Annotated in this window: 100 protein-coding genes and 7 pseudogenes (1 of these 107 cut by a window edge); 63 read left to right on the top strand and 44 right to left on the bottom strand. The window is 61.0% G+C overall.

Annotated features, from left to right (window positions below):
• From ACFVYC_RS10045 to ACFVYC_RS10010, 8 genes are all read right to left on the bottom strand, one after another.
• Positions 1–972: the 5' portion of an ABC transporter substrate-binding protein gene (locus tag ACFVYC_RS10045; protein ID WP_387549452.1), read on the bottom strand. Its footprint begins 291 nt before the window's first position; the window shows 972 of its 1,263 coding nt (coding positions 1–972); its start codon is at positions 970–972; its stop codon lies beyond the left edge, outside the window.
• A gap of 50 nt (positions 973–1,022) precedes the next feature.
• Positions 1,023–2,087: a branched-chain amino acid ABC transporter permease gene (locus tag ACFVYC_RS10040; RefSeq protein WP_387549451.1), complete on the bottom strand. Its 1,065-nt coding sequence runs from the start codon at positions 2,085–2,087 to the stop codon at positions 1,023–1,025.
• Positions 2,088–2,092: 5 nt separating this feature from the next.
• On the bottom strand, positions 2,093–2,977 hold the full coding sequence (locus ACFVYC_RS10035; protein ID WP_387549450.1) for a branched-chain amino acid ABC transporter permease: 885 nt from the start codon (positions 2,975–2,977) through the stop codon (positions 2,093–2,095).
• Entirely contained in the window at positions 2,974–3,816 is an 843-nt protein-coding gene (locus ACFVYC_RS10030) for an ABC transporter ATP-binding protein (protein ID WP_387549449.1), read from the bottom strand. The genes ACFVYC_RS10035 and ACFVYC_RS10030 overlap by 4 nt, the downstream gene beginning before the upstream one ends.
• Entirely contained in the window at positions 3,813–4,595 is a 783-nt protein-coding gene (locus ACFVYC_RS10025; RefSeq protein WP_387549448.1) for an ABC transporter ATP-binding protein, read from the bottom strand. The genes ACFVYC_RS10030 and ACFVYC_RS10025 overlap by 4 nt, the downstream gene beginning before the upstream one ends.
• A 271-nt stretch (positions 4,596–4,866) precedes the next feature.
• Positions 4,867–5,673, bottom strand: coding sequence for a TIGR03084 family metal-binding protein (locus tag ACFVYC_RS10020; RefSeq protein ID WP_387549447.1), 807 nt, complete (start codon positions 5,671–5,673; stop codon positions 4,867–4,869).
• Positions 5,666–7,207: a class I adenylate-forming enzyme family protein gene (locus tag ACFVYC_RS10015; RefSeq protein ID WP_387549446.1), complete on the bottom strand. Its 1,542-nt coding sequence runs from the start codon at positions 7,205–7,207 to the stop codon at positions 5,666–5,668. The genes ACFVYC_RS10020 and ACFVYC_RS10015 overlap by 8 nt, the downstream gene beginning before the upstream one ends.
• 410 nt (positions 7,208–7,617) lie before the next feature.
• On the bottom strand, positions 7,618–8,205 hold the full coding sequence (locus tag ACFVYC_RS10010; protein ID WP_387549445.1) for an adenylate kinase: 588 nt from the start codon (positions 8,203–8,205) through the stop codon (positions 7,618–7,620).
• A 528-nt stretch (positions 8,206–8,733) separates the two neighbouring features.
• Here ACFVYC_RS10010 and ACFVYC_RS10005 point away from each other — a divergent pair.
• The 4 genes from ACFVYC_RS10005 (at position 8,734) to ACFVYC_RS09990 (ending at position 14,690) form a co-directional block, all read left to right on the top strand.
• Positions 8,734–9,237: a MarR family winged helix-turn-helix transcriptional regulator gene (locus tag ACFVYC_RS10005; RefSeq protein WP_387549444.1), complete on the top strand. Its 504-nt coding sequence runs from the start codon at positions 8,734–8,736 to the stop codon at positions 9,235–9,237.
• A 192-nt stretch (positions 9,238–9,429) separates the two neighbouring features.
• A complete protein-coding gene (locus tag ACFVYC_RS10000) occupies positions 9,430–10,932 on the top strand; it encodes an MFS transporter (protein ID WP_387549443.1) in 1,503 nt (500 codons plus the stop codon).
• Between the two features lie 307 nt (positions 10,933–11,239).
• A complete protein-coding gene (locus tag ACFVYC_RS09995) occupies positions 11,240–12,493 on the top strand; it encodes a cobalamin-independent methionine synthase II family protein (RefSeq protein ID WP_387549442.1) in 1,254 nt (417 codons plus the stop codon).
• A gap of 109 nt (positions 12,494–12,602) precedes the next feature.
• Positions 12,603–14,690 (top strand): chorismate-binding protein, encoded by a 2,088-nt coding sequence (locus ACFVYC_RS09990; RefSeq protein ID WP_387549441.1) that lies wholly within the window; start codon positions 12,603–12,605, stop codon positions 14,688–14,690.
• A gap of 25 nt (positions 14,691–14,715) precedes the next feature.
• Here the strand turns inward: ACFVYC_RS09990 and folE are convergent, their stop codons facing one another.
• Both folE and ACFVYC_RS09980 read right to left on the bottom strand, forming a co-directional pair.
• Complete coding sequence (gene folE / locus ACFVYC_RS09985) at positions 14,716–15,276, bottom strand: GTP cyclohydrolase I FolE (protein ID WP_387549459.1); 561 nt, start codon at positions 15,274–15,276, stop codon at positions 14,716–14,718.
• A 68-nt stretch (positions 15,277–15,344) separates the two neighbouring features.
• Entirely contained in the window at positions 15,345–15,503 is a 159-nt protein-coding gene (locus ACFVYC_RS09980) for a hypothetical protein (protein ID WP_387549440.1), read from the bottom strand.
• Between the two features lie 421 nt (positions 15,504–15,924).
• Here ACFVYC_RS09980 and ACFVYC_RS09975 point away from each other — a divergent pair, with 421 nt between their 5' ends.
• The 13 genes from ACFVYC_RS09975 to ACFVYC_RS09915 all read left to right on the top strand — a co-directional run bounded on the left by ACFVYC_RS09975 (position 15,925) and on the right by ACFVYC_RS09915 (position 28,215).
• Positions 15,925–17,310, top strand: a complete 1,386-nt coding sequence (locus ACFVYC_RS09975) for an aminomethyl transferase family protein (protein WP_387549439.1) — start codon at positions 15,925–15,927, stop codon at positions 17,308–17,310.
• Between the two features lie 12 nt (positions 17,311–17,322).
• Positions 17,323–18,216 (top strand): methylenetetrahydrofolate reductase, encoded by an 894-nt coding sequence (locus ACFVYC_RS09970; RefSeq protein WP_387549438.1) that lies wholly within the window; start codon positions 17,323–17,325, stop codon positions 18,214–18,216.
• The gene (gene purU, locus ACFVYC_RS09965) at positions 18,213–19,133 is read left to right on the top strand and encodes a formyltetrahydrofolate deformylase (protein ID WP_387549437.1); all 921 of its coding nucleotides are present in this window, start codon (positions 18,213–18,215) and stop codon (positions 19,131–19,133) included. The genes ACFVYC_RS09970 and purU overlap by 4 nt, the downstream gene beginning before the upstream one ends.
• A 60-nt stretch (positions 19,134–19,193) precedes the next feature.
• Entirely contained in the window at positions 19,194–20,081 is an 888-nt protein-coding gene (locus tag ACFVYC_RS09960; RefSeq protein ID WP_387549435.1) for a bifunctional 5,10-methylenetetrahydrofolate dehydrogenase/5,10-methenyltetrahydrofolate cyclohydrolase, read from the top strand.
• 149 nt (positions 20,082–20,230) lie between these two features.
• The gene (locus tag ACFVYC_RS09955) at positions 20,231–20,590 is read left to right on the top strand and encodes a protocatechuate 3,4-dioxygenase (RefSeq protein ID WP_387549433.1); all 360 of its coding nucleotides are present in this window, start codon (positions 20,231–20,233) and stop codon (positions 20,588–20,590) included.
• Positions 20,583–21,443, top strand: coding sequence for a class III extradiol dioxygenase subunit beta (locus tag ACFVYC_RS09950; RefSeq protein WP_387549431.1), 861 nt, complete (start codon positions 20,583–20,585; stop codon positions 21,441–21,443). Before ACFVYC_RS09955 ends, ACFVYC_RS09950 begins: the two co-directional genes overlap by 8 nt.
• 82 nt (positions 21,444–21,525) lie before the next feature.
• Entirely contained in the window at positions 21,526–22,329 is an 804-nt protein-coding gene (locus ACFVYC_RS09945) for an SDR family NAD(P)-dependent oxidoreductase (RefSeq protein ID WP_387549429.1), read from the top strand.
• A gap of 131 nt (positions 22,330–22,460) precedes the next feature.
• The gene (locus ACFVYC_RS09940; protein ID WP_387549427.1) at positions 22,461–23,954 is read left to right on the top strand and encodes a histidine kinase; all 1,494 of its coding nucleotides are present in this window, start codon (positions 22,461–22,463) and stop codon (positions 23,952–23,954) included.
• Positions 23,954–24,622 carry a response regulator gene (locus ACFVYC_RS09935; RefSeq protein ID WP_387549425.1) on the top strand — a complete coding sequence of 223 codons (669 nt, stop codon included), beginning with the start codon at positions 23,954–23,956 and terminating at the stop codon, positions 24,620–24,622. Before ACFVYC_RS09940 ends, ACFVYC_RS09935 begins: the two co-directional genes overlap by 1 nt.
• Before the next feature lie 256 nt (positions 24,623–24,878).
• Positions 24,879–26,276 (top strand): MFS transporter, encoded by a 1,398-nt coding sequence (locus ACFVYC_RS09930; RefSeq protein WP_387549423.1) that lies wholly within the window; start codon positions 24,879–24,881, stop codon positions 26,274–26,276.
• On the top strand, positions 26,276–27,028 hold the full coding sequence (locus ACFVYC_RS09925) for an alpha/beta fold hydrolase (RefSeq protein WP_387549422.1): 753 nt from the start codon (positions 26,276–26,278) through the stop codon (positions 27,026–27,028). The genes ACFVYC_RS09930 and ACFVYC_RS09925 overlap by 1 nt, the downstream gene beginning before the upstream one ends.
• Before the next feature lie 11 nt (positions 27,029–27,039).
• On the top strand, positions 27,040–27,357 hold the full coding sequence (locus ACFVYC_RS09920) for a muconolactone Delta-isomerase (RefSeq protein WP_387549420.1): 318 nt from the start codon (positions 27,040–27,042) through the stop codon (positions 27,355–27,357).
• Positions 27,358–27,537: 180 nt separating this feature from the next.
• Positions 27,538–28,215 (top strand): GntR family transcriptional regulator, encoded by a 678-nt coding sequence (locus tag ACFVYC_RS09915; RefSeq protein ID WP_387549419.1) that lies wholly within the window; start codon positions 27,538–27,540, stop codon positions 28,213–28,215.
• Between the two features lie 57 nt (positions 28,216–28,272).
• Here ACFVYC_RS09915 and ACFVYC_RS09910 read toward each other — a convergent pair whose 3' ends face one another.
• Both ACFVYC_RS09910 and ACFVYC_RS09905 read right to left on the bottom strand, forming a co-directional pair.
• A complete protein-coding gene (locus ACFVYC_RS09910; RefSeq protein WP_387549417.1) occupies positions 28,273–28,761 on the bottom strand; it encodes a methyltransferase in 489 nt (162 codons plus the stop codon).
• Between the two features lie 117 nt (positions 28,762–28,878).
• Positions 28,879–29,595, bottom strand: a complete 717-nt coding sequence (locus tag ACFVYC_RS09905) for a PIG-L deacetylase family protein (RefSeq protein WP_387549415.1) — start codon at positions 29,593–29,595, stop codon at positions 28,879–28,881.
• A 330-nt stretch (positions 29,596–29,925) separates the two neighbouring features.
• Between ACFVYC_RS09905 and ACFVYC_RS09900 the strand changes: the two genes are divergently transcribed.
• Both ACFVYC_RS09900 and ACFVYC_RS09895 read left to right on the top strand, forming a co-directional pair.
• Positions 29,926–31,329, top strand: a complete 1,404-nt coding sequence (locus ACFVYC_RS09900) for an aminomethyl transferase family protein (protein ID WP_387549413.1) — start codon at positions 29,926–29,928, stop codon at positions 31,327–31,329.
• A 99-nt stretch (positions 31,330–31,428) separates the two neighbouring features.
• A complete protein-coding gene (locus tag ACFVYC_RS09895) occupies positions 31,429–33,723 on the top strand; it encodes an FdhF/YdeP family oxidoreductase (protein ID WP_387549458.1) in 2,295 nt (764 codons plus the stop codon).
• A gap of 277 nt (positions 33,724–34,000) precedes the next feature.
• Here the strand turns inward: ACFVYC_RS09895 and ACFVYC_RS09890 are convergent, their stop codons facing one another.
• From ACFVYC_RS09890 to ACFVYC_RS09870, 5 genes are all read right to left on the bottom strand, one after another.
• The gene (locus ACFVYC_RS09890; RefSeq protein ID WP_387549411.1) at positions 34,001–35,224 is read right to left on the bottom strand and encodes an acyl-CoA dehydrogenase family protein; all 1,224 of its coding nucleotides are present in this window, start codon (positions 35,222–35,224) and stop codon (positions 34,001–34,003) included.
• On the bottom strand, positions 35,221–36,105 hold the full coding sequence (locus tag ACFVYC_RS09885; RefSeq protein ID WP_387549409.1) for an amidohydrolase family protein: 885 nt from the start codon (positions 36,103–36,105) through the stop codon (positions 35,221–35,223). Before ACFVYC_RS09885 ends, ACFVYC_RS09890 begins: the two co-directional genes overlap by 4 nt.
• A gap of 105 nt (positions 36,106–36,210) precedes the next feature.
• Entirely contained in the window at positions 36,211–37,836 is a 1,626-nt protein-coding gene (locus tag ACFVYC_RS09880; RefSeq protein WP_387549407.1) for an AMP-binding protein, read from the bottom strand.
• A gap of 15 nt (positions 37,837–37,851) precedes the next feature.
• Positions 37,852–38,766 carry an SDR family NAD(P)-dependent oxidoreductase gene (locus ACFVYC_RS09875; RefSeq protein WP_387549405.1) on the bottom strand — a complete coding sequence of 305 codons (915 nt, stop codon included), beginning with the start codon at positions 38,764–38,766 and terminating at the stop codon, positions 37,852–37,854.
• Positions 38,763–39,260 carry a MaoC family dehydratase gene (locus ACFVYC_RS09870; RefSeq protein ID WP_387549403.1) on the bottom strand — a complete coding sequence of 166 codons (498 nt, stop codon included), beginning with the start codon at positions 39,258–39,260 and terminating at the stop codon, positions 38,763–38,765. Before ACFVYC_RS09870 ends, ACFVYC_RS09875 begins: the two co-directional genes overlap by 4 nt.
• Before the next feature lie 184 nt (positions 39,261–39,444).
• Here ACFVYC_RS09870 and ACFVYC_RS09865 point away from each other — a divergent pair, with 184 nt between their 5' ends.
• Together ACFVYC_RS09865 and ACFVYC_RS09860 are read left to right on the top strand one after the other, a co-directional pair.
• Positions 39,445–39,885 (top strand): MarR family winged helix-turn-helix transcriptional regulator, encoded by a 441-nt coding sequence (locus tag ACFVYC_RS09865; RefSeq protein ID WP_387549401.1) that lies wholly within the window; start codon positions 39,445–39,447, stop codon positions 39,883–39,885.
• A 240-nt stretch (positions 39,886–40,125) separates the two neighbouring features.
• Complete coding sequence (locus ACFVYC_RS09860) at positions 40,126–41,448, top strand: MFS transporter (protein ID WP_387549399.1); 1,323 nt, start codon at positions 40,126–40,128, stop codon at positions 41,446–41,448.
• A 1,679-nt stretch (positions 41,449–43,127) separates the two neighbouring features.
• Here ACFVYC_RS09860 and ACFVYC_RS09855 read toward each other — a convergent pair.
• Both ACFVYC_RS09855 and ACFVYC_RS09850 read right to left on the bottom strand, forming a co-directional pair.
• Positions 43,128–43,445, bottom strand: a complete 318-nt coding sequence (locus ACFVYC_RS09855; protein WP_387549398.1) for a hypothetical protein — start codon at positions 43,443–43,445, stop codon at positions 43,128–43,130.
• Positions 43,432–44,151: a GAF domain-containing protein gene (locus tag ACFVYC_RS09850; protein ID WP_387549396.1), complete on the bottom strand. Its 720-nt coding sequence runs from the start codon at positions 44,149–44,151 to the stop codon at positions 43,432–43,434. The genes ACFVYC_RS09855 and ACFVYC_RS09850 overlap by 14 nt, the downstream gene beginning before the upstream one ends.
• Positions 44,152–44,922: 771 nt before the next feature.
• On the opposite strand from ACFVYC_RS09850, the gene ACFVYC_RS09845 reads away from it, so the two are divergent.
• On the top strand, positions 44,923–45,180 hold the full coding sequence (locus ACFVYC_RS09845; RefSeq protein WP_387549394.1) for a hypothetical protein: 258 nt from the start codon (positions 44,923–44,925) through the stop codon (positions 45,178–45,180).
• A gap of 48 nt (positions 45,181–45,228) precedes the next feature.
• Here ACFVYC_RS09845 and ACFVYC_RS09840 read toward each other — a convergent pair whose 3' ends face one another.
• Positions 45,229–45,675 (bottom strand): hypothetical protein, encoded by a 447-nt coding sequence (locus ACFVYC_RS09840; RefSeq protein WP_387549393.1) that lies wholly within the window; start codon positions 45,673–45,675, stop codon positions 45,229–45,231.
• A 1,358-nt stretch (positions 45,676–47,033) separates the two neighbouring features.
• Between ACFVYC_RS09840 and ACFVYC_RS09835 the strand changes: the two are divergent.
• The 4 genes and pseudogenes from ACFVYC_RS09835 to ACFVYC_RS09820 form a co-directional block, all read left to right on the top strand.
• Positions 47,034–47,432 (top strand): annotated as a pseudogene (locus ACFVYC_RS09835) (ATP-binding cassette domain-containing protein); the annotation flags it as partial.
• A gap of 779 nt (positions 47,433–48,211) precedes the next feature.
• Positions 48,212–49,264: an iron-containing redox enzyme family protein gene (locus ACFVYC_RS09830; protein WP_387549391.1), complete on the top strand. Its 1,053-nt coding sequence runs from the start codon at positions 48,212–48,214 to the stop codon at positions 49,262–49,264.
• Positions 49,261–50,274 carry a glycosyltransferase gene (locus tag ACFVYC_RS09825; RefSeq protein ID WP_387549390.1) on the top strand — a complete coding sequence of 338 codons (1,014 nt, stop codon included), beginning with the start codon at positions 49,261–49,263 and terminating at the stop codon, positions 50,272–50,274. The genes ACFVYC_RS09830 and ACFVYC_RS09825 overlap by 4 nt, the downstream gene beginning before the upstream one ends.
• Positions 50,275–50,282: 8 nt before the next feature.
• A pseudogene (locus tag ACFVYC_RS09820) lies at positions 50,283–50,563 on the top strand (CDGSH iron-sulfur domain-containing protein).
• A gap of 364 nt (positions 50,564–50,927) precedes the next feature.
• On the opposite strand, the gene ACFVYC_RS09815 reads toward ACFVYC_RS09820, so the two are convergent.
• A complete protein-coding gene (locus ACFVYC_RS09815; protein ID WP_387549457.1) occupies positions 50,928–51,230 on the bottom strand; it encodes a DUF4193 domain-containing protein in 303 nt (100 codons plus the stop codon).
• Between the two features lie 766 nt (positions 51,231–51,996).
• Here ACFVYC_RS09815 and ACFVYC_RS09810 point away from each other — a divergent pair.
• Positions 51,997–52,329 carry a hypothetical protein gene (locus ACFVYC_RS09810; RefSeq protein ID WP_387549388.1) on the top strand — a complete coding sequence of 111 codons (333 nt, stop codon included), beginning with the start codon at positions 51,997–51,999 and terminating at the stop codon, positions 52,327–52,329.
• Between the two features lie 326 nt (positions 52,330–52,655).
• On the opposite strand, the gene ACFVYC_RS09805 is transcribed toward ACFVYC_RS09810, so the two are convergent.
• From ACFVYC_RS09805 to ACFVYC_RS09795, 3 genes are all read right to left on the bottom strand, one after another.
• Positions 52,656–52,919, bottom strand: a complete 264-nt coding sequence (locus tag ACFVYC_RS09805; protein ID WP_387549386.1) for a hypothetical protein — start codon at positions 52,917–52,919, stop codon at positions 52,656–52,658.
• Between the two features lie 134 nt (positions 52,920–53,053).
• On the bottom strand, positions 53,054–53,875 hold the full coding sequence (locus ACFVYC_RS09800) for a sugar phosphate isomerase/epimerase family protein (RefSeq protein ID WP_387549385.1): 822 nt from the start codon (positions 53,873–53,875) through the stop codon (positions 53,054–53,056).
• Between the two features lie 30 nt (positions 53,876–53,905).
• A complete protein-coding gene (locus ACFVYC_RS09795) occupies positions 53,906–55,003 on the bottom strand; it encodes a substrate-binding domain-containing protein (RefSeq protein ID WP_387549383.1) in 1,098 nt (365 codons plus the stop codon).
• 353 nt (positions 55,004–55,356) lie between these two features.
• Between ACFVYC_RS09795 and ACFVYC_RS09790 the strand changes: the two genes are divergently transcribed.
• The 12 genes and pseudogenes from ACFVYC_RS09790 (at position 55,357) to ACFVYC_RS09735 (ending at position 69,389) form a co-directional block, all read left to right on the top strand.
• A complete protein-coding gene (locus tag ACFVYC_RS09790; protein WP_387549381.1) occupies positions 55,357–59,172 on the top strand; it encodes a hypothetical protein in 3,816 nt (1,271 codons plus the stop codon).
• A gap of 217 nt (positions 59,173–59,389) precedes the next feature.
• Positions 59,390–60,703 carry an ABC transporter substrate-binding protein gene (locus ACFVYC_RS09785; RefSeq protein ID WP_387549379.1) on the top strand — a complete coding sequence of 438 codons (1,314 nt, stop codon included), beginning with the start codon at positions 59,390–59,392 and terminating at the stop codon, positions 60,701–60,703.
• Between the two features lie 86 nt (positions 60,704–60,789).
• Positions 60,790–61,263, top strand: coding sequence for a carbohydrate ABC transporter permease (locus tag ACFVYC_RS09780; RefSeq protein WP_387549377.1), 474 nt, complete (start codon positions 60,790–60,792; stop codon positions 61,261–61,263).
• On the top strand, positions 61,238–61,717 hold the full coding sequence (locus ACFVYC_RS09775; protein ID WP_387549376.1) for a carbohydrate ABC transporter permease: 480 nt from the start codon (positions 61,238–61,240) through the stop codon (positions 61,715–61,717). The genes ACFVYC_RS09780 and ACFVYC_RS09775 overlap by 26 nt, the downstream gene beginning before the upstream one ends.
• Positions 61,714–62,631 (top strand): carbohydrate ABC transporter permease, encoded by a 918-nt coding sequence (locus ACFVYC_RS09770; protein ID WP_387549374.1) that lies wholly within the window; start codon positions 61,714–61,716, stop codon positions 62,629–62,631. Before ACFVYC_RS09775 ends, ACFVYC_RS09770 begins: the two co-directional genes overlap by 4 nt.
• 47 nt (positions 62,632–62,678) lie before the next feature.
• Positions 62,679–63,641, top strand: coding sequence for a hydroxyacid dehydrogenase (locus tag ACFVYC_RS09765; RefSeq protein ID WP_387549372.1), 963 nt, complete (start codon positions 62,679–62,681; stop codon positions 63,639–63,641).
• A gap of 60 nt (positions 63,642–63,701) precedes the next feature.
• Positions 63,702–65,498: a glycoside hydrolase family 35 protein gene (locus ACFVYC_RS09760; protein WP_387549370.1), complete on the top strand. Its 1,797-nt coding sequence runs from the start codon at positions 63,702–63,704 to the stop codon at positions 65,496–65,498.
• Between the two features lie 12 nt (positions 65,499–65,510).
• The gene (locus ACFVYC_RS09755) at positions 65,511–66,569 is read left to right on the top strand and encodes an ROK family protein (protein ID WP_387549369.1); all 1,059 of its coding nucleotides are present in this window, start codon (positions 65,511–65,513) and stop codon (positions 66,567–66,569) included.
• Positions 66,566–67,335: pseudogene (gene nagB / locus ACFVYC_RS09750) on the top strand (glucosamine-6-phosphate deaminase). The gene ACFVYC_RS09755 and the pseudogene nagB overlap by 4 nt, the downstream one beginning before the upstream one ends.
• A gap of 31 nt (positions 67,336–67,366) precedes the next feature.
• Positions 67,367–68,536, top strand: coding sequence for an N-acetylglucosamine-6-phosphate deacetylase (nagA, locus tag ACFVYC_RS09745; RefSeq protein ID WP_387549456.1), 1,170 nt, complete (start codon positions 67,367–67,369; stop codon positions 68,534–68,536).
• Positions 68,533–68,841 (top strand): hypothetical protein, encoded by a 309-nt coding sequence (locus ACFVYC_RS09740; protein WP_387549367.1) that lies wholly within the window; start codon positions 68,533–68,535, stop codon positions 68,839–68,841. The genes nagA and ACFVYC_RS09740 overlap by 4 nt, the downstream gene beginning before the upstream one ends.
• On the top strand, positions 68,727–69,389 hold the full coding sequence (locus ACFVYC_RS09735; RefSeq protein WP_387549455.1) for a hypothetical protein: 663 nt from the start codon (positions 68,727–68,729) through the stop codon (positions 69,387–69,389). Before ACFVYC_RS09740 ends, ACFVYC_RS09735 begins: the two co-directional genes overlap by 115 nt.
• A 273-nt stretch (positions 69,390–69,662) precedes the next feature.
• Here the strand turns inward: ACFVYC_RS09735 and ACFVYC_RS09730 are convergent, their stop codons facing one another.
• A complete protein-coding gene (locus ACFVYC_RS09730; RefSeq protein ID WP_387549365.1) occupies positions 69,663–69,944 on the bottom strand; it encodes a hypothetical protein in 282 nt (93 codons plus the stop codon).
• Between the two features lie 633 nt (positions 69,945–70,577).
• Here ACFVYC_RS09730 and ACFVYC_RS09725 point away from each other — a divergent pair.
• Complete coding sequence (locus ACFVYC_RS09725; RefSeq protein ID WP_387549364.1) at positions 70,578–71,003, top strand: YciI family protein; 426 nt, start codon at positions 70,578–70,580, stop codon at positions 71,001–71,003.
• A 3-nt stretch (positions 71,004–71,006) separates the two neighbouring features.
• Positions 71,007–72,254, top strand: a complete 1,248-nt coding sequence (locus ACFVYC_RS09720; RefSeq protein WP_387549362.1) for an RNA polymerase sigma factor — start codon at positions 71,007–71,009, stop codon at positions 72,252–72,254.
• Positions 72,255–72,609: 355 nt separating this feature from the next.
• On the opposite strand, the gene ACFVYC_RS09715 is transcribed toward ACFVYC_RS09720, so the two are convergent.
• The 4 genes from ACFVYC_RS09715 to ACFVYC_RS09700 all read right to left on the bottom strand — a co-directional run bounded on the left by ACFVYC_RS09715 (position 72,610) and on the right by ACFVYC_RS09700 (position 76,639).
• Positions 72,610–73,269: a GntR family transcriptional regulator gene (locus ACFVYC_RS09715; protein ID WP_387549360.1), complete on the bottom strand. Its 660-nt coding sequence runs from the start codon at positions 73,267–73,269 to the stop codon at positions 72,610–72,612.
• A 108-nt stretch (positions 73,270–73,377) separates the two neighbouring features.
• Entirely contained in the window at positions 73,378–74,397 is a 1,020-nt protein-coding gene (locus ACFVYC_RS09710) for a transketolase family protein (RefSeq protein ID WP_387549358.1), read from the bottom strand.
• The gene (locus ACFVYC_RS09705; RefSeq protein ID WP_387549357.1) at positions 74,394–75,302 is read right to left on the bottom strand and encodes a transketolase; all 909 of its coding nucleotides are present in this window, start codon (positions 75,300–75,302) and stop codon (positions 74,394–74,396) included. The genes ACFVYC_RS09710 and ACFVYC_RS09705 overlap by 4 nt, the downstream gene beginning before the upstream one ends.
• Positions 75,302–76,639, bottom strand: a complete 1,338-nt coding sequence (locus ACFVYC_RS09700; RefSeq protein ID WP_387549355.1) for an MFS transporter — start codon at positions 76,637–76,639, stop codon at positions 75,302–75,304. Before ACFVYC_RS09700 ends, ACFVYC_RS09705 begins: the two co-directional genes overlap by 1 nt.
• Positions 76,640–76,815: 176 nt before the next feature.
• Here ACFVYC_RS09700 and ACFVYC_RS09695 point away from each other — a divergent pair, with 176 nt between their 5' ends.
• From ACFVYC_RS09695 to ACFVYC_RS09675, 5 genes are all read left to right on the top strand, one after another.
• Positions 76,816–77,640: a sugar phosphate isomerase/epimerase family protein gene (locus ACFVYC_RS09695; protein WP_387549354.1), complete on the top strand. Its 825-nt coding sequence runs from the start codon at positions 76,816–76,818 to the stop codon at positions 77,638–77,640.
• 52 nt (positions 77,641–77,692) lie between these two features.
• Complete coding sequence (locus tag ACFVYC_RS09690) at positions 77,693–78,469, top strand: SDR family NAD(P)-dependent oxidoreductase (protein WP_387549353.1); 777 nt, start codon at positions 77,693–77,695, stop codon at positions 78,467–78,469.
• A gap of 52 nt (positions 78,470–78,521) precedes the next feature.
• Entirely contained in the window at positions 78,522–80,291 is a 1,770-nt protein-coding gene (locus tag ACFVYC_RS09685; RefSeq protein ID WP_387549351.1) for a dihydroxyacetone kinase family protein, read from the top strand.
• The gene (locus ACFVYC_RS09680) at positions 80,288–80,779 is read left to right on the top strand and encodes an RpiB/LacA/LacB family sugar-phosphate isomerase (RefSeq protein WP_387549350.1); all 492 of its coding nucleotides are present in this window, start codon (positions 80,288–80,290) and stop codon (positions 80,777–80,779) included. The genes ACFVYC_RS09685 and ACFVYC_RS09680 overlap by 4 nt, the downstream gene beginning before the upstream one ends.
• A gap of 500 nt (positions 80,780–81,279) precedes the next feature.
• Complete coding sequence (locus ACFVYC_RS09675; RefSeq protein ID WP_387549348.1) at positions 81,280–82,386, top strand: ATP-binding protein; 1,107 nt, start codon at positions 81,280–81,282, stop codon at positions 82,384–82,386.
• A 270-nt stretch (positions 82,387–82,656) separates the two neighbouring features.
• On the opposite strand, the gene ACFVYC_RS09670 is transcribed toward ACFVYC_RS09675, so the two are convergent.
• Positions 82,657–84,174 (bottom strand): DUF1524 domain-containing protein, encoded by a 1,518-nt coding sequence (locus ACFVYC_RS09670; protein ID WP_387549346.1) that lies wholly within the window; start codon positions 84,172–84,174, stop codon positions 82,657–82,659.
• Between the two features lie 828 nt (positions 84,175–85,002).
• Between ACFVYC_RS09670 and ACFVYC_RS09665 the strand changes: the two genes are divergently transcribed.
• The 13 genes and pseudogenes from ACFVYC_RS09665 to ACFVYC_RS09605 all read left to right on the top strand — a co-directional run.
• The gene (locus ACFVYC_RS09665; RefSeq protein ID WP_387549344.1) at positions 85,003–86,805 is read left to right on the top strand and encodes an ABC transporter ATP-binding protein; all 1,803 of its coding nucleotides are present in this window, start codon (positions 85,003–85,005) and stop codon (positions 86,803–86,805) included.
• A gap of 198 nt (positions 86,806–87,003) precedes the next feature.
• Complete coding sequence (locus ACFVYC_RS09660) at positions 87,004–87,138, top strand: hypothetical protein (RefSeq protein WP_387549343.1); 135 nt, start codon at positions 87,004–87,006, stop codon at positions 87,136–87,138.
• A 62-nt stretch (positions 87,139–87,200) separates the two neighbouring features.
• Positions 87,201–88,931: an asparagine synthase-related protein gene (locus ACFVYC_RS09655; protein ID WP_387549341.1), complete on the top strand. Its 1,731-nt coding sequence runs from the start codon at positions 87,201–87,203 to the stop codon at positions 88,929–88,931.
• Positions 88,932–88,933: 2 nt separating this feature from the next.
• Entirely contained in the window at positions 88,934–89,359 is a 426-nt protein-coding gene (locus ACFVYC_RS09650; protein ID WP_387549339.1) for a lasso peptide biosynthesis B2 protein, read from the top strand.
• Positions 89,360–89,390: 31 nt separating this feature from the next.
• A complete protein-coding gene (locus ACFVYC_RS09645) occupies positions 89,391–89,702 on the top strand; it encodes a PqqD family protein (RefSeq protein WP_387549337.1) in 312 nt (103 codons plus the stop codon).
• Positions 89,689–90,711 (top strand): LLM class flavin-dependent oxidoreductase, encoded by a 1,023-nt coding sequence (locus ACFVYC_RS09640; protein ID WP_387549335.1) that lies wholly within the window; start codon positions 89,689–89,691, stop codon positions 90,709–90,711. Before ACFVYC_RS09645 ends, ACFVYC_RS09640 begins: the two co-directional genes overlap by 14 nt.
• A 718-nt stretch (positions 90,712–91,429) precedes the next feature.
• Positions 91,430–92,176 carry an FHA domain-containing protein gene (locus ACFVYC_RS09635; protein WP_387549333.1) on the top strand — a complete coding sequence of 249 codons (747 nt, stop codon included), beginning with the start codon at positions 91,430–91,432 and terminating at the stop codon, positions 92,174–92,176.
• A gap of 84 nt (positions 92,177–92,260) precedes the next feature.
• Positions 92,261–92,938: a hypothetical protein gene (locus ACFVYC_RS09630; protein WP_387549331.1), complete on the top strand. Its 678-nt coding sequence runs from the start codon at positions 92,261–92,263 to the stop codon at positions 92,936–92,938.
• A gap of 313 nt (positions 92,939–93,251) precedes the next feature.
• Positions 93,252–94,895 (top strand): protein kinase, encoded by a 1,644-nt coding sequence (locus ACFVYC_RS09625; RefSeq protein WP_387549329.1) that lies wholly within the window; start codon positions 93,252–93,254, stop codon positions 94,893–94,895.
• A 354-nt stretch (positions 94,896–95,249) separates the two neighbouring features.
• Positions 95,250–95,633 carry a hypothetical protein gene (locus ACFVYC_RS09620; protein WP_387549327.1) on the top strand — a complete coding sequence of 128 codons (384 nt, stop codon included), beginning with the start codon at positions 95,250–95,252 and terminating at the stop codon, positions 95,631–95,633.
• Between the two features lie 143 nt (positions 95,634–95,776).
• A pseudogene (locus tag ACFVYC_RS09615) lies at positions 95,777–96,561 on the top strand (IS481 family transposase); the annotation flags it as partial.
• Positions 96,562–96,798: 237 nt separating this feature from the next.
• Positions 96,799–97,875 (top strand): IS110 family transposase, encoded by a 1,077-nt coding sequence (locus ACFVYC_RS09610; RefSeq protein ID WP_387549325.1) that lies wholly within the window; start codon positions 96,799–96,801, stop codon positions 97,873–97,875.
• A 12-nt stretch (positions 97,876–97,887) separates the two neighbouring features.
• Positions 97,888–98,073, top strand: a pseudogene (locus ACFVYC_RS09605) (integrase core domain-containing protein); the annotation flags it as partial.
• Between the two features lie 231 nt (positions 98,074–98,304).
• Here ACFVYC_RS09605 and ACFVYC_RS09600 read toward each other — a convergent pair.
• The 4 genes from ACFVYC_RS09600 to ACFVYC_RS09585 all read right to left on the bottom strand — a co-directional run bounded on the left by ACFVYC_RS09600 (position 98,305) and on the right by ACFVYC_RS09585 (position 102,734).
• Positions 98,305–99,360: a YhcG family protein gene (locus ACFVYC_RS09600; RefSeq protein WP_387549324.1), complete on the bottom strand. Its 1,056-nt coding sequence runs from the start codon at positions 99,358–99,360 to the stop codon at positions 98,305–98,307.
• A 73-nt stretch (positions 99,361–99,433) separates the two neighbouring features.
• On the bottom strand, positions 99,434–100,669 hold the full coding sequence (locus ACFVYC_RS09595) for a hypothetical protein (RefSeq protein ID WP_387549322.1): 1,236 nt from the start codon (positions 100,667–100,669) through the stop codon (positions 99,434–99,436).
• A gap of 30 nt (positions 100,670–100,699) precedes the next feature.
• On the bottom strand, positions 100,700–102,337 hold the full coding sequence (locus tag ACFVYC_RS09590) for a relaxase/mobilization nuclease domain-containing protein (protein ID WP_387549320.1): 1,638 nt from the start codon (positions 102,335–102,337) through the stop codon (positions 100,700–100,702).
• A gap of 4 nt (positions 102,338–102,341) precedes the next feature.
• Positions 102,342–102,734 carry a MobC family plasmid mobilization relaxosome protein gene (locus tag ACFVYC_RS09585; protein ID WP_387549318.1) on the bottom strand — a complete coding sequence of 131 codons (393 nt, stop codon included), beginning with the start codon at positions 102,732–102,734 and terminating at the stop codon, positions 102,342–102,344.
• Between the two features lie 252 nt (positions 102,735–102,986).
• Between ACFVYC_RS09585 and ACFVYC_RS09580 the strand changes: the two genes are divergently transcribed.
• Positions 102,987–103,295, top strand: a complete 309-nt coding sequence (locus tag ACFVYC_RS09580; RefSeq protein ID WP_387549316.1) for a hypothetical protein — start codon at positions 102,987–102,989, stop codon at positions 103,293–103,295.
• Between the two features lie 352 nt (positions 103,296–103,647).
• On the opposite strand, the gene ACFVYC_RS09575 is transcribed toward ACFVYC_RS09580, so the two are convergent.
• The 4 genes from ACFVYC_RS09575 to ACFVYC_RS09560 all read right to left on the bottom strand — a co-directional run bounded on the left by ACFVYC_RS09575 (position 103,648) and on the right by ACFVYC_RS09560 (position 105,300).
• Positions 103,648–103,941 (bottom strand): helix-turn-helix domain-containing protein, encoded by a 294-nt coding sequence (locus tag ACFVYC_RS09575; protein WP_387549315.1) that lies wholly within the window; start codon positions 103,939–103,941, stop codon positions 103,648–103,650.
• A 126-nt stretch (positions 103,942–104,067) separates the two neighbouring features.
• Complete coding sequence (locus ACFVYC_RS09570; RefSeq protein WP_387549313.1) at positions 104,068–104,619, bottom strand: single-stranded DNA-binding protein; 552 nt, start codon at positions 104,617–104,619, stop codon at positions 104,068–104,070.
• 94 nt (positions 104,620–104,713) lie between these two features.
• Entirely contained in the window at positions 104,714–105,019 is a 306-nt protein-coding gene (locus ACFVYC_RS09565; RefSeq protein ID WP_387549311.1) for a hypothetical protein, read from the bottom strand.
• Positions 105,016–105,300, bottom strand: coding sequence for a glutaredoxin family protein (locus ACFVYC_RS09560; RefSeq protein WP_387549309.1), 285 nt, complete (start codon positions 105,298–105,300; stop codon positions 105,016–105,018). The genes ACFVYC_RS09565 and ACFVYC_RS09560 overlap by 4 nt, the downstream gene beginning before the upstream one ends.
• Before the next feature lie 749 nt (positions 105,301–106,049).
• Between ACFVYC_RS09560 and ACFVYC_RS09555 the strand changes: the two genes are divergently transcribed.
• Positions 106,050–106,277, top strand: coding sequence for a DUF2188 domain-containing protein (locus tag ACFVYC_RS09555; RefSeq protein WP_387549307.1), 228 nt, complete (start codon positions 106,050–106,052; stop codon positions 106,275–106,277).
• 37 nt (positions 106,278–106,314) lie between these two features.
• On the opposite strand, the gene ACFVYC_RS09550 is transcribed toward ACFVYC_RS09555, so the two are convergent.
• Positions 106,315–107,076: a glycoside hydrolase family 16 protein gene (locus tag ACFVYC_RS09550; protein ID WP_387549305.1), complete on the bottom strand. Its 762-nt coding sequence runs from the start codon at positions 107,074–107,076 to the stop codon at positions 106,315–106,317.
• A 494-nt stretch (positions 107,077–107,570) separates the two neighbouring features.
• Positions 107,571–107,825 (bottom strand): annotated as a pseudogene (locus ACFVYC_RS09545) (chromosome partitioning protein ParB); the annotation flags it as partial.
• A 456-nt stretch (positions 107,826–108,281) separates the two neighbouring features.
• Here ACFVYC_RS09545 and ACFVYC_RS09540 point away from each other — a divergent pair.
• Entirely contained in the window at positions 108,282–108,527 is a 246-nt protein-coding gene (locus ACFVYC_RS09540; RefSeq protein ID WP_387549303.1) for a hypothetical protein, read from the top strand.
• A gap of 61 nt (positions 108,528–108,588) precedes the next feature.
• Here ACFVYC_RS09540 and ACFVYC_RS09535 read toward each other — a convergent pair whose 3' ends face one another.
• From ACFVYC_RS09535 to ACFVYC_RS09525, 3 genes and pseudogenes are all read right to left on the bottom strand, one after another.
• Complete coding sequence (locus ACFVYC_RS09535; RefSeq protein WP_387549301.1) at positions 108,589–110,997, bottom strand: tyrosine-type recombinase/integrase; 2,409 nt, start codon at positions 110,995–110,997, stop codon at positions 108,589–108,591.
• 95 nt (positions 110,998–111,092) lie between these two features.
• Entirely contained in the window at positions 111,093–112,181 is a 1,089-nt protein-coding gene (locus ACFVYC_RS09530) for a tyrosine-type recombinase/integrase (protein WP_387549299.1), read from the bottom strand.
• Positions 112,182–112,237: 56 nt separating this feature from the next.
• Positions 112,238–113,176 (bottom strand): annotated as a pseudogene (locus ACFVYC_RS09525) (ParB/RepB/Spo0J family partition protein); the annotation flags it as partial.
• A gap of 406 nt (positions 113,177–113,582) precedes the next feature.
• Between ACFVYC_RS09525 and ACFVYC_RS09520 the strand changes: the two are divergent.
• Positions 113,583–113,972 (top strand): VOC family protein, encoded by a 390-nt coding sequence (locus tag ACFVYC_RS09520; protein WP_387549297.1) that lies wholly within the window; start codon positions 113,583–113,585, stop codon positions 113,970–113,972.
• Between the two features lie 216 nt (positions 113,973–114,188).
• On the opposite strand, the gene ACFVYC_RS09515 is transcribed toward ACFVYC_RS09520, so the two are convergent.
• Positions 114,189–115,343 (bottom strand): IS110 family transposase (locus ACFVYC_RS09515; protein ID WP_387549295.1); only part of this gene is annotated, 1,155 nt, incomplete at its 5' end.

Genomic DNA, 115,343 nt, shown 5'->3' with positions numbered 1-115,343 from the left:
TTTGCCCTTGAGCTGCGAGGTGAGGTTCTTGATGCCTTCGACAGAAGTGTCGTCGAGGTTGGCTCCCGGGCCGGTCAACAGGAAGTTCTTGCTGAGATAGTCCGCGATTGGTGACGTACGGAAGGAGTCTGCTATCGCATAGAATTCCGCGATCCAGGTCGCTTTAAAATCCAGCTGGGTGGCAGCGGCGACCAGATTCGGGGTGAGGTTCGCGGCACCACCAAACACAACGACCTCACAGCCATCGTTCTTCAGGGACTGGACCTGTGCCGTAAAGGAAGCATCAAGTGGTGCGAAATGAGCTGTCGCCCCCGGCTTGAAGCCGAACTTTTCGCCTGCGTAGTTAAGGGCCTCCACCCTAGCCTTCCCTGACTGCTCGTCTTGAACCATCGCGCAGAATCGGGTGTCTTTGCTGGCTTCACCTTTTTCGATCAAGTGAGAGATGGCATTGAAGACGTTCGTTTGATAGGAGGTGAAGTTGGCAGCGAGCCCAGGCTCCTTGACGAACTTCGCGCTCTGGCCGCTTGGAATAGCGAGAGATTCTGACTGATTAAGAATCGGCAGAAGGGCGTCCGTTGAAGCGTCCCCCAGAATACCGGACAGCATGACAGACTTGTCCTTTATTCCCTGGTAAGCCTGGACCGCGAGCTGGGGGTTGTACTGGTTGTCTGCCGGGACCAATTTGACGGTGTAACCCTCGATACCGCCGGCAGCATTGACTGCCGACCAGTAGGCTTCCTGACCGACGATCTGCTCTGAGGCCGTAGCGCTGATTGGACCGGACAACGCGGTGATCACACCAAGCGAAATTGTCTTGGCTGCGGGGTCAAATCCCGGCACTGCCTTCAAAGTACCCGGCGTGGCCGTTCCAGACGGTGATGATGATTGGACAGCGCAGGCCGGCAGTGCGGTCATGATGGCACCGATTGTGAGACCCGCGGCCAAGAGCCGACGTAAGTCAGTTTTCTTCATTGAACTGCCCTTCGTTTTTGTTATGCAAAAGTAGAATCGACAAAATTGAGTTAGTTCTTTCGACGGCGAAAAAATCCTATGAGTCCGTCTCTGCGGTTCAAAAGGAAGACCACGATCAGGACCCCATAGATAATCAGGCTAAGGTCCGCGCTAGACAGCCCTGTGGTGTCTCCCGCGCCGGCCATGAACGGGAGATAGCTTGCCAAGTACTCGGTTATGACAGGGATAAAACCCACGAATAGCGCTCCCAGAACTGGACCCCAGATACTCGCCAACCCGCCGATTACGATGATGGCGAGATACTGGATTGAGAGTTCCAAGCTAAAGTTTTCAGGGCGGATGTACTGCAGGTTGACCGCCAGAAGGCCTCCGGCCATGCCTGCGATTAGCGCTGAGGTCACGAAGGCGTTGGTGAGGGTGCGGAACATGTTGACGCCCAGGACTTCTGCCGCGAGGTCGTGATCTCGTACCGCCTGCATGGCACGGCCGGAGCGACTGCGTACAACGTTGGCCACGAGCAGCAACACGACACCGAGCAGCGAGTAGAACAATAAGAAGAGGCCTTGTTCCCGCGTGAACGCGAGCGGGCCGAGTTCAAGCTTGGCGAAGTCGATCGGTCCTATCGCCACTGAGGCTGTGACGACAGTACCGTTGAACCCGCCTGTGATATGTGGAATGTTTCGGGCAACATAGAGGCCAATGAAGACTAGGGCCAGCGTGACGATGGCGAAGTATGGTCCTTTGAGCCGGAGAGCAAAGGGGGCGATCATTGCACCGACCAGGCCAGCAAGAATCGCAGATATAGGCAGCCAGAGCAGGAACGGCAGGCCCAACGTCCCACCGAAATATTGGGCGGAGAAGGCTCCGACGCCCACGAAGAATGCATGGCCGAGGGAAATCTGGCCTGCATACCCAGTGAGGAGATTCAGGCCCGTCGCGGCGATGGCAGCGATGGCGGCCGTGTTAAATATGGTCAGCAAGTAGGCGTCAGCTGTGTTCGTCGGAATGACGATGATTGTGACCACAAACAATGCGAGCCAAATCTTCTTAGCTGGAGTCCCAAACAGCTTCGGAGGGCCCTGCTGAGAGCCGACATGATTATCGGGTTTAGTCATGGTTGTCATGCTCGCCTCACTCGCTTGGATCCAAATAGCCCGGTCGGCCGCACCAGCATGATAATGACGAGCACGAGGTAGGGCACTACGTCGGCGAATCCGGACCCAAGCCGGTCACCGATCATAGTCACTGAGAACTGTTGAACAATTCCGATTATGAGCCCGCCGATGACTGCGCCAAGCGGCGAGTCCAGACCTCCCAAGATAATGACGGGGAGGGCCAGTAGCGCGTAATGCTCGAGTCCTGGGCGGACGCCGCCGCCGACCGTGGTGGCCAGCATCGTTCCGGCGAAGGCGCCAAGTGCTCCCGCCAATGCCCAGGAAAGTCCGAACACGAAACGCGTGCTAACGCCTTGAGCGAGGGCCGCTTCACTGTCCATGGCAGTCGCTCGCAGGAGGAGTCCGAACTTTGAATAACGAAAGAAGAGGAAGAATGCCAAGACCAGGATTCCGGTCGCAATAATGAGATAGAGGTCCCTCTGGGTGATCGCAACTGGGCCTAGACGGAGGACATCAAGCCCCCAAGGGTCGTGCAGGTTTAGCTGGAACGGACCCCAGATGGCGGTAATGATCGGCGGAGCGATGATCGCGAGCCCGAAGGTAACGAGCAACGAGGTGAATAGGTCTGTTGAGATGCGGTGAACAACGAAGGCCTCGATCAGGATGGACAGCGCGGCGCAGACGATCATGGAAAGTATCAGTGCCAGGAAGAACGGCACACCTGCCGTAGTAAAGGAATAAGTTACATAGGCGCCAAGTAGAACGAAAACGCCCTGCGCGAGGTTCAGCACACCTGAGGCGCGGATGATTACGACGAAGCCGAGCGCTATGACTGCGTACAAGCACCCCAGGGCGGTGCCGGATGTGAGGGTCTGCAAAATGTCGTTCATCGTGTGGTGGCCTCACTGTCAGGGACGAGACTGGCCATCGAGGTATCCTCGGGTTTGTTTTCCACGGGATCACCGAGGTAGGCGCTGACGACGCGCGGGTCGGCAATGGCGATCGAAGGATCCTCACAGCAGATCACTTCACCGAAATCGAGCACCAGTGCTCGGTCGGCGAGGCGGGTGACGAGCGCCATGTCATGCTCGATCATTAGTACGGACAAGCTCAATTCCTTCTTCGCTGTGACGATCCATGATGAAAGTTCATCGGTCTCTTCGTCGTTCATTCCCGCAGCGGGCTCGTCCAACAGGATGAGCTTGGGGCGCATAGCCAGCGCACGGCCGAACTCGATGCGTTTCTTGATCCCGTAAGGCAGATCGCCGACCGGTTTGTTCAGATACCTGCCGAGATCCAGAAGCTCGATGAGAGGTTCACAGACCGCGCGGGCTTCCCTCTCTTCATTTCGTGCTCGTCCGAACCAGACGGAGCCCGACGCGACTCCGGATTTTAGGAGGTGGTGGCGCCCCAGGACGATGTTGTCGAGCACGTCCATGTGCTCAAAAAGAGCCAGATTCTGAAATGTACGGGCGATACCCAGTCCGGCAAGGGCCGATGGTCTGCGGTTCAGGAGCTTCTGTCCAGCGAAGGAGACTTCACCGGACGTCGCTTTGTAGAGTCGGCTGAGAATGTTCAGCAGGGAGGTTTTTCCCGCACCATTCGGACCGATGACAGCAAAGAACTCATTTTCCCTCATAGCGAAAGACACGTTTTTTAGAATTTGCAGACCGCCGATGGTCAGATGGAGGTTTTTCACATCCAGGATGAGATCCGCGTTGCCAGTCACAATGTGGCCTCCTGTTCGTGGTCGACGCCAAGTAGGCGGTTGCTGAGTTTCGGGTCTGCTTGGAGTTCCATCGCAGTACCTTCCTGGGCAATTCGTCCACCGCTCAGGATGTAGCCCCGGTCGGAAACGGACAGAGCCATGTTCGCGTTCTGTTCAATGAGAAGGACGCTGGCTCCTGTCGAACGGATAGCCTGCACCGTTTCGCCGATGATGCGGACGAACTTCGGCGAGAGGCCGAGCGTTGGCTCGTCGAGGATAAGTAGTTTGGGTGATTGCATTAAGGCTCGACCGACCGCGAGCATTTGCTGCTCGCCGCCGGAGAGATATCCGGCAACCTGACCGCGGCGCTCGGCGAGCCGCGGAAAAAGTTCAAAAACCCACTCCTGTTGGCGGCTGAGCTCAGGGGATTTCCGACGCGTTGCCGCACCTGTGTCGAGGTTCTCCTGAACGGTGAGTTCGGCGAAAATGCGCCGGCCCTCCATGGACTGACTCACACCTGCCTTGATGATTTGGCGTGGGGACTGACCCGTGATCTCTGCGCCGAAGGCCGAAATTCGGCCTTCGACGATCGCACCGCCGCTCTGAGAGATCAGTCCTGTCACCGAGCGAGCCAATGTCGTCTTTCCCGCACCGTTCAGTCCCATTAACGTGACGACTTCGGCTTGGTGGACAACCAGGGAGACGGTGTTAAGAGCCAAGTTTGTTCGTCCGTAGCGCACCGTGAGGTCCGTGATCTCCAAAGCTGGTGCCTCTGTGGGGACGAGCGAGTTGTTTTTCATATTGCTGGTCCTCCTCGACCGTGCAATAGAGCGCATCGCGCTCTATGTAGACACTATTGTTACCAATCCATTGGACAATAACAAGAGATTTTGGGGATTGGTTTGTAACTCTGCATGTGTTGCCGCCGGGAGACCTACCGGCCGGTATCGTCCAACGGGAACAAGAGCCTACTTTCAGGCTGAAAGCCGTCGGCGTCTTGATGGAGGTTGCACAAGGTGCCTAATGCGTCTGCCCCGGCGCTTGATCAGCTGGCAGTGTTGGCCGGTGCGGTTACAGGGGGTCAATCTGGCTCGTGGATTTTGGTTGGCGCCCCGGCCCTGGTGCCCCGGCGAATGCCTGGGCGATATCGAGCCACTCGTCGGCTTCGGCGCCCTTCGCGAACAATTCACAGTCATCGCGATGTCGTCTGCGCGTTACTAAAAGCGAGAAGTCCCATGCACTACCGGTTACACGCTGCGGCGACGATTCTGGCCCCCACTGCCACGTCGTACCGTCGGGCGCAATTAAAGATACGTGAACCGGATCGGAAGGCGGGTTTAGCCCATGGACCGTGTAGGAGTACTTACGCGCGACAACCCCTAGATGCGCTACATGACGTATACGAGAGGTGCGCGCTCGGCTGATACCGAGTGAGTCAGCTATGTCTTGTCCGTGAGCCCAAACCTCCATCACACGGGACGAGGCTGCCGTCATCGCTGACATGGAAGGTCCGAACCATGGGATACGGGATCGACCTTCGAGATCCGCTAAGGCTTTATCAAGCTGGGTTCTGGATCGCGTCCATCCCGTCAGGACTTCTCGGCTGTACTCGTCGGTCCCGATTTTGAACACATCGACGGCCGGTTCGGTGCTGTAGTCGGCAGCCTGCATCCTGAACGTGGCGGGATCGCGGATTGCCTCCAGCATGTGCGTTTCCGTCTCCATCAGATGAGAAATTTGATGACTAATCGTCCATCCCGGAGACGGGGTAAGGGTGCCCCAGGCCGATCCGGGGAGTGGTTCCAAAAGGCGCTGCAAATCAAGAGCTTCAGCCACAAGATCGGCACAGACAGCATCAAAATCGGATTCGCTAGCCACGATTCGTTCCGTCAGCTTCCGCTACGAGTTGGCGTTTGAGGATCTTTCCGCTCCCGCTTTGGGGCATGGACGCGACGAATTCAAAGGTCTGCGGAACCTTATACCTAGCGAGGCGATTCTGGCACCAGGACCGGAGTTCGTCAGCTGTACATTCGACCTGGGCGGCTCGAACTATGAAAGCCTTACCGACCTCACCCCATCGCTCGTCAGGCGTTCCCACAACGGCCGCCAGTGCCACGGCCGGGTGCTGGTAAAGCACGTTTTCGATCTCAGCGGGATAGACATTTTCCGCGCCCGAAATGAACATGTCCTTCCATCGGTCTACAAGGTGGAAACATCCATGTTCGTCGCGGAAGGCTGCATCGCCGGACCGGTACCAGCCCTCTTCGTTAATCTGCTCGGCCGTAGCTTCCGGCTTTTCCCAGTAACCCAAGGTGAGCATGGGCCCCCTGATCCACAGTTCGCCGACTACACCGTCTGGCGCCGGGGAACCATCTTGGTGAACGATGCGGCATTGGGTATGGATTGACGGGATGCCGGTCGCCCCCTCTGCCTCGCACCGCCCGGCCGGCGGCCGGGCAATGACAGTTGACCCGGCTTCCGTAGCACCATATGCAGTAATGATGGTCCAGCCCTTTTCCTCCCACTTGGCCACCAGAGCGGAAGGGATGGGGGAACCTCCAACGGTGGTAATGACGGGCCGAAAATTAGCCGTGTCAAAGATCGTTGTGGAGGACATCATCTGCAGGACCGCACTTGGCGCCGCGAAATGTGTGATCCCAGCTTCTGGCTGGAGGAGTAGGTCGAGCGTAGCGTCAGCGTTAAAGGAACGCATCAAGAAGACCGTGCCTCCTCGCTGAAGTGTTGGGTTCGCGTAGGCGTTCATTCCGGCCACGTGGAACGGCGGAAGGATGCTCAGGGAGTTCGTATTCTCATTGATGCTTCCGGCGTATGCAGAATTTTCGATGTCCGCGGTGACCGACCCTAACGAATGAACAACGCCCTTCGGCACACCTGTCGTGCCAGAAGTGTAGATAATAACCCAAGGTGTTGCGGGATCAGCGGCTGCCGGTGAATGCTCAGGCGCCTCTCTGATGAAGTCCTCGTAGTCATTTTCAGGGTCGCCCCAATGGCGCGAACGGATATCTGGCATTCCCTCGAGGATGTGCTCAGCAAGCGGGCGCAGGTCCGAGCTAAAGAAGAGGAAGGAGGGCCTGAAGTCCTCGCAGATTGCCATGATTTCAACGGGGTTTAGTCGCCAATTAAGCGGCACGACCACAGCGCCGAGCATGGCGCACGCGTAGATCACCTCGAAGGAGTGCGGGCTGTTGTGGGACACGACCGCTATCCTGTCCCCTTTGGTAATTCCTTGGTTAGCAAGCGCTGACGCCGTTTGCAGTACTCTTCGCCGCAACGCGGCATACGAAATGACGGTGCCCGCTTCGACATCAATCAGTGCTGGCTTGTCGGGGTTGCGGGCGGCTTGATAAGCAATCCACGGGACTGGCGTGGGCCTGGGTTCGAAAATCGACATTGAATTTCACATTCTTTTTTCTGTAGATGTTGCAGCTCGAGCGTCAGCAGCACTTCGACATGTCTATAACTCGGTAGCCTTTTTGTCAACGATTTTGTAATTTCTGGTTGCCATGGGCACAGTGTCAGCTTCCAACCGAGGATAAAAGCCCGCGTGGTGCCGCCATTGGTCCCTGCATAACGAATGACGGCAGCTATCACCCTGCCCAGCTGCCGATGGATTTGGATAAATGCGCTCTTCGACCAAAACAAGACAGACCGCGCCCTGGATCGAATTCAGAATGTGGTTCCTGTAGAGAAGAACTAGTCGTGCGTTCGGCGGGTACGCCCTCCAGCTTGCCGAGGCTCCAACCAGACTTCACAGTCCTCATCCTCAGAAATAAGGACTCTGTCGTGTATCCCCTGAGGAAGCTAGAGCGGCTGTAGATACCTTGGGTTAGACAAAGCATCGATTATCCGGGTGGTCACCTCGTCTATACCGCCGATACCGTCCACCTGGATGAGGACCTCGCGCTCCGTGTACTTTGCCACGACGGCCTCGGTCTGCTCGTGGTACAGGTTAAGGCGGTGGCGGATGACGGCCACATTGTCATCGCTCCGACCCGTAACTTCTGCGCGGCCCAGCAGGCGGGACACCAGTTCCTCATCGTCGGCAATCAGTTGCAGGACGACGTCGAGCTTCTCTTCGTCCCCGGCGAGGATCTCATCGAGGTAGTCCACTTGCGCGACGGTGCGGGGATAGCCGTCCAGAAGGAAGCCGCTTTGGACGTCAGACTCGCTGAGCCGGTCGCGCACCATCTTGTTCGTGACGCTGTCCGGAACGAAGTCGCCGGCGTCCATGTAGTTCTTGGCTTCAACGCCCAGCGGCGTCTCGCCCTTGACGTTTGCACGAAAGATATCGCCAGTGGAGATCGCAACAACGCCGAGGCGCTCCGAGATCCGCTCCGCCTGCGTTCCTTTTCCAGAACCGGGAGGTCCGATAATCAACAATCTAGGCATTATGAAGCCTTTCGGGGTTGTCCATCTGCACGATGGCATTTATTCCGGATCTGGATGGGGGTCCGTGGAGCCAGTGACTTGTATGCCGTAGTGGGTCGTCGCCGGAAACATCGGCCAGTTCAAAAGGAACGGCGGCCCCAAAAAGCACGCCTCTTCCCCATCAAGGATTCGATCATGTTTATGGTCCGGCAGGTAGCTGAGTCAGCGTGCTCTACTCAGCTTCGCTGGCCTGTGGGCCCGCTGCCGGCCTCAAGAGTGGTTAACTCTCCTTGATCATCAAGGTATCGCCTCTACACCGTGTCGTCAACAGAATTGTCAACTATCATACCCTTGTATTTCGCGCACTCAGCATTGATTCCCGGGCATGAGACTGTCAATGCCCGGCATGCTCCTGCCTGGGGACCAGCAGGCGGGTCCGTGACCAGAAGGTCCATGCAACCAGGCCCCAAGCCATGTCCCGCGCTAGACTGCCCGACCTACCGCCGCGGGGATGCGTGAAGGATGAAGCGTGTGGCCTAGTCTGGTTGAATGTCGGGCTCGCGTTGGACCATTGGACCGGAGGAATTCCGAAAGCTGTTTGAGCGGCCCGATCCGGCGCAGGTTGCCAATATTCCAGTTAGACTCCGCCTGCTGACGCAGATATACGGACGCGTCGCCGACGAGGCCCTCGCAGGGTTCGGCCTCACGCTTTCTCGGTACACCGTTCTTGACGCCTTAAGTTCGCACCCTGGGATATCGGGGGCGGGCTTGGCCGACCTGACCTCCCAAACCCCGCAGTCCCTCAACGGCATGGTTGCCAGCCTCCTGGACGGCGGTCTGGTCCATAGGAAACAGGCCGTCGGCCGCGCGAAGCTGCACTACCTGACGCCCCAAGGAACCGCCGTCGTCAACGAAGCCCAAGTCGCACTGACGGACCTACATCGGCGTACATTCTCGGCCTTCGACAGTCAGCGGATCGAACGTCTGGTCAAGGACCTGGAAGATCTCTCGGCGTCGTTTCTCTTGGAGCGGCGGCCTGGACGCCAAAAGTGACGGAGTCCTTGCCAAGCGGGGACTGGCGCTTCCCCAGCCTCACGGCACTGAAGTCTCATCCAGGTGAATCCAGAGCTGCGTTAGCAGTTTTCACCTCCCGGGCCTCCGTCGGCCACCGAGGAGGCGTGCGACCGTGCCGTTCAGCGATTGTCCACCCCTCCCGACGTTCTCCGGGCACCTACCCTAATGCTGGTGTATATCAGGATCCTGATACAGTGGGTAAACCGCAGCCTCGATGCTGCTCTTAGTCCCCAACTAGATAGGCAGGATGTTTCCGTGGCGAAGCTTTATGCGGCTCCGGCTCCCTCCCTGATCGCCGTACCAATGCAGAAGGGCGTCGTTGCCACGTTGGCGTTTGCGGGCTTTTTGGCATCTCTTATGCAGGCACTCATCGTTCCCCTTATGCCAGGACTTCCGCGGCTCTTGAACGCAACACCTAGCGAAACGACCTGGGTTGTGACTTCCACCCTGCTGTCAGGTGCGGTCGGTAGCGTCATCCTTGGGCGCCTCGGCGACACTTACGGCAAAAAACGCATGCTGGTTCTTAGCCTTACGTGCTTGATTGTCGGATCAATAATCGGAGCTCTTGCCACGTCCGCTGGACTGCTTATTTTGGCGCGAAGCCTCCAAGGTGTCGCAATGGCGGTAGTGCCTGTGGGGATCAGCGCCCTCCGAGATGTCGTCGCGGGCAACCAGCTCATCAAAAGTATTGCTGCCCTCGGCGCGATGGTCGTTGTTGGTGGATCGCTGGGCTTGTCCCTGGCAGCCTGCGCGGCGCAGTTCTTCGAATGGCAGTGGCTGTTCTGGGGCAGTGCGTTTCTGGGCTCGATGGCTCTTATTGCCGTCTCCTACAAGGTGCCGTCGATCCCTTCGGCTGATCATGGCCATTTGGACGTACTGGGCGTTCTTGGTTTGGCAGCCGGAGTCGTCGGGCTGCTTGTGGGCATCAGCAACGGGAACGCATGGGGCTGGGCCTCACCAGTGACTCTGTTCCTTCTAGTCGGTTCTTGTTGTGTTCTATTCTTTTGGGGTCTGCACGAAGTCCGCCAGGCCGAACCACTCATCGACCTGCACGTTGCCTCGCGCAGGCCAGTGTTCTTTACCAATCTCGCTACGGTCATGGTTGGCATAGGCATGTACGGAATGATCCTGGCCCTGCCACAACTAATTCAACTTCCCGCCTCCACGGGCGTGGGTCTGGGGCAATCCATACTTACTGCGGGTCTTTGCATGGCGCCCGGAGGCATCGCATGCTTGCTTCTTACTGCTGTCGCCGCTCGAATGACGAATCGGCATGGGCCGAGATTTTCGATGGTCCTTGGAGCCTTGCTAATGGCGGGCGGTTACGGGGTCTTGATTGCCGCTCATGATCACCTGTGGCAGCTTATTGTGTCGAATGTCGTTACAAGCGCCGGGGTCAGTCTTTGCTTTGTTGCCGCTCCTGCTCTGCTTCTGCGCCACGTGGAGGGAAGCGTTATGGGCCAGGCTAATGGCTTGAATAATCTCGCACGATCACTCGGCACCACCATCTCCAGCGCTGTTACAGCCGCGATTCTCGCGGGAATGAGTGTCACGCAAGGATTGGCTGCCTTTCCCAGCGAAGATGCGTTTCATGCAGTGTTCTTGGTATCGGGGAGTGCCGCAGTATTGATTTGTGTCTTTATGGGACTCGCCGGCCGAGTACGGCATGAGTAGCGGAGTTGCAGCTCAAGTCCGGCCTTACCGAGCTCCCGGGCCTCAAACCCACTCGATCACTTGGGTTCCACCGCACGGACTGGGCGATTTACGGTCGGCGCAATTTTGGGTGCATTCCGCCTCATTCCCGTGATTCTGCTAAAGCAACGAGCCGCCCGCCAAGCGCCACAGACATCACCGAGACAAATGTCGCGATGGACCTAGGCGGAATGTCCCTTTCAGGCCCAACTCCTCAAGAGTTAAATGGTTCGGTCGGATAATCTGGATCCGGCTTCGCATCACGGAAGCAAGCGAGAGGTATCAGGCTATGGGACCCGACAAGAAGACGTCCACGGGGCGAACTGGCGCAATTCACAACACCGAGTTCGTGCAGACATCGCACGCTGGTTCCCTTCCCCGCTCCCCCGAACTCCTTGCCGCCAATGCTGCCCAAGCGGCCAATCCTGAGGACTCCACGGCCTTTGAGGCACTCCTCGCGGGTTCCGTGAAGGACATCGTGGCTAGGCAGCTCCAGGCAGGCATCACTCTTCCGAATGACGGCGAGTACGGCCATACGATGTCCAACTCAGTTGACTATGGGGCTTGGTGGAACTACTCGTTTTCGCGGCTTGGTGGCTTGACGCAGGGTGGCGTAGATCGCTGGCAGAGCGACGACAAAGTTCGATCCGAACCAGGGAAGATCCGTCTGACCAGCATGAAAGACCGACGAGACCGGCAACGGTTTGACGAAGCCTACAATGACCCAACATCTTTCATCCTTACGGGCAGAAAGCCCGTGTCCCAGCCCACGATCTCGGGTCCTCTCACGTATGTCGGCCATGGAGCCTTGCAACGCGACATCGAGCACCTAAAGCATGGACTTGCCGACAACGGAGCTGCAACCGGATTTCTGTCCGCGCTCTCTCCGGGTTCTGCCTCCCGTCTGGCGAACGACTACTACGCGACGGATGAGGAACTTGTGTATGCCTGCGCCGACGTTATGCGCGAAGAATATGTGGCGATCGTCGAGGCGGGTCTCACTGTGCAGATTGATGATCCCTCAATCGCCGAGAACTGGGACATGATCAATCCAGAGCCGTCCATAGAGGATTACCTTGCCTTCACCCAGCTGCGTGTCGATGCGCTCAACTATGCGCTCCGCGGACTTCCTCAGGAACAGATCCGGTTCCACCTCTGCTGGGGTTCCTGGCACGGGCCCCACACCACAGATGTGCCGTTCAAGGATATTGCTCAGATGATGCTGTCAATCGACGCCGGCTCCTACTCCTTCGAAGCCGCCAACGTGCGTCATGAACACGAGTGGAAGGTTTGGCGCGAGCTCACTCTTCCCGAGGAGAAGGTCGTGGTGCCAGGCGTGGTATCCCATGCGACCAACGTTGTAGAGCACCCGGAGCTCGTTGCTGACCGCATTGAACGGTTTGCCCGTATCTTGGGGAGAGAGCGTGTGATCGCGTCTACGGACTGTGGGCTTGGCGGGCGTATACATCCGCAAATCGCATGGGCCAAGCTTGAGGCCCTCGCTGAGGGTGCACGGCTGGCAACCCAGCGGCTCTGGGGCTAATGAGGCAACTGCACTCGGCCGTGATGAGTGTGAGCGCGTCGAGAACTTCACGAAGTGGCCCAGCGATGACCAACTGTTCAACCGCGGACCGGCGAAGGAATCAGCGACGTTGACGGTTTTTATCGCCGTGGATGGTCGGGCGGGTGCAGGCACGGCTTCTGTCGCTGTTGAAATGGCAAGGATTCTGCGTAGGCGAAGGTCTGTTTCGATTGTCCATCTGGAGGACTTGTATCCCGGCTGGGACGGCCTCGCCGAAGGAATCAAACGATGTGCTGCGTACGTTCTCGGGCCGCTCCTGATGGGACGGGATGCGGCCTGGCGGGCTTGGAACTGGGAGGCTGGCCAGGAAGGCGAGGAGCGACTGACATCGCCAACTGATGTCGTGATTCTGCAGGGAACGGGGTCAGGATCGGCTGAGCTGCGCCCGCACTGCCACGCGGTTGTATGGGTCAAAGCTCCCCGGGAGCACCATCGTCGGCATACCGCGAAACGCACTTGTGATGCCCACGCCCTCCACTGGAAACGCTGGACGGCCCAAGAAGATGCATGGCTCGCGGTTGATGATGTCGCCTCGGCCGCTGATGTCACGATCACCGCATCCCCGGATCCCAGGGACTCAGTTGAGTCCGCGTCGCTTGCTGTCAGCGCGCTTGCGGAATTGCCTATTCTCCGTAAAGCCTTCGCTTCTGAACGAGATGAGGAAAGTTCAGGGAGCGTGATTTTTCGAAAGCTGACAGCCATACCTGATCCTGAGGGTCTCTTCGCAGGGTTGTTTGGCGGATCACGCTATGCGGCCTGGCTCGACGCATCGAATGCCGGGACGCCAGGGTCAGGGCCACGCAGCCGCTACAGCATTATGGCCGATGACGGCGGCGGCCTCGGCCGCCGCATGTCTCACGTCAACGGGAAGAACGAGGTCGTGTTCGGCCCCGCCACGGCTACCCCAGTCACAGCCCGCTTCAATCAGGCATTCTTCACCTGGCTCAGCGACGAATGGGGCCAGCCCGGTAAGGGAAGGTCAGTATGGGCCATGAAGCCCGAAAGCTTCAGGTGTGATTTTGAGCTTGGTTGGATGGGATATCTCGGCTACGGACTCCAACGCGAATGCGGATATAAGCCGGCAATCACTGAACCTGATGACGATGCGATCCCCGACGCCCAGTTGGTGTTCGCCGCCCGCGCGGTAATACTCGATCATGAAGCGGGCTACGTCTGGCTCTTGGCCCTGGACTGCCCAGATGCCCGGACCTGGCTCGATGACGCGGAGAGCAGGGTGATGGCCGGTCGCCACTTGTCCCACGTCGTCCCCTTAGCAGCGCCAGGCCCGGTCTTCAGGGCGCGAGATTCAGCTGTCGCATACCGTGCGAAGGTCCAGGCAGCCAAGGCTGAAATCGCAAAGGGCAATACCTATGAAGTTTGCCTCACCACTACTCTTGAGGCGACGGTTGCCGCTACTTCGGACTCACCCGCATTCAACCCATGGATGGTATACCGGCGGCTGCGTCGCCGCAGCCCCGCGTCATTTGCTGCATTCGCCCGCTTCGGTGCGCTAGCCATCGCGAGTTCCTCGCCGGAACGCTTCCTTCACATCACCGAGGATGGGTCTCTCCGCGCCGAGCCGATCAAAGGTACACGCCGGCGCTCCCCCGGGGCGCACGCGGATGAGGACGCCCGGACCCGCGCCGAACTCGCCGCCAATCCCAAGGACCGTGCAGAGAACCTCATGATTGTGGACCTGTTGCGGAACGACTTAAGTCACTTCGCCATCCCTGGCTCAGTCTCCGTCTCCCGGCTCTTCGCCGTCGAGAGCTACTCCACCGTCCACCAACTCGTCAGTACGGTCGAAGCCACGCTCCGCCCTGGCGCTTCCCGCGCCCATGTCGTTGCAGCGGCCTTTCCGCCCGGGTCCATGACCGGCGCTCCGAAGATCAGCACCATGGGTATTCTCGAACGTCTGGAAGCAGGACCGCGCGGTGTGTACTCGGGCGCACTCGGTTACTTTTCCCGAAGCGGTGCCGCCGACCTCTCAGTTGTAATTCGCACGCTCGTCATGAACCAGGTTGATGGCGGCACGCAGCTTAGCCTCGGAGTCGGTGGTGCGATTGTCGCCGATTCGACACCCGAGGCGGAACATGACGAGATCCGGACGAAGGCGTTTGCGGTGCTCAGCACCCTAGGGGCGGAGTTTCCTGAGTAGGCGGCTGATAGCGTGCGGTCTACTCTTACCGTCCGAGTATTAGGCTCATCGCCTCGGAACGAGTGGCCGGATCATGCAACTGCCCTCGCACGGCACTTGTCACCGTTTTCGATCCCGGTTTGCGAATGCCGCGCATAGACATGCACAGATGCTCGCATTCGATAACGACGATCACTCCCCGCGGCTTGAGGTGCTCCACAAGCGCCTCGGCGATCTGAGTGGTAAGGCGTTCCTGAACTTGGGGCCGGCGAGCATACAGATCCACCAAGCGGGCGAGTTTACTAAGCCCGGTGACTTTTCCGTCGTGCGACGGGATGTACCCGACATGGGCGAGGCCGTGGAATGGAACCAGATGGTGTTCGCACGTTGAATAGAAGGGGATGTCCTTGACGAGCACAAGCTCCTCGTGATCCAGGTCAAATGTCACACCGAGAACGTCCTCGGCGTTTTGATGCAGACCCGAGAACATCTCTGCGTAGGCCCGCGCCACACGCTTGGGAGTGTCCAACAGTCCTCCGCGGTCAGGATCTTCCCCGACAGCAATCAAAATCTCACGGACAGCCGCCTCAATCCTGCCCAGGTCCATCGCAGGACTGACCTCGGTCAGGACGGCAACATCATCGTCATCGATCACCGCAATATTCCCCATCTTGCTCAAGCCCGCACTTCATAGCCGGAATGCTTGTCAAAAAGCTGCCTGGTCCGGGTGCCCTCAGCGGCAACCCACAGGACGCTGTCGTCCGCGGTGGCCTCCTCGACCATTCCTGTGCAGACATGCTCGCCGGACAGCCAGACTTCAACGCAGTCGCCCACCAGCTGAGACCAAATCGCGTACGGCCTAAGGGCGCGAGTACGGGTCGGCGCCTTCAATAAAGACATAAGAACCACTCCAAAATTTGTTCGTTCGTTTCACCGCGTCGCCAGCGTCGGAATCGACTTCCAACTGAGTGGCCTGAATGGGCTTCAGGAGCAGCGACCTAGATCACAATCAAAGGTCACTGGTCGGAAGAAGTCAACAATAAAGTCAACACTCTTGATAACGCCGTGAATTACTCTTTCCATCCCGAAGCAGCGGGCTACGTCATATGTCCCACACCAAACCGGCCAAGGGACTCATGCCCTTTCAACGCAGGGGAAATAGCTTTGAAAGTGAGCTCGAACACCCTCCAGGCCAAGCAACGTCGCCTAGGGCCCAGAAGCGAATTCTCCGTTGTTTCTCAAGAAAGTGATCCCAATGAGCGTTCAGACTATTCACGAAACGAACACCACAAGCCTTGAATCTGCCATCCAGAGCGCTGGCGGAAACGCCGTAGAACTGCTGCGCAACTCGACCTTCCGGCCTCACACCTTCCCGGTGGCCCCCGAATTCACTAACTGGCGCTCAGAGCAGGCGGCCTGGCGCGACTCCTGCGCGCTGTTGGACCAGTCGCATCACATGACCGACCTGTTCATCACTGGCCCTGACGCCCTCAAGCTCCTGTCCGATTTCGGTGTGAACAGCTTTGCCAACTTCACCCCTGGAAAGGCAAAGCAGTACGTGGCCGTCAACGGGGATGGCTACTTTATCGGCGATGCCATCCTTTTCCACCTGGACGAGAACAGCTTTGACCTCGTGGGACACCACACGGTCATCAACTGGATCCAGTACCAGCTGGAAATTGGCAACTACGATGCCCGCGTAGAGCGCGATGAGAACTCCTTTGTCCGCGGCGCCGACCGCTCCCCCAAGCTTTACCGCTACGAACTTCAGGGCCCGAAAGCCGCCGCACTAGTGGAGAAGCTGACGGGCCATCCTCTGCCCGAGGTCAAGTTCTTCAACATGACCGAGTTCACGATCGCCGGGCACCGTGTCCGTGCGCTGCGGCACGGCATGGCCGGCCAGCCCGGTTTCGAGCTTTTTGGTCCTTGGGACGAAGGACAGGACGTGCTCGACGCCATTCTCACCACTGGTGAAGAGTTTGACCTCGTTCGCGCAGGCGCCAAGGCGTACTCCACTGCCAACCTGGAGTCCGGATGGGTTCCGTCACCGACTCCGGCCATCTTCGGAGCAGCGGAGAAGGAATACCGCGAATGGCTCAGCGTTGACGCGCTTGGTTCCCTTGGAGGAAGCCTGGACTCCTCTGACATTACCGACTACTACGTCACCCCCTACGACCTCGGATACGGGACGGTCGTGAAGTTCGACCACGACTTCCACGGCCGGGCAGCACTGGAGCAGATCGCCGAAAAGCCCCGCAGGAAAAAAGTCACTCTTGTGTGGAACAGCGATGACGTTACCACGGCCATCGGTTCCCTTTACGAACCCGGGACGCCGGCAAAGTACATCGAGATGCCTAAAGCGCGGTACGCCCTCTTCCAGATGGACAAGGTTCTGCACAACGGCCGCGAAGCCGGCATCTCCATGGACCTCGGATACCTGTCAAACCACCATGTCATGGCTTCACTGGCAACCGTCGATCTCGACATCAGTGCGCCCGGCACCGAGGTAACGGTCCTTTGGGGAGAAAACCCCAACTCCCGCAAGCCGGCCGTCGAACTGCACCGTCAGGTGGAGATCCGCGCAACGGTCGCGCCGGTTCCGTTTGTCCAGGAAGTCCGCGACTCCTACCGCAAGTCATAGGAGCTGAACAGCATGAGCAAAATTGATGCAACAAAGCCCACGACCAGCCACCAGGTTAAGGGCAACGGCGTATTGTCCGGCTTCGTTCAAAACATCGGCTACGAGGTCATGCCCTTCAAGGGAACCGCCGAAAAGGTTCTCGCGGACGTTCCCACCTCCGTGCCCCTCACTGTCACGGCGACAGGAGGCAAAGGCATTGATGTGACGCTTAACCTGGTGAAGCGCCTCGCCAAAGAAGGGTACTCCGTTGCCCCGCACCTTCCGGCACGCCTTTTCCGTGACGATGCGGAATTGGCAGATGTCGTGGGGCAGCTCAAAGACGTGGACATCCGCCGCGTTTTCATCGTTGGCGGCGATGCCCCCACACCCGCAGGCAAATTCCAGGACGCTTACTCGCTTCTGCAGTCCCTGGACGAAATGGGGCACCATTTCGAGGAAGTCGGCATCGGCGGGTACCCCGAAGGCCACGCTCTCATCAGCGACAACGCCCTTCACACGGCAATGAACCTAAAGGCCCCACACGCCACCCGCATCCTTACACAGATCTGCTTCAACGCGGAAACTACGACCACGTGGGCCGAAGGGCTCAAGCGGCAGGGAATTAACCTGCCGATCTTTATCGGTATGCCCGGACCGGTCAGCCGACAAAAACTGATGCGGATTTCAGCAGGACTCGGCCTTGGCCAGTCGGCCAGTTTCCTGAAGAAACAGCAGAACATGTTCTGGCGCTTCTTCATGCCGGGAGGATACCGGCCCGACCGTCTGATCAAGGGCTTGACCTCTACAGTTCCCCAGTTTGACACCAACATCCAGGGCTTCCACATCTTCACATTCAACGATCTGGCCGAAACCGAAATTTGGCGCCGTCAGCTCGTTCAAACCGCAATCGAACAGGAGGGGCGATGAGCACGATCACCGCTGATAAGCAGACACCGCTGCCTTCGCCAGCGCAGTTCTCCATCAGGGACAGCCAGTTGGACAACATTGGGCGGCTCATCGTCCAGGGCACCGACCGCAAAGGCATCGTCTCAAGGATTTCGACCCTGCTCTCCCAAATCGGGGCAAATATCATTTCGCTGGACCAGTTCTCCACTGATGCCAACGGAGGCCAGTTCTTCCAGCGCATTGTCTTCAGCCTTGAGGATCTCCCGGCTCGGCTCGACGAACTACAAACTTCCCTGGATAAGGAAGTAGCCGGACTGGGTCTGACGTGGCGTCTCGAGGAGGCCAAGCGGAAGAAGCGCGTCGCGATCTTTGTGTCCAAATCGGACCATTGCCTTCTTGATCTGCTGTGGCGCCACCGCCGCGGCGACCTTCCAGTGGACATTGTGATGGTTGTTTCGAACCATGCCGATCTTGCCCAGGATGTCCGGCCTTTCGGCATACCGTACTTCCACGTACCGGTGAGCGGAGACAAGAAGGAAGCTGAAAAGCGGCATCTGGAACTCCTGCAGGACAACGTAGACCTGGTCATCCTGGCCCGATACATGCAGATCATCTCAGGCGCATTCCTCGATGAAGTCGGTGTGCCAGTCATCAACATCCATCACTCCTTCCTCCCGGCCTTCATCGGGGCCGGCCCCTACCAGAAGGCCAAAGACCGGGGTGTAAAAGTGATCGGCGCGACCGCCCACTACGTCACCAAAGATCTGGATGAAGGCCCGATCATCGACCAGGACGTCGTTGCGGTCACGCACCGGGATTCAGCCGCTGATCTGATGCGCCGCGGCGCCGACGTTGAACGTCGGGTTTTGAGCAGGGCGGTACTCGCGCACTGCGAGGACCGGGTCCTGCGGCATGGCAACACGACGGTCGTCTTCTAGAGGACACGAGCGGGCAGCAAACACGTACGCCGCCCTACAGCAAAGGAGGAAGACAAATTCATGAACGCAGAAATCATGGACGGCACCGCCGTAGCGGCTGCAACACTCGACCGGATACGGGAAGACGTTGAAGCCTTCACAACAGAGTTTGGCCGCCGGCCGGTCCTTGCGACGGTTCTGGTAGGCGACGACCCGGCATCCCACACATACGTAAGAATGAAAGCCAACAGGTGCAAGTCCGTAGGGATGGAATCCCGAAGGATCGAAATTGCGGCAACGGCGACAACGGAAGAAGTCGTGGCAACAATTTCCGAGCTCTCGATGGACCCGGACGTCGATGGAATCTTGCTGCAGCACCCGGTCCCGGAGCACATTGACGAGCGGGCGGCTTTCGAGGCGATTCACCCGGCCAAGGATGTGGACGGAGTTACGAGAACATCTTTCGCCGCAATGGCGTTTGGCGAACCCACATTCCATTCGGCCACTCCAGGCGGCATCATGGCGCTCTTAGATGCCTACGACATCGAACTGACAGGCAAGCACGCGGTTGTCATCGGGCGCAGCCCCATTCTGGGTAAACCTGTGGGCATGCTGCTCCTGCAACGTGACGCGACGGTTACTTACTGCCATTCACGGACTAAAAACCTGGCGGAGATTGTCAATACTGCGGACATCGTCGTGGCAGCAGTCGGACGCGCTGAACTTATCCGGGGGGATTGGATCAAACCAGGTGCCGTGGTCATCGATGCCGGCTACAACGTCGGCAACGTCGGCGATGTCGAATATGAAGCAGCCAGCGGCGTAGCCAGCTTCATCACCCCCGTTCCAGGCGGGGTGGGGCCGATGACAATTGCCACGCTGATCCAGCAGACGGCAACTGCAGCCCGTGCACGACAAGACGCCGCCACAGGTGGACGCGAGCTAGTGCCCGAAGCCGAACTTCGATGAAACAGCTGTCGGCTGGCAAGGTGCCAGCCGACAGCAGGGCCAAGCCTGGACGTTTATGGCTTTTATCGCCGAGTCCGGCTTGCCCCGCATCAGGTGAATGGAGCTTCTCCTTCCACCACCTCGCGAAAATACTTGAGAACGGAGTGCTAATGTCAGCGCCAACAACACCGAAAGTGCCGGGGACCTACATCTTTGATGTAGCCGACAGTACCCGCGGATATGCATTGAATCGTCTATTCGGATCATTTAAGGATCCGAGAAACCGCGAAATGTTCAGTGCCGACGAGGCCGCCTACTGCGAGGCCTACAAACTAAATCCCGAGCAGAAAGAAGCGATCCTCCAGCGCGACTGGAACCGCATGCTTGACTTGGGCGGATCGATCTTTTACGTGTTCAAGCTCGCAGTCATGGACAAGAAATCCATGCAGGACTTGGGCGGAATTTTTACCGGCATGTCCACGGAAGAGTTCGTGGCTGCCCTGAGTGCAGGAGGACGTCATTTTGGCTGAAGTAATCTGGGGTCTTGCGACCTCCCACGTCCCGTCCATCGGCGCAGCAATGGACAACAAGAAGACGGAGGACGCCTACTGGAAGCCTCTCTTCGACGGCTACGCGCCGGCCCGGGCGTGGATGACCGACCACACTCCTGATGTGGCAATCATCGTTTACAACGACCACGCGAATGCCATCGACTTGGCAATGACGCCCACGTTCGCCATCGGAACGGCAGACAAGTACACCGTGGCCGACGAAGGATGGGGACCGCGCCAAGTTCCCGTCGTCAAGGGTGCTCCGGAGCTTTCGCGGCACCTGCTGGGGAGCCTGATCGATGACGGTTTCGACATGACCGTCTGCCAGGAGCTGGAAGTGGACCACGGTCTGACGGTTCCTCTCTCCGTCTACTGCCCGGATCCCGGCGAAGAGTGGCCCTGCGCTGTCGTCCCGCTGCTGGTCAATGTCATCCAGTATCCCCAGCCCACGGCTGCGCGCTGCCTGGCGCTTGGCGAAGCCCTCGGGAGGGCGATCCGGTCCTTCCCTGAAGACATCAAGGTTGCGGTCTTCGGAACAGGGGGAATGTCTCATCAGCTGGCCGGTGCTCGTGCAGGGCTCATCAACGAGACTTTCGACCGCATGTTCCTCAAGGCCATCGAAACTGACCCCGAGTCCTTGGCCGCCCTGTCCCGCGAGGACTACGTCCGCGAGGCAGGTTCTGAGGGCATCGAAATGATCATGTGGCTCATCATGCGAGGGGCGCTCGGATCGGACATCAGCAGGGTCCATGAGACCTATCACGTTCCCGCATCGAACACGGCGGCGGCCTTAGCTTTGTTCGAAAATTTGTCCACCAAAACATCCGCATGACCCAATAATTCGGGGCTGGCAGTGAGGTTGCCCTGCCAGCCCAGACTTCATTTCCAGGGGAAAGAAAGAAAGGAACTTCGGCGTGGTTCACCTCGAACAGGAGGGCGTTCCGGAAGACGAAAACGCGGAGAACTGGATACCTCCGCACCCGAAGAGGCTCGCCGGCACAGTGGCAATAGTCACGGGTGCCGCAGGCGGTCTGGGCCAGGCCATCGCAGTCCGATTGGCCGATGAGGGCAGCACGGTGGCAGTCCTGGATATTAAGGAACCCATCTGGGAAGCGGGAAGTCCACCGCGCACAACAGCATGGCGCTGCGATGTTTCGCAGCCCGATGACGTCCGACGCGTCGTTGAGGACGTTGCTGAGTCACAGGGCGGCATAGACATTCTGGTCAATGCCGCTGGCCTCCTCAGCGGACGGTCCAGTCTTCTTGAAGCCACGCCCGAGGAGCTGCATCGCTTTTTTGGAGTGAACGCTGTGGGGGCGCTGTCCATGGTCCAAGCTTGTTATCCCTACCTGAAAAAGAGCCGGCACCGGGGCCGGGTCATCAACGTAGCCTCAAGGACCTTTTTCACCGGAGCACCCGGGCAGCTTGCCTACGTAGCCAGCAAGGGTGCACTGCTGGGGATGACCAGGGTAATGGCGCGGGAGCTGGGACCTGACCGAATATGTGTGAATGCGGCGATCCCATCCCAAGTCGCAACACCAGGTACGCGGGAGCATTCCAACAATGAGATGTTTGCCGGCACCATGTCCCAGCAGGCCATCCAGGAATTTGTCACGCCTGCAGACTTCGCCGGGCTCGTCGCTTACTTGGCATCTCCCGACGCCACAATGGTGACTGGACAGAGTTTTGTGTGTGACGGCGGCGGATTGCTGCACTAGATACACAACACCTTCAGGGAGAGCCCTAAATGAATACTAGGATCTGTTGAAGCAGCCACCGCTGTTAGCAAGTTACCGAGGGCATGTTGAAGGGAGCTGCACAGAATATGCACCCTCTCCCTGGATTAAGCATGGGTAATCCGGATGCGGCTGCCTGGAATCTGGCTCCCATCGGTCTCGCGGTAGTTACTGATGGCAAAGTAACGAGGATCAACGTGGCAGGGGCGTCTATGCTCGATTTGCCACTGACTCAGATCCTTGGCATGGAGAGCCCGTTCGAGACCGCCGAGGCGGCCTCCCTAGAGACGGGCACTGAACGACTGGTTACCTTCGTGGCGGGCTCGGATAGCTTTCGCGACATCGCCTATCGCGCGCGTCCGTGCCAACGGGGCTTCACAGTGGCCTTCCGTGACGTCACCTTGGATAACCAAAAGGAGCGGTGGGCTGCTGCTGTGGCCAACACCGCTGCAAGAGTGGCCTCAGAGCATTCCCTCGTGGCAACGCTTCATGCCATGGCGACCGAAGTCTTGAGGGCAAACGGCCTCGCCGGAGTCCAAATCCTTGCCAGGGCCGACCCTTCCGGACCATTGCAGGTCATGGGATCCGCCGGGTTCGACACGCCCCGAAACTTTTTCTCCCTGCTGATGGAGTGCCAGAAACGCGGCGCCGACTTACGCATGCTCAAGGCCCTGGAAGGCCGAGAACCCGTGGTCGAACACCACCGCTATCAGGCGGTGATGTCCGATCCGGCGTGGCGTCCACTCCATGACAGCCTCCGCCACCCAGTTTGGGATGCTTTCGCATCCGTTCCAATATTTGTCCGGGACAAGCCCGTAGGCATTCTCAACGTCTTTTTCGCTCCGGGCCAGGGAATTGATCAAGGAACCATACGGTTCCTTTCAACAATGGCAGAACAGGCTGCACTCGCCATCGATTATGCCGAGCTGCTCGAACGCGAACGGTACGTTGTGCGGCGCTCGGAAAGGCAGCGTCTGGCCCGCGACCTACACGACTCTGTCGTCCAAAAAGTATTCTCACTCAACATGCAGACCCAGGTGCTCAAGGTCCTCGCAGACCGTGGAAAGGAACTGAGTCCGAAATCCGTCAAAGCAGTTACGGATGAAATGGAAGACATTACGCAGTCCGTCCTGGCAGACCTACGTGGGCTGATCAGCGAACTGCAGCCCTCTCCGTTGGCCAAAAAGGGACTCGGTCCTGCACTCGAAAACCTGATCGACAGCACCCAAAGACGCACTGGAATCGAATTCCAGACTGTCCTCAGGGACTTGCCTGACAACTTGGATGAAGGCCTCGCTGAGGACGTCTACTACATAACTGCCGAGGCCATACACAATGCCGTCAAGCACTCCCGCGCAAGCCTGATCAAAACCCATGTCGGTCTCACCCGAACTTCCGACGAATTGGAGGTTGTGGTCCATGACAACGGCACAGGGCTGTCCGAGACAAACATGCAGCACTCCACCGGCCACGGCCTGGCCTCGATGCGGGAAAGAGCCACCATATGGGGTGGAACCCTTGCATTTGAGCGGGACGCCACGGTGCCTGGAACCATTGTGCACGCCCGTGTTCCAATGCCGAGCAGTAATTTTGATGAGGTGAAGTAGTGGCACAACAAAATCCGGCCCTTGAAGTCCTCATTGTGGACGACCACGCGGTGGTTCGCCGTGGAATCAAAGCCTACTTTGAAGTCCTGGACGACATTGAGGCAGTAGACGAGGCAACGGACGGGCAGGAGGCCCTGGAAAAGCTCTCAGCAATGGCCGCCTACGGTGAGCTACCAGACGTCGTCCTCATGGACCTCATGATGCCGCGTTTGGACGGGGTCTCCGCCACAGCCGAAATCACGAGACTCTACCCCTCGGTAAAGGTAGTCATTCTCACCAGCTTTGGAGAAACAGAGCGCCTGCACGCTGCGCTCGACAATGGGGCTTCCGGCTATCTACTGAAGGATGCCGGCCCCACCGAAGTGGCAGGCGCAATCCGCGCAGCATCACGCGACGAAGTTTTTATTGACAGCGCAGTTGCCAAGCAGCTGGCACGCTCCATTTCCTCCCCCCCAACGGGCATCGCTTTGCTCACCCGCCGTGAGCGGGACGTCCTGAAACTAGTCGCCGAAGGTCGCTCGAATCAGGAGATCGCGCGGGAATTAAGTATCAGCGAACGCACCGCACGAACGCACGTCAGCAACCTACTGGGGAAACTCAACCTTAGGTCGCGCACCCAGGCTGCCCTTGTAGCTGTGCGGGCGGGCCTGCTGCCGCCTGCCGGGTAGTCATCCCTGCGGGCGTTGCGCCTTTGCCCCAAGCAACCGTCAGTACCCGACACCTGGGCATTCTTGGATGAGAATACGCGTGCGTTCGCATAAGTGCGCTCAAAAGTGTTGACAATCATGTTCGCAGACCGATAGGTTTGGGTGCACTCCAGGAGTACCCCATGAGCACCATCTTGCTGCAACGAGGCACTCAGGTCGCGGGCCCCCGCGTGCTTCTGGAGAAGGCATATATCCTCCGACCTCAAGGAAGTCCTCTATGGGCATTCAGGAACCCCTGCTTGCAGAAGTCGTAAAGAACGATGCGCCAACGGCCAAAGAACGCCGAAAGGTGTTGGCGGCCAGCTTTATTGGCACTGCCATCGAGTGGTATGACTTCTTTCTTTATGGCGCGGCTGCAGCTTTGATCTTCGGCCCCCAATTTTTCCCGACCACCGATCCTCTGACCGGCACACTCGCCGCATTCGCAACATTTGCGATCGGTTTCGTCGCCCGGCCCATTGGCGGTGTGATTATGGGGCACTTCGGGGACAAGGTGGGCAGGAAGTCCATGCTTCTGATATCCATGTTCCTGATGGGCGGTGCAACGGTAGCAATCGGAGCGCTTCCAAACTACGCAACGATCGGCGTCTGGGCGCCTATTCTTCTCGTGACGCTCCGCTTCCTTCAGGGCCTTGGTGTAGGCGGCGAATGGGGTGGCGCTGTGCTGATGGCAGTCGAATACGCGCCCCGGAAAAAGCGGGCACTGTACGGCTCGTTTCCTCAGATGGGTCTGCCCGCGGGGATCATTCTGTCTAACCTGGTATTCATTGCCGTAACGACTGTCTTTGCCAGGGATGTGTTCCAGAGTTGGGGTTGGCGTGTCCCATTCCTGATGAGCGGTGCCCTGATCATCGTTGCCCTGTACCTCCGTCTGCGAATTCAGGAATCCCCGGCATTCAAGCAGGTGAAGCACTCCGGCGAAGCGGAACGCAATCCGCTCAAGACGGTCCTGACGCGGCACGGGATGACCGTCATGCTGGCCGGTGCCGTATCCATTGCCTCGCCAGCCATCGGCTATATCTATTCGGTGTACATGCTCTCCTACGGCACCGGCGTTCTTGGCCTTCCTCAGTCCACCATGTTGTGGCTCATCGTGCTCGGGGCTGTTGTGCACCTGGTTACGGTCTACCTTGGTGCCTCGCTGTCCGACCGCTTTGGACAGAAGCGCCTCTTTACTCTTGGCGCGGCTCTTGTGACTTTGTGGGCGTTCCCTTTCTTTGCCTTGGTCAACACGGCGAACCCTGCCCTCATCCTCCTTGCGTTTGCCGTGATGCTCCTGGCTCAATCCTTTATGGCCGGACCGCAGGCAGCCATGATCGCCGAACTCTTCCCCTCGACGGTCCGGTACAGCGGAGCCTCCATCGCCTACCAAATCGGTTCCATCCTCGGCGGGGGATTCGCACCCCTGATCGCGACAAGTCTTTACGCCACGTATAAGTCAAGCAACCCCATCGCCCTGTACCTGCTGATCCTTGGCGCCCTGAGCCTGGGATCGATCCTCTTGCTCAAGGTCGGCCGCTACAACGCCTCTTACGAGGCCCTGCAGCCGACGGACAGCATTGCGGCCAAAGGAACAGGCAGAAGTAAAACAAAAGAAGAAAACAGGAGGTCATGATGACCGATTCAATTGGAACCAGGCGCCGCACCCAGAAGGAGATCTACGTTCTCGTCCATGGCGCCTGGCACGGTGCATGGTGTTGGAGGCCAGTAGAGACCCTGCTTCAGGAGCTTGGAGCGCAGGTCTTCACCCCAACGCTGACTGGTCTTGGCGACCGAACCCACTTGCTCAATGAAGAGACGGGCCTCTCGACGCACATTGCAGATGTCAAGGCGGCAATTGAGTCTGAAGACCTGCACGACGTAGTGCTGGTCGGTCACAGCTATGCAGGCATGGTGGTAACGGGGGTCGCCGCCCAAATCCCCGAGCGAATCAAACGTCTCGTTATCGTGGATGGATTCCTTCCCGAGGCCGGCGAAGTGGCCATTAACCTCCTGCCAGAGCGGGCGGCATCCCACTATCTCGAATCAGCCCGCAAAAACTTTGGGCTCGTCATCGATCCCCGTCCAGTCGCCAACCTTGGTGTGACGGATCAGCAAATCATCGATGAACTCACGCCCCGCCTTACTCCCCAGCCCGCAAAGACGTACATGGAGCCAATAAAGCAGGGGCTGGAGGCACTCCCCTTTCCTGGCGAATACCTACTGTGCTCGGGCTGGTCCACGCCGTTTTCCCCGTTTGCCCTCCGTGCCACTGCGGCGGGGTGGAAAGTGACCGAGCTTAATGCAGATCACGAAATCCTGGTCACGAATGCCGAATTGCTCGTCCGGCACCTCGCGATACCCGACGCCGCCACTTCGGCTGCTTAATAGGAGGCGTCATGGAATTCTTGGTTAGACAGGAAAACAACATGCCTGCAATGGCACCCGATGAAGCCTCGCGCATCAAGGCCGCCGAGAGGGAGTATGCCCAGCAACTCAGGGACCGCGGCGTGCTGCGGCGTCTATGGAGGGTCCCAGGAACTCGCACTGCAATTGGCTGGTATGAGGCTGAGGACACGACTGCCCTTCACGAGGCGCTGGCTGCCCTGCCGACCTTCCAGTGGCAGAACATAAGCGTCGAAGCACTGGCCACGCACCCCCAGGAGCAGCTGCTGGTGTCTGCCCGTAAGCCGGAGCAGGGGGCATTGTCTACCTGATTCAGTGGCCAACAGCCAGCTGGTGCTAACAAGGTGCGACCACGCAGTTCTTACCCCAGGCTCTTGGGGGGACTGTGTGGTCGTGCCTTTTATGGGCTAGCGCCAAGATCGGGAGCCGCGCGGGTGGCGCGGCGACCTCGCTCGATTCCGCTACAATAATGTCAACAATAGGGTCGCGCAATGAAACAACAGGAGACCGATATGTCACGGAGCAGCTCCACAGATATTCAACCTGTGGTTGCGGGGCTGAGGGAGGCAATCTCCAGGGGCGAACTAGTCGCAAACCAGCGGCTCATCGAACAGGACATTTGCGATGAGTACGAGGCCAGCCGCGGCACAGTACGAGCCGCGCTGGCGGAATTAGCCACTGAAGGCCTGGTCGAAAGAATCCAGAACCGGGGAGCGCGCGTTCGCTCGGTTTCCATTGCTGAAGCCATCGAGATCCTGGAGGTCCGTTCGGTGCTGGAAGCCCTGTGCGCGGGCAAAGCTGCCCACCTCGCAGCAGAAGAGGACCGGCTGGCGCTGAAGGGCCTCGGGCAGGAGATGATTAAGACGATTGACGCGGGCGACCTTTATCGCTACTCCGAGTTGAATAATCAACTTCACCAAATGGTGCTCGACATCAGCAAGCAGAAGACCGCTGCATCAGTAATCCATCGTCTCAAGACACAGATGGTCCGCCACCAGTTCCGTCTCACGATGCGGTCGGGGGGCCCGACGACGTCCCTGGCCGAACATCTGGCCATCATCGACGCTATTTGCTCAGGTGAATCTGAAACTGCCCACCAGACCATGAGGGAGCACCTTGACAGCGTGACCGACACCTTACGCGGCCTCGCTGCGGCACCTGCCTCCTAGCCGAAGACTTAGTGCGGCCACAAGCCGACGGCACCTGCGGGTGCCGCCGGCTTCTGTTTATGAAGGCTGCCAGTACTCGGGCAGGACCCGATCCTCAATTTCAGCACGCTGGCGTGCTTCTGCGTCGCGTTTGGCTTCGGCTGCCTCAGCTACGGCGACCGCCTCTTCCCACGGAACGACGACGACCCCGTCGTCGTCACCGATCACCACATCGCCGGGCCGGATCACAACTGAACCGATAGCAACAGGTTCCCCCACACGGAAAGGACCATTGCGGTAAGGTCCGGCAGGCGTGGTCGATCTAGCGAATACCGGGAAGCCCAACTCCTGAAGATCGCGCACGTCCCGGACTGCTGCGTCCAGAACGAACCCTGCACATCCTTGCGCAGCCGCCCGCCCGGCGATGAGCTCCCCGATCAGTGCCCGATGTGTAGCCCCTTGGCCATTAACCACCAGAACATCGCCGACCGACAACTGCGGTAGGGCTTCATGAATGCCAAGATTGTCGCCGCCAGCCACGTACACCGTAAAAGCGCGACCTGCCATACGCGCCCCCGGGCCATACTGAGTGAATGGTGCCGTCCACAACATTGAGCCGATCCATGGCATCGCCAATGTTCGGCGTCGGGAGCTCGCCAAGGCGGCGAACGATATCCGCCCCGTTCACAGCGACCCTACAACGTTGGGGACCAGGCGCATGAAGGCCTCAGCCTGACGAATCCGCTTGTCACCAGTGACTTTCCTGGCATGGTTGCCTCGGTGCCCGGCACGCTCGGCGTAGTAGCTCTGCAAATACTGCTGAGCTTTCATTTCAGCCATTGCCTTGCGCTTCAGTTCGAAAACGTCCGTTATATCGACGAAGACACTTGGGACGAATCCGCAGAGTTCGGGCTGGTGTGGCTCGAAAACCAGGAATTCCGAGGGCGGAGCTGTCGCAAACCCGCTATCGACCCCTGCACCCGAGGTCAAGAGCCGCGCAGTTTGGACCATGGTGTGCGCAACGGGATGGTCCGGGTTGAACGGATCCTTCTCAGGATGAGTCAAAACCACCGTGGGTTTGTATTCCCGCATGAGGTCTGCGAGACGTTTGACATCTTCATGCACCGAAAGCAGGGGATAATCCCCCAAGTCGAACGCCTCGAAACTCGCCCCCAGTTGCCCGGCCGCCAGGGATGCTTCCTCATGACGGATTTTTTTGACGTTTTCCTCAGTCTGGTTGGGCTCCTTCCAGAGCTCACCCGACTCACCCCGCTCACCGTAGGAAAGGGCCACGACCTTCGCGTCTCCGCCATCTTTGACGAAGCGCGCAATCGCCCCGGCGCTGCGCCAGACGAAATCGGCACTGTGTGCCCCAACGACCAAGAGCTTTTTCTGAACCATAGGTTTTCCTCACGACGGTAAACAATCCCCGCAAGCAGGCCGCGGAATCCGCTGGCCGGACGGGCCGTAGATCTCATGGTAGCGCCCTACTGCCAAAATAAGCCACAAAGTTGTTGACAATAGGGACAACAACCCGATAGTTTGAGGCATCAAGACTTCAGGCCTCCTGAAAGTCGACGAGCCGAGGACACCTGCACTGCAGCAGCGGCGGAGAGAGAGCCGGCTGGCACTCTGCCTCAGCAGGGCGAGCGTCTGACCGACCCGCGAGCGTCGAAGCCCACGTAGCGCTGGGGAACCTCCCAGGCACCGAACACCCAAAGGAGAGAGTTCATGACAGCACAGAACCTTCAGCAGATCCTGGACAGCACGAATCCCGTGGACCTGATGCGCAACTCGCAGGTCGGCGCCTACGTCTACCCCGTAGTGGCATCCGAATTTTCCAACTGGCAAAGCGAAGTTCGCGCTTGGCGCGACACCGCCGTCTTGTTTGACCAGTCGCACCACATGGACAACCTGACCATCAAGGGTCCCGACGCCGAGAAGCTGATTTCGTACACGGCCATCAACTCGATGGCCAACTTCGAAGTGAACCGGGCAAAGCAGTACGTGCCTGTCACTCCCGCCGGCTTCGTTATCGGAGACGGCATCCTGTTCCGTGAAGCGGAAGATGAATTTGTTTACGTGGGCCGCGCCCCCGCAGCCAACTGGCTGCTTTTCCAGGCTGAAACGGGCGGCTACGACGTGGAAGTAGACATCGACCGCCGCTCCCCTTCCCGGCCCATGGGCAAGGCTGTCTCACGGAAGTACTGGCGCTTCCAGATCCAGGGACCCAATGCCTGGAAGGTCATCGAAAAAGTCAACGGTGGCCCGGTGGAGCAGCTAAAGTTCTTCACCATGTCCACCATGAATGTCGGCACCGAGACGGTCCGGACGCTACGGCACGGCATGGCCGGAGCGCCGGGACTGGAAATCTGGGGACCCTACGAGTCCTACGAACGCATCCGGGAGACCATCCTTAAGGCCGGCGAAGAGTTCGGGCTCAAGGCTGCCGGTGCCCGCGCCTACTCGTGCAACACCCTCGAGTCCGGCTGGATCCCCTCGCCGCTGCCCGCCATTTACAGCGGCGAAGAGCTGCGTCCTTACCGGGAATGGCTTGGCGCAGACAGCTACGAAGCCAACTGTGCAATCGCCGGCAGTTTCGTCTCGGAAAATGTTGAGGACTACTACAGCACTCCGTGGGCGCTTGGATATGGCTCATTCATCAAGTACGACCACGACTTCATCGGCCGTGAGGCCCTGGAAAAGATGGATCCCGCCAACCAGCGCCGCAAGGCAACTTTGGCCTGGGATGACGAGGACATGGCACGGCTTCACGCCTCCATGTACGACCGGGAACAGCCGAGCTACAAGTTCTTTGACTTCCCCAACGCCAACTACGGATCTGCCAACTTCGATTCGATCATCGACGAATCCGGTAAGGTCGTCGGCTTGTCCATGTTTACCGGATACAGCGCGAACGAGAAGAGGGCGCTGTCCCTGGCAGTTGTGGACCCCGATATTGAGGTCGGCCAGAAGCTCCGCGTCGTTTGGGGCGAGCCGGATGGCGGAAGCGGCAAGGCATCTGTCGAACCGCACCGGCAGACAGAGGTTGGAGTCGAAGTGGCCCCAACCCCGTACGCCTCGGAGGTGCGCGTAAGCTACCAGGCCGGCTGGCGCAACCTCGCTAACGCATAACCGTCTAACCGCTGTATCGGAATGGCATTAGTAGGGGCCCCACCTTCGGTGGGGCCCCTACTTCCAATACAGCGAAGAAAGCACCAAGAGGAGAAACCCTTGTTCGCACAAAAACCGCAGCCACAGGACATCGACGAAAGTGCCCTCGAGGTGCATCCCCCAAAAAGATCCGCGGCCGGTGTCAAGGCTGTCACCGTAGCCCTCGAACGGGGACTCACTCAGTCCGGCTTGGCACGCACCGCCCGGTCGATGCTCCGCGTCAACCAGCACAACGGCTTCGACTGTCCGGGCTGCGCGTGGCCGGAATCCATCACCGGCAGGCGCAAACCCGCGGAATTCTGCGAAAACGGCGCAAAAGCCATCGCTGAGGAGAGCACGCTCCGGACCGTCACACCAAAATTCTGGGCCGAGAACCCGGTCTCGGAACTGGAGGGAAAAAGCGAGTTCTGGCTCGGCAGCCGTGGCCGGATTTCGGAACCGGTCGTCCTTCATCCTGGGGACACACACTATTCACCGATCAGCTGGCCAGACGCGTTCGCGCTTATCAGTGAACACATCAACACCACCACCCCGGACCGGTGCGTGTTCTACACTTCTGGGCGGACGGCTAACGAAACTGCATTCATGTATCAGCTTTTCGCACGCAGCCTCGGAACCAACAATCTTCCCGACTGTTCCAACATGTGCCACGAGTCTTCAGGCTTTGCCCTCAACCCAACGATCGGCGTCGGCAAGGGCACGGTCTCACTCGAAGACCTTCACCACGCACAGCTCATTCTCGTCATCGGCCAGAACCCGGGAACCAACCATCCGCGCATGCTCTCAGCACTCGTGGAATGCAAGAAGAACGGCGGCAAGGTTGTCGCCGTCAACCCCCTGCCCGAGGCCGGGCTAATCAACTTTAAGGATCCGCACACCGTCGAAGGGGTCCTCGGCAACGGCGTCTCAATCGCCGACGAATTCCTCCAGATCAAGGTCGGTGGCGATCTCGCGCTCCTCCAGGCGCTGGGTCACCTGCTCCTCGAAGCCGAGAAGCTCGAACCGGGAAGTGTTGCAGACCACGCTTTTGTGGACTCCCAGACTGAAGGCTTCGATGCCTACAGGCAAGCCCGCGGGGCCATTGACTGGCCAGCCACAATCGAGGCGACCGGCCTTAGCCGCTCCGAGATCGAGACGGTCGCGGAATTACTGGTTGCGTCGAAGGCAACCATAGTGTGCTGGGCACTCGGGCTGACCCAGCAACCACATTCCGTCAACACACTAAAAGAGATAATTAACCTGCTGCTCCTGCAGGGGAACTTCGGCAAACCCGGCGCCGGGGCATGCCCGGTGCGGGGGCACTCGAACGTCCAAGGCGACCGGACAATGGGCATTTGGGAGAAGCCGACTGAAAAATTCATCGCTGCACTTGAGGAGGAATTCGGCTTTCCGATGCCGCGGGAGCACGGCTTTGAGTCAGTTGAGACGCAGCACGCACTTGAGGCCGGGGACGTGGACGTATTCGTCTCCATGGGTGGAAACTTTCTATCCGCAGCATCCGACACGGCCGCCACTGAGGCCGGGCTCAAGCGCACCGGGCTAACAGTGCACATCTCGACCAAACCCAATCGGTCCCACGTGGCACACGGCCACACATCCCTCATCCTCCCCACGCTGGGCAGGACCGACGTGGACGACAAGCACCCGGGCGGCCGACAGTTCGTCTCGATCGAAGACTCCATGTCTGTCGTGCATTCCTCACAGGGCCGGCTCCGTCCTGTCTCGGAACACCTCCTGGCAGAGCCGGTAATCGTTGCCCGGATGGCCCAGGCGGTCTTTGGCGACAGCCACCCCGTGGACTGGAAGGCAATGGCAAACGACTATGACGTCATCCGGGACCACATCTCCCGTGTCATCCCCGGATTCGACGATTTCAATCTACGCGTGAGGAAGAAGAACGGTTTCGTCCTGCCCATCCCCCCACGCGACACTAGGACCTTCGCGACTGAGATCGGCAAAGCCCGGTTCACGGTCAGCCCATTCGAGTACCTCAAGGCGCCGGTCGGCCACCTGATCCTTCAGACCCTGCGCAGCCACGATCAGTACAACACCACTATTTACGGCCTCGACGACCGATACCGCGGCATCTCTAACGCCCGTCGAGTAGTCCTGGTGAACCCTGAGGACCTCGAAGCCCTCGGGTTCTCCGACCGCGAACTCGTGGATGTCGTCTCTACGTTCGACGGCTCTGAACGCCGAGCCGAAGGCTTCCGCGTTGTTGCCTATCCAACCGCGAAGGGGTGCGCCGCGGCATATTATCCTGAAGCCAACGTCTTGGTACACAAGGATCTCGTTGCTCGCGAATCCAATACGCCCGGCTACAAGGCCGTCACAATACGCTTAGAAAAGAGCTGAATCGCTCCCGTTTCTATCGGAATCCAACACATGAACTCATAAGTTCGGTCCAGTGAACTCCGCGGACATTGTCATGCCAATCCGGCTGCGGGTAGGAACTGCCCTCCGGCGATACTCGGGTTCACAAGATCCGGTCTCGGACGGCGATCGACCGGGCCAGGATAGGCCCATCAGTTTCACTGGTCGGCTCCGGGACAAAGGAACCGCCAAGCCGACCACGCGTGTCGAGCAGGGTAAGTACCCGTTCGTGTTGCCTGACCCAGTCAGAGCCCTCACGCTAATTTACAAAAGCACTGTAGCCCGTTATGGCTCGACCCACTATCAACGTATTTATCTCCCTTGATCCTTCATAGGAATAGAGCGATTCAGCATCGGTAAAGAATCGGGCAACGCCGGCATCGAGTGTGATGCCATTTCCCCCCACAACCTCACGCGCCAGCGCAACCGTCTCTCTCATTCGGTCGCAAATCCACGTCTTGGCCATGGCTGAATCTTCGTCCCGTTCGATGCCGGACTCGCGGAGTTGAGCCAGGCGCACTGCCATGCCTAACGAGGCCGTCACGTTCCCCAGCATACGGACAAGTTTTTCCTGGGTGAGCTGAAAACTTGCGAGCGGCCGTCCAAACTGTTGCCGCTCCAAGACGTATTCGAGGGCGGCTTCATAAGCGCCCGCCTGCAGCCCTGCAGCATTCCACGCAACATCGGGACGAAGCGACCGCAATATCGCGTTGACATCAGAAAACGAGTTGATGTTCTGGAGCCGGTACGACTCATCCACCTCGACGTCCGTGATGAGGATGTCCGAGTTATTCACCATGCGCAAGGAGATTTTCCGTTCGATCTTCTCCAGCTGCATTCCCGGGGCATCAGACCTTGCCATGAAGGCCTTGACCTCTCCGTCGGCAACGTCGCGAGCCATGATGATTATGTACTCGGAAAAGGCAGCATTGCCGATCCATCGCTTTGTTCCGTTGAGGACCCACTTGTTGCCGACACGCCGAGCTGTCGTGCTGAGTCCACGGGCAACGTCCGACCCGTGCTCGGGTTCGGTTAGCGCAAAGGCCCCCGTCATCTCAAAAGACGTTATTAGGGGGTCCCATTCGGCCGCTTGTTCCCGGCTACCGCCTTCGCGGACCAACGTTCGAAACATTCCGACCTGCCCGTTGTAGAGGATGCCTACGGATGAGTCTGTCCTTGCTAGTTCGAAATTCCGGAAGCCGACGAAGAGGTGCCGGGGTTCGGCCCCATCACCACAGAGTTCCGGCGGGGACGCGAGGTTGAGCTCAGCCATGGGCCGCCTGAGCTGAATGGGTGTTTCGGCCCTCTCCCAGTAGTCGTTCAGCAGCGGACGGGCTTCTTGATCGAGAAACGTCCGAAGGCGGCCCAGCAATGCCAGCTCCTTCTCAGTCAGCAGACTTTCGTAGCTGTACAGGTCCGACCGGGAGTAGAGAGCAGTTGCCCTTACTGGATCAATGGATTGTGAAGCCTTCAGTCTCGTCACTTTGCAAAGCCCAACAATTTCACTGCGTTGTCTTTGAGGATCTTGGGACGGACATGTTCTTTGATTTCCAGCTTGTCGAAATCGGCCAACCAACGGTCCGGGGTTATTGCGGGGAAGTCGGAACCAAAAAGGACTTTGTCCTGAAGGATGGAATTGGCGTTCCTAATCAAGTTGGGAGAGAAGTACTTCGGTGACCATCCTGAGAGGTCGATCCACACGTTGGCCTTATGCGTTGCTATGGAGATGGCCTCGTCCTGCCACGGGACCGACGGGTGGGCCATGATTATCTTCAACTCAGGGAAATCGGCGGCCAAGTCATCGAGCAGCATGGGGTTAGACAAACGCAATTTGATACCGAACCCGCCAGGCAGCCCAGCACCGATCCCGGTTTGGCCTGTATGGAAGATGACTGGCAACCCCAGCCCCTGCAGGACTTCAAACAGCGGATAAAACGCAGTGTCACTGGGGTCGAAATTCTGCACGCTGGGATGAAACTTGAAGCCTCGGACGCCGAAATCCCCTGCGAGCTTCCGGGCTTGCTCGACCGCCGCCGGACCCTTCAGCGGGTCCACGCTGCCGAACGGTATTAGTACGTCGTTGTTTCGTGCCGCACCCAAGGCAATCTCTTCGCTGCTGTTGGGCCGCGTCTTCATGGCTGTAGATGAGTCGACCGTGAACACCACCGCTGCCATTGATCGCTCACGGTAGTATTCGGCGATTTCATCCAGGCCGGGGCTTGAGTCCCGTCCCCCGAAGTAGGCGTCCGCAGCGTCTAGTAAGACCTGGGGAAGCGCGGAGTGGCCATGATCATCGGCCTCGATGTGGACATGGGTGTCGACCGCTTTCAGGGCGGCGAAATTGATTTTTGATTCGTATGTCATGTGGTGGCGTTCTTTCGTTAGCGGCCCACAGCCAGGACCTGCGGATGAGATCTGTAGCGTGATAGTGAAGGGTCAGGTACGACTTGGGTACTGTCCGACTTCTGACTATCGGGCCTGGTCGGGGGAGCCCGTTTTCTCGTTGGCCGAAGCAACAACCTTCAGTGCGGACATGTCCAGCTTTCCGCTTGGGCTTCGCTCCAGGGAGTCCTTTATGAGTATCCGCTTGGGCTTTTTGAAGCCGGCGAGCTGGGCACCGACATAACTGGCCAACTCTTGTTCGGTGACTTGGGAACCTGCGTTCACGGCCACGATGGCAGTCAACGCTTCTCCCCACTTCTTATCCGGCATGCCGAAGGCAACGGCGTCAATGACGGCCTCGTGACTCATCAGAGTTTCCTCTACTTCAGCGGGGAAAATTTTCTCCCCACCGCTGTTCACCACAGAGCTTCCGCGCCCCAGCAGCTCTATGTAATGGTCCACTTTGACTTCAACGAAATCGCCAGGCATGACGTGACGAACACCGTTCAGTACCGGGTAGGTTTGCCGGGTCTTTTCCTCATCCTTGAAGTACCCCTTGGGCAAAGTTCCCTTGTAGGCTAAGACACCGATTTGGCCCGGACGGTCCTGAACTTCTTCCATGGAGTCGCTGAGCACCACGGCGCCCTCGGCCAGGCGTAGCCGTGCCGGCAGATCCTCACCACTTGTACTGATCCCGATCGCATACGGACCACCCTCCGTGGAGGCCAGAATGTCGGCAATCGTAATGTCTCCTAGGGCGTGAAGCTGCCTTTTACTCTCATCACTGAATCGCATGCCAGAGCTTATTACCGTGCGCAGACTGGGCAAATGGGTCTCACCTGTTGCATGCAACGCTTCTATCAGCGGCTGCGCGACGGCATCTCCGGCCAGAATCAGGCGCGTAACCGCTTCGGAGACGATCACATTGGCCGCATCGGAAGGATCGAAGCTCGGTGAGGGAAGTATGACCAGCGTTCCGCCCAAGACGAAGGTATTCATCGCGTTGAAGAGGGCCGTCGCGTGCATGAAGGGGGCTAACGGAAGCGTTACCGTGTCGGGCAATGCCGGATCCGTCGCCACAGACACGACTTCTTCCAAGGTTGAGGGCCTCTTCAGACCCAATGCCCCATAGATGGAGAACATTTGAATATCCAGTAGATCGCCCACAGACCAGACCACAGCCTTTGGTCGTCCTGTGGTTCCGCCCGTATATATCAGCAGCTCATCATCGTTGCTGAGGTTCCTGGCGGAAAGCTCGGCGAATGACTCGAATTCACGGAAGTCGACTACGCCTTCCCGTGGTTTGGGTTCTGGAAGGTCATTTACCTGGAGAAGGGTTGCCGGCAGGCGTGAGTCGGACCGCATGTTCATTACGGTGTCGGCCATGGACGACGTGAAGATCAGTGCGGACGCTTCGCAGTTTTCCAAGAGGGGCAGAACTTCGCGTTCGCGGTACCTAAAATTGATTGTCACTGGTACTGCGCCAATCTTGAAAGCTGCATAAAGCGCGATCAAATACTCAGCCCTGTTGTGCATGTAGATGGCGATTTTGCTGCCGCGGTGCAGGCCATGCTCGACAAACAGTGATGCGAGCTTCGCGGCATCGCGATCAAATTCGCCGTAGCTAATTCTCACCTCACCGGCGACTATGGCGGTTTTCTCAGGAAGTTTCTCAGCGACGCATCGCCAGATCTCGGCGTAGTTGCCACGCATCTTGGCGTCCTTTCTTTACTTACTGATGGGCTGGATTGTGGCACCGGATGGCTGTTCCAGAGGCTGGAATTGTTCAGCCCATGCTGCAGAGATTGAGCTTGGGGTCCAGCCCCCGTCACGGTATTGGGCGGCGCGTTCTGCCGGATGCGAATACAACGTGATTTTGTCGCCACCGATTCCGATTGCCTGGCCGGTGACATTTGCAGCATCATCGGAGGCAAGCCACACCACGAGCGGCGCAACGTCCTCCGGTCCTCCCAAGGCGTGGTCTCGGCGGATGTCTCTGGGAAGTGGCTCGCCTGCTTCGAAAGACTTGTAAAGTTCTGCGTATGCCGGAATGGTGGCAGTCATAGCGGTCATCGCTGTGGGGATCACAACGTTGGCAGTGATATTAGCTCTCGCTAGTTCCAGCGACCAGGTACGGGCCATGGCGACAATCCCTGCCTTTGCGGCCGCATAATTGGTCTGGCCGAAGCTGCCGAACTGACCCGCCGGCGAGCCTATTAGAATTATTCGACCGCCCTCGCCTTGCTCTCGCATGGCACTTGCGGCTGCCCGTCCACAGGTGAACGCACCGCGGAGGTGGGTGTTTATGACGGCATCGAAGTCCGCATCGGACATTTTCCACAGAACTTTATCCCTAAGCACCCCTGCGTTCGCGACCATGATGTCCACGCGGCCGAATGCTTCTTGGGCAGCTCTTATCAATGCCTCGGCGGACTCCGTCGATCCAACCGGCGCTACGACGGCAATGGAGCGCCCGCCCGTCGCAATGATTCTCCTTACCACCTCGTCAGCGGCGTCGGAGTCCACATCGTTGACGACCACGGCCGCATTAGCGGCTGCGAGGGCCAAGGCGTAAGCCCGACCGAGGCCGCGCCCGCTGCCCGTCACGATGGCCACCTTGCCAGTAAGATCAGTCGCGCTCATTTGTAATACCTCAAGACCAGTTGTGCCACGCAGGCAGGTTTAGGGGATGTAGAAACTTCAAAAACGACATCGACTTGTATCTGGTAGCCACCCTCTATAGGGGAAACGGCGCCAATGGATCCGTTAACGCGGACACTGGATCCCACCGGCACGGGGGCCGGAAAGCGTAACCTGTCTAGCCCGTAGTTGACGCCAGTCCCCATGTCCACAACTTCGAAAATCTCGGCCATGAGAGGCACAACAAGGCCCAGGGTGAGGTAGCCGTGGGCGATCGTCGTTCCGAACGGGCCCTTAGCCGCTACATCGGGATCCGTGTGAATCGGATTATTGTCACCTGACAGGTCTGCGTATCGCTGGACTTCCTGCTGTGTTATCTCCCGCCAGCTGGAAGGGCCAAAAGTCCTTCCAACGAGCGTCGGTAGTTCATCGACAGTGGTTTGCAGCTTCTCGACGACTGATGGCGTCATGAATATCTCCTTCTCGCTTCTGAGCACGTCGTGGGCCGCCTTAATGACTGAACTTCCCTTTTCGATCGCTCTTCGATCTTCAGGCTACCTGTTTAAAAAGTCAAGAATATTTATCAGGTTGCCTGAAGACTTTTAGGCGCATGGTCAGGTATATTGGTCGTGGCAACCAAGGTAGACGGCCGAAGCGGGTTGATCTCAGAACGGAGTGGCAGTGGAATCGGCGAGTGGCAGCTTTCTCTATCTCATAAAGCAAATTGAACTTGGGCTCAGACCTCACCTCGAGGAAGCCGTCTCACTTGAAGGCATGACTTCAGGCCAGTACACGGCACTGACAGTGCTCGAAAGACGCCCAGGGTTGACCTCCTCCGAACTTGCGAGACGCTCGTTTGTCAGGGCACAGACCATGGCCGAAACGATTCAGAACCTGACAGAGTCTGGCCTGATAAAAAGGGAGCATGACCCGGAAAACCGGCGCCAGTATCTTCTGTTTCTGACGCCGGAAGGCAAACGCGTCATTGACGCCCTCCGAGAACCAGTGGCTGCCGTGGAGACTCGACTCCTGAAATATTTGGATTCCAATCAAAAGAAAGCGTTTGCCCGCTACCTAAGGGCCTGCAGGGACGCGCTCGGCGAAGTATCCCTCCGGGAATAGCCGCAGTAGCACGAAACAATGCCAGACAGCAAAGAAACGCATTGACGGGTGGACGTGCAGCCCGCGCGGTGAACGGCGCCGCTCGCTAGCTGAGTCAGCCTCTACTACTCGTCAGACAGCAACGGCTACTGAGTGCCGTTCTACCTCCCCAGCCCCGGCGACATTGAAGTCGGTCATCGGGCCTTAACTACCCCGAAAGAGGTCAACGTGGACCTACGCCAACGAATCGATAAAGCTCCCATGACTCGGTTCCAGTACGCCGTGATTGGGATTTGCTTCCTGCTCAACGCTGTCGACGGCTTTGACGTCATGGCGACGGCCTTTACGGCCAACGGTCTGGCAAAGGAATGGACTCTAACTCCGGCGGCATTGGGCTTCCTGCTCAGCGCCGGGCTCTTCGGCATGACGATCGGATCGCTGGTCCTTGCACCGTTGGCTGATTCACTGGGCAGCCGCCGAGTCATTCTCCTGAGCATTACCCTGGCGACAGCCGGCATGCTGTTATCGGCCATTGCGCAGTCCGCGGGCCAGCTGGGAGTACTCCGCCTTGTCACAGGTGTGGGTGTGGGCGGCATCCTGGCATGCACAAACGTGCTAGCAAGCGAGTACTCCTCACTCCGTCGCCGTGGACTGGCTGTGAGTATTTATGCGCTCGGTTACCCGATTGGCGCGACACTCGGAGGATTCGCCGCTATCGGACTTCAATCCGGGTTTGGCTGGCGTGCGGTCTTCCTTTGCGGCGGCATTTTGTCGCTTTTGGCGATGGCTGGTACCGCCCTCCTTTTGCCGGAATCAGCTGAATTCCTGAACGAGCGTCAACCTCGGAATGCTTTGCAAAAGATCAACTCCATTGCCAGGAAGATGGGACATCCGCCGGTTGAAGCGCTTACTCCGAGAAGGGCAGTCCAGCTCCGGAGAGGCCTGAAGAGCAGTAGAGTAGCCCGGCTCCTTTCCGCCGAGTACCGCAAACGGACGATATTGCTGTGGATTACATACTTCTGCGTTCTGGGGGGGTACTACTTCGTGGCAAGTTGGACGCCAAGACTGCTCGTCACGGCCGGCATGAGCGAAAGTCAGGGCATGACCGGGGGTGTTCTGCTCACGGGCGGCGGAGTGGTGGGAACGATCGCCTTGGGACTGCTAACCGCGAGGTTCTCTGTCCGGAAGGTTCTTATCGTGTATCTCGGAGCGTCGGCCGTTTTCGTCACTGTATTCAGCCAATCGATGGGAATGCTCACCCTCGCTCTTTCGGTGGCAGCAGCCATCGGATTCGCTACGGTCGCTTGCATGGCTGGGCTCTACGCCATGACGCCACCACTCTTCGAACCGAGCATTCGAGTAACCGCAATTGGATTCGCCAGTGGAATGGGCCGCCTGGGTGGCATCGTTGCTCCGATTCTGACCGGCTTCCTGCTCCAAGCCTCTTGGACCCCCGGCCAGCTCTACCTCGCCGTGGGTGGTCTCTTCGCTGTAGGGGCAGTGTCCATGATCTTCTTGAAAGTTCAACCGCCAAGCAGGGACGAGTCCGTTCTCACCATAGCCAAGGAACGAGTCACCACATGAGCAATCAACGGTCGTGGTTTCCACCATGGCATTGCACGGTGACCCATTTTGTGCGGGTCAAAACACCGACCACGGGTCCAGACAGTGACATGAGTCCGGCTCGGGAGCACGCATGCCAGATGACCATGGCCAACGTGAAAAGCCTGAGCTAGCGAAACGCTTCTGCATTTCTCGGCGCGTCCATACAAAGGGATATGGACAGGACTGTTTCACGCGGGGTCCGGAAACCGGCCTGCCGGTGCATGTTTCGGTTCTACCGGTGTGGGGTCCTGGTGTCCTGCTTTGTCGCAGTTGGAGAAGGCGCCTTGGGGGTCTAGGAAGACGCGCATTTGGTGGTTGGTGTGATCGCGCTACTGACGCTGATTCCTGTGGCACCGTCGAGTCGCGAATGTTCCCAGGCCCGCTGCAGAGCCTCTACGCGGCAGACTGCCTCGGGTGGGACTACGATTCCACGCACCATTTGGCACTCCTGTTATCGATGTCCCGTACACAGGTGGGCAGCAGCTTACGTGCAGGAACCCTTCGTCCGGGCCGAACATCAGCTGGCGTTGCTGCCGGCTCAGCGCAGGGCTCCGTGCTGGCGGCCTGTGTCGTTGCCGGTTCGGCGAACAGCGTGATTTCTCTCGCCTGTTGTCTGTCTCCTACGTGGTGAACGGCTTGCTGTACAGGAAAAATTGACCGGCGCTGACAGCTTTTCTGCTTTCCGACAAGATCGGATGGTCACCGGAGCAGTATGGAGGGCGGACGGCGGAAGTCATGGCAGGCCGCAACTACAACACCACTGACCGCAGCAGTACCCCGGGGCCTGCCAGGATCCGGGTCCTGCGGCAGTCAGACGCACAGTCACTTTTCACATCAAACCGCATGAATCAGGTTTCGGCACATGGCGCAGCACAGTAGCCTCGAGAGCGTCACCCTGAGGTACACCCCAACCTGACGTAGGAGCGCCTGGCCAGGGAGGATTAGCCTATCCGTGGAGTTCAGCTCCTGTTCTCAGACCCCTGCCGTCCTGCAAGAGTGGACATCGCGAGTCCCAGCCCAACCGATGTCCAGCAAGCCTCGATTCTTCGGACTATTTCGATGATTCTCGGGCTACTGCGCCGCCGGTTCCTGCCCCTCCGACTGTCAGGGTGGGATCTGAGAACATCATGAGCCTCTGTCAGTAAAACTGAATTCTCCCCTATTCTGACGCCAATGCAGATCGTCGCATCAAATTTCACGTGCCAGATGAGGACGGCGACCGGCGCCCCCCGAGTTGCCCGCCACACCCCGTCCAACGCTGCTCTACGGCGAAGGCGACCTCCGGGAGCCTTGAAGGGTGCGGCGTGTAACATGCCCTCCTACGGTTTCTGCTCCTCGGACGTAGGCCCGATAGCTACTTGACCGGATATCCGTTCCTCTTCCATACGGCTCAGGGCCATCGCTTCGCCGCTGCTGCCGGCGATCGTAACTGCCCGCTTGTGCCGTTGCAGGGTGATGGCACAGCCAATAGGCGCTCCAGCGTCCCGGCTCAGGGATGCGGCCGCGTGCGGTCAGTCCATCCAGAAAGCCTTTGAGGTCTTCGCTGCCAGCAAGGAGCTGGTGAAGTTGCTGAAAGTCCTCGTTCTGCGCATCTCTGTCCACAAGATCCATGCTAGGAGCAGGGGACCGCGAACAACAGAATTTGCGGAATGACCGAGTTATTGGTCCGTGGCCCTCCCGCTTTCGTCTGGCCTGGGGCGGAGTGCCCGGCTGTAGCTGGCGCGCCGGCCGTTGACGCCGAGGGTGTTGAGGGTTTCGTTCAGGGCGTGCGCCAGCAGGTCCCGTTCCCGGGCCGGGAAGCTCAGCACACCGTAGACGTAGGCATCGACTTCAATCAGGCCGGATTCTCCTCCGATGCCGAAGTATCTGATCCAGATCTGTTCAAGGGTCAGTGGTGCAGCCTCGAATGCCAGCCGGAAACCCTGGCGTTGTTCATCCTCATCCCCTGCGGCCGCCCAAAGTTCAGCCCTGGTCATGAGCGAGTCCTGGCGTGGACTCGAGGATTTCTTCTGCAACTGCCTGCAGCGTCCGGTTCTCGTTCAGGGCCCTGTCCATCAGGTGGAGTATCGCCTCATGGTTTCCCATGCCCCGGCTGGCCATGACGATCCCCTTGGCGGTGCTGATGATGTCCCGGTGGGTCAGTGTTGTCTTGAGTTGATCGCTGAGCATCCGGCCACGCTCCCTGGCCTGGGCATTGGACAGGAAGATCGAGGCCTGGGCCGCCAATACCTCCAGCAGCCGGATCAGTTGGGGCGTGGCGGCATTGGGCTGCGGCCAGTAAATCTTGATGGCCCCGAAAGCCAGGTCCCCTGTAAGAAGGGGGACGCTCAGGCAGGAGCGTAAGCCCAGCTCGTCTGCTGCCATGCCCCATTCAGGCCAGCGGAGGTCCGTGCGCACATCCGAGATATCCACCGGGTGCCCCGAGGCCCATGCGCTCAGGCACGGCCCCTGCCCAAGATCGTATTGCAGCGCGTCGGCCTCCACCACGATCCTGCCTGTGGACGCTGTGCTGCTGCGGCTGCCGTTGGTATCCATCAGGGAGACGCCCGCTCCGACGGCGTCATGCACCGCCAGGACCGCGGCTTCAGTGATGAGGGCCAGGGCGTGGGCGACCGTATCCTCGCTCAGGATAACGTCGGACAACCGTGCAAACACTGCCGCCAGCTCATCGGCCAGCGGCAATTCAGTATCTATAACCGCGTCGATTCCAGCGTCCAGGTCCTAGGTGAACCATGCGCTTATCTCCTCATTGGAGCACACATCACCCGCACAAGCCACCGTCCAAGAGGTGCCTTCCCGGCGGCATCGGACACCCACTTCGGGGGGTGGATGAGGCAACACCCGGGGCCCAGTCGCTGACCACCGGCCCCGTATCCGCACCCGCAGGTTAACTGGATTCTGCCACCGCTAAATCACAGGCGGTGTGGGTATTTCTTACCCGTCTTCCCCTGGCGGAAGCGCTACGTTGATGATTCGCCGCCAGCCAGCGCGTGAGCGCTGGCAGCGGCGAACTACCGGACTTTGGGCTGGCTTCCGCCCTGCTGCAGAAGATTCCTCAGAGGCCAAGCGCCGCATTTGCTTCACGACCACCCTCATGGTCGCTTCTGCTCGCCGCCCCAGTCAAAAAAGTTCGGCGGTGCTACTGCGGCTTTGGACGGAGTAATGAACCATAGCGATAGTGGACGCCGTGCACGCTTCTCCACAGTCGGACTGGGGCTGAGCGGCCCCGCTCCCTCCGCGATGTCCACGATCAACGAGAGCGGTTCACCGGATGGCAGCGGCAGCCCGCACAGAACGGTCTGGACAGAACGGGGAGGAACTCCCTAAATTCAGAGAAGGAGCCCTGCCCGGTGCAGACAAGGACCCCCTCCTTGGTGACCTCTGCACGGGTGCACATGGGACACCGCTGTAGAAACGCGGCGGTCAAGAGCGCCCGCCGAGAAAGAGCCAAAAATGGCCGACTCGCATTTTGAAGATTTTCTTAACGAAGCCACTACACCGGAATATGACACCGACTGCCCACTGGACCCTGACTGCCTCTACGGCCTGTATGTCAGCTGGTGCCTGATCCATGACATTGAGCCAAGACCCGATGCCACGTTCCGTGCCGGCATGTACCGATGCGGCTTCGATGTCCACGACAGCCGCCTTCGCATGCGAGGACCGGCCGCGGCTGACTACATCCTCGCCAGCTACCCCGCCGCCACCTGACCAACCGGGAACGCCGCAAGCATTCCGGCGGTTCCGGGCTGCCCAAACTCAAGCTTCAAGATAGGCTTTCGCTTCCGCCAAGGCTCCCGACCAGCCCGCGGCGTTATCGTCGAGCGCGTCCCGGCGTTGCACCTCAGCCATTCCGGTGAAGTCGAAAAAGCTTTCGCGGACGCGAAGGGAGCACATGCCGTCCCCGTCGGCCCCCACCCAAAACTCCACGAGCGTCGGCCGCATCATGTCCTCGCCCTCTGGCGTTTGCTGCACCCAACGGAAGGCCGCATAGCGGGGCTGGCAGAGAACGACCGTGTGAATGGCCAAGGCACCGTACCTCTCATCCAGGACGACCCGCTCGCCTGGACGATTGCCCTCGATAACCACCGGGGGCACCGCGGTGCGGGTAATGAACCATTCCGGACGGCTCACCAGAGGCCAAATAGAATCGGCACCCACCGCGATCACGATCGAGCACTCTACGTAATCAGCCGTCTCACTCACACCCGGTCCCTCCAAACTGCGCGCCGAACTGGAGCTGCACGATCACGGAACTGCTCATGCACCTAATCATGCTTCGCCGAGCCCCGTTCCGCCGGACCCGCAACTCTGATGTCACCGCAGTGCCCGTTAGCCGGTCCGTAGCCGAGCCTCAGGAGTGGCGGAGATGCCTATTCGGGCACTTCCAAACAGAACCCGCACTCGCAATGCAGGACGCGGGTGGAAAGGTAAACATCCAGAGTGTCGTCGTCAGCTTCACTTCGGGTCGGGCGTGCTGAGAACCGGTGCAGTTCCGATCCGGCCCGTGTCATTGGTCGTCCGCAGTGCAGATATCGGGAGCCGAAGATCAGCACGTCCCCCGTCTGGTCCGACCGCCCCAACACTATTGACAGATCAGCGACGCTGGCAGGATGTTCGCTGAAGAGGCTACACCGGCCGCAGACGTAGGAGACCAAGACAACGTCGGCGGCGCGTTCGGGCAAATCAGCGACCGATCTCATCACGAGGTGCTGATCGGTGCCGCAATGGTCGCACATCAACGGCAGGATCCGCGGCAGTCCTCCGCCGCCGGGCCGGAAGCTGGGAGATTCCAGGGACATCAGCGTGCGTGGGTGTGGCTGGAGAGGATGTCATCCTCGGGGCGCACTCTTCGATGCACAACCCGCCACTGGGGACAAGGGGACGGAGGCGCATGCCCGGCCGGGAAAGTCAGCCTGGTCCGCGGCCGGGCCCAAGCCGAAGGTTGGCCGGGGGCCCGGAAGACGGCGTCGCGGAGGAGTGGCGGGAAGATGGAGGTGGCCATGGCAGGCTCTTTCCTCGACGTGCGGTCTGGGCCGCCATGTTGCTACAGCAGCGTAACCTCCCGACGCTGCACATCGCCCAGAGGGTCCTGAAGGAAGCGTTTCACCTACCCAGGGACTTCTACCGAGAAACCTATCTTCTGCTGACGGGCCTTGTACAGAGACGGGAGACCGTCCGCCTCCCTGCCGACCGTTATGCTCCATGTCGGCGCCGTTGCTCCTCAATCCCGTTACCCACTTCAGGACGGGACCATGGCACATGGCGGCCGGTACCACCAAAATAGTCACCAGTGGCGGCCGCCGAGCATCGAAGAAACACCAGTCACCGGGACTGATTTTCTGGAGCGGCTGCCCTCCGAGGTTATGAATATCCGCGCAACTCCGAGGCTGCGGCACGTGTCCCAGCCAGCTTTTTGCGGTCACCGCGGCTCAGTTCGAGGCCGTCCAGCGAGCATCGCCCTGGGGCGAGCGTGCAATCGTCATCCTTTCGACGGGCGCCGTGACGGAGGCCCGTCGATAGACTCGAAGGATCATCTGCCCGTGCGCGTTTGGGGAACAGCCATGAGCGAAGCTCTCGTCCATATCGACCAGTTTCGGATGGATTTCGGTGACAAAACCGTCATCCGGGACCTGTCCTTCGACGTCCACCGGGGTGAAACGTTCGGCTTCCTGGGCAGCAACGGCTCCGGGAAGACCACCAACATCCGGGCGCTGCTGGGCATCTACCAGCCCACCGCCGGGACACTCCACATTGACGGGAAGCCGTTCCGGCCCGAAGACGGCGGACGGCTGGGGTATTTACCCGAGGAGCGCGGCCTGTACAAGAAGGAAAAGGTCATCGAGGTGATGACCTACTGCGGCCGGCTCAAGGGCCTGGACCGGCACGCCGCCAAGACCTGGTCCTTGGAGTACCTGGAGCGCGTCGCTTTGGCGGACAAGGCCGGCGTGCAGCTGGACAAGCATGCCTTCCACCCCCGTCAGGGCTGGTTCCATCACACCGGATGCCCGAGCGGAAGCAACGCCTGCTGCGGGACAAGTCGCCGCAGTCCGCTGCAGTCCTGCCGCGTTAGATCATCAAACAAGGGGCGCGTTTCGGATACAGGGCTGACCTGGAAGAACGACTAAGCATCCCCTGCGCTGTCGCCTAACAGGACGTATATCTGTTCTCGTTTTCCCTTGGACCTCCCTTGGCGAAGGAATCGTGCGCCTGCCCAGTGGTTTTCAGTGACCCCCATCGGCCGTGCTCGGGGGCGCTTTAGTCAACCGCTCTAAAGCGGGAGGCATGCATTGACGCCCTATCCTTGTGTTCTTTCAGCTCCCCAAACGGGCCGACTTTCTAAATGGGGATCCGAATGGGGACAGAGCTTGGAAGAGCTTACTAAGCGTGCTTATGATGTTTCTTCGAGCGGCAAGCAGGGTCCGCCCGCACCGCCTGCAGCACTTGTTGCGGGGCAATGGCTGGAAGGCTCTTATCCTCATCTCCATCACGTATGGGTTTCAGACCAGCGCCCCCTTCGCTGTTTCTGGGCTTCCCTGTCGTCAGCTCGATCCGCAGACCGGACTCAAGGAAGAATTGGACTCCCTTGGGCAACGGCGCGTCCCCTGAGGCAATAGTCGGCAACTGAGCCGGTATTACCGAGAGCATGAGTCCTCCGGCTGCGGTGCTGAGGCCGTCCGGAGGAGACTGGGAGGAACAACATTTTTGGCTAGTCCCACCGAACCCAACTTAGGAGCACCGTATGCAAGTCCCTGAACCCCGAGGACCGATCAGTTCTGGATTGATTAACCTCCTCGCCGGGGACCCCAGCGCCGACCCAGCGGCGCTGACCGCCCTGCATGCCCTCGTTGCCGAAGGGGGACTCACCATCGGTGATGCGCTCGATGAGGACTTCCAGCTCGCTTTGTTCTGCCTGTATGAGCTGCACTATGGAGGACTGAACGGCGTCGATGACCGTTGGGAGTGGAACCCCGGGCTGATCGGGATCCGCCACCTGCTCGAAGAGCCATTCGAGCAGTGGCTACGCTCCGAGGCAGGTCCCGTCATTGCCTCGGTCCGGCCCGCCGGTGAGGGTAACCCCGACAGCGACGCCGTCGCAGCACTCCTGTTTAACCTGGCGGCCCGCGATGGTGGTCCAAGCGTTTCGCGCCATGTGGCGAAGAAGGCGACAATCGGGGAGCTTCGTGAATTTCTGATTCATAAGTCGATATATCAGCTCAGGGAAGCGGACCCGCACACTTGGGCTATCCCCCGCCTCACCGGCAGAGCCAAAGCGGCTCTCGTGGAGATCCAGGCAGACGAGTACGGCGGCGGGCGCCGGGAACGCATGCACAGCGAAATGTTCGCCCGGACCATGCGGGGGCTCGGGCTCAATGACAGCTACGGCGGCTATATCGACGCGGTGCCTGCCATTTCTTTGGCATCGGTGAACCTGATGTCTCTGTTCGGTTTGAACAGAAGGTTACGCGGAGCCATCGCCGGGCACCTGGCGTTATACGAGATGACGTCCTCTCGGCCGAACCAGCTCTATGGGAACGGATTTCGACGCCTGGGCTTCGGCACCGATGTGACAGGCTACTTTGATGAACACGTCGAGGCAGATGCGGTCCACGAACAAATCGCCGGGCGTGACCTCGCCGGCGGCCTTGTGGAGGCTGAACCGGGCCTCCTTGAGGATGTCCTCTTCGGTGCGGCCGCGGTTTCCTGTATCGACGTACGCTTCGCGTCCCATCTCATGGACGCCTGGGAGAACGGCCGGTCCTCAATGAGGCAGCCGGTGCCCGCTACGGCATGACTAGCTGCAACCGTACCCTGATCCCTGGCGCGGAATACATTCTGCCCCTGCGATGGGTTGATGACTCGGCACTGGCTGACCTCGTACGCTATCTGGAAGCTTTGTGTGAATGGATCGCGGTGACGGTCGTCGACGGGTCACCGGACGCACTGTTCGAACGCCACACCGACTGCTTTCCCTCGGCCGTAAATCACGTTCGTCCAACCCCCGGAGCGGCGGGCAACGGCAAAGTCGCCGCCGTAATGACAGCTGTACGCCTCAGCACGGCGGAACGACTCGTCATTGCCGACGACGACGTGCGGTACACCCCGGAGGGTCTCAACGCGGTGATCGCCGGCCTCGACCGCGCCGATATCGTCAGACCTCAAAATTACTTCACAACCTGGCCGTGGCACGCACGCTGGGATACATCCCGTACCCTCATCAACCGGGCCTTTGCCGGTGACTTCCCCGGGACTCTGGCCGTGAGTCGAGCCGCGCTCCAGGCGACGGGGGGCTACGCACCGGTCTTATTCGAAAACCTTGAGCTCATACGTACCGTGACGGCCGCCGGAGGCCGGGAAGAACAAGCCACCGCGCTGTTCGTTGCGCGCAATCCGCCCACCGCCCGACACTTCCTCCGGCAACGGGTCCGCCAAGCCTATGACGACTTTGCCCAACCCGGACGCCTCGTCATTGAGCTCATTCTGCTGCCACTGCTGACCTGGATACTTTGCTTGCCCGGGTGGCGACGGATCCTTGCCCTGCTATGCGCTGCGGCCACTGCTGCGGCACTGGCGGAATCGGGCCGCAGACGCCAGCATGGCCAGGAAGTATTCCCCGCCTCTACATCGATGTTCGCCCCCCTCTGGGCGGTCGAGCGTGCCATCTGCATCTGGATGGCCGTCGCCCTTCGGTGCCGCGGAGGAGTTCCGTACGCTGGTACCCGCCTAAAAACGGCCGGCCACTCCCTCAACTATTTGCGGCTTCAGCATGAAGGCAAAATCCGCTCTGCCCGCCCCGCCAGGTAGGAAAAAATATGAACGACCAACACACCTATACCACCGCGCTGGTCCTCTGCCCGGACGGGCCCATCCTGGTCCTGGCGACTTTGACATCCTCACACCTTCCGGAGAACCGGTGGCACGAACACGCAAGACGGTTGCCCTGTGCAGGTGCGGTGCCTCCGCCATCAAGCCATACTGTGACGGCACTCACAAACTGATCAATTTCCGCACCGGGACCCCGAATACCCGGACAAGCAGCAACCCGGACACGGACCCTAAACCTGGAAGCTCCACAACGGAACCTGTCAGTTGACGCGACCCGTGACGGACCGGCGGGGGGATTGCTTGCGGAAGAGGCCCTTTTTGCCATCCTTTCGTGGCGTTCCTCTCCGGGCTTAGGTAGTTAGAGCTGCTCAGCCAGCCGGCAGGAGATATCCGGAAATGCGGGGGTCAGGAGGCGAATTGGAACTGGTTGAGTCGGCCACAGCAACGCACCTGAAATTGATGCCTTGGCTCTGCCCGTGGCACGGGCAAATGCCAGTGCTGGCGGTGACCGGGCAGCGGCACCGCGTAGAGACCGGACTGGTGGAGCAGCTGTCCGCCTACCCTGTTCTGAACTGTTTCGACTGATTTACAGCACAGCCGAACGTGAGCTCGTCATTGCAGATGGTCGTGTTTTAGCCTTCGCATTCGATGCAGTAGGCGTGGCCGTTGCTCTCGAGGGCAAGTTGGGACCGGTGACGGACGAGGAAACAGGAATAGCAGGTGAATTCGTCTGCGGCCTGAGGGATGACTTGAACGATGAGTTCTTCGGAGACAATTTCTCCTCCTGGAGTCAGCCCCTCGTCGAGGGCATCGGCTTCGTCCAGTTCGCTGACGACGCTGCGGGCATCCGGGGCCTTCGCGGTCTGCAACGCCTCCAGGGACCGGTCCTGGGATTCTTTGACGTCGGAACGGAGCTCGTCGTAGTCGGTTGCCACTGTGGTGCTTCTCATTTCTTGCGCTGTTGTCTGATGTTCCTTCTGACGAGACTGCAACGCACACCATCTCCCTGTTGTTCCCCCGCCGGAGGAACATCAGGGAGATTCGTTTATGAGCCAAGCAGCATCGTGCTCGGGTCTGGTCCGTTGTCACGTTGGGCAGTTCCTCCCCCGCCGCGTTGGCCTTCGCTTGGATGGTTCTTTCGGCAGAGAGCCTTCCGCCTGCATCAGACGTCCAGCACGACTTCGGTTCGCCGGTCGATTGGTGCGGGGCAGCAATGTAGAGCTTCGCGCCTCCTCTGTACAAGGTGCTGCAGCGGAAGATAGGTTTTCTTGTAGAAGTCCCTGGAGTTGCCGAACGATTTGTCCAGGGCACCTCCAGATGTTGTTGTGCAGCGTCAGGAGGTGACGTCGCTGTAGCAGATGGCGGCCCATACCGCACACAGAGGAAAGAGCCTGCTATGGCCACCTCGGGTTTTCCGTCAGTCCTCCCCCACGCTGTTTTCCGGGCCTACCAACCTCCTTCTTGGCCTGAACCACCGCTAGGGGCCAGCCATGCCTTTCAGGCGGCGGGAGCGCATCAACGTCCCAGTCCTCCCCCACGACTGTTGCTACCTCAGCGGATCCGTCGCGGGGTTTGCACCCTTGTCAGCTACTCCGAAGCCCGCTGATGTCGCTGGAGTCTCGCAGCTTCCGGCCCGACGGTGGAGGGCCGCCCCGGATTTTGCCGCTGATGTGTGACTACTGCGGCACCGATCAGAACCTCGTGATTAGATCAGTCGCTGATTTGCCCGAAAGCGCGGCCGACGTCGTCCTGGTCTCCTACATCTGCAGCCGATGCAACCGCTTCAGTGAACATCCCGCCAGCGTGGTTGACCTGTCCGCAGTGTTGGGGCGAACGGACCAGACAGGGGACGTGCTGATCTTCGACTCGCAATACCTGCACTGTGGACGGCCGATGACAAAGACCGGCTTTGAGCTGCGGCGGCTGTCGATACCCAAGGCCCGGGAAGAAGCTGTCCAAGACACTCTGGACGTCTATCTCTCCACCCGCGTCCTTCACTGCGCGTGCGGGTTCCGACTTGAAGTGCCTGAGTAGAGCCCAAGCGGTTCTGAACAAGAATCGCTGCTCTGCTACAGACAGGACTGCCTCCCACGACTTGACTGTCCGCCGAATAGAAGGAAACCCGCATGAATAAAAGAAACAACCCCCGCAATGAAGACTCGCTCCTAAGGACCGGAGCGAACGACCATTCGTGGGAACGAGAGCACCGGCACCCCACGGCCGACCAGGTCCGGGCCATCGGGAACCGGCGCCGAGCCTCGGAGGCAAAGCTGGAGGAGCACCAGCGGCAAGCCCGATTAGGGAAACGACAATAAAGGCCGGGAAACTAAAAAGCCGTCCCGGCTACCGCTTCGGTAATCTCAGTCTGGGGTGGGAAACCGGCTGATATTGGCTCTGCTGAGGCTTTCTCCGACGCCTGTTTCGTACCAGAAGATGGCAGTCGGTTCCGGTCTCGGCGTATCGAGGTTCTGGTAGAGGGCATCCAGCAGCCTTGCCAGTTCCAGATCCGACAAACTGGAGATGGTAGTTTCGGGCCCCCTGGGGTCACGGATGATTCTGAAAAGTTCCGGGTCTGGCATCAACGGCTGTTCTGCCTTTCGCTGTGTCGCATGCAAGGCAGTCATTCGATGCAATCCATGCAGTCCTAGTCTCAATTACACCCACGGTGTCGGTGGTCGCAACCTGGCCAGCTGCTGGGTGTGCGTGCTGCCCCCGTCCTCTACTGCTGGACCCGTCCCTTGGGTCACAGTTGTACCTTTCAAGGGGTTGCCTCGGGCATGAGGAGGGTGCGAAATGCCGACAGGGCCGCGGGGAGATCTTCAAGATGCGGGTGCCATGCCTTTTCCCACTCCAGACACGCCCAGTAGGTCGGGTTTCCCTGGCGCTGGCTTACCTTTTCGGCAATACCCGCAATTTCGGTGATAGGGATATCGCCTTCGCCAGGGAGGGTGAGGGTCACGCTTCCTGGTTCTGGTCCGAGCACCGCGTCTTTAAATTGGCAGTACGCCAGCGAGCCCTCCAAGTAGCTGGCAGTCTCTTCAGGACGCTCCCCGTGCCTCCAGGGGTGGAGTACGTCCCAAAGGGCTTTGGTAGTGCCGGCCGGTTCAACCACGCGCAGAATCCGGGAAATATCCCGGCCGGTCGGGTGCGAGTCATGGGTCTCCAGGAGCAGGTCGACGCCTAAGCTGGACGCCGCTTCCGCAGCAACGGACAGCCGTCCAGCGGCAATCTGGTCCCAGTCCTTTACTTCGCCATTGCCCTCAGCGCCCGGAAAAATTCTGACACCGCCGGCCCTGAGGGAAGCGGCGAGTTCGAGCGTTTCGTGCAGGGCGGAGATGACATCAGCGTCCGGCGCGGGTGAGCAGACTTTGATGTAACTGGAAATGGCGATCAGCGTGAGGCCAGCGTCTTCGATGCGCCGTCTTACTGCTTGCTGAGCCGTGGCCGGCATGTTCCTGGTGATGGCTTCACCATCGGCGATTCGAAGCTCCAGTCCTTCGGCTTTTCCTTCTTCAGCGCAGCGGATGAGCTCGTCGATGCCGGCTCCGGGCATGCCGAGGGAGGAAAATGCGAGCTTCATGCGTCCTGTCCTGCGCCAGTTTCGGCGATCTTATCCACGGCCTGCGGTGCTGCTTTCCAGTGCGGGCTCGGTTGTTGACTGACGTACATGCAGGCGCGGAACAAACTCGAGGTGTTCGGTGGCCATGGGTTCGCTTGGGCGGCCGAAATTTCCTGCTGGTTCCCTTTCGGCGATGCGGCTCAGAAGCCGCTGGACCGCCCGGTGACCGACCACGCTCTTCCAGGGTGCTACGGCGGTCAGGGGTACGTGCGCTACTCCGGCGATGACGTCGTCGTATCCGGCCAGGGAGACCTCTTCGGGGACGTCTATGCCTGCGTCCTCCAGCCACATCATGCAGCGCACAGCGAGCTGGTCGTTGTGGACAAAGATACCTGTGGCGCCGTCGCGGACGGACTGCAGCAGCAGTTCGGCTGCGTCCTCAGAGCCTGCACCTCCTTCGTCGATGACTCCCAGGGATTCCAGCCCCAGTGACTCCACGGCGGACAGGTATCCTTGCCGGACCTGCGGGGTGTTGGGTCCGGAGATCATGACACTGACGAGTTTGCGGTGGCCCAGTTCGGCAAGGTGCCGGATTGCGAGGGCAGCTCCGGCGGAGTGCGAGGAGCTGACGGAGTCCAAAATCGAGGCAACCCCGGTGGAGGCCACCGGGCGTTCGACCAGGACGACAGGTACGGAGAGGGATACCAGCCATTGCTGCTGTTCGGCGTCGAGTTCGCCCGTGACGAAATCGGGGGTGGGGGCGATGAGGAGCCCGTCAACGCCTTTGTTCGTGAGCCGGGCGACCTGGTGCATTTCGGTCGCCTTGTCGTAGTCCGAGACGCCAAGGACCAGTCTTGCTCCTGCTGATGCTGCAGCGGCTTTGGCGCCAGCGATGACCCCATCGAAGTAGTAGTTGCTGTGCGGCACTACCATACCGATGGTTTTTGGCCCGTCCAGCGCCATCGGCGCAGGTTCGGAGGCGGGGGAAACTGAACCGTGCGTCCGATGAACCAGGCCCTGCGCGGCAAGTTCCTCCAGGTCCCTGCGGATGGTAACCGCGGAAATTTTCAACCGGCGGGCCAACTCGAGAACGACCTGGGAGCCTTCCTGCTGAACGATGTCGAGAATAGCCTGCCGTCTCTCTGTCACACTCCGCGCCATCGCAAAACCCCCTGAACGATTGTTTGATCAATTTGATCATACTCCCACGATGTTTTGCCGATCCTGAGGATTACCGTTCGAACAAACGGCCCAAGCAAGTGCATTTAGAACTCTTAGACCCTTAGTGGAGGGCAAGAGTGATCATATGATCTCTTTCATTGATAGCTCGCACAGGGGCCTGTAGCATCACAAATCGCCCACAGGGTGATGCGCACCACACAAAGTCCCTTTGATTCTCCATGCCCTCTCAGGCCCCCAAGGCATGGATCGGGTCCGCGATGGTGCCCCTCTTGGCGTAACCGCACCCTGCCCTCCAGGCGGGCCCTATCCCCAGGAAGAACATGAAATCCGCACTGAAGACATTGCGGCAACTGGCAGCGGCACTGACCGTTGTTGCCCTCAGTACCACCGTGGTGGCCACCTCCGCCACGGCAGCTAACCCAAACCTGGTCACCAACGCCTCTTTCGAGGCATTCGGCACCTCCGGACCCACATCATGGGGCACATGGACTCCGTCCGGGACCGCCACCTACACCCAGGTTCCCGGCCGGGATGGCAGCGGCGCTGTCCAAATCGCCACCGGAACCACCACCAGCCGTGGCTTCCTGGTCCAGGACGCCGCGGTGCCCGGAACGGTGAAGAAGCTTCGCCTGACGTTCTGGCAGAAGAAGGGGACCCTCACGGGCACCGGCAAGGCGGGCGTCCGCGTTACCTTCCCGGGCACTCCCACCCAGTTCTACGGAACTGATGCCGCGACCGCTTGGCGCCAAGTCACGGCGCACCTGGATGTCCCTGCGGGCGCGACCAGTGTCCGGGTGGAGCCAATGGTGGATGGCATGCAGGGCTCAATGCAGCTCGATGACATCGACTTCAGCGTCTATGACGAAGCCTCAAACCTGGCTTCCAACGGCAGCTTTGAGGCCTTCCCCGGAGCCGTCCCGGACGCGTGGGGCCGCTGGAATGCAGCCGGAACCGGCACCGTCAGCAAAACGGACGGTTACGCAGGTACCAACGCGCTGCGCATTAAGACCGACACCACCTCCAGCCGACTGGCATTAACCCAGGACATCACCCTCCCTGCGGGCGGGGGAACGTTCAAGGCAGAATTCTTCAGCCGGATTGCATCGATTTCCGGCACCGGCAAGGCCGGCCTGCGCATTGACGTGCTGGACGGCGGTGGCGGCTCAAGCTTCATCGGCCGGAACACTCCGACCTCCGGGTGGCAGAAATCCTCGGGTCTTTTCACCGTTCCGGCTGCTGCCACCAGGATCCGGCTGCACGCTTTCAACGACGCCGTCCAGGGAACCATGGACATCGACGACATCCAGGTCTCGCCGTCGACCGTGACCGCGGGACTCGCCACGGCCACCACAGAGGCAGGCGACATCGGGCTCAACTGGACCGTTGCTGCCCCGACAGGCACCCCGGCACGCTTCGATATCCACCGCGGACCGGCAGGGTCGCCCGTAACCGCCGATGCGTCCACCCTGATCCGCAGCGTTCCGGCGAGCCTCCTGCAGGCCACAGATGTGGAATGGCTTCCCTCGACCGAGTACAAATACGTTGTCATCGCCAGGGACGCCGCTGGTGCAGAAGTAGCACGCACCAACGAAAGCAGCATCCTCTCCCCCGCCGCTGACACAACAGCGACAAGCTACCTCAGTGTCACTTCGGACACCGTTGGCACGCACCTTGGCTGGCGGGCAGTCGGCAACGCTAAGCTGCCGCTCACAGCGGTCGGCCACACCGAGGCCATCACCGCGGCCAACGTCTCCTCCGCCCGCACCGCAGCAACGGGCCTAAGCCGCTTCGGCGGAACCAGCACGCAGGAGGCAGGCGGCCACTTCGCCCTGGTCGACGCCAACGGCACCCTGCTGGCGACCGCTTCCCGGGCCGCTTTGCAGCACCCCCGCATCGGTCTCACCACGGACGTGCTGGCCAAGATCAACCGCCTCATTGGTGCTCCCGGCACTCCCCAGGACGCCTGGAACACCATCAAGGCGCGCGTCGAGGGCGGCATGGCCACCTTCGGTTCCTCTGCTGACCGGTATGCCCGCGAAGCGGCGTTCGTCTACCAGGTCACAGGTGAGGCCCGCTACGCTGCCATGGCCTACGACGCGTTCGTCGCCGCCGCCAACGCCACCCCGTTCACCGCCAAGCAGGATCTGGACACCGCCAACCCTGTCTCGCAGCTGGCACTCACCTACGACTGGGCCTACAACGGCTGGACGGACGCCCAGCGGGCCTTCGCCGTCGAATACTTCGAGCGGACGGCGGTCTTCTTCGAATTCGCCAAGCACCCGAACATCATCCTGCCGGACAAGGCCAGCAACTGGGTGGGCGTCGTGCGCGGCGCTGAGCTTGCCCAACACCTGGCAGTCCGCGGCGATGCCGGGTACGGCATGAGGGACACCCGGATCGGTACCCTGGTGGACCAGCTTCGCCAGCACCTGGAAACCGCCCACACCGAGCACGGCTGGTTCCAGGAAGGCCTGGAGTACCTCGACTACACCCAGATGATGTCCATGCCGGGCATCCGCGGCAGCATTGACGTCGGTATCGACGCCCTGAAGCACGCATGGATGGCACCGGACACCGCTAACCTCCTGCTGCACACGGTGTCCCTGCGACAGCCCAACAACCGGCTCCAGTGGGGTGTCGCCGGGGCAAACAACTCCACCGCGTGGCCGCTGTATCTGGGACAGGCCAAGACCGGCGAGCTCGCCCCGATGATCGAGATCTTCGAAAGGGTCAACGGCCACCGTGCCACGACGAAGTTCTACTCCCCCGGATTCATCACCCAGGGGCTCATCGACTGGCCCGAGTCGGTCCCGGCCGGCGAGGAGTATGACCCGGCCAAGGTATACCCCGCGATTCTGGATGACGAGGCGGGGTCCTATTCCTTCCGGAACCGCATCGTTGACGCAGACGACGTCCTGGTCCAGCTGAACAACCGCAACCACTCCCACCTCGGCTGGGCAGGGGACGAAACGTTCGGGATCTCAATGATCAGCCACGACGCAACCTGGGCCACCCAGCCCGGCAAATCGGTCACGGCGGCCAACAAGTACTCCCGGGTCCTCGTGGACAACAAACCGGACCAGGCAGAGGGCAACGGCCGGACACTGGCCTCAAAGACCTACGAGGGCCAGGGTGGCGGCTACGTCTCGCTCGACGGCAGCGCCAACTTCCAGGTCAGGTCAGCAACCAGGGAAGCCGTCGTGGACATGACAGACCACGGCGACGCTGATGCCCTGCTCGCCTTCCATGACCGTTTCACGGACACTGCCAGCCACACCTGGGCCTGGCAACTGGCACCGGAAGCCGGCGTCACCGTGGACTACGAAACGATCGGCACGACTATCCAGTTCACCTTCCGTAAGGGCCAATCCTGGCTCCGAGGGTGGCTGCAGAACGCCCAAGGGGCCACCGCGGCCTTCACGGACGGCTCGTTCCGGATCACCCGGACCGGCACCAGTGCAGAGTTCGACATCGTTCTGGCCGTGGGGAACGGAACCTCAATCCCTATCGCTGAAACTGAGGGGTCAAAGATCAGCGTGTCCGGGGCAACAATAGACACGGCGAACCTGAACACCTACCAGCCCGGCGCCGCGAAGAACCTCACGGCCCCGGTCCTTTCCGGAGAACCCGACGTCGGACAAACGCTCAATGCCACTTCCGGCACCTGGAACGAAACAAGCCTCACCTTCTCCTACCAGTGGCAGCGCAACGGCGCAGACATCACCGGTGCCACCACACCGGCCTACACCCTGGCCGCAGAGGACCAGGGCCAGGACATCACGGCTGTTGTCACCGCCACAGGAGAAGACCGGCTCCGTACCTCTGCCGCCTCGCCTCCCGTAACGGTCCGCTATGCAACAACCACCACGGCGACCGTGAAGCGCAAGACAGGCGTCTCCTGGCAGGAGTACGACGTTGCCATCAGCGTTTCATCCCCGGGCGGAGACCTGAGCGGCCCCGTGGTCGTCACCGCCGGAGACTTCACTGCCACCGGAACTGTCGACAGCAACGGCATGGGTCTGGTGACCCTGCCGCCGCTTCCGAAGGGAACCTACTCCGTGGTGGCGACCTACCAGGGAAACAGCACCACTTCGGTCTCACCGTCCGCCTCGGACACGCTCAGGATCGTCGTCTAAAGACGAAGGAAGTGCCCGAAAGCGGCGGGCCGGATCTCCTGATCCGGCCCGCCTCTTTTGTGTTCCAACGGGCTTGGCTCGTGCACTGCCACAGCCAATATAATTCGTTTCTTTCATTTGAATACAAAAACAGATCGTTTTGCTCATCTGCGCTTGACTGGACAGGCGTGGTCTTTCACCATTGTGAGTGGGGCCACATCTACTAGGAGTTATCTTCATGCCACGCAGTCGCAAACCAAGCATCGTCCTTGCAGCGGGAATGCTCTCAGCAGCACTCCTTGCCGGCTGCTCGGGAACAGGAGCGGGTACAACCGCTTCTCCTGCACCCACCGAGCAGGAGACGGTGGAAATCACCTTCTCGTCATGGTTGAAGGGTTCAAAGCAGGTCGTTGACGCATTCAACGCCGCCCAGGACGACGTCAACGTGACCTTCAACGAAGTCGCAAGCTCCAAGGACAACTACCCGCAGCTGACGAACCAGGTGCAGGCAGGAAACGCGCCGGACGTAATCACCGTGGAATACCCGCGCGTCGCCGAAATGGCCAGCCAGGGCGTCCTGAAGGACATCAGCAACGAAGCCGGCGGCCTCGTCAAGGACAACTTCTCAGAATCCATCCAGTCCCTGGTGAACTTCGGCGGGTCCACCTGGTCCGTACCGCTGGACGCAGGCCTCCTGCAGATGTACTACCGCGCCGATCTCTTCGAGCAGTACGGCATCGCGGTGCCGAAGACCTGGGACGAATACAAAGCCGCAGCCGAGAAGGTCGCGGCTGCGGATCCGAACGTCCGCATCGGCGCCAGCGCCGTGGGCGACCCGGCCCTGTACGCCGCCCTCGCCTGGCAGAACGGAGCCAAGTGGGGCGCGCTCGATGGCGAGTCCTGGAAGGTGGACATCGACACCGAGGAAACCAAGGAAGCCCTGAAGGTCCAGCAGGACCTCGTTGACGCCAAGCTCCTCTGGACCGAGGACGCCCCGGTGCTGCAGCAAAAGCAGGCAGCCGGTCAGCTCCTGTCCGTCATCAGCGGATCATGGTATGGCGCGGGCCTGCAGGCCACCTACGCGGACCAGGCCGGAAAGTGGCGCGTCGCCCCGGTACCGGCACCGACCGCGGAACCTGCCTCGGCGCTGTACGGCGGCTCAACCTTCGGCATCTCGGACAACAGCACCAAAGCCGAAGCGGGCGTGAAGTTCATCGAGTGGATGACCACCAACCCTGAAGGGATCAAGGCACGCATCGCCGGCGGAACCTCCACCGTCTTCCCCGTGAACGAGGAAGCCCGCAAGGCTGCCACCGACGCGTTCAAGCCTGACTTCTTCGGCGGCCAGAACATCTACGAGGTAGCCGCTGAGGGCCTGGCCGCAGTACCCGAAGGCTGGGTATGGGGACCGGGTACGGCCACCACCCTAGCCAAGCTCACCGACGAAAGCGCGAAGGTCAAGGCCGGAAGCACCAAGCTCACCGACATCTTCGCCCCCACCCAGGAAGCCACGGTCTCTGAGCTGAAGAACCGCGGCATCTCCGTCAAATAAAGACCCCTTGGCCAGTCCGCCGCGTTCCCCCAAGCCGGCGGGCTGGCCAAGGCCCACACAGTGCCACCCATTCGAAGGGAAAAGTCATGACAGGCGCCACCACAACGGCCCGCTCCACCGTCATACGCCGTTCACGCCGCCGGTCAGGCAAGCACGCTTTCTTGTTCCTGGCTCCGTTCTTCGTGCTGTTCCTGGCGTTCACCATCGCACCCATTGGATACTCAGGATTCCTGAGCCTCTTCACCGAAAAGTCCAGCGGACTGGGCCTGGGCGGAACAGCCAGGGTCTTCAACGGCCTGGCCAATTACGCCCGCGCCCTCCAGGACCAGGCGTTCCTGGCAGGCTTTGTGAACATCGCCGTTTACTGCCTCTTTTACATCCCGGTCATGATCGGACTGTCCCTGGTTATTGCGCTTCTGCTGGACTCCGCGGCCGCACGCGCCAAGTCCTTCTTCCGCCTGGCCTTCTATATGCCGAACATCGTCCCGGGCCTGATTGCTGCCGTCATCTGGGTTTACCTCTACACCCCCCGGCGTGAGCCCGCTGGTGGACATCTATGAAAGCACCGGTGCCGGCTGGGACATGGGCAGCCACCTGGCCGCCCTGCTCTCCCTGTCCAACATCACCATCTGGCTGCACACCGGATATAACGTCATCCTCTTCCACGCCGCCCTGCAGGCCGTGCCGCAGGAGGTCCTGGAGGCCGCCACCGTTGACGGCGCCGGACCCATCCGCACAGCTTTTGCAATCAAAGCCCGCATGATCATGGGCGCTGTGAGCGTCGCGACGCTGTTCACCGTCGTCGGGGCCATGCAGCTCTTCGCCGAACCCCTGCTCCTGAAGAGCCGCGCAACATCCATCGACAGTACGTGGACCCCGAACATGTTCATCTACCAGACCGCATTCGACAAGCACGACTTCGGCTACGCGGCAGCAACAGCACTGATCTTCGCCGTCTTCATCGGAGCACTGTCCTGGGGCGTCACCAAATTCGGATCAAAGGTGGAATCATGAGCCCCATCACCACACAACCGGCAACGACCGGCACCACGCCCCTGCCCCCCGCAGCCGCGCCCAGGAAGCGCCAGTCCAGAAGCGCCTGGTCCTCCAAGCTCGCAGTCAACATCATGCTGGGCATGTTCTGCCTCTACACCCTGCTGCCGCTGACCTGGCTCATCGTCGCATCGACCAAGAACACCTCCGACCTCTACGGCACAGCCGGGTTCTCCTTCGCCGAGTTCAACCTCATCGAGAACCTCGTCCAGCTGTTCACCTGGGAAAACGGAACCTTCCTGCGCTGGATGGCCAACACCGCCGCCTACGCCGGCCTCGGGGCCTGCGCCTCAGTCGCCGTATCCTTCCTCGCCGGCCACGCCTTCGACAAATTCGACTTCCCCGGCAAGGAACGCTGGTTCGGTTTCGTCCTGGTCGGGGTCCTCGTGCCCGCGGCGGTGACCACCATGCCGCTGTACCTGCTCGCTTCCAACCTCGGCCTGGTCAACAACTTCTGGGGAGTATTCCTGCCCCAGATCGCCAGCCCTTTCGGTGTCTACCTGGCACGCATGTTCAGCGCCAGTTACGTGCCCAAGGAAATCATTGAGGCCGCACGACTGGACGGCGCCGGTGAATTCCGTGCCTTCCTCACCATCGCCGCACCTTTGATGAAGCCAGGAATCGTCACCCTGTTCCTCATGACCTTCAGCGCCATCTGGAACAACTTCTTCCTCCCCCTGGTCATGCTCAGCGACACCAACCTGTTCCCGGCAGCGCTGGGCATCTACTCCTGGCACGGCAGGACACTCGGTGACCCCGAATACGCCCAGCTCGTGGTCGTCGGTTCGCTCGTCACCATCATCCCGGTCATCGTCCTCTTCATCTCCCTGCAGAGGTTCTGGAAAGCCGGCATCGGGTCAGGAGCCCTCAAATAGTCACGAACCAGCACCTGCCCCAAGCACGGCCCAAAGCCGTCCTCGCCATGGAAAACGGCCTACCGGAAAGACTCTTCACCCCTTCGGTGTTCCAGGACCTTACGACCCTGGTGGACCTGCAACCGGCCCTGCTCACCAAAGCCAACGCGGAGGACTACCCCCTGCAGGACATCGAACTGATCATCGGATGCTGGGGCTGCCCCCGGCTCGATGAGGAGATCCTGGACCGGATGCCCCGCCTCAAAGCCGTCATCTACACAGCCGGCTCGGTCAAGGAGTTCGCCTCTGACGAACTGTTCAACCGCGGGATCACCGTCACCTCGGGTGCCGACACCAACGCCCTGCCGGTGGCCGAGTACACACTTGCCATGATTCTCCTCTCCGGCAAGCGCGTCCTGGAACTCGCCCGCCGCTACGTGGACAGCCGCCAATACCGCCCCTTTGAGGTGGAGCCCGCGCGGTGGGGCAACCACGGACTCAAAGTCGGCGTCATCGGCGCCTCACGCATCGGCCGACGAGTGATCGAGCTGCTCACACCCTTTGACATCGACGTCGTCTTCTATGACCCCTTCGTCCAGCACGGCATCCTCGACGCCCGGCCCGCCAGCCTGAAACACCTGCTGGAAACCTGCGACGTCGTCACCCTCCATGCACCTGAGGTCCCCGAGACCTTCCACATGATCGACAAAGATGCGCTGTCCCTCATGCGGGACGGCGCCACGCTGATCAACACCGCCCGGGGATCCCTGGTGGACACAGCGGCACTGACAGCCGAGCTCGAGTCTGGCCGGCTGCACGCCGTCATCGACGTCACCGACCCCGACCCGCTGCCGGAGGAATCCCCCCTCTTCGATGCCCCGAACCTGGTGCTCACCCCGCACGTCGCCGGGTCCCAAGGCAATGAGCTGCACCGGCTCGGGGAAGCCGCGTACCGGGAAGTCACCCGGTTTATCGCCGGCAGGCCCCTGCTGAATCAGGTCAAAGCAGAAGTCCTCTCCCACACCGCCTGACGCACGCCGCACCAGCAATCAGCGCGGAGTCAGCGCGCCCACCAGCCTAAGGAAAATTCGTTGTCCGACCCCATCCTGTGCTACCAAAGCTCCCAGCTGTTCCGGTCCAAAAAGCCCCACCGGATCCTTGCTGGAGCCATCCACTACTTCCGGGTCCACCCCGACCAATGGCGGGACCGGCTGCTCAAACTCCAGGCGATGGGCGCCAACACCGTTGACACCTACGTGGCCTGGAACTTCCACCAGCCCCGGCAGGACACAGCACCTGACTTCAGCAGCTGGCGGGACCTGGGCGCCTTCATCGACACCGCAGCGGACATCGGCCTGGACGTCATCGTCCGTCCCGGCCCGTTCATCTGCGCCGAATGGGACAACGGAGGGCTCCCCGCCTGGCTCACCCGGCACCCTGGAATCGGACTGCGGTGTATGGACCCGGCGTTTACCGGCGCCATCGAAACCTGGTTCGACCAGCTCCTGCCCATCATCGTGCCAAGGCAGGCCGGGCACGGTGGTCCCGTCATTGCCGTGCAGATCGAGAACGAATACGGCAGCTACGGCGATGACCAGCAATACCTGAGCTGGAACAAGGAAGCCCTCGAGCAGCGGGGCATCACCGAACTGCTGTTCACCGCCGACGGCGGAACCGACTACTTCCTGGACGGCGGCGCCCTGGACGGCACCTGGGCGGCCGCCACCCTCGGCAGCCGCGGCGATGAAGCAGTGGAAACATGGCAACGCCGCCGACCCGGTGAGCCCTTCTTCAACGTGGAATTCTGGGGAGGCTGGTTCGACCACTGGGGAGAGGAGAACCACCACGTCCGCGACATTACCGAAACGTGCGTCGAGGTCCGCAAGATCCTCGATCTTGGCGGCTCCATCTGTCTGTACATGGCACACGGCGGAACGAACTTCGGCCTGTATTCCGGAGCCAACCACGACGGCACTAAATTGCAGCCCACCACCACCAGCTACGACTCGGACGCCCCCATTGCAGAGAACGGCGCCCTCACGGAGAAATACCATGCGCTCCGGGCCGAGTTCTTTCGCGCCCAGGGAATCACCGACCCGCCGGCGCTCCCGCCGGCACTCCTGGAACCGGCAGCAGTGCTCCCGGCGCAGTCCGTGCCGGTTGCCGCGGGCAAACCCCTGCTTCCGCTCCTGCGTGAAGCTGCCCCTCCCGTCACCAGTGTCAGGCCACTGAGTTTTGAGCAGCTGGGACTGGACGCCGGCATGGTTTTGTACACATCCCGCCCCGTCCTGCCAGGAAGGACGGATGAACCGGCGGAAACACCGCTGCGGATCCTGGGCCTCACTGACCGCGCCCACATCTGGGTGGACGGGGACTTCGCCGGAATCCTCGATGACCACAATGCCGACGACGGGCTTATGCTCACCGGGACAGGGTCCCCCGTGCAGCTGGAGATCCTCGTCGAGAACCGGGGCAGGATCAACTACGGGCCCCTGATTGGCCAGGGCAAAGGGATCCTGGACGGGGTACTCGTGAACCAGCGGCGCACCTTTAACTGGTCCCACATTCCGATCCCGATCGCCGAGTGGGACGGAGGGGAACTCGAACACCTCGCCTCGGCAACCCTGGACATCGAAACACCAGCTGACACCTACCTGGTCTTCCCTGGCTTCGGCAACGGATTCGTGTGGATCAACGGCTTCCTTCTGGGCCGCTACCAGGAAGCCGGGCCACAGGTAACCCTCTATGTCCCCGGACCCCTCCTTCACGCAGGGACCAACGACATCCACCTCCTGGACCTGGAAAAGCACGGCACGCACATCGAGTTACGCACCAAGCCTGAACTGGGCACGCCCAGCACGGGAAAAATCCTCGCTGCGCAACTGTAGCCGGAAACCGTCATGACAACAGCAACAACAGCATGGAACAGCCATGCGCCACAGCAGGTGTCTTTGGCCCTGGACATCGGCGGAACCACCCTCAAGGGCGCGGCGGTGGACGCCGCGGGGCGCACCCTCATCACCCAGACCATCCCCACGAGCCACCCCGGTAAAGGAGTTATGCACCGCGCACTGGCGGTCCTCCGGGCATTGAAGGCCGAATCGCTCCAGCGCGGGCTGCATCCCGTCGGCATCGGCGTCGGAACTCCTGGACTGGTGAACTCCACCACCGGCGTCGTCGAATACGCCTCATCGCTGGGCTGGACCACCATGCCCGTTGCGAACCTACTGGCCGCAGAATTCAGTCTCCCCGTTCTCATCAGCCACGATGCACGCGCCGCCGGACTGGCAGAAGCCCGCCTCCTGCCACCGGCTCCAGGCCAGAACTCCGTCTTCGTCGCCATCGGCACCGGCGTCGGTGCAGCCCTGATCACCGACGGCACCGTAATTACCGGAGCCACCCACTCCGCCGGCGAACTGGGCCACATTCCCGTGATCCCCGGCGGCGAAACCTGCACCTGCGGCCAACACGGCTGCCTCGAAGCCTACTTTTCCGGCGCAGGCCTCGTCCGCAGATACCGCAGCCAGGGAGGAGACCTGGCCACGACGGCCGCAGACATCGCATCCGGACAGGCAGGCGAGACCGGTGCGCGCATCTGGGACGAGGGCATCCAAGCCCTCGCCCTCGCACTGACCACCGTCACCCTGCTCACTGACCCCGGAACGATCATCATCGGCGGCGGACTGTCCGAAGCCGGCGACAAACTCCTGCACCCCCTCGAACAGACCATGTCATCGCTCCTGGCCTGGCGCCGCCCGCCGGCACTGAAACGCTCACTCCTGGGCCCACGGGCAGGACAAATCGGGGCCGCCATCCTCGGATTCCAGGCGGCTGGTTCCCCGGACACCGGCACCCACTGGAGCCCAGGAGATGCCGGCAACGGAAGTGAACTGGCCCTCGGAGAAGACACCAGCCTGCAACTGACCCTGGACCTCAGAAAGCACCAAGGACACCCATGAAAATCGCCATCCTCGAAACCTCCGCCGACATCGGCGCCTACGTCGCAGACATGATCGAAAACCGGATCACGAGCGGCCGCATGAAAGTTCTCGGCGTCGCTACCGGATCCTCGCCGCTGCCCGTCTATCAGGAACTGGCCGCCCGCCGCCCGGAAGGCCTGTCAGGTCTATCCGCTTTCGCCCTCGATGAATACGTGGGCATCAGCCCTGACCACCCGGAGAGCTACCACGCAGTCATCGACCGCGAAGTGACGAAACCGCTCGGACTGGACCCGGAACGGGTCCAGTCCCGGACGGCAATGCCGCAGACCTGCAAAGGGCCTGCACCAGCTACGAGGACCGCATCACAGCCTCCGGCGGAGTCGACCTCCAACTGCTGGGAATCGGCTCCACCGGACACATCGGATTCAACGAGCCAACCTCATCCCTGAGCTCACGTACCCGGATCAAGACGCTCACAGTTCAGACACGCCAGGACAACGCCCGCTTCTTCGACAGGCCCGACGAAGTCCCAACGCACTGCCTCACTCAAGGGCTCGGCACCATCATGGACGCGAAGGAAGTTGTGCTGATCGCCCAGGGCGGCTCGAAGGCAAAGGCCATTGCCGGCCTCATTGAAGGCCCGGTCAGCGCCATGTGCCCCGGCTCGGTGCTGCAGATGCACCCCCACGCCACAGTAGTCCTGGATGAAGACGCAGCCGCAGAACTCACAGGATCCGACTACTACAAATACGTGGCCGACAACCTCCCCACCTGGCAAAGGTAGCCCCATGCTCTCGGAAGACCTCGCCCAAGAAATGAAGCCCCGGCAGGGGAAGGGTGTTCTCTGCGATCTCATCGTGCACAGCGCACGCCTTCTGGACGCGAACGGGGCGGTGGAGAACGCATGGGTGGCAACCAAGGACCGCACAATTATCGCAACCGGCACGGGAACCAGTTGGCACACCTACAATGCCCGGGAAGTCGTTGACGGCAGCGCCCGGATCCTCGCCCCCGGGTTCATCGACCTGCACTGCCACGGCGCGGGAGGAGCATCGTTTGATGCAGAACCTCACAACATCCTGGACGCCCTGGCGGTCCACCGCGCCCACGGCACCACACGCTCCGTCCTCAGCCTCGTTAGCGCACCTCTAAATGAACTCTGTCAGAGCCTCAAGACCATTGCGGACCTGGCAGACACCAACCCGATGATCCTCGGATCACACCTCGAAGGACCCTTCCTCGCCGCAGCGCGGTGCGGAGCGCACAACCCCGAGTACCTGATACATCCCACCCCCGCAGCAACAGCCCAGCTCCTCGACGCAGCACGAGGCACCCTGCGCCAGATCACCATCGCCCCCGAACTGCCCGGAGCCCTAGACGCAATCGAAGAATTCGTCTCAGCAGGGGTCACCGTGGCAGTGGGCCACACCGACGCCGACATGGAACTCACCAGGGAGGCGTTCGCGCGGGGAGCGACCTTGCTCACCCACGCGTTCAACGCCATGCCCGGCATCCACCACCGCGCACCCGGCCCTGTCGTAGCCGCCTTCACCGACCCGGCCGCATGCCTCGAAATCATCTTGGACGGCGTTCACCTGGACCCCGCCATAGCGAAATTGGCCTTCGACTCGGCCCCGGGGCGGGTGGCCCTCGTAACGGACGCCATGGCAGCCACAGGAGCCAAAGACGGAAACTACCGGCTTGGAAGCGCGGACGTCACTGTCGAACGAGGCCGGGCCCTCCTGACCGGAACCAACACCATCGCCGGCTCAACCCTCACCCAGGACAGCGCACTCAGGAACGCCATCACCCTGCTCAAACTCCCGCCCGACACGGCCATTGAAGCGCTGACAGCCACGCCCGCCCGCCTGATAGGACGCCACGACCTCGGAAGCCTGAGCACCGGAAACGCAGCAGACCTGGTCCTGCTGGACAACACGTACAAGGTCCAGGGCGTCTGGGCCAACGGAACCCAACAACCATGACCGGTCAGCAGACCACAGCGCCGGAGATACAACGCCAGCTCCAGTCACTAAACATCCTCTCTCCGTCGGGAAACGGAGAGGTGTTCTTCCATGGTGCCCTGATCACCGCCTGGACCCCCAACTGCGGCGACCCTGTCCTGTGGCTCGGCTCGCGAAACCAGTTCCTTGACCACGAGCCGATAAGGGTGGTATTCCGCTCTGCCTCCCGTGGTTCGGTGGTACAGCCGCGCCCCGCCATGGCTTTGCCCGGCTTGTTCCATGGCAGCTCTCCGAGGTCCAGCACCAGCCAGAGCACCACACGCTGACGTTCGACCTGAACCACACAGCAGCAGCCCCACAGCCCGAGGAATGGCAACACCCCTTCCACGCGCGCTTTCACGTGCAGTTCGGCGCCTCTTTGACCATGACGCTGTCCGTAACCCATCTGGGCAATCAGCCCGCCATCTACGAACCGGCGCTGCATCCCTACTTCCAGGTGGCAGACGTCAGGCGGGTGCGGATCTCAGGCCTCGACGGCGCGTCGTTCACCGACTACAGCACCACAGCCAGCTCTGAACCGGAACTCGTCTTCAACGAGCAAGGAATCGACAGGGTATACACCTGCTCTAAGGCAGTGACAATCCACGACGACGGCAACAACAGGGACATCATCCTGCACGCCCCGGACGCCGGCAGCAGAATCATCTGGAACCCGGGCGCCCAAGGATCCAGGGCAACCCCCGACTTCACCGAGGACGACTGGAAATCATTCCTCTGCGTGGAACTCGGCAACGTCAAAGAAAACGCGATCACCTTGGCTCCCGGCCAACGACACACGTTCACCTCATCCATCCAAGTGATCCCGCGGCCGTGAAGAAACCCCATCTGCAAGTGGTAGGCGTCGTTCCGGCTAACGGCGTTCTGATCGCCGTGCCGGTTTCATTCCTAAAATTGCACAGTCTCGGCCCCGTCTGGCCCACCGCCGCAGCGGGGTCGGGTCTACGAGGACCGCCACGACGAGACGGGCAACGGCTTCCGGCCTGAAACCCTCGACACCTTCCGGACTTCACGGCGGGGGTCCGGCAACCGGACCCTCACCTGATCGGTGGTGACATGCTTGCGGAGCTGGGCCCGCTGGCGGCCGGCCTTAGACCAGGCTGGGTTGGCTGGACAGGATGTAATCGACAGCTGCGGGGCCGGTCATGGCCAGTCCTGCCCAGACCCGTCGGCCTGCAGCATGGCCGGGTTCTTGATGCGCGTGCTGATCCATTGCCGCCCACAGTGATGGTTCCGGGCAGGGGGTCTCGGCGTTAAGGACGCACCAGCTCAGGTACACTCCGTAGATTTCGTCTTCGCGCAGTCCGGGCTGGTTCTCGGGGCCGTAGATGATGCATTCGGAAAGGAACCGAGTGCAGTTCTGAGCGCTCATTCTGTGAACCTCCTGTTAGGTGAAACCGCGGTCAACTCGTCACAACCGGCACAGGTAATAAGGCCCGCACCCACTGCCAATTCGTAACCGCTGCCCTGACGGATGGGTCCGCCTTTAAAAACTTTTCTGCCCCCTAGATATGGACGTGATCCAGGCAGAGAGTTTCGCTAGCTTGGTGTAGCAACCTCCCGCGCCTTCGCTGCCCCTAGGATGAGTCCCATGGTTTCTGATGACGAGAAGGATCCTCCTGTACCCGTCGATTTGGTTGGCGCCCCCAAACGAATCCACCGCGAACGGGTTGCAGAAGAGCATGACCGATCCGACCCCGAAGCCCCTGCGGACGAGCCTAACGACTGAGACAGCGAACCCCGTCAGCCTTTTAGCTTGAAGGGGCTTCTGCGCCGGTCAGTTCGGCGGCAACGAGAGAGTTGACAGGGGTCGTGCACGGGCCGGTGTTCACGTGTTCCGACTAGCCGGCCGGGGGCCGGACCGGTTCCGCAAAGACCAGAAACACTTTTGCCATCTAGCGTCTGTGAATAAGAATTTTCCTGGTCCTTGTCGATCCGGGGTTTGCCTGTTCGACGCGATAGTAGAAGGACGCATCAGGCGTCCTCAGTACGAAGGAGAAGAACAGTGAAGTTCATGCTGATTATGCGCGCTACCGATGAGGCAAAGAAGGCATACGAAAACGCGGATATCGAACAGATCATCAACGCGATGGGCGCCTACAACGAATCCCTCATGAAGGCCGGGGTGCTGCTCGCCGGTGAAGGGCTTTCCGATGACATGAGCGAAGCGTTCGTTGTCGACTTTTCAGCCGAGAACCCCATTGTTACCGACGGCCCGTACGGGGAAACCCACGAACTGTTCAACGGGTTCTGGATTATCCAGACCGCCAGCAAGGAGGAGGCCGTCCAGTGGGCCAGCCGCTGCCCCCTGGGCCCGGGCAGCAAACTCGAAGTCCGCCGCGTGACCGATATGAGCGACTTCGAAGACTTCTCCGACAACGAGTTCCTCCAGAAGGAAGCCGGCTGGCGCGAGGAAATCAACCAGCCCTAGCCGATGGGAGACAAGGACCTGCCCAAGGCGGCAATCCAGCGCACCCTGGACGCCGTGTGGCGGATCGAAAGCGCGCGGATCGTCGCGACGCTTGCCAAGGTCACCGGCGATGTCGGCCTGGCGGAAGATCTCGCCCAGGAAGCCCTGATCGACGCCCTGACACAGTGGCCCGGGTCGGGCGTCCCGGATAACCCGGGCGCCTGGCTCACGGCCGTGGCTAAACGCAAGGCCATAGATGCCTGGCGCCGCCGGGAACGGCTGGACGAGCACTATCGCGCGATCGCCTCCGACCTCAGGGAGATGACTGAGGACCAGTGGCAGCCGATCCCTGATGACGTGCTCCGGCTCGTCTTCATCGCCTGCCACCCCGTGCTTTCCCGTGAGGGGCAGGTGGCCTTGACGCTGCGAACCGTCGGTGGCCTGACCACCGAGGAGATCGCACGGATGCTGCTCGTTCCTGTCGCCACCGTCCAGCAGCGCATCGTCCGGGCAAAGAAGACCCTGTCGGCCGCTCAGGTGCCCTTCGACACCCCCGACCCCAACGAATGGTACGTGCGCCTGGGCGCGGTACTGGCGGTGCTGTACCTGATCTTCACCGAAGGCTATGCCGCCACAACGGGGAACCGGTGGATCCGGACCGAGGTGGCCAACGAAGCGCTGCGTCTTGGCCGCGTGCTGGCAGGCCTGCTGCCGCGGGAGCCCGAAGTTCACGGACTCGTTGCGCTGATGGAGTTCCAGGCGTCCCGGTTCGCTGCGCGCGTCAACCACGACGGCAGCCCTGTCCTGCTCGCAGAACAGGACAGAACACGCTGGGACAGAACCCAGATCGGCCGTGGCCGTGCATCCCGGGCACGTGCCGATGCGCTCGGCCGTGGAAGGGGAAACTACTGCCTGCAGGCAGCTATCGCTCAATGCCACGCGACCGCCCACAGCTTCGAAGCAACTGACTGGAACAAGATCGTGCTGCTCTATGAAGCCTTGGGACGCCTGGCACCGGGCCCCGTCGTTGAACTCAACCATGCCGTAGCGGTTTCCATGGCCACCGGACCTGCCGCGGCCCTGAAGATCGTGGACCGCCTCGCTGCCGAGGGCGCCCTCCGCCGCTCACACCTGCTACCCAGCATCCGCGGAGAACTGCTCACCAAACTCGGAAGAACCGACGAAGCCAAAGCGGAACTGCTGCAGGCCGCCGCACTCACCGCCAACGAACAACAAAAAGCAGTTCTGCTCGCCAAGGCAGCCACCCTCTAACCCTGCCAAGGTGCCTGTGCTTGGACAGAACTCTCCCTGCAGGCTCCAGCGCGGAGAGGCAGCCCGCCCCTTCCACAACCGTGGCAATTCCAGGAGGTTATCCACCGCAACTGCCGCCAGGAGCTGCCCCATCGGCTCCCAAATCCAGTCCTGGATACCCGAATTGACCCCAGCCATGGACGGCCCAGTATCGCCTGCCTCCGGCCGCCGATCAGGAAGCAACGGGGAAAGTCCGGGCTATTCGTCGGGTTGGGGCACAACCCGACCCGACACCGGAAGCTGGCTTATTGGAATATTGTTATCGGCAATTGAAATGCGAGCGAGTCACTGCCGGCCCAGCGGGAAGACAGCGTGCTTAGGCGACGAGGTTGTCAGCTGCTTGCTCCATGTGTTCCCTGATGGTTTTTCGGGCCAGGGATACATTTCCTGTTTCGATGGCTGCCACGATGTCATGGTGCCGGTCGACGTTCATGTTTTTGACGCCCTTTTCGAGCCCTGCGTACATGATGGACATGCGAATAGATCCTTCCAGAGATTCCCACGTGTGGAGGAGGGTGTCGTTGCCGGTCAGGCGGCAGAGCGTTCGGTGGAAGTCCAGGTCGGCTTCGACCTGGGCCTGCAGGCCCCCTTTTTCCGCAGTTCGCATGGCCTCTATAGCTGCCTTCAGCACCGAGATGGCGTCCTGCCGGTCGGGCAGTTCGCAAAGCGTCCGTGCCGCTAAAGTTTCAAGGGCAGCGCGAACGGCATAAATCTCCCGGATTTCTTTCTCGTTCAAATGGCGGACGGAGAGGCGGCCGCGGGGACCGGCCGAGAGCAGGCCTTCCTGTTCAAGCTGGCGCAGGGCTTCACGGAGCGTTCCCCGGCTGATCTGCAGCATCTCGGACAGCTCGGTTTCCACCAGGTGCCGCCCGGGCTCCAGCTCACCGCTGGTGATGGCAGTCCTCAGTGCGGATACCGCCTGCTCGCGCAAGCTCGTCTTTTCCAGTCCCAGCAGCGGGGCTGTTACTCCAGCCATGCCATCGTCCTTAATGTCGTAGGTCGACTGTTTACAGTCCTATTTCGATAGTACGGCAGAAAGCGCGGCACCGGCCGGGACCGGTGCCGCGCTTTCGTTGGGGATGGCTCAAGCGAGTTCGGCGAGTACCTTCGCCACGATGCGGTCCACGGCGAGGCCATAGCGGTCGTGAAGTGTGGGCAGGGCGCCGGCGTCCAGGAACTGGTCCGGGAGGGCGACAGGAACCACGCGCTTTCCGACTCCGGCCGTCACGACGGCAGAGGCGACGGTTTCGAACAGGCCGCCCACCACTGAGTGGTTCTCGAGGGTGACGGCGAGCCGGTCGGTGTTGATTTCGGCCAGTACGGTGGCGGCGTCGAACGGTTTGATGGTGGGGGTGTGCACGACGGCGACGTCCACGTTGTGCGCCGCAAGGGCCTTGGCTGCCTGGAGGGCGCGCATGGTCATCAGGCCAGAGGAGATGAACACAACATCGTTGCCGCCGCGCAAGACCTTGGCCTTGCCGAGTTCGAACGTGTAGTCGTACTCGTCCAGGACGGTGGGGACGTTGCCGCGGAGCAGGCGCAGGTAGGTGGACCCGTCGCTGGCTGCCAGCTGCGGGACTGCCTGTTCGATGTCGATCGAGTCGCAGGGGTCCACGATGGTCAGGTTGGGCATGCCGCGGAAGATCGCCATGTCCTCGGTGGCCTGGTGGCTGGGGCCGTATCCGGTGGTCAGGCCGGGCAGGCCGCCCACGATGTTGACGTTCAGGTTGGGCTCGGCCGCGTCCAGGCAGAGGAAGTCATATGCCCTGCGGGCGGCAAATACGGAGTAGGTGGACGCGAACGGCACCAGCCCGGTTTCGGCCAACCCGGCGGCCGCGCCGAAGAGCAGCTGCTCCGCCATGCCCATCTGGAAGAAGCGCTCCGGGAAGGCCTTGGCGAAGATGTGCATGTCGGTGTACTTGCCCAGATCCGCAGTGAGGCCCACGATCTTGTCGTTCTCCTGCGCGGCCTTCACCAGCGCGTGCCCGAAGGGCGCGGAGGAAGTCTTCTGGCCCGGATCGGCGAAGGACGCGATCATGGCCGAGGTCTTCAGCTTGGGCTTTGAGGCTGTTGTTGTGTCGGGGGCCTCGGTGGTGGTGCTCATGCTGAAGCCTTTCCTTCATAGCCGGTAGTGAGCTGCTCGCGGCAGATCTGCCATTCGTTTTCTTCGATGCGCATGAAGTGCGCCTTTTCGCGATTTTCCAGCAGGGGTACGCCGCGGCCCACCTTCGTGTCGCAGAGGATCACGGAAGGTCGTCCCACGGCGGTGACCTGGGCGGCTGCGTTATCGAAGGCTGCCAGCAGCGCGGTGACGTCGTTGCCGTCCACCCGCTGGGTGTACCAGCCGAAGGATTCCCACTTTTCGGTGACCGGCTCGGTGCGCAGAACCGTGTCGGTTTTGCCGTCGGCCTGGAGGGCGTTGATGTCCACCATCGCTGTCAGATTGCCTAGCTGGTGGTGGTGGGCGCCCATGGCGGCCTCCCAGGTGGAGCCTTCGTCCAGTTCGCCGTCTGAGAGGAAGTTGAATACCCGGGCGCTGGAGCCCTGGTAGCGCAGGCCGAGGGCCATGCCGACGGCGATGGTCAGTCCGTGGCCCAGGGAGCCGCCGGAGATTTCCATGCCGGGGGTGTAGGTGGACATGCCGGACATGGGCAGCCGGGAGTCGTCCGAGCCGTAGGTTTCCAGTTCTTCCACCGGGACGATGCCGGCTTCGGCGAGGGCTGCGTAGTGGCCGATGGCGTAGTGGCCGGTGGAGAGCAGGAACCGGTCGCGGGCTTCCCAGTGCGGGTCCTCGGCCTTGAAGCGGAGCTGGTCCCCATAGACAGTGGCGAGCATGTCCGCCGCACCCAGCGCCTGCCCCACGTAACCCTGTCCCTGCACCTCACCCATGTTCAAGGCATGGTGCCGGATCCGGTGCGCGGCGGCCGAAACATTGGCAACACGTGCGGTGGCGGGGGCGGCAGGGGTTTCCAGAGCGGCAGTCAATTGGTCTTCCTCTGTGGTGGTCATCAGGCGTTTACGATTTGCGGGGTGCTTTGGGTAGCTTCGTCAGCCAGCTGGCGTTCGCGCTTGCCCCAGGTTTCCCGGGTAACGATTGCTGCCCAGAGGCCGATGGCGGCGTAGAAGCTGAAGAGCAGGGCAGGGCCCATCCAGCCCAAGGCGACGAACAGCAGGGTGGTGATGAAGGGGGTGAAGCCGGAGACCATCGCGGAGATCTGGTAGGCCAGTGAGGCTCCGGAGGAGCGGGTCTTGGCCTGGAAGAGCTCCGGGAACCAAGGGCCCTGGGCGCCGGCGAGCGAGTTCTGGCAGACGGCGTAGGAAATGACGATGGTCGCGATGACGAAGATGAACATGCCGGTGTTGACCAGAAGGAACATGGGGATGCCGAACAGGAGAGCGAAGGCTGTGGACCAGATGTAGAGGGGCCGGCGGCCGATCCTGTCGGTGAGGCGGGCCCAGGCCATGGTGGCGAAGATGCCGATGAAGGATGCGATGCAGAGGGCGACGAGGGTTTCGGTCTTGTCTGCCAGCTGCTGGGTGTGGAGGTAGGAGATCATGTAGGTGATGGACACTGCGTAGCCGGCGGTCTCGGCGATGCGCAGGCCGATGCCGCGGACGATGCTCCGCCAGTCGGTCTTGATGACTTCGATGATCGGGTTCTTGACGATTGCGCCGCTGTCCTTGACTTCGTCGAAGACCGGGGATTCGGGGACCTTGGAGCGGATGATCAGGCCGACGGCGACGAGGATGATGCTGGCCAGGAAGGGTACGCGCCAGGCGAGTTCGCCGCCGAGGTTGACGCTGACCAGGAAGACGAGGTTGGCCAGGAGCAGGCCTACCGGGAAGCCGGCCTGGACGATGCCGGTGTATTTGCCCTTGGATTTCCAGGGTGCGTGTTCGTAGCTCATCAGGATGGCGCCGCCCCATTCGGCGCCGAAGGCCAGGCCCTGGACGATGCGGACGAAGACCAGCAGTGCGGGGGCCAGCAGGCCGACTTGCTCGTAGGTGGGCAGCAGGCCGATCAGGAACGTGGCCACGCCCATCAGGATCAGGGAGGCGACCAGGACGGGCTTGCGGCCGACCTTGTCTCCAAGGTGGCCGCCGATGATGCCGCCGATGGGGCGGGCAGCGAATCCGACGCCGAGCGTGGCGAAAGCTGCCAGGGTTCCGGTGACGGGGTCCGTGTTGGGGAAAAAGACTGTACCGAAGTACAGGGCGGCGGCGGTGCCGAAACCGATGAAGTCATACGTCTCGATGACAGCGCCTACACCGGAGCCGATAGCAACGCGCTTTGCGTCCTTGGTGCCATGTACATGGCCGCGCATTTTCAGAGCTTCATTGCTCATAGGTTGAATCCCTTTCAGAGAGCGACGGAAGCGTTATCCGTGCTGTCGACTGTTAACTATAGAGCCAGTGTGACGTGCGCCATTCTTTCTGTCAACAGTAAATGCTTGTAGTTGACTGTCGACATTACTCGGCGTATCGTGATTCCCATCACCCCCCATCCAGAGGATCAACGACGATGTTCAACTCCCGACTTGGCTGCTCGTCCATCAGCTTCCGGCACCAGGACCTGCAGACTGCGTTGCGGACAATGGGCGATCTGGGTTTCGAGGAAATCGATCTTGGCGCTCTACCGGGCGTCTGCAACCACGTTCCCTATGAGCTCGATGCGGCCGCGGTTTCCGTTGTTTCGACAGAAGTGGCAGCATCCGGTCTCCGCGTCCGCTCGGTGAACGGCGACATAGGTGACCTCAACGCCGTTCTTGACGCCGATTCCAAGGCGGCGCGGGAGCGGCACCTTGATGCACTACTCACCCTCACGGCGAACACCGGTGCGAAGGCGCTGGTCCTGCCGTGCGGCGCTCTCGACCACAACCCGGTCCGAAGTCTGGAAGAGGACTTGGACGCCATCGCCGGCGAGCTGATCCATGCCGGCGAACGCGCCGCGGAGTTCGGCGTCGAACTCTGGACCGAATCCCTGCACTTCCTGCGCTTCTGCTGGAACCTGGAGCGTGCAGGACTGCTCGCGGACCGGCTGGCTGGATCCGGCATCGGGATCGTAATGGACTTCAGCCACATCGTGGCGTCCGGGGAGGACACCCTGGAATACCTGGAAAGACACTACGGGCGTATTGCCCACGTCCACCTGCGCGATGCGGTGCCAGGAAACATCAACCTGGGCATCGGAAACGGCAACGCGGACTTCGCCGCGGGCCTGAGACGGCTTTCGGGACAGGGCTACACCGGCCACTTCTCCCTGGAACTGGAAACCCGCGACGTCACACACGAAGAACGGCCGGCAGCCGCGGCCAAAGCAGCCAGCTTCATCTCAGATCTCATCTGAACCATTCACAAGAGCTTTCATCCAATCTGCCATCCCAACACTTAGGAGCATCATGGGCACCACAATTCAGCGCACCGCAGTCCTCACCGGAGCAACTTCGGAACGCGGCATCGGCATGACCACCGCCCGCCGCTACGCCAATCAGGGTTGGGCCGTGGTGATTCTGGACCTCGACGGTGAGAAGTCCGCCAAGGTCGCCGCCGAGATCGGCAATGAGTTCAACGTCCCTGCCTTCGGGCATGAGGTCGACGTCGCCAATGAAGCCTCCGTCACCGCTGCCCAAGCCGCCGTCGCCGCCGAGGTTACTGCGGGCAACCTCCCACCAGTGGGCGCCCTGGCCAACATCGCCGGCATCACCTCGCCGGTCCCGTTCCTGGAGACCACCCTGGAGCTGTGGCACAAGGTGATGGACGTCAACGCCACCGGCACCTACCTGGTGACCAAGGCGTTCCTGCCGGACATGATCGACAACGGCTGGGGCCGGATCGTGAACATGTCCTCCGTCTCGGCCCAGCGCGGCGGCGGCGTCTTCGGCAAGGTCCCCTACTCGGCAGCCAAGGCAGCCATCCTCGGCCTCACCAAGGCACTTGCCCGTGAACTGGGAACCACCGGCGTAACCGTCAACGCCATCACCCCGGGCGCCGTGGACACTAACATCCGCGTCGGCAGCACCGAAGAACAGGAAGCGGCCATCAACGCCGGCATCCCGCTGGGCCGCAACGCCACCACCGAGGAAGTCGCCGCCGTGATCACCTTCCTGTCCTCTGAGGATTCCGCGTACCTGACCGGCACCACCATCGACATCAACGGCGGAAGCCACATTCACTAACCTCAGCCGCCAACAGCCCACCCCGCCAGACCCAGGCAGAGAGCCCATTACCATGACCAAAATATTCAATGACCCCTCAGAATTTGCCGAGGAGGCCCTGGCGGGCTTCTGCGACGTCCACTCAGACCTTGTCCGCCAGGTCCCCGGCGGCGCCGTCCGGCGGGACCGCCCCGCGCAGCCCAAGGTCGCGGTCCTCGCAGGCGGCGGCTCCGGCCACTACCCGGCGTTCGCCGGACTCATCGGGACAGGATTTGCCGACGGCGCCGTGGTGGGCAACATCTTCACCTCGCCCTCTGCCCAGCAGGCCTATTCTGTTGCCAAGGCAGCGGAGTCCGGCGCCGGCGTCGTGTTCACCTACGGCAACTACGCCGGCGATGTGATGAACTTCGGCATGGCCAGCGAACGGCTGGCCGCCGAGGGCATCGCCGTGGAGAACGTGCTGGTCACTGACGACATCGCCAGCGCCCCGCCGTCCGAAGCCGACAAGCGCCGAGGGATCGCCGGGGACTTCACCGTCTTCAAGATCATGGGCGCCGCCGCCGAGAACGGTGCAAGCCTGGCCGAGGTGGTCCGGCTGGGCCGCAAAACCAACGACCGGACCCGCACCATCGGCAGCGCCTTCGCCGGCTGCACCTTCCCCGGCGCCGATGCGCCGCTTTTCACCCTGCCTGACGGGCAAATGGGCCTGGGACTGGGCATTCACGGCGAACCAGGCCTCTTCGACACGGACCTGCCCTCTGCCAAGGAATTGGGGCAGGAACTGGTCTTCAGGCTCCTCACCGAAACCCCGCAAGAGGCTGGACAGCGAATCGCCGTCATCCTGAACGGCTTGGGATCCACCAAGCATGAGGAGCTCTTTGTCCTCTGGCAAACCGTGGCGCCGCTGCTGCGTGCCGCCGGGTATACCCTGGTGCTGCCCGAAGTCGGCGAACTAGTCACAAGCCTCGACATGGCCGGCGTTTCACTTACTGTTACCTGGCTCGACGACGAACTGGAACAGCTGTGGGCTGCCCCCGCGGACACCCCCGCTTACCGGCGCGGCAACACCCCCACAACCTCCGGTATCCAGGGGATTGAGGAAGGGACGGACGTCGGCATTGCCGTTGCTTCCTTCGTGTCCGCTGACTCCTCCCGCACCTACGCCTCGGCCTGCCTTGCGGCAGTCGAAGCGGCGCGGGAATCACTGCACGAGGCAGAGGAGCGGCTGGGCCGCTTGGACGCAATCGCCGGGGACGGGGACCACGGCCGCGGCATGGTACGGGGCATTGACGCCGCAGCCGCGGCGGCGTCCTCCGCCTTCGCCGAAGGAGCCGGCGCCGGTGACGTGCTCATTGCTGCCGGAGACGCCTGGGCAGACAAAGCCGGAGGCACATCGGGAGTCCTCTGGGGTGCCGGACTGAGGGCCTGGGGTGAAGCCATAGGAAACACAGCAGCTCCTGACCCACAAAAACTCGCTGCGGGCGTGACCGCGTTCTCGGACAGGATCGTGCAGCTGGGCAAAGCCGAAACCGGAGACAAGACCATGGTGGACGCCCTCCTGCCCTTCGCCACAACCTTCGGCCGACTGGTAGCCGGCGGGACGCGGCCGGACCAGGCATGGAAGGACGCTGCACAGGAGGCCACACATGCCGCAGAAGCCACCGCAGATCTTCTCCCACTCAAGGGCCGCGCACGGCCCTTGGCCGAGAAGAGTTTGGGCACGCCCGACCCCGGCGCCACATCCCTGGCCATGATTTTCACCGTCATAGGAGACCACCTCACAGGCACCAGCGCTCTTGGTGCCAATGCCGCCACCACGAAACCAGTCGGAGCACAATCATGACAACGGAAGGACACCCCATGGGACTGCGACTCATCGTAGGAGCGGATGAAGCTGGAGTGGACTACAAGGACAAAATCCTCGAAGACCTCCAGCAGGACCCCCGCGTCAGCGAGATCATCGACATCGGCGTTAACCGCACCGACACCCCTCACGACTTCACCAAGCCCTACCCCTACGTGGGCATCGCCGCGGGTGAGATGATCCGAGACGGCGCCGCCGACCGGGCAATACTGTTTTGCGGTACGGGGATCGGTGTTGCCATCGCAGCAAACAAAGTGGACGGAATCAGGGCCACAGCAGCACACGACTCCTTCTCAGTGGAACGCTCAATCCTCTCAAACGACTGCCAGGTCCTCACGATGGGACAACGCGTCGTGGGCATCGAACTTGCGCGCCGGCTGGCAAAGGAATGGATCGGCTACACCTTCGACTCCGAATCAGCCTCGGCGGGCAAGGTGAAGATTCTGACCGACTTCGAAAGCTGCTAAAGAGGCGTGCCGCGGCGTCCGGAATACTCGGGGACCCCTTCCCTGCCAAGACCGAGTCCGGTTGATCGCGGCCCTACAGCGATCCGTCTTGGTGCCTGACGGCGAGTTTGTCCGCTTGGTGCACACCCAAACCTGACGCCATAACCGCCTGACAAGGGAGGACTTGGCCAATGGGCGGAGCTACCACTCGTTCTCCGTTGCCCGCTCCGGTTACAACCGGTGACACATCCACCGACTGCCCCGAGCAGACTCATTAAGTCCAGAAATTTTGGTCTAGTTCGATCATTCTCGAGCTTCCCCACCCCCATTTCCTTGCCCAGCCACTGTCAGGGTGGGATCTGAGAAAGTTATGAACCACTGTCAACAAAACGGGACTTCGTACTATCCTGACGCCGCCGCAGCAGCTGCCGTCATAAGGGACGAGAGCCTGAGGATCTTAGGGCCACAAGCGATAAGGGGATAAACTCACAGGGACTCACAAGACTCACAAGGACTCACAGATGCGCGCGCTGCCCAACCCCTTCCGCCCCACCGCGGGAGCCACTCCCCCGGAACTCATTGGGCGCGAGGGGATGCTCGACGAGTTCGAGTACGGCCTTGGTCTCGGTTCGGGCGCGCCAGGACTGCTATCCATCATCACCGGCGCCCGCGGCATCGGGAAGACTGCGCTGCTGAGCGCGGCCCAGGACAAAGCCCGGCAGCAAGGCTGGATTGTCGTCTCCGAGACCGCTACGCCGGGCTTTGTGGGCCGGATCGGCGAGACGATGCGGCTTCATCTGGAGGAACTCGGCCCCGGCCCTGCCGGACGCCGAATCACCGCCCTTGGGGTGGCCGGCTTCACGCTAACTACCCAGCTGCCGCCCGAAAAGCAGGTTGACTGGCGGCGGCTGGGCGGCCAACTCCTGAGCCTGCTCGCCGAAAAGAAGACCGGGTTGCTTTTCACCGTTGACGAGATCCACTCGGCTGACCGCACGGAACTTTCCCAGCTCGCCGCGGACGTCCAGCACTTTATTCGCGACGGGCTGCCGATAGGTCTGATTTTCGCCGGACTCCCGGCAGCGGTTTCGGACCTGCTCAACGAGGGAGTCGCCACGTTCCTGCGCCGGGCAGAACGGATCGACCTGCATGCCGCTGCCATCAACGAAGTTGAACGCTCCTACAAGGACACGTTCCGGCAGGCAGGAATCAGGATCCATCACGACCAGATCCGGCGCGCAGCCGAGGCGACCGGGGGCTACCCCTTCCTGATCCAGCTCATCGGTTACCAGCTTTGGCGCCAAGCCGAGATCAACGATCTCGCACTGGCAGCGGAAAACGTCACCCAGGCCATCGCAGCAGCCGGTCGCCGCCATGAGATCACGGTGATCGAAGCAGCTCTTTCCACAGCCTCGGAGAAGGACAAGGACTTCCTCCGTGCCATGGCGGAAGACGATGGTGCTGTTGCCGCCGGCGACATCGGCAAGCGGCTCAACGCCAAAAGCAACGTCGTCGCCAACTACCGGGCCCGGCTCATCGCCGCTGGACTCATCGAGGCCCCCGCGTACGGCAAGGTCGATTTCGCGATCCCGGGCCTTCGCGAGTACCTCCGCAAAACACGAGACACGTAGCCGCGCCCATCGGGGCATAGAGCCAAATCTGGCCGGCCAACCCGACAGAAGGCCGGCTATCGGCTCTTCGAAATAGGCGGGGGCGTGCCTGCAAGACCCGGACTATCACCCTAGACCGCGGCCGAAGCCGCTGCCTCGACGTTCGTGCGGCAGACGCCAGGGCGGAAAGCGGCTACCACAACTCCCAGGGGTGAGACCTAGCCGATCCCTGGTTGAAGCAAGCTGCCCCCGACACCGCTATCTGAGGTATCCGGGGCCGCTTCGTTTTATCTAGGGCGCCCCGGGAAGGCTTTCACAAGCGATCCCGTCGCCGTTCCCGTCCAGTCGGGCTACGTCGCCATAGTGTGGGTAGTAGTACTGGAACCAGGACTGGGCCTCGCGCCAAGTGCTGAAGCCTGAGCTCCCGGTGCAATTTCTGGTGTCACCAGGATTGGCTGGCCGTGAGGGGGCCGGCGGCGGCACAGGCGTTGGGGTTGGGCTAGGAGCCGGGGGCGGCGGCTGGTTCGGGGTGCATCCACCACCGTTTATCGGTGCCGTTCCACCGTTGACGAACCTGTACATGAAGGCCGCCATGGCGTCCCTGGCCACGGGCCGGACGGGGTCGAAGACATAGCAGCCGCTACCTATCGGGAAGCCGGTTGAAATGCCCTTGGAAGCGAGCCAACTGATCTGCTGGTAGAACTGGTTTCCGGTTGAGACGTCGACGAAGGGTGAGGTTGTCGGGGCTTGGAACGATGGATAGTTGTCATAGCGGTAGAGGAAAGCTGCCATGGCGTCGCGGTTGACGGGCTCCAAGGGGCGGAATGTCTTTCGTCCGTCAGGTTCCAGCCAGCCAGTGGAGATGTTTTTGGCAGCTAGCCAGGTGATTTCCTTGTAGAACTGGGTGGACGAGTTGACGTCCGCGAACGGTGAAACCGCCGGGGGCGAGAATTCCGGTTTTCCGGCCAGTCGGTAAAGGAAGGCTGCCATTGCATCCCGGTTGACCGGACTGAGCGGACGGTAGGTCCGTGCACCGTCGGGCTCAACCCAGCCCGTAGAGATTCCCTGCGCTGCAAGCCAAGAAATTTCCGTGTGGAACTGGTTGCGGACATCAACGTCGCTGAAACTGATCGGTCCTGGTGCTGGCGCGGTTATAGCGACGGCGGGAAGTGTCACCGCTGCCGCACCGCAGGCATCGCTCATAGTCGAGGTAAGAGCTGCGTGCTCGGCAGCATCGATGCTAAGTTGCCACCGGTACTTCACGAGCACCCAGTCGGTGGCGTAGGCACAGGCGGTACCGGCCATGGAAGGCATCCACTCTGCGGGGTCCCGGTCGCTCTTGGTTTGATTGACTTCGTCGGTGACAGCTTCCAGGGCAACGGTCAGTGTCATGTCGTTGGCGAAATCACGCCGCTGCTCGGCACTCCAGGCGTGAGCGCCGGAACCCCATGCTTCAGCCAAGGGCACCATGTGGTCGATGTCCACGTCGGAGGCATTGACCCATGTTTGTCCGTCGTATCTTGACGTCCATTGTCCGGTTGCCACGGTGCAGCCAGAGCTCATCGTCACAGGAGCGGTTGATTCCTCCTGCAGCACCTCTGACCTGGTGTCGCAGCCGTCGCCGTCTGCGTCGGTCCAGTGCTGGAAGTAGGTGCGGTCGTAGCCGGAAGTAGCTTCTTCGACCACCGAGAGCGAAGCCAGCACGCTTGCTGCGCTGGCAGTATCAGCAGCAGACGCTGTCTGCGGTAGACCGACCGCTGCTGTTGCGGTCAGCACAAGTGATGCTGACCAAGAAAGGATTTTGAACATCCATGTCCCCCACTATTCAGTTGCGCCGCCTTCGGCGCCAATCTGGATAGTACTTCTCTCCTCTGACATCGAATGCCTACAGGCGTAAGCCACGTCGAATGTGTCGCAGAAGGGGCACCAGCATGCGCTGTTCAATCGGTCCTTCTCTGTCAGGCTTAGGCACCTCGGCGGTTATTTCGCCGGCAGCTTTCCCATTCCCCCCGTGGCGTCTCCTAGGGTCGCTCGGTCAGCAGCCCGGATGGGAGACCCCGAGCATTCGACCGCGGAACGTTATACAAAGCCCTTAGTTGAGTCGGGGCACCACCGGGACTGGCACGTTGGAGTAGTTCGTGACGCCTACTCCCAACTGGCCATCCGAGTTGATCCCCCGGCCCACACTCTTCCGTCACTTCGGACGCCGAGGTTGATCCGGGGCCGACGGTCGTTGTTGTAAACGAATCCAGCTCTGAAGGCTGGTGGGAATTGGAGCCGCTTCTCAGTTCGTCCCCCGCCCACTTGGACCATGCCGTTGGCTCCCCAACCGAAGACTCGGGCGGCGCCGTCGATCGCAAAGGCTGGTCTTTCCTGAATGGCGACCTGCTTGATGATTGCCAAAGGCGACGCGACCTGGACGGGTGTGTTTGAGTACTTACTGGTCACCCCGATACCTAAATGTCCTTAGCGGTTATATCCTATGACCACTGAGACCCGTCACTTTTAACTGCGTATGCCGATCCTTGGCCTGCTGCGGTCTACAGGGGCCCCTCAACAAGTTTGGCTGACCCGCTCAGACAGTGTCTTTTAGCAGCGGATCATCTTGGACAAAGCTGATGGGGCAAGATTGGTCCGGTGAGCATAACTAAGCCTTTCGCACAATTAGCAGAAACTGAAGTCGCCGCCGTAGGTCTTTTGGAGCAGGGCTCTGAATCTACTTTGAGTATTAGAAGTGTTATTCGGGGGCACCGCACCGTCATCGGCTTAGCAGTCACAGCGTCTGTTGTGGCGTCCGTGCTTGCACTAGTCCAACCTGCGTTGCTGAACCAGCTGATCGGTTCGATTGAAACCGGGCAGGACACTTGGCCATTGCTAGCTACACTGGTCGCCCTGCTTCTCGTGAATGTGCTGACGGCTAGTTTTCAGCAGTATTTGGTTGATGTGACAGCGGAAAGGATCGTGTGGTCGATTAGGAGCCGTGTAATTTCTCTCTCGCTGAGAATGCCCTTGGAGACTCTTCGACGGATTTCTGCGTCGCAGGTCATCTCCCGAGTAGGGCCGGATGCGGCAACCTTGCGAACTGCTCTGACCGGCGGGATCTTCGATTCTTTGGGCAACGCGCTCCTCATGCTCGGTGCCCTTGTGGCCATGGCCCTGGTAGATATCCATCTCCTGTTCCTGACCCTTATTGTTGTTGTGGCGTCCTTCTCAATTGTTCTGGGGGCGTTCCGGATTACCCGGACCAGCTCGCGCAAAAATCAGGAGGCCGTCGCTGGCGTGACGGTATTTTTGGACAGGGCGCTTTCCGGGATCCGGACGATCAGAATCTACAACTCAACGAAGCAAACCCAGACGACAATGCAGGCCCTGCTTGAAGGGTCCAAGCAGGCCGGGGTTCGGCTCGCGAGAGTCAAGGCGCTGGTGGCGCCCGCCAATGGGCTAGCGGTTCAGGGGTCTGTTCTTGCCGTTCTGGGTGTGGGCGGTTTCCGGGTAGCTGAAGGATCGCTGACCATTGCGGATCTTGTTACGTTCGTCGCGTATCTCTTTCTGGCAGTTGTGCCAATGAGCCAACTCCTGTCGGCCGTTAGTGACGTAAGCGTCGCGAGCGGAACGCTGGACAGAATTCGGGGCCTCTTTGACGAATCCGCAAAGGAAGAGCGACCAACCACTAAACAGCCAGGTACTGTGAGTGGACCTGAGGATGGCATCTACACAGGCTCACCGGCATCAGGGGTTAGTCCGGCTCCTACAGTCGTGCTTGAAGGTGTTTCATACGAGCATGCTGATTCCGGATTTCGGGTTGAAGGCGTATCAATGTCCCTTATGGGTGGAAGTATGGTTGCCCTGGTGGGTCCTTCAGGCTCCGGGAAATCCACCATCCTGGACCTCATCTCTGGTCTCATTCCTGCACACGCCGGTTCCGTCCGCGCCGGTCAACTGACACTCGGCCAAGCAGACGATGAGGCTTGGCGGTCGCAGATCGCTTACGTGGAACAGAGCCATGGCATCATCAGCGGAACAGTTCGTGAAAATCTCGTGCTCGGCCGCCCGAGTGCAACCGAGCAAGAACTTCGGGAGGCACTCGTCAGCGTTAATTTAGCGAGGTTAACAGCCAGGGGCCCCCGAGGGTTGGACCTGGTTATCGACGACGGGTCTGGGCTCTCTGGAGGAGAACGACAACGTCTGGCGATTGCCCGGGCAATCGCCTCCAACCGACCGATTATCCTTCTTGATGAACCTTCCGCAAACTTGGACGCTGACAACATTGAGGCCCTGATAGTAGTCCTGCAGTCCCTGAGGGGAACACGAACGGTGCTCATATCGACTCATAATTCGCAGATTGCTGCGGTCTGCGACCACGTGCTTGATATGCAGGGCGGCGTCGTTCAGTTGCGGGAAGTTCAAGAAAATGGTTGCCAAACGTTTGCCGGCGGGTGAACGAGATAAAAACTTTTGAGAGAGAAGATCGTTTACGCCGAAGGTAACTGCTTTCGGCTAGCAAAAGAGCAAGCCGTATGCAAAAAGTTCGAAATACTTCCTCGTGAGCGCCGTACTTTGACCTGCATTGGCCGCGCGGATAGGCTAAGCGGGCCGCTGTAGCGGCAAATCCGGTCTCATACTAAAAGGAGTTTAGTAATGAAGAAGCTCTACATCCGCCCGATCATCGAGGAAATTGGCACTCTGCGGGAGACGACCAAGGGCCTCCCTTGGGGTTGCAACCGCGACGGCCTGGGCCACCGCGTTCCTAACCTGAGCTGCGGCTGGATCTAAGACACAAGCTAGCCGGAGGCCTTCGTTCGTGCCGTTCGATGGCCTCCGGTGTGCACTGACTCATGCACCTCCCCAATTTAATTCACACCGCGATCTTGGCGGGCAACGAAGCCTCCCTTGCGCATCGCCGACACCTAGCTCGTCGCTTTACTGACACGTGGGATCAACACTGCGGCCACCTCGCTCTGCAGGTCTGGGAAGACACCCCCTTTTTTGACGATCGCCAACCCGTGCCGGATCCACGCACATCAAAGCAGTTTGATTTCGAGAATTTCGCCTCTGTGGGTCTGCTATCCGGCGAAGTTCGGTTTATCTGTCATCAAGATGGCCTGGCCGTCTTGACCAATTCCCTGGCGTTTCTTTCTCAAGCCTTTTCCCTCACACTGGATCCTCGCGGTCTCGCTGAAGAAATGTCGCGATTTATTCCGGAGCGATTCAAGACACGAACACCTTGGCGCGGGGTCCAGCGAGTACCACCCGGATATAAGGCCTCGCTTCGGCCTGACAGTACGTGGGGCGTCACCCCTATAACAGATGCCGATTCGGAGTTTGTTTCCGCTGACCCCGTCACATTAGCCAGCGGAGAACCGCAGCAGGCATTGAGGGCAGCCATACGGCGCTCAATCGAGGGAGCGTCAAGTATCGTGGCAGACCTATCCGGCGGGATGGACTCCACGTCTATCTGCGGGATCCTCTCTAACTTTGAGGTGCCTTACACGGCTGCGCATGTCACAAGTTCAGACAACAACAATTCTGATTGGCACTTTGCCAAGAAGGCGGCCACAGAGCTCGGTCAGTCCGTGCACACCCTCGGCTGCAGCCATGATGCGGCCGGCTCATTCGACAGCACCTTCCATGGCTTACCGGCTGCCCTTTGCGAAGGTATCCCCACTTGGGTTGGCGGCGATAAGGGGTACGCCCTACGTTCTGACTTTGCCACGAATGAGCGCCATGACGTTTACCTGGTCGGAGTTGGCGGAGACGAACTGTTTTCGATGCAGTACGGAGCGCTACTCTCGCACGATGGTCCGGGGCGAGGGCGCGGACGCTACCGGACGCTTATGCGCTCCATGTCGGCAGCCGGAACGCTGCGAGCAAATGCGCGCATGCTCATGACCAATCGGTTAAGTCCTGGCGATGAAGCGAGGATACGCCTTGGACCTACTACTAACGGAAAGACGAGTCCCGGCGCTGCCCTTGCTGACCTCGGCTGGCTCCCCGGACTCGAGATCCCGGCATATTTGGCTCCAGCACTGAGAGCCGAACTATCTGCAAACCTCATAGAGTTTTTGGATACTTCAGACTTTTACCTGCACAAGGAACGTTTTAAGCACACAATTCTCGAAAGTGCTGTAAAGCAGGCTAAGACGCTTGCTAGCGTGAATCGAAACTTCGGTCACTCGAAGCTGCGCTTCAGCGCTCCTTTTCTTGATCCTAAGCTCGTGAAACTGGTGCTGGCGCTGGAATCGCATGAATTTAGTCCGCGTAATGGTCATAAACATATATTAAAGGAGATCGTGGGGAGCGCGCTGCCCGTCGCCGTCCGGGACAGGCGCGATAAAGGCGAGTTGAGCAGCGAACTTTACGAGAGCTTCGTGGTCAACCGAGAGACAGTTCGACGTCACCTCAGCGATTCCTACCTCGTGGACCTCGGCGTCGTCAGCGGTGACTCGATGCGTGCCGCCATGTCTCGGTCAATGTTTTCAACTAGCTCACTAATGGAGCTCGAAGAGCTCTATCACGCGGAAAAATGGGTACGCAATATGGTTTCTAAAGTCGGGAGCAGCAGCTAATAATGTCGATTCCTATTGGGTCTTTTAAAACCCTGCGACCCACCCAGCCCGAACGACTGGGCCTTCATGTCGCGTTAACCGTGTCGCGCGGTATGTCACGCATGAAACCTTCGGTCCTGCATAACGTCCTGGGCAAGTATGCCGGAGTCGTAGACAAGATGGGTGACCGTAGTGTTGACGCGCCACGAGCCGAACGCGCCCACGCCGCCCTTTGCCACCTCAGCCCGCGCTGCGCCTCACATGAAGCGTGTTTTGTTCGGTCTCTCGCCCTTTTTCTCTACTTGCGTCCGCTCGGACGAAACATCTCCTGGCATGCGGGATTCCGGACAGACCCGTTTCTTGGACATGCTTGGATCCAAGTTGACTCCCACCCAATATCTGAGGCTTTAGAAGTCTCGCAATTCATCGAGACGATGCGCGTTCACTAAATGCAGACACCAACAATGGGGACCAACGTAAATGAATAAAATAGAAGAATATGATGGACAGTACATTCAGTCCCCCGGGGCGATCAGTGGTCCATCGAGTGACGGTGCAGTCATATATTCACCCGCTTCCGGCTCGTACTACGCAATTAACGAAGTGGCAATGAGCATCTGGAACCATCTCGCTTCGCCTGCCACCGCAGCTCACGTCACGAATGCCCTAACCGCCGAGTACGACGCGCCAGAAGACGTCCTTGCGGAGGACGTCTGTGCGACGTTGAGGTACTTGGAGTCGGTGAAACTCGTTGAGCGGGTTTCTGCTGGGGGTTTCAATGCAACGTCGTAAAAAGATCGGGTTCCTGACCTTCGGCCATTGGGGAGTCCAAGACGACGGGTCTAGGAATGCCGGAAGCACCATCCAGGACCTCGTCGCCTTGGCGCGCGACGCTGAGCATGCCGGCATCGACGGGGCCTGGCTGCGCGTACATCATTTCCAGCCCATGCTCTCCAGCGCCCTTCCTGTTATCGCCGCGATGGGAGCAGTGACCGAGCGGATCGAACTGGGCACTGCGGTGATAGACATGCGCTATTCACTACCGACCGCACTGGGCGAAGATGCGGCGACCGTCGAGGCTCTTGTCCCCGGGCGTCTGCATCTTGGCGTCTCACGAGGGGCCCCTGAACCGTTCGACCAAGGGTTAGCAACCTATGGCGTTCACACCGTCGAAGATAACAACGACGCTACTGAAATAGGTTGGTCCCGTGCGGTGCAGCTGCGCGAAATCCTGGACGGCAGGTCGACTCTAACCCCGGCTCCTCGCGGATCTGCAGACCAGAGCAGCAACTTTCGGATCGAACCCACTGCCTCCCAGCTCGCCACGAGAATGTGGTGGGGGTCTGGCAGCGTTGGGTCAGCCGTTCGTGCGGCCAAGAACGGCTTCTTCCTGCTCTCCTCCACGCTCCTCCTCCAAGACGACGGCGCGTCTTTCGCCGAACAACAGGCATCTCAGATCAGGTCGCATCGCGACGCCTGGGCCGCAGCGGGACACGCAAACCCGGCCCAGGCTGCCGTGACTCGAGTCGTGCACATCATCGAAGACCAAATGGACGAAGACTACTTCGGCACCCTCCGCGGCGAGCAGGAACGACGCGGGGAGTTGGAGGGGCGTCAGGCAGTCACTGGCCCAGCCTATGTCGGATCAGTCAATGAAATTGCTGCCATGATGCGAGCCGATCCCGCGGTGACGGAAGCGGACTGGGTGTTGCTCGCATTGCCTGAGTTCACGGGCCGGGCATACACAGTAAAAACATTTGAACGATGGGGCGAGCTCCGCCAGCAACTTGGTTGGTCATAATCGCATAATCCACACCCGTCCCATCTCAGCCACGGCCCTCCTGGTGCATCAAAAACCGCATTGGGGCAAGCCCAAAGGACAGCGATGAAGACTGGCCAACTTCCCAAGGAGTCTGGCGGAACTACACCCCAACCTGACGTCAGGCATGGGCTCGAACACCGTCAGGATAGATTGCAAGGAGGTGTTGCTGGACGGTCGTGGTCAACAGCCTTAGATTTCAACCTGACAGAAGGACACGCAAGGCACGTGGTGTCCCTTGACTGGTAGGTGTCTCGCCCTTGTCCAGTACGAGCCAGCAAGCGGAGGCACCTTGCTGTGTCGGGAGTGTGTCAGAAAAGACCTGGGGTAAGACCTGAGGGACTGCGCGAGGCCCGGACTTGTCACGTAGAAGGCGCAAAAGTACCGCAAAATTTTGCGGTTACCGGTTCCGATTCTGCTGGTCTGCAGTGATCGTTGAAACCTAACTCCTCTAGTGACAGCGAGGCTATCCAGAATGGACGTTACCGGGTTTCTGATCATTGCTTTCATATTCCTCACCCCAGTCGGCGCAGGGACTTGTGCCGTTTTCTATTACCATCGATTTCTCAGCAAGCGTTACGACATTCCGGGGCCTCTTCCCGTCCTGATGCAGATCGTTCGACGCGGTGATGATGTCAGTTCTGTGAAGGTCATCGTTCCCAGGGTGCGACGTGCGCTGGCAGGCCAGTGCACTAGGACAGTGTCGGGCAAAGACAGGGTCAACCCGGTACACACGATCCGGATGGCCGCTGAGGACATCGATGCCCTCGGAGACTCGATCGGGCTGACCGCGTTCGTCCAGGACTACGCGGATGCCTATTCTTCCCACGCGGCCAGCAGGAATTGGGAGGGTGATCTGTCGGCTGTCCTAGAGGTTTACGTGGTCGCCGATGCCGGGTGCTGGCCAAACCATCCGCTGATCTCCGCCGTCAGACCGCGCCGGCCGCAGGCGCCGATGCTCGTCCGCCCGAACAAGGCGGAGTCATTCGACTTGAACGAGCCGGATCCCCAGGAATGGAACCGGCCGGGCGCCTGCTTACCTGACCGCAAGGTCCACTCGGCAACGGCATCACGGCCGCGCTACGAGGCTGCCACCCGGCCCTACTCCGCTGATCCGGACCTCACTCGTCCGGTCCGGGCCCCGCGGAGGGACAAGGCCGACCCATTACGGTCCTTGGTCAAGGACGGCCGGACCCTCATCCGCATGGACACCCGCTCTATCCTCCTGGTCGGGCGCCACCCTGACTGCGACGTGGTCATCTCCGACCTGACCGTATCTGGCGAACACGCCTCTATCGAGGAGTGCCCTGACGGTTGGATGCTGCGGCCTAAGGAAGGGCGCATCTGCCGGGTCAACGATGTCCGGACCGTCGAACCCACCTTGCTTAGTGATGGAGACATTCTTGGTTTTGGAGAGAGCGAGGAAACCATTGAGTTCCGCGGCTGAACATGACGGGCCCTTCGGGGAATTGCCACAGGTATTCTTCATTCATGACCGCGGCGGCGTGCCGCACGGCGGGAAGGGGACGCAGTGAAACTGGAGCTGTTGCATCTGAACAGTGGAGCGCACGAGGTGCTTCATGAGTACGAATCGGCCATGATTGGGCGCATGCCGCCCCTCGCCGCGGACAAAGCGCGGATCGTGATCAACAATGCTTACCTTTCCCGCCTCGCTGTAACGGTATTCAACCGGAATGACCGGATGATCATCGAAAGCAACCAGGATCCTGCAAGCGGCAGAGTGCACGTCATCCGCGCAGGAAAATGGTGCCTGGTGAGGAAGGGATCGCCCGTGGAAGTCTTTCCGATGGGGATCTTCAGCCGCATCAGGATCGAGCTGCTCGACGAAATCGGCAGCATCATAGAACTGCACATCAAGGCCAGCGGCGGCAGGCTTCACCCTGACGGAGAACCGACCAGAGCGGGCTCCAGTGAGTCACTGGAGGCGGACGATTGGGTCCTCGCGATCACTGCGGTCGAGTGCGCCCGCTTGGCGGGCAAAAAACTGACCGCGTCGTCGGCGAAACCCTACTTCCTGCGCTATATCGGCCGGTCCCTTAGTAACACCGGCGCCTTTGAATCGGCCTATCAGAAGGCCGGAACGCTCCTGCTGGGCGACCCATACGCCGGCAAGCAGCGGCTCCTGGACGCAGCATCAGAAATCGACCCCTTACTCGTCCGCCAGATGACCCTAAAGCTGGAGGGCTGAGATGTCCATCCCAGAGGTTTGGCAGACCGGCGTCACCGCCAATCTCAGCAGCCTGGGCGGTCGGCGGGCAAGGCTCAAGTTCGCTTCCGGAACCTTCGGAAACGGCCCCCGCCGAACACTCATGGTCGAGGTCTCCCACGGGGAGTTAGGGGCCGGCGGGGAGGCCTGGGTTTTCAATGTGTGGCCACGGGAAAAATGGTCCACGGCCGACTATCGAGATCTCGGCATCAGCGCCAACACTCCGCTCGTTGGGCGCTTCAGCACCGACGTCGCCTCGTCGGGGACGCGGCGGGTCCGTGCACTGCAAAGCATCGTGGCACGCCAGAAGTCTGACCCAGAATCCTTGGCCGGCATGGTGCGCATCTTTGGCTTCGGCGTCGTGGACCAGGTGGACGGGGAGGCTGTGGAGGACATGACGATCTACTTCGATCTGATGGAATACGCAGGCAAATCGCTGGCCTCGCTCGTGCCGGTTCGAGACCTAATCGGTGGCGCGGAGTCAGGCAAGCGCTGGAACCTGAGACCCGCGGAGACTGCCGCGGCGTTCCTTCCGGCGGCCCGAGCTCTGGAGACCCTGCACTGCATCACCGAAGGTTCCGCGGCCACTGCCCATCGGGATATCAAACCGTCCAACCTCCTCGTTCTCTGGCCGGAAGAAGTGGCGTATGGGCGCATCGCCGACAGGCTCGGCCAAGCGGCACTGCCGCGCCACGGGCTGCCCCTCATCAGGATCGGTGACCTGGGTACTGTCAGGTCCGAAGGTACCCATCCGGGGGCGACGAGGACGGGTACGGCCCCGCGGTCGGAGTTCTGGAGCGCTCCCGACACGGTACGGGACGGTGTCGGGAAAGTGGACCCGGCCGCCGATGTGTGGAGTTTCGCGGCGACACTATTTTTCACCGCCACAGGAACCTTCCCGTGGCAAGAGCTTCCGCTGCATGTTCCGGCTGACATGGTGCGGTTCCTCACCGTCACGGGTCAAGCTCCCGATTCGCCTGCTTTCGGTGAGCTTCCGGATGAGATGGCGGGACTGATCAGGAAGTGCCTGCGCGCTGTTCCGTCATTGCGTCCGTCCATGGATGAAGTCGCAGCAAAGCTGGAGCATATCGTCGATGCCGAAGGTGTGTTCAGCGGCGTAGACACCCCAACCCGCTCTATACCGGTGGCCGCGCAGCCAAAGGGCGAACAGGAGACGCCCATCTTGACCGCTGTCGACGATCAAATCCCGTCTGGGCCAAAAAGTGACGTCCCCTTGCCGAGAGACCCTCACGTATCAAAAGCTGCCTTCGCCGTGATAGGTCTGATCATCATCCTGTTCGGCGCGTTTGTTCTGGCTGGATACCGGGTGCTGCCGATCTCCGGGTTTCCCTTGGATTTCCGACCCGCCCTAACGGCACCAGACACGGAGCAGCCCGGCATATCGGAGAAATCCCCGGCGGTTGTTGCGCCCGCAAACATGTATTCCGGAACCGATGACCGCGTATTTCAAATCGCCAAGCACGGCCCTGGCGCGGAGGCCCTAGTGGTTACGCATTCAGGCGACAGAAACTTCAAGGTGGAATCTGGCGATCTGCTGGTTAACGTCACCGGCAACTACTCTGGGACCGTGCTCCTGGACGCGCCGCCTGCAATCCCTACAAACACCAAGACCTTGAAGGTCACCGCCGACGGTCCTTGGACTGTTACGGCCACCTCCCTTCAGGATCTGCCTAGATATGACGGGTCCGCACCCATCACCGGGACAAGCGACGCGCTCTTTTACTACACCGGTGAGGCCACAAAGGCCACCTTCACCTCCACCGGCTCCGGCAACATCATCGTTCACAACTACACCGACGTTTCTGACTACCCCGACTTTTTGGTGAATGCGATCGGCAACTACAGCGGCCCTGTGCCTTGGGTCCGGGGGCTGTATGAGGTCATCGCAGACGGCGACTGGTCCGCGACCGTGAAGTAGCGTTGCGCCCGTTTCATATGATTGCCTCGGGCTGCCCGAGCGCGACTTTACTGAGGATCCGAACTCCTCGAATCGCTCGTCATGCCTCAAGAATCACATTTTCGGTCTCGTCCCAAAAGTAAAGGCACCCGTACCAGACGACCACGAGGTGCAGCGCTTGTCGGGGAGCCGACGGGGAACACGTTCTTGTACAGGCGGCAACAGCCATGGGATCCGGAGTTGAAGAGGGCCCACACAACTCACAAGGATTACCAAGTTCGCAAAGCCCACCCCGTGCGCACCAGTGTTTTTTTAGTGGCCTTTTGGTGGTCTTTCTTACTAGACTGGGGTAAGCACCGAAAGGAGTCACTCATCGTGAGTATCTCAATCGACGTGGGAACGGCGCATAGCGGAACAGCACGTCTGGGCATTCGAGAGATTGCCCGACAGCTGAACAGCGCGCTGGGGGCCACGTTGGTCGCCGCGTTGGCGGGCAGCAAAGACCCCAAAATCAGCTATCGGTGGGCCCGCACCGGTGGGCCCGAGCCCCGACCGGAGGCCCAGGCCCGGCTGCAGCTCGCCCACCGCGCCTGGACCGCTGTGTCGAGCGTCGAGGGCGAACACGTAGCCCGGCTGTGGTTTGTGGGCGCCAACCCGTGGCTTGATGAAGTCCCCCCCATCGAAGCGATCAAGGATATGCGCGCCAAGGAGGTCATGGCGGCTGCTACGGCGATGACTGAAGACAGGGTTGCCGGTTGACCGGAGTGTGTTCCAGTACCGGGGCTTGGCCTAGGTGTATTGACCACGGACGTTAGGAACATGCGGCGTGGTTAGGTGACAAAAAGAAGACCTCCAAGTGGAGTGGGGCTTGTCTAAGAGTCCGATCCACAAGGAGGTCTTCAATGTCCCATGCTAACGCGCTCCTGACGCCCAAGGGGCGGCTTCGCCTTGCCAGATGCGTCGTCGAAGACAAATGGCCGTTGCGTCGGGCAGCTGAACGTTTTCAGGTATCTGTCCCGCCCGCCGCGCGGTGGGCCGACCGTTACCGGGCTTTTGGTGAGAACGGGATGGAAGACCGTTCCAGCCGGCCCGTCAGCTCCCCGCGGCGGACCTCCATGCGGCGGGAGCGGCGGATTATCGCGATCAGGATCAACCGCCGGTGGGGACCGGCCAGGATCGGTTATCTGCTGGGCATCCATCCCTCCACGGTGCACCGGGTGCTGTCCAGGTTCGGGCTGGCGAGGCTGTCCTGGCTGGACCGGGCCACGGGCCGGGTGATCCGCGTTACGAGCACCACAGCCCCGGGGACCTGGTCCACGTTGACATCAAAAAACTCGGACGGATCCCTGACGGCGGCGGACACCGCAGCGTGGGCAGGACCGCCGGAAACCGGAACAAGACCGGTACCGAGGCGAACCGGCGACCGGGCTACGCTTTCCTGCACAACGCCGTCGATGACCATTCCCGGCTCGCCTACACCGAGATCCTGACCGATGAGAAAAAGGACACCGCGGCCGGATTCTGGGCACGCGCCAACGCCTATTTCGAGTCCCGCGGGATCACTGTCAAACGGGTCCTGACCGATAACGGCTCCTGCTACCGCTCCTACGCGTTCAAAGACGCGCTGGGCCCTGAGATCAGGCACAAACGCACCCGCCCCTACAGGCCCCAGACCAACGGCAAAGTCTGTGAAGACTTATCGTGGTGCTGCGTCTGGTTCAGTCTGACCCCGGCCAAAGTCTGACCATGGTGTCCTTCGTTCGATTTGTCGACTGAGCCCGGGCGCAGCACCACAGAGTGGCGCCGGCCAGACGGATCTGACCTGATAGGAGCTTGGACCAGAAGCCCCGTCACAGACCTGTCGCCCGCCCGACCGGCCCGCTCGTCCGTTCATTCATCCACGCACGGAAGGAGCGTTTCCAGCATGACAACCTTGCTCGAAGATGTCACGGTCGTCGGTGGAATCGACACCCACAAACACACCCACTATGCCGCCGCCATCGACAGCCAGGGCCGCCTACTTGGCCACCAGCAGTTCCCGGCGACCTCTTCTGGGTACGAAGCATTACGTCTATGGATGCGCGGCTATGGCAGTCTCGCCTCCATTGGAGTGGAGAGCACAGGATCATTCGGCGCTGCACTCGCTCGCGAACTGACCCGTCAAGGCGAACGCGTGATCGAGGTGAACCGCCCCAACCGGATCGCCCGCCGGATGGACGGCAAATCTGACCGTCTCGACGCCGAACAAATCGCCCGCGCCGTTCTCGGAGAAACCTCCACCGCAACCCCGAAAAGCAAATCAGGGACAATCGAAGTCATCCGAACCCTTCGCGTCACGCGATCCAGTGCCGTGAAGGCACGAACGCAAGCCTTCAACACCCTGTTCGGCATCATGATCGGCGCTCCCTCGACGCTACGCGACGAACTCGTTGACCTAACCAAACGCACCTTGGTGAACAGGTGCGTAAGGCTTCGCCCCGAGACCGAGAATCTCCTGTCCTTAGCAACTGCCCCCGAACGGATGCACCTGGCAGGAACCAAACTTGCACTGCGCGACCTCGCCCGCCGATGGAAGGCCTTGGACGATGAAATCAAGCAGCTGAACGCTCAGATTGAAGCACTGGTGGCCACTGCCGCGCCCGACCTCATCCAGCTCCACGGCGTTGGCACCGAAATTGCCGGGCAGTTCCTGGTCACCGTCGGCGATAACACTGACCGGATCCGAAACGAGGCCGCCTTCGCGAAACTTTGCGGAGTCGCGCCTCAACCGGCCAGCAGCGGACGCACCACCGGCCGACACCGCCTCTCCCGCAGCGGCGACCGCGCAGCGAACAGTGCGCTCTACATCGTCGCCATCGTCCGAATGCGCCGGCATGAACCCACCCGCGCCTACGTCGAACGACGCACCGCCGAAGGACTCAGCAAACGCGAAATCATCCGCTGCCTCAAGCGCTACATCGCCAGAGAGATCTACGCCCACCTTCCCCAGACCAGCACTTGACAATATAGGAGCATCGAGCGTTACAACCGCACCATGCTCGACGAATGGGCCTACGCCCGCCCTTACCGCTCAGAGACCGAGCGTGTTGCCGCTTTCGCCGACTGGCTCCATCACTACAATCATCATCGAGGCCACACCTCACTCAAAGGTCAGCCACCGGCCAGCCGCGTCACCAACCTCTCAGGTCAATACACCTAGGTGGAAGGGCCGACTACTGGATACCGGATCGCTAAGTGATCGTATGGACCTTTGAATCCGCTGCCGCGGAGTGCTGGGGCGGTGGATCGGTCGTCCTAGTCGCGCTTCGACACCCCAGGCTCGACGGTGTACCCGGCTGGAGATCGACGCACCGCGTATGCGGAGACGCTGGCGATGGCCCGTGTTGGGAGGACTTCAGCGACGCGGTGGCGTTCGCCGCCCGTAGGCCCCTTAGTCGCTACCTTCGATTACTTCGGAGTCCGGTTCGGCCCATTCCAGGGCGGCGACGAGATGTCCCTCATTTGGGAGTGCTTTCTGTTCGGCTGGCGGCAATCTGTCGTAGGTGTAGGCGGCAACCGCCATGGGTGAGGTGGAGCGTCCGAGACTGTAGCGGACGCTGCGGTCGTTTTTGGTGCCACAGATGAGGATGCCGACGGTCTCATTGTGGAAGTCCCGGCGTAACACGTCATCGACCAGGGCAACGTAAAAGTTCAGCTTGCCGGCAAATTCTGGCTGGAACTTCCCTGTCTTTAGTTCGATAACGACGTACCGGAGCTGTTCGATGTGGAAGAACAGCAAATCAACGTAGTAGTCATCGCCGTCAACGTCGAAGTGCACTTGTCTGCCGACAAAGGAGAAGCCTGGCCCAAGTTCCTGCAGGGTTTCGGTGATTCTGCCCGTCAGGGCGTTTTCGAGGTCGCGTTCGGCGACTTCGCCGGAGAGGCCGAGGAATTCAAAGTTGTAGGGGTCCTTCGCCATTTGCTGGGCAAGTTCGGAATCGGGAGCAGCGAGCTGGCGCGTGAAGTTCGATGGTGCAGCCCCGGTGCGTTCCATCGAGCGGTTCATCATCATGTTCAGCAGGACGTTCCGGGACCATCCGTATTGGACGGCTGCGGCGGCATACCAGTTGCGCTCCTCGGCCGTATCGGCCTTGTCCAGGATTGTTCGGATGTGGCCCCACGGCAAATGTGCCACAGCCTGTGGCACATTTGCCGCCTCGCCCCAGGCTCGGACCATCGCTGTCATGTACTGGAAGTTGCGAGGCGATAAGCCCTTCATCTCTGGAAAGGCCTGCCGCATGTCTGCAGCGAGCCGATTGATGACCCCGCTCCCCCAGCCCTGCCGGTCCTGGCGGGCGATAATGTCCTTGCCTAAGGACCAGTAAAGCTCAATGGCCAGGGCATTGACGGTTCGTTGCGCTTGAGTCCTGGCGCCCCGAACGCGTTCCTTCAGTGACTCCAGCAGTTCCGCATAGTCTGCCGGCAGGTCGATCTCTGAAGAAGTCATGACTCCACCCTAGTGATTTGCATTTGCGCCACAGCTTGTGGCACAAATACCCCTGCCTCGCCGCCTTTGATCACTAGCGGCTCACACTGTTCTTACTCCGTTCCGACCCTACTGCTGCGCCGTTGCGGGACTTTCTGGCTTTGGCGGCTCCCTTGCCCATGGTGACTGCTGTGCTGGGGTGTGTGCCCTCGCTGCGCGCCGCTGCGAGGCGGCCGCGGACCTGAGTTTCGTTTGCACTGGTGTTCTCCAGAGACTCCGCAAACTTTTCGTGGTGCACCTCTGACCCGTAACCAGCGGCCGATGCGGTTTCTGCCTTGAGGCCCTGGTCTTTGAGCCGCCCGCTGTCGTTGCCGGTGACACGGTTTTCAATCTCGCGGCCAACGCCTTCAAGGTGCGCGAAGAGTTCCTTTTCGGCCCGTTCGTAGCGCTGTTCCACCGATGCCCACTGTGAGCCTGTGAAGCCAGCCTCTGCCAGGAGTTTGGCTTCGTGCATCTCCTTGGCGGCTTTCACGAACGCGGGGTCCTTAAAGTGGGAGTCGTCGTCGGCGCCGTTGACGTTTGCTGCGGTTTCTTTCCGCAGTTGGTCAATGTCGGGACCGTTGATACCGTCCTTGCCGATGAGGAACATGCGTTCCTTAATTTCAGCGTCTGCAGCTGCCACGGCTTTGGGCGTTTTCGCCTTGTGGGCGCGCTGGAGGGCCTGGGCCAGTTCGGGGTTGGCCAGGTACTCAACCGGCACTTGGTGACGTTCCATTTCCGGTGCCAGTGTCGCGGCCTGCTTGCGGAGTTCTTCTGCCCGGGCCGCTGTCAGCAGCTGCACGGCCTTTTCATGCTCGGCGGCCGCCTGACGTGTCTCCTCCTCACGGCGCGCCACCTCGTCCAGCGCGGCCTTCTCGCCTGCGGCCGCTCTGATCCCCGCCTCAAGGTTGGTGGCGTCCGTCCCGACGTCCTTGGTGTCGATGCCGTACCGGGCAAGGACTTCAAGCCGGATTTTCAGGGAGGCTTCCAGAGCGGCGGGGTCGTGGTCTTTCCAGCCTTCGGCGACGGTGTGGGCCGTGGCGATGTCGGCCGGCAGCGCCTTGTCCCACCACTCATCCTTCTGTACGGGTGCGAGGACTGCGTGCGCGGCGGCGCGTTCGGCCGCCAGACGTGCCCGGGCTTCGTGTGCCTCCTGGGAGTCCAGATGTTCCTGCTGTCTCTGGGCTTCCTGTCGGCGGCGGGCCAACGTCTCTGCGATGCGTGAGGCGATCATCAGGGATTGCCGCATTCCGTTGTCGAGAAAGTCGTCGATGCCGTCTGATTCACTCATGGTGTTCCCCTTGCACTAGTGGTGTGATTCTTATCGGTCGAGTCCCGGCCCGGTATCGCGGCTGGGCTGATAGGTCTTCGCTGGTGGTGCGGGTGTAGGTGTCGTGGGAACCACCGAGCCAGGACGGATCGGGGCCATGCCGCGGCGGGCAATATCAACTGCCCTCGGCGGCACCACAACTGCTTCGGCCGGCTGTTGCTCTGCTCCTACAGGGACGGCCTTGGGCATCGTCGCAGTGAAAGGGGCCAGCTGGTTCTCGACCACCGAGCGGATGCGCTGGGCTTCCCTCGCCCGGCCGGACTGTTGATGCATTTCGTACACGGCGAAGGCGGTGTTGATCAGCTGCACCATGAGCGCTGTTTGCGCGGCCGTCTTGTTCTTGCTCGACGCGGCCATGAACAACATGGCAGTGCCGGCAATGGAGGGCAGAGCGACCGGTTTGCCGTGCTGCCGGGGAGCCCGCAGTTGGGCTGTGCGAGACAGTTCGCCAGCTGTGGCCGCCAGCGGCCCTGGCGTAGCCTCCAGCCTGTATGACCAGGCGGCAAAGGCACCGGAAACCTCGCGCGCTGCCTTCGCCCAGGTCGCGTGATCGTCACGTGGAATGGTGCGCAGCTGGTCGGCCAGTGCTGTTGCGTTGCGGGTGTATTCCACCCACACATCAGCTGTTGGGGTTGCGTTCTCGCGGCCGGTCCTGGAGACCTTGCGTTTGTTGCGTGCGGCCGCGTTCCATTCCGCTGCCGCCTCGGTCGCCAGGTGCGGGGAGTCCATCCATTCTTCACGCAGGGCACCGAGCTTCAGGTCGGACGCGAGCGTGCCGCCGCCGAACCAAATAGGCCGCTCCCCCGGCTTGGGACGCTCGGCGACGGAGTAGCCAACGATGACGTCGGTGGTGTTCTTCGCGTAGCGCGGGCGCACCAGCAGTCCGGTGTCCCGTGCGCGGCGGACGAACTCCGCTTCGGTGGCTGAGGCGCTGGCGCTGGCGCGCACCTTGGGGGCCAGTGAGGCACGGTGCATTTCGCGTTCGTCCCGGACGGCGGTGGCCTTCTCGGCCCGGTCGTAGCCGCGGCTGGCGTGCACACTGGAGAGCTCTTCGAGCCCGTACTTGGTTTCCAGTTCCCGGCAGGTTTGTTGTGCGCGTTTGTAGTCGCCGTGGGTGGAGGCTTTGGTGCCGTCTTCGCGGACGAGGGACACGGCGATGTGGATGTGGTGGTTGCCGTTCTCACTGGTGCCGTGATTAATCGCAACCCAGCGGCACTGGGCTTTTCCGCTGGCCTCGGTGAAGCCCATGGCGTCGACGAAGTCGTTCGCGATGTCGCCCCATTGCTGGTCCGTCAGGGCGCCTTCTTCGGCGCGGAGGCTCAGGGAGCAGTGCCACACATCGGCGTGCTTGTGCCCGTTCGGCACGCGTTCCTTCTTGACCGGATCCCAGCGGAAATCCTTCTGCAGGACCTCGACGCCGAAGGCCTTGCGGGGCTGGTCCAAATGCTTCGCGATCGCGACCGCGTCGTCCCTGTCCAGGACGCCGTCGTCGTACCAGGCCATGATTGCCGCGTCCCCGGCGACCAGGTGCGGGTCGGTGTGGGCGTTCTTCGTCTTATCCGTATCGGTCGAGGCCAGGTACAGCATGAGCCCTGACATCCGGGAGCCGCGGGTGATGTTCGGAATCATCGCCCTACATCAACCCCTCGATCGTCCGGTCGATCCGCATCGCAACCTCGCGCACATATGCCAGTGCTGCCTTGGCGTCCTGGGGGAACTCATCGCCGGCGTTGGCGTGCCGGGCGATCTGGTTCACGTTGTTTGACACCCGCGCCAACAACGTATGGATGGCCATCAGCTCGGCCATCGCCGCCCTGCGCTCGGTCGGCGTCTCCGACGATTCCGACAGGGCGGCCGTGAGCAGCAGGTTCGGGACCGTGACCTTCTCCCTCGCGGCCCGCGCAACCAGGGCCGCTTCCTCCTCCGCCGTCACCCACACATCGCGGCGCTTCTTCGACCCCGCCGGGGAATTCGCCCGCCGCCGCTTCGAAATCCGGGAACGCGGCGTCTCATTCTCTTCAGACACGCACTCCCCCAATCCCCTCAAACGGCCCAGCGCAGCGACCCCAAAACCGGGGACCACACGACCAGTGTGCCAAGCGAACAACCACAGGGCCGTGAGCGACACGCCATTTACACCCGTGTAAACGTATAGCTTGCTCCGCCGAAGCGTGCTCCCGCTCCTTTCCGCACCTCTGGTCCCTCCTGGATCCCGGGACGGCACGCCGCTGCGCGTCGCTGCCCCAAAACCGACCCGCCCTGTGGTTACGGTGGGTGCATGCCAACCATCGATATCGAACAGACCCGCCACCAGGCCCGCGCTCTCCTGGACTCGCGCATCGAGTCCGTCACGAACCTGGTCAAGACCAGGCAGCGGATCACGGACCTGCGCGAGCAGCTCGCCGACGCCGAACGAGACGACAAGCGCGCCTACGTGCGCGCCACCAAAGACGGGTGGAGCCCGGAGGAGCTGAAGAAGCTCGGGCTCGAGTCCGGTGCCGCGGCGCGGCGGCGCAAGCCAACCACCACCCGCACTTCGGACGAGAGCTCCCCGTCCTCCGCTGGTGGGGTTACCGGGGCTGAATAGGTTTGCCCCTCGCCCACATGGGCACGGCAAAAGCTAACTCCTTCGGGCTTTTCCCGCACCCATGTGGACGACCGGACCCACCTGACCGGCTGCACACAAACGCCAGCTCACCACGAGCGGGGAATCTCACCGCCGGGACCGGCGCATGTGCACAGCCTCCTCTAGCAGCAACTCGCCAAGAAGACGCCGTCGGCGTTCGCCAAAAGAGGCGGCCATAGGACCTTGGAGAGGAAACCATCTCTTCTTCGCAGCGGTGCCAGCTTGGGCTGCCCCGGGGCAGCTTTTACTGCGGGAATGGCCGCCACGTTGAACGTGGCGGCCATTCCCGCAGTGTTGTTTCTGTGCTGTTGTTCTAGCCGTCAGTGTCGCCCTCGCCGGCGCTGATTTGTCCGGTGGCGATGCGTTCCTGCGTCTCCTGGTAGGCGCGGTCCAGATACGCCCCGAGATCGTCCTCGCTGACGCGCCAAATGCCGCGGCCGCCGATCTGCACGCCCCGCAACTCACCACTGCGCAGCAGCGCGTACACCGTCGGCATTCCCACATTCAGGACGTCCTTCACCTCCGTCAGGGACAGCATCCGAGCGAACCTTGCCTTTGCCGCCGCTGTGGCTTCCTGCTGCACTTTGTCGCTAGCGCGCTCCGTCACCCTCGATGTCCTCTTTCCGGTGCTTCAACTCTTCATAGGTCCGATAACCCAGCCACATCGATAAGGCCCAGGGGCCCAGGTGTGCCGGAGCCAGCGTAGCTGCTGGCCCCGACGCAACAGCAATATCTAGAACGATGGTTCAGGACCACGGCCTGAACCGCCGCCGGGCTGCACGGCCGTGGTGGCGTTCTTCCCGAACCACGGGTCATCATCGGCGTACCCGCTGCCGTTGTCCGCGGCCGCGGTGTCGGCCTGCTCTTTGACGCGGTCCCGCCAGCCCTTGACCGGGGTGTCGGGCTGCGCCGGCCGGGTGCCCTGGGAACGCGTTACGGTGGCCATGGCGTACCGGAGGGACGGGCCGATTTCCTCGACTTCGAGTTCGATCACGGTGCGCTTCTCCCCCTCTTTCGTCTCGTAGCTTCGTGACTTCAACAGACCCGAGACGATGACGCGCGTGCCCTTGGTCAGGGATTCAGCCACGTGTTCTGCCGCTTCGCGCCAGACACTGGCGCGAAGGAACAGCGTCTCGCCGTCCTTCCACTCGTTGGCCTGCCGGTCGAATGTCCTCGGGGTGGAGGCGATCGTGAAGTTTGCGACCGCGGACCCGGACGGGGTGAACCGAAGTTCCGGGTCGTTGGTGAGGTTGCCGATCACGGTGATGCTGGTTTCGCCGGTCATTGTTTCGTTCCTTCTCTACTGGTTTCGTATGGGCGATCGTGGGGCAGGAGTGCGCGCGGTGGGTTCATCACGCGCACTCCCGATGAACGAGGTTTTAGGGTGTTGCGTCGGCTTCGGTTTCACGCCCTGCCGTGTACAGCTCATCGAGCCGTACGGAGAGCCGCGATTCGTAGATCCCGGTCAGCAGTGCCCGGTTGTTGACCTCGTAGGGCATCGCATCGGGTGTGTCCCCGGGCAGGGTGGTGGCGGAGTCGTAGAAACGTTCCTCCGCTCCGCCGGCCGGGTCATCCAGGAAGGCCAGGGCGTAGGCGGCCGCGCGAAGCTCCGAATCTTCCTGGAGTTCCGCAGCGACGTTGAAACCGTCCAGGATGGCGGTGATCGTGGTGTGGTGGATGCTCATGGTGTGGCCCCTTTCCGGGCGTGGGTGTGGTTCATGGCGGCGGTGACAAGTTTGTCCCGGCGCAGGCCGGACCAGTGGTCCTGGTCATCGGAGTTGTTCACAACGACGGGGGCCTGGGAATAGCCAAGCTCAGCGGAGATGTACTCCAGCGCGGCCGGCACTTCGCTGATGTCCACGGCATGGTAGGTGATGCCTTTGGAGTCGAAGTAGGCCTTGGTCTTATCGCACTGGGGGCAATCCGGTTTCGTGTAGACCGTGTAGTCCGCAGGTGAGGAAGTCATTTTCAGTACCTGGTTTCGTATCACATAAGTTTCGTTCGTCTGCCTGACTTACTGCTTCTATTCGACCAAAAATGCAGCTGAATTAACAGCCCATCCTCCGCATAACCGCGGGAGTCTCTGTGGTCGATTCACAGCTGTTTTTACGATGTTCCTGCACCGCACATCTGGTGCGTGGGGCGGCCCTGGTGACCACCCGATTCCTCCTTCCCCCGTTGTTTTTTGGCTGCTGGCGAAGCTTGCGGAGCTGTGGCCGTCGGAGGCCCGTCTACCCGCAGGGCAAGGAGCGGGAAATCTTCGTAAGGAAGTCAGCGATCAGGAGCGCCGTCGAAGATTTCCTGCCCCGCAGGCCCCGACGAAGGAGGGGCTAGACGGGCCGGAGCGGACACGTACAATCCGTCAGGACAGCAGCCAAAAACGTCGCAGACACACAAGGGCCAGGGCGTCCGGAGCTCTGCGACGGCGCGCCCTGGACCCAGCAGCCGGCCGTGCCAGCGGACGCCCTTATGGTGGTGAGCTCTGCGAACCCTCCCACCCGCGGCCGCACCTAGCTGGCATCGGCGCCCGGCACCCGGTTTGAAAAGTAAGCATGCTTCCTATTAGGTTGGTTGTCAGCTTCTTCGCCTGTCCCCCATCAGGTGAAGCGGTTGCCAGGAAAGGCCCCGCATTACCGACTCGTGCTGCGGGGCTTTTCGCTACCTGCGCGTGTGCAGGGGCTGTCAGTGATTTTGGAACGATTGAGGGAGTGTGTAGTGGCTCAGGGTGACGTCGAGACCTTCCACGAAAACGGCGAGTGGAAGAACAAGCGCGAGGGCGCCGGCAGGGCTTTTGCTGCCGGTTACGGCACGAAGGACCAGGCGGTGTCCGCAGGCCGGGACGCCGCGAAGGCCGACGGTGTTGAGCACGTGATCAAGAACCAGGATGGGCAGATCGCGTCCAAGAACAGCTACGGCAACGACCCCAGGAACGTCCCGGGTTAACACGACCCCGACGAGGCACTGCCCCGGGGAGAAGCCGTCATGTGCTCGTCCCGCGGACGGAATGCACGACCGCGGTTTTGGGGTAGTCCTGCGGGTCCCGTTGGTCTGTCAGGGGAAATTCGAACAGGTCGATCATCAGTTGCTGTTCGTACGGGAGCCTTTGCGGGGTGGTCATGGTGACCTGACCGTCAACGGAGAATTCCGCCCCGACCTTTGACCAGCGGACGCCGTAGGTGTGCGGTTCGGTGGCATCGATGGGCACTTGGGTGTCCCGGACGTCATTGGTCAGGCGCGGGTCGTGGTGGGCTTTGATGCCGACCCTCACGGTAGTGCTGCCAAGAGAGATTTTGCTTCCGAAGAGTTCTGCGATGCACAGCTCGCCGCAATCGTCGGGACTGGACTCTTCAAACCCGACCAGCCAGATTCCCACCATGCACGTCAGGTCCGAGGTGGCGCTGACCCGCACTTCGACCTCGCCGGCGGACGGCGTCCACAGCCGGCGCGTGGGCTGCGGGGTGACCACCTCGAGCCCGTCCAGGCGGTGACGGTGCGTCCCCCGCGTCGAGCCTGCGGGGCCGGAGAAGGTCCCGGTCTGGAGGTTGCTGACCCGCAGGAGCCCATCGGCGGCACGCCAGGCCGGCTGGTCGGCATCAATCCGCAACCGCACCCCGTCGCCGGGGAAGTCGTAGCGGGCCCGGGACCGGGCAGGAACAGTCCACTGCGGAAGGTAATGATCCACCCACAGATCCTCGTTGAGGGTCGGACCGTCAAAGCGCTCCTCGAAGCTGTCCATCGACACGACCACATCCTAAGCCAGCCACCGCAACCAGCGATCCTGGTCCCGCCGCAGCAGGGAAAAGTCCAGATGAGCTGTGCCGGCCGTTCCGCGCCGTGACCACGTCCTGCGCGCCGGCGCGAGGATGGGTGGCTGGTGCCGGGCGGTTAAACGGAGAAGGGCCGGCCGGTGGGCCGACCCTTTCCGCTCCTCGGACAAAGGAAATCTATGACTCAGCCTAGCTGAGGATCTGTGATGGCGGTGCCGTCCCATGGTGGCCCCCGTTGTTCCTGCCGGCGCGGCAGACAACGACTCGTTTCGGTTGCCGCGGGAACTGGCGGTCCGCCGCTGGTGAGTGGCTGCCATGGTTCGCACTGGGCGGCGGACCGCCCGACTTCTGGAACGTTCCTGGGCCATCACGTGATGAGCGGCCGGGGAGCCTTGCCGGGCGTTGCGACAGATGACGCCCGGCAAGGCGGTACCAGTTTAGGCGGCGTCAGCTTCGGTTGGTGTTCCGCTGCGCACACCAGCGCGATCAGGGAAAATTCCGGACGTGCTGTCGTCTTGGCGACGTGGTCGCGGAGCGGGTTCCACGCCCAGGCGTTGGACTCTTCGACCTTCGCCCCGACCATCTCAGCAGCTACCTTGCCGTCATAGCCGCTGGCGGTTTCGGAGTGGTGGGTGATGGCGTGCACGGTGAAGTACTGCCAGCCTTTGGGGGCTTGCTTCTTTGACAGCAGGTTCTTGACCCATTCGCGGCGGACGGTGGTCGCTTCTCTGCACTTTGCAAGCACGGCATCAGGTGCGTGGGAATTTGGAATCGTACTAATACTGCCCAGTCCTGCCTACGAGCAGCGAAAGACACATCATGAGAACGTAACGAGTGCTAGAGACAGCACTGACAAATCGATTTCTTGGACATGCTAGACCGGGGAGAACATGAGCTTTGACGGCGTTGAGGTGGAACGCCGTGAACCCTTTCCCGGCGAGGGCCGAGACTGTTACGAAGGCATGACCGCCCAAGTCGCTCTGCTAGCCTCGGCAAGGTTTAGAACGGATTTGGGGGAACGGCAGTGAAGAGCAGCAAGCAAGGGTCTTTCGTACTGGGAGCCAGACAACGCCTTACCGGCGCGCAAAAATGGTCGGTCGCACTATCGCTTATCGGGGCGGTAATTTGCTTGCCAGCGGCAGCTTTCTTCGGATTCGCCCTAGGCTATTACCCTTCCAGGATGGAATGCACGCCCGAGACGATGGGTTCGGGCTGCTATGAAGGGGACCTGCTGTATGCCACTCTCATCTTCATCGTCTTTTTTGCCCCGTTCTTTATGGCGTCCCTGAACGTGGCCTTACGGCATCGGAAGACGACGCGGCGTCTGGTCAACTGGTGGCCGCTCTCCGTTCTATCGGCAGTACCGCTAACAGTCATTGTGCTGGCCGTCCTCTCCGCTACTGCAAACCCAAACGAGTACTTCTAGCAAGAGCGCTAGCCGAAGCTATGGCGCCACGAAACGGGTCGCCATAGGGGTGCCCCGCTGATCATTCAGCCCGAATGACCGGGATGCCCAGATTGGTGGGACCACGCTGGGCGGATCTTTGCGCGTCAAAGCGTTTCTCTTTGAGGAATTGGAGGGTGAGGTCGATGCCTTCGAGTTCGCCCAGCCAACCTTTTGTTTGTGCGAGCTTCCGTCGGGCGATGAGGTCGGTGTTGATCTCGTCGAGCCGGTCGATCATGCCAGGATCAACCTGGAGCATGGGGCAGCGAATGCACGCATGCTCGTGTTCACAGGGGGTCGCGTACGGGCGGCCGCAGTTTCCCAGCTCTACCTTGCGTTTGTCGAAGTGCTCTTCGAATTCGGCCCACTCTGTGAGGCTCGGAGAACGGTATTCCCGGGCGGGGCGGGCCGCCCGGCGTCCGGCCAGGTGGGCCTGATAGTGGCGGATAACGTCTTCGTGGAAGACGGTGACGTACCGGTGGGTGGTCTGCACGTCCAGGTGGCCAAGGAGTGCGGCGCCGATGTGGATCGGCAGGCCGTGGTTGACGAGGTCGGTCGCGAACAGGCGGCGGAAGTCATGCGGAGTGAACCGACAGCCCGCCAGTTCGGGGTGCCCAACAGACAGGGCATCGCTGAGCTTGGCCAGCTCGGCGCGCAGTGTCTCCGGGGTGATGACCTCGGTGCGTTGCCCGATCGTCCGCTGGAACAGAAAGGGCTGCGGCTCGCTCGTGATGCGTTCGTACTTGTCAAAGCGTGTCGCCAAGGGCACGCCCTTCCGATTCCGGGTGAGGCGGCGGATGATCGTCGCGATCACATGGAACAGTTCTGCGGTCATCGGAATCACGCGTTCACGGTCGGTCTTGGACGGGGCGACGACCAGCAGTGCCACAACTTCGCCGTTGGGCCGGACGTACTGGCGGATGCTCAACTGGGACAGCTCCAAGAGTTCTTCGCACCGCAGCCCGGTGTGCCGCAACGTCTCTACTGCTGCCCACTGCCAGAACGAAGCATCCTCGGCGAACGTGACGTTAAGCTTTCGCCCGGTCGACTCCTCGAGCACCCGGATGTTGGGCCGGCCATGAATCAGGGCATGCCTGGCGTCACCGGCGGTGAACAGCCGCCGATACCGCTTCGATCCAACCGTCAGTTCCTGGTCTCGTTCGGCATCCGTCGCCGCTGTCAGGAGGTTATGCAGGTGGTCCCGGCGGGCGGTCAAGGCGCCAACGAAGGCCGGAAGGACCGGTTGGAGCAGGCGGATGCGGCCATCCATACGTTCCTTGGCTCTGCGTTTCGTTTTCGCCTGCGACCTGGTTTCTCTGCTGCCGATTGGGCAAGGTGCAACCCAGCGAGCCCACCGCTCCGGTTCCTGGGCCGCCCACCCCTGAATATCAAGGTAGACGGCGCGGATGTTTGTCAGGACCGCGTCCGCACTGAGACGCGGTTTCCCGTCACGGCGGATCTCCAGCACCGCCCGCCAATTCTCATAGTCTTCCGGCGTGAGAGTGAAATCGACCTGGCCAGGGTTGACTGCCAGGAGCCCGGTCCAGAACTTCCCGCAGAGGTCCGCGGCGAGATCCCGCAGGGTTGAGTAATCGATGTCATGGCTGCGGCGGGTCAGGTAGGCCACGAACATCGCGTGAACGTCCGCGTCGCTGATGTTGTGCCGGTCAACGAGCTCTGTCGGCGTCATCGCCGGAGTCCGCATGGCTCCGCGCAGGGTGGCTGGAACATGGACAGGGAAGTGACCGGATTCGGCCATTAGCCGCCAGGCGAGGTGACCGACGTAGGACTCATAGCCGGCGCCCCAGCCGCCTTCACGGGTGGCGATCGCATAGTGAAGCAGCGCTTCCGCGCTCAGATCGGCGAAAGCGATGCCCTGGGTCGTCAAGGCCGCCGCGACATCGAAGCGGGCACATCGTTTGAAGTGCCCCGACGTGTCGTGCTTGTTGACCAACGCCAGGAACCGCTCCAGATCAGGATCATTCTGTGCAGCTTCGAAATGCTCGTGGTAGCGCACGAAGCTGTTGACCCGGAACGCTGCCAATGACGGCCTGATCACGCGAAGGCAGCACAGCAGCAGGAGCGAATGGCCCAGCTCCCCGTCCAGACGAGCGTTCCCCGTGGTCAATTCCCGGATTCGGCGGTGCCCGTCGTTCAGGCCCGATGCGACCCATCGTTCCTGCCACGTCCGTCCCGGGTGCCCTTCGAGGTAGGCGAGCAGCCACCTCAGGCCCGCTCGGCGTAGCGAGCACCTCGGTTGAGTTCGGGGCCAAATCACATCGACCAGCCAATTAATTGTCTCCAGCGTCGCCGTATCCAGGTCTCCCTGCGGGCGTGGCGGGACGGTCGGCGGCGTCGCCGGCGCGGGCGTGATGACGCTGCGGGTCCGCTTCCTTCCAGGAGACGCCGGTTGGAGGCCGCGTTGTTCGGGGTGCGTGAGTACCTCAACCACCGAATACCGCCTTGAAGTCGTCCGCGTCATAGCCCGGTGTCAGTCTTGGTTCCGGTCGTGGTGCGGCGAGGTGCTCCTGGACCTTTTGAAAGACTTCATCGATTCGCGGCCGCAGGTATGGTGCCATCGAGGACACACGCTTGTGGCGGGTCACGGCCATCACCTCTGGCAACGTCAGGTTCGGGTCCGTCACCATCCGGTCTATCGTCGTGTGCCGCAGATCGTGCAGCGACCAGTCGGTTCCCAACAGGGTGTTCGCCCGCTGTAGGACCCGGCGGGCGTGTCGCGTGATAATTCAGCGGGCGCGGCTTCCCGTGCAGGGCCCGCCAGATCAATTCGCCCGGTCCCGGTGTGCCGTGCTCGTGGAAGTACGCTGCCAGGTACTGCAGGGATTCTGGCGAAGCGGGGACCGGCTCGAGCGCCCGGGACCCTTTTGAAACCACCCAGACGCGCTGCCCGGGCCAGTCCACTTGGCCACCCCGGACCCCGAGCAGTTCGCTCGCCCGGGCGCCCGATGACAAATACAGGCTCACCAGTGCCTTGTCTCGACTCGTCCGCAGTGCCCCGACGAGCTCATCCACTAAATCATCCGGAATGGACCGAGGCGCCAGTACCGGGGCCTTCTGCCTCAGCGGTGCCCGCCGCAACCCTGGCGTCTCCTCCATCGGGCTGCGGTGTCCCAGCCGTGCCCGGCGGGCGGGGCTCTCGGGCACAGGATTCACCACCGGTCCCCGACCAAAACGGGCGTGAAAAGTATAGAAGGAAGCGATAACAGCCAACGCGTGATTTATCGTCGATGGCGCATATCCCTCCCCCAGCGGCCGTTTCCCCGTCCGGGGATTCATCAACCGGGCCGCGCCTTGACGCCGTTGAGAATTCACGGCCGAACGCATCCAGCCGACCATGACTTCCACCTCCAGGCGGCCGGCCTGGTCCCAAGGGAGGCCGATCAGCTGCAACACCCGCCACCAACGCAGCAGATCATTCCCATACGAACGCACCGTCAATGGACTCATGTCCGTCAGAACGAGATCACGGAGAAAGACCGAGAAGACCTCGATCTCCTGCCGGGCATCATCGACAACCGCGTAAGGCAGCAGGCCTGCCGCTTTTTGCCGGACAGCGCCGATGGCGGGCAACCCGATCTGTCCCTCAAGCAGTTTCAGCCGCATTTCGTCCACCATGACCACCTCTCCGGAGAGCCTGGGGGTCAGTCTCCCTGAAGTTCAGTCAACAGGACTGACTGCATCAGCTTGTTGTTTTCGATCAGGGTCTTCCGCTCGGCCTTCTGCTCCTCGGTCATCGGGCCTTTGGGAGCCGAAGACGTGCCGTAGCCGCTGTAGTAGCGCAGTGTGAAGCCGAGTTCTTTCCAGCCGGTGACCACTGCGACGGCTGAGTGCTCGCCCCGGTAGTCCGTTTCGATGTAGACGGCGTTCCCGTCCTCGTCCGTGGCCGGTTCCCCGTCCGCCCTTTTCAGGGACGTGACCCGAAGGGTTTCGCTGTCTTCCCCGTAGCCGCATTCGGGAACGACGGTGGTTCCTGCCGCTTCCAGTTCTGCGGTCAGTGCGGCCAGCGCGGCGGCGCGGTCGCGCTTGTCGCGCAGCTGCTGGGTGACGTGCAGGAGCATGTCGGGTTCGTCCATGATGACTGATTCCAGTTCCTCGGTGCCGTCCTCGTCGCCTTCGAACTCGGCCAGAATGAGGGCTTCTTCGATGGTGTAGCCCTTGCCCAGGGCGGCGGCTCCGGTCTCGGTGGACTTGGCTTTGAGGGCAGATTCGACGGTGGTTTTGGTCCGTCCGGTCTTCTTGGCGATCGAGGCCGCCGAGACACCGATCAGGGACAGCTGGTGGTAGGCGTCGGCCTCGTCCGCTTCGGTCAGTTCGGCACGCTGGATGTTGTCCACCACCTGCGTCACGATGCGTTCGGCTTCTTCCGGGCTGTCGATGATCATCACCGGGATGGCCTCCCGTCCGGCTTCGACGGCGGCGCGCGTGCGGCGCTGGCCCATAAGGACATGCACGGTGCCGTCGTCCTTCCGGTGGGCAATGACGGGTTCCATCACGCCATGTTCCTTGATGCTGGCGATGAAATCAGCGGTCAGGGCGGCGTCTTTGCGGACGTTGACGTCGACGGTCAGGGTGGCCGGGTCGATCATTTCAAGCGTGGGTGTTGTGTTCATTGGGTGTGTTCCTTCTTGTCCGAGAAGTGGGGGTGGGTGGGGCGGCTACGGTGACCGGCCAGCTCCCCGTTCCCTCCCCGTTGTTTTTTGGTTGCTGGCAAGCTTGCTTGCTCGGCGGCCGACGGAGGCCTGTCTACCCGGAGGGCAAGGTGCGGGAAATCCCCGCAGGAAATTAGCGACGAAGGAGCGCCGAAGGGAAATTCCCGCGCCGCAGGCCCCGGTGGAGCTTGCGGAACCGGGGCTGGACGGGCTGGAGCGGACGCCTAGAATCCGCAGGAATCTCAATGATGTTGTCAACGGATTCCGGCGTGCCCTTTGGGTGTCCCAGCTGGCCGGCGGTCGGCAAGGTTCCCGCGCCGACGTGCACAAAAGGGAGGCTGTCTGGGGTCCTGCTAGCGTTGCAATCATGACGACTCATCAGATCGCCCTTGGTGCGATCAACATGGAGGCCCAGGATCCAGCCACGCTTGCCGAATTTTGGGCGTCCGTGACCGGCGCCTTGCCCTCACCCGGTGGTGATAGCGTCTACCTGCCATCTGCTGGCCCCGGAGGGTTCGCGATGTTCTTCCAACCCATGACCGGTCCTCGCCCCGAGCACCAGGCGTTCCACCTCGACCTGACTGTCCCCTGGGGGTCACGACAGGCAGAGGTCGATCGCCTCCTGAGCCTCGGGGCCACCTACCAGTGGGACGTCCTGGACGAATTCCCACACGTGCAGTGGACCACTCTTGCTGATCTGGAGGGGAACCTCTTCTGCGTGGCCGAACACCCACCTACAGACCAACAGGGTGCGTGAGCCGACCCCTGGCGGAGGTATCTCCTTCTACGTAATTCCGTAGCCGAACAGTTTCCCGTTCCCGTCGCCGATGCGGCGACGGCCAAGATGATTTACGCATCACGGGACCGTCCTTGTTGGCTTCGGACTAAAGCTCGCGCTCGATGCGCGCCATTAACCGACCTTGGGTAACGCAACAGCCCGAAGCACTCCCGGCGTTTTCTCATCGCGAAGGGCTCAGGCGGCCAGCCCGGCTGCCTGCGGCAGTGCCGGCGTGTAGGTGGTTCCGTCACGGAGCATGGCCCAAAGGACGTTGAGCCGACGCCGGGCAAGGGAGAGCATGGCCTGGATGTGTGTTTTTCCTTCAAGACGCTTTCGGTCGTAGTAGGTCCGGGAAGCCACGCAGCTTTTCAGGGCCGAGAGCCCGGAGAGGTAGAAGACGCGCAGTAGCCGCCTGTCATAGCGCCGGGGCCGGTGGTGGTTTCCGCTTATTCTTCCGGAATCCCGCGGTGCAGGGGCCAGCCCGACAACGCCGGCAAACCGGTCCGCGGTTTGGAAGACGGTGAGGTCTCCGCCGGTGGCGCCGAGGAATTCCGCGGCGAGGACGGGTCCGAACCCGGGCATGCTCAGCAGCGTCCGGGCGTGCTTGTGTTCGGTGACCTTCTCGTTGATCAGCGCATCGAGTTCGGCGAGTTCCTGATCGAGGGTGATGATTTCCTGTGCGAGGGCGGCGACGATCAGTTCCCCGAGGTGCTGGGCCGGGACGGTGGTGTGCTGGGACTTCGCTGCGTCCAGGGCCGCCTGGGCCACCGCGGCGGAGGAGCGGGTGCCGTGTTTCTTCAGCCAGGCGTGGATCCTGGCCTGCCCGGTTCGGCGGATCCCGTCAGGGGTCCGGTGTTTGGTCAGCAGCAGCAGCGCTCCTTTGGAGCGGCTGTAGTCAAAGGCACGCTCGAGGGCGGGGAAGTATTCGAGCAGTTGGGCCTGCAGTCGGTTGATCGCCCGGACCCGGTCGGCGGATTTGTCGGCGCGGCGGGCGGTGAGGATTCGCAAGCCCGTGCTGATCTCATCCCCGGCCCTTAGCGGCTGCAGATCCCGGCGCACCCTTGCCTGGTCCGCGATCACTGCGGCGTCTTTGGCATCGGTTTTGCCTTCGCCGCGGTAGAGCTTGGAGGCGTGGTGGACGACCCTGCCGGGGATATAGAGGATGTTCTGGTCGTGGGCGACGAGGATGGCGATCAGCAGCGCGGGTCCGCCGTGGTTCAGGTCCGTTGCCCAAATGACCTCGTCCCCGGCCCTCAGCGGCTGCAGATCCCGGCGCACCCTTGCCTGGTCCGCGATCACTGCGGCGTCTTTGGCATCGGTTTTGCCTTCGCCGCGGTAGAGCTTGGAGGC

The organism is Pseudarthrobacter sp. NPDC058329 (assembly GCF_042879835.1).
Classification (GTDB): domain Bacteria; phylum Actinomycetota; class Actinomycetes; order Actinomycetales; family Micrococcaceae; genus Arthrobacter.
The sequence above is the reverse complement of the archived record's forward strand: the minus strand, read 5'-3'. Positions and strand labels throughout refer to the sequence as shown.

Excerpts from the sequence above, each read along its gene's own strand:
- ACFVYC_RS10040 (WP_387549451.1), bottom strand. The coding sequence starts at position 2,087 with ATGACTAAACCCGATAATCATGTCGGCTCTCAGCAGGGCCCTCCGAAG.
- ACFVYC_RS10035 (WP_387549450.1), bottom strand. The coding sequence starts at position 2,977 with ATGAACGACATTTTGCAGACCCTCACATCCGGCACCGCCCTGGGGTGC.
- ACFVYC_RS10025 (WP_387549448.1), bottom strand. The coding sequence starts at position 4,595 with ATGAAAAACAACTCGCTCGTCCCCACAGAGGCACCAGCTTTGGAGATC.
- ACFVYC_RS10015 (WP_387549446.1), bottom strand. The coding sequence starts at position 7,207 with ATGTCGATTTTCGAACCCAGGCCCACGCCAGTCCCGTGGATTGCTTAT.
- ACFVYC_RS10010 (WP_387549445.1), bottom strand. The coding sequence starts at position 8,205 with ATGCCTAGATTGTTGATTATCGGACCTCCCGGTTCTGGAAAAGGAACG.
- ACFVYC_RS10005 (WP_387549444.1), top strand. The coding sequence starts at position 8,734 with ATGTCGGGCTCGCGTTGGACCATTGGACCGGAGGAATTCCGAAAGCTG.
- ACFVYC_RS09995 (WP_387549442.1), top strand. The coding sequence starts at position 11,240 with ATGGGACCCGACAAGAAGACGTCCACGGGGCGAACTGGCGCAATTCAC.
- folE (WP_387549459.1), bottom strand. The coding sequence starts at position 15,276 with ATGGACCTGGGCAGGATTGAGGCGGCTGTCCGTGAGATTTTGATTGCT.
- ACFVYC_RS09975 (WP_387549439.1), top strand. The coding sequence starts at position 15,925 with ATGAGCGTTCAGACTATTCACGAAACGAACACCACAAGCCTTGAATCT.
- ACFVYC_RS09970 (WP_387549438.1), top strand. The coding sequence starts at position 17,323 with ATGAGCAAAATTGATGCAACAAAGCCCACGACCAGCCACCAGGTTAAG.
- purU (WP_387549437.1), top strand. The coding sequence starts at position 18,213 with ATGAGCACGATCACCGCTGATAAGCAGACACCGCTGCCTTCGCCAGCG.
- ACFVYC_RS09960 (WP_387549435.1), top strand. The coding sequence starts at position 19,194 with ATGAACGCAGAAATCATGGACGGCACCGCCGTAGCGGCTGCAACACTC.
- ACFVYC_RS09955 (WP_387549433.1), top strand. The coding sequence starts at position 20,231 with ATGTCAGCGCCAACAACACCGAAAGTGCCGGGGACCTACATCTTTGAT.
- ACFVYC_RS09940 (WP_387549427.1), top strand. The coding sequence starts at position 22,461 with ATGGGTAATCCGGATGCGGCTGCCTGGAATCTGGCTCCCATCGGTCTC.
- ACFVYC_RS09930 (WP_387549423.1), top strand. The coding sequence starts at position 24,879 with ATGGGCATTCAGGAACCCCTGCTTGCAGAAGTCGTAAAGAACGATGCG.
- ACFVYC_RS09925 (WP_387549422.1), top strand. The coding sequence starts at position 26,276 with ATGACCGATTCAATTGGAACCAGGCGCCGCACCCAGAAGGAGATCTAC.
- ACFVYC_RS09920 (WP_387549420.1), top strand. The coding sequence starts at position 27,040 with ATGGAATTCTTGGTTAGACAGGAAAACAACATGCCTGCAATGGCACCC.
- ACFVYC_RS09915 (WP_387549419.1), top strand. The coding sequence starts at position 27,538 with ATGAAACAACAGGAGACCGATATGTCACGGAGCAGCTCCACAGATATT.
- ACFVYC_RS09910 (WP_387549417.1), bottom strand. The coding sequence starts at position 28,761 with ATGGCAGGTCGCGCTTTTACGGTGTACGTGGCTGGCGGCGACAATCTT.
- ACFVYC_RS09905 (WP_387549415.1), bottom strand. The coding sequence starts at position 29,595 with ATGGTTCAGAAAAAGCTCTTGGTCGTTGGGGCACACAGTGCCGATTTC.
- ACFVYC_RS09900 (WP_387549413.1), top strand. The coding sequence starts at position 29,926 with ATGACAGCACAGAACCTTCAGCAGATCCTGGACAGCACGAATCCCGTG.
- ACFVYC_RS09885 (WP_387549409.1), bottom strand. The coding sequence starts at position 36,105 with ATGACATACGAATCAAAAATCAATTTCGCCGCCCTGAAAGCGGTCGAC.
- ACFVYC_RS09880 (WP_387549407.1), bottom strand. The coding sequence starts at position 37,836 with ATGCGTGGCAACTACGCCGAGATCTGGCGATGCGTCGCTGAGAAACTT.
- ACFVYC_RS09875 (WP_387549405.1), bottom strand. The coding sequence starts at position 38,766 with ATGAGCGCGACTGATCTTACTGGCAAGGTGGCCATCGTGACGGGCAGC.
- ACFVYC_RS09860 (WP_387549399.1), top strand. The coding sequence starts at position 40,126 with ATGACTCGGTTCCAGTACGCCGTGATTGGGATTTGCTTCCTGCTCAAC.
- ACFVYC_RS09855 (WP_387549398.1), bottom strand. The coding sequence starts at position 43,445 with ATGACCAGGGCTGAACTTTGGGCGGCCGCAGGGGATGAGGATGAACAA.
- ACFVYC_RS09845 (WP_387549394.1), top strand. The coding sequence starts at position 44,923 with ATGGCCGACTCGCATTTTGAAGATTTTCTTAACGAAGCCACTACACCG.
- ACFVYC_RS09830 (WP_387549391.1), top strand. The coding sequence starts at position 48,212 with ATGCAAGTCCCTGAACCCCGAGGACCGATCAGTTCTGGATTGATTAAC.
- ACFVYC_RS09825 (WP_387549390.1), top strand. The coding sequence starts at position 49,261 with ATGACTAGCTGCAACCGTACCCTGATCCCTGGCGCGGAATACATTCTG.
- ACFVYC_RS09805 (WP_387549386.1), bottom strand. The coding sequence starts at position 52,919 with ATGACTGCCTTGCATGCGACACAGCGAAAGGCAGAACAGCCGTTGATG.
- ACFVYC_RS09800 (WP_387549385.1), bottom strand. The coding sequence starts at position 53,875 with ATGAAGCTCGCATTTTCCTCCCTCGGCATGCCCGGAGCCGGCATCGAC.
- ACFVYC_RS09790 (WP_387549381.1), top strand. The coding sequence starts at position 55,357 with ATGAAATCCGCACTGAAGACATTGCGGCAACTGGCAGCGGCACTGACC.
- ACFVYC_RS09785 (WP_387549379.1), top strand. The coding sequence starts at position 59,390 with ATGCCACGCAGTCGCAAACCAAGCATCGTCCTTGCAGCGGGAATGCTC.
- ACFVYC_RS09780 (WP_387549377.1), top strand. The coding sequence starts at position 60,790 with ATGACAGGCGCCACCACAACGGCCCGCTCCACCGTCATACGCCGTTCA.
- ACFVYC_RS09770 (WP_387549374.1), top strand. The coding sequence starts at position 61,714 with ATGAGCCCCATCACCACACAACCGGCAACGACCGGCACCACGCCCCTG.
- ACFVYC_RS09765 (WP_387549372.1), top strand. The coding sequence starts at position 62,679 with ATGGAAAACGGCCTACCGGAAAGACTCTTCACCCCTTCGGTGTTCCAG.
- ACFVYC_RS09755 (WP_387549369.1), top strand. The coding sequence starts at position 65,511 with ATGACAACAGCAACAACAGCATGGAACAGCCATGCGCCACAGCAGGTG.
- nagA (WP_387549456.1), top strand. The coding sequence starts at position 67,367 with ATGAAGCCCCGGCAGGGGAAGGGTGTTCTCTGCGATCTCATCGTGCAC.
- ACFVYC_RS09740 (WP_387549367.1), top strand. The coding sequence starts at position 68,533 with ATGACCGGTCAGCAGACCACAGCGCCGGAGATACAACGCCAGCTCCAG.
- ACFVYC_RS09730 (WP_387549365.1), bottom strand. The coding sequence starts at position 69,944 with ATGAGCGCTCAGAACTGCACTCGGTTCCTTTCCGAATGCATCATCTAC.
- ACFVYC_RS09720 (WP_387549362.1), top strand. The coding sequence starts at position 71,007 with ATGGGAGACAAGGACCTGCCCAAGGCGGCAATCCAGCGCACCCTGGAC.
- ACFVYC_RS09715 (WP_387549360.1), bottom strand. The coding sequence starts at position 73,269 with ATGGCTGGAGTAACAGCCCCGCTGCTGGGACTGGAAAAGACGAGCTTG.
- ACFVYC_RS09710 (WP_387549358.1), bottom strand. The coding sequence starts at position 74,397 with ATGAGCACCACCACCGAGGCCCCCGACACAACAACAGCCTCAAAGCCC.
- ACFVYC_RS09705 (WP_387549357.1), bottom strand. The coding sequence starts at position 75,302 with ATGACCACCACAGAGGAAGACCAATTGACTGCCGCTCTGGAAACCCCT.
- ACFVYC_RS09700 (WP_387549355.1), bottom strand. The coding sequence starts at position 76,639 with ATGAGCAATGAAGCTCTGAAAATGCGCGGCCATGTACATGGCACCAAG.
- ACFVYC_RS09695 (WP_387549354.1), top strand. The coding sequence starts at position 76,816 with ATGTTCAACTCCCGACTTGGCTGCTCGTCCATCAGCTTCCGGCACCAG.
- ACFVYC_RS09690 (WP_387549353.1), top strand. The coding sequence starts at position 77,693 with ATGGGCACCACAATTCAGCGCACCGCAGTCCTCACCGGAGCAACTTCG.
- ACFVYC_RS09685 (WP_387549351.1), top strand. The coding sequence starts at position 78,522 with ATGACCAAAATATTCAATGACCCCTCAGAATTTGCCGAGGAGGCCCTG.
- ACFVYC_RS09680 (WP_387549350.1), top strand. The coding sequence starts at position 80,288 with ATGACAACGGAAGGACACCCCATGGGACTGCGACTCATCGTAGGAGCG.
- ACFVYC_RS09675 (WP_387549348.1), top strand. The coding sequence starts at position 81,280 with ATGCGCGCGCTGCCCAACCCCTTCCGCCCCACCGCGGGAGCCACTCCC.
- ACFVYC_RS09670 (WP_387549346.1), bottom strand. The coding sequence starts at position 84,174 with ATGTTCAAAATCCTTTCTTGGTCAGCATCACTTGTGCTGACCGCAACA.
- ACFVYC_RS09660 (WP_387549343.1), top strand. The coding sequence starts at position 87,004 with ATGAAGAAGCTCTACATCCGCCCGATCATCGAGGAAATTGGCACTCTG.
- ACFVYC_RS09655 (WP_387549341.1), top strand. The coding sequence starts at position 87,201 with ATGCACCTCCCCAATTTAATTCACACCGCGATCTTGGCGGGCAACGAA.
- ACFVYC_RS09650 (WP_387549339.1), top strand. The coding sequence starts at position 88,934 with ATGTCGATTCCTATTGGGTCTTTTAAAACCCTGCGACCCACCCAGCCC.
- ACFVYC_RS09645 (WP_387549337.1), top strand. The coding sequence starts at position 89,391 with ATGAATAAAATAGAAGAATATGATGGACAGTACATTCAGTCCCCCGGG.
- ACFVYC_RS09640 (WP_387549335.1), top strand. The coding sequence starts at position 89,689 with ATGCAACGTCGTAAAAAGATCGGGTTCCTGACCTTCGGCCATTGGGGA.
- ACFVYC_RS09610 (WP_387549325.1), top strand. The coding sequence starts at position 96,799 with ATGACAACCTTGCTCGAAGATGTCACGGTCGTCGGTGGAATCGACACC.
- ACFVYC_RS09600 (WP_387549324.1), bottom strand. The coding sequence starts at position 99,360 with ATGACTTCTTCAGAGATCGACCTGCCGGCAGACTATGCGGAACTGCTG.
- ACFVYC_RS09595 (WP_387549322.1), bottom strand. The coding sequence starts at position 100,669 with ATGAGTGAATCAGACGGCATCGACGACTTTCTCGACAACGGAATGCGG.
- ACFVYC_RS09590 (WP_387549320.1), bottom strand. The coding sequence starts at position 102,337 with ATGATTCCGAACATCACCCGCGGCTCCCGGATGTCAGGGCTCATGCTG.
- ACFVYC_RS09580 (WP_387549316.1), top strand. The coding sequence starts at position 102,987 with ATGCCAACCATCGATATCGAACAGACCCGCCACCAGGCCCGCGCTCTC.
- ACFVYC_RS09570 (WP_387549313.1), bottom strand. The coding sequence starts at position 104,619 with ATGACCGGCGAAACCAGCATCACCGTGATCGGCAACCTCACCAACGAC.
- ACFVYC_RS09565 (WP_387549311.1), bottom strand. The coding sequence starts at position 105,019 with ATGAGCATCCACCACACCACGATCACCGCCATCCTGGACGGTTTCAAC.
- ACFVYC_RS09560 (WP_387549309.1), bottom strand. The coding sequence starts at position 105,300 with ATGACTTCCTCACCTGCGGACTACACGGTCTACACGAAACCGGATTGC.
- ACFVYC_RS09540 (WP_387549303.1), top strand. The coding sequence starts at position 108,282 with ATGGAATGCACGCCCGAGACGATGGGTTCGGGCTGCTATGAAGGGGAC.
- ACFVYC_RS09530 (WP_387549299.1), bottom strand. The coding sequence starts at position 112,181 with ATGGTGGACGAAATGCGGCTGAAACTGCTTGAGGGACAGATCGGGTTG.
- ACFVYC_RS09520 (WP_387549297.1), top strand. The coding sequence starts at position 113,583 with ATGACGACTCATCAGATCGCCCTTGGTGCGATCAACATGGAGGCCCAG.